At 60.6% G+C, this 111,601-nt stretch carries 111 protein-coding genes and 3 pseudogenes (2 of these 114 cut by a window edge); 59 read left to right on the top strand and 55 right to left on the bottom strand.

From position 1 onward, the window contains the following. The 6 genes from chrA to QMK55_RS02265 all read right to left on the bottom strand — a co-directional run. Positions 1-1,231, bottom strand: partial view of a chromate efflux transporter gene (gene chrA, locus QMK55_RS02290; protein WP_102358396.1) — the 5' portion only. It extends 113 nt beyond the left edge of the window; only the first 1,231 of its 1,344 coding nucleotides appear in the window; it begins with the start codon at positions 1,229-1,231; its stop codon lies beyond the left edge, outside the window. A gap of 239 nt (positions 1,232-1,470) precedes the next feature. Further along, positions 1,471-1,932 carry a molybdopterin synthase catalytic subunit MoaE gene (gene moaE / locus QMK55_RS02285; RefSeq protein WP_102358397.1) on the bottom strand — a complete coding sequence of 154 codons (462 nt, stop codon included), beginning with the start codon at positions 1,930-1,932 and terminating at the stop codon, positions 1,471-1,473. A 2-nt stretch (positions 1,933-1,934) separates the two neighbouring features. Then, positions 1,935-2,186 carry a MoaD/ThiS family protein gene (locus QMK55_RS02280; protein WP_102358398.1) on the bottom strand — a complete coding sequence of 84 codons (252 nt, stop codon included), beginning with the start codon at positions 2,184-2,186 and terminating at the stop codon, positions 1,935-1,937. Continuing rightward, positions 2,183-2,668, bottom strand: coding sequence for a cyclic pyranopterin monophosphate synthase MoaC (gene moaC, locus QMK55_RS02275; protein ID WP_102358399.1), 486 nt, complete (start codon positions 2,666-2,668; stop codon positions 2,183-2,185). Before moaC ends, QMK55_RS02280 begins: the two co-directional genes overlap by 4 nt. Beyond that, positions 2,665-3,507, bottom strand: coding sequence for a formate dehydrogenase accessory sulfurtransferase FdhD (fdhD, locus tag QMK55_RS02270; protein ID WP_320328575.1), 843 nt, complete (start codon positions 3,505-3,507; stop codon positions 2,665-2,667). The genes moaC and fdhD overlap by 4 nt, the downstream gene beginning before the upstream one ends. 244 nt (positions 3,508-3,751) lie before the next feature. Continuing rightward, positions 3,752-4,651, bottom strand: a complete 900-nt coding sequence (locus tag QMK55_RS02265) for a LysR family transcriptional regulator (RefSeq protein ID WP_102358401.1) — start codon at positions 4,649-4,651, stop codon at positions 3,752-3,754. A gap of 285 nt (positions 4,652-4,936) precedes the next feature. On the opposite strand from QMK55_RS02265, the gene moaB reads away from it, so the two are divergent. Both moaB and glp read left to right on the top strand, forming a co-directional pair. Then, a complete protein-coding gene (moaB, locus tag QMK55_RS02260) occupies positions 4,937-5,476 on the top strand; it encodes a molybdenum cofactor biosynthesis protein B (RefSeq protein ID WP_102358402.1) in 540 nt (179 codons plus the stop codon). After that, the gene (gene glp / locus QMK55_RS02255; protein WP_320330238.1) at positions 5,473-6,678 is read left to right on the top strand and encodes a gephyrin-like molybdotransferase Glp; all 1,206 of its coding nucleotides are present in this window, start codon (positions 5,473-5,475) and stop codon (positions 6,676-6,678) included. Before moaB ends, glp begins: the two co-directional genes overlap by 4 nt. Positions 6,679-7,348: 670 nt before the next feature. Here glp and QMK55_RS02250 read toward each other — a convergent pair. Together QMK55_RS02250 and moaA are read right to left on the bottom strand one after the other, a co-directional pair. Beyond that, positions 7,349-8,248, bottom strand: a complete 900-nt coding sequence (locus tag QMK55_RS02250; protein ID WP_102359128.1) for a bestrophin family protein — start codon at positions 8,246-8,248, stop codon at positions 7,349-7,351. 36 nt (positions 8,249-8,284) lie between these two features. Next, on the bottom strand, positions 8,285-9,283 hold the full coding sequence (moaA, locus tag QMK55_RS02245) for a GTP 3',8-cyclase MoaA (RefSeq protein ID WP_320328574.1): 999 nt from the start codon (positions 9,281-9,283) through the stop codon (positions 8,285-8,287). A gap of 357 nt (positions 9,284-9,640) precedes the next feature. On the opposite strand from moaA, the gene QMK55_RS02240 reads away from it, so the two are divergent. The 5 genes from QMK55_RS02240 (at position 9,641) to QMK55_RS02220 (ending at position 15,801) form a co-directional block, all read left to right on the top strand. Further along, complete coding sequence (locus QMK55_RS02240) at positions 9,641-11,965, top strand: FdhF/YdeP family oxidoreductase (RefSeq protein ID WP_320328573.1); 2,325 nt, start codon at positions 9,641-9,643, stop codon at positions 11,963-11,965. A gap of 107 nt (positions 11,966-12,072) precedes the next feature. Next, a complete protein-coding gene (locus tag QMK55_RS02235) occupies positions 12,073-13,488 on the top strand; it encodes a cytochrome ubiquinol oxidase subunit I (protein WP_320330237.1) in 1,416 nt (471 codons plus the stop codon). 17 nt (positions 13,489-13,505) lie between these two features. Further along, positions 13,506-14,522 (top strand): cytochrome d ubiquinol oxidase subunit II, encoded by a 1,017-nt coding sequence (cydB, locus tag QMK55_RS02230; protein ID WP_320328572.1) that lies wholly within the window; start codon positions 13,506-13,508, stop codon positions 14,520-14,522. Next, on the top strand, positions 14,509-14,664 hold the full coding sequence (locus QMK55_RS02225; protein WP_102359124.1) for a DUF2474 family protein: 156 nt from the start codon (positions 14,509-14,511) through the stop codon (positions 14,662-14,664). Before cydB ends, QMK55_RS02225 begins: the two co-directional genes overlap by 14 nt. Positions 14,665-15,342: 678 nt before the next feature. Further along, positions 15,343-15,801: an REP-associated tyrosine transposase gene (locus QMK55_RS02220; protein ID WP_102359178.1), complete on the top strand. Its 459-nt coding sequence runs from the start codon at positions 15,343-15,345 to the stop codon at positions 15,799-15,801. Between the two features lie 597 nt (positions 15,802-16,398). Here QMK55_RS02220 and QMK55_RS02215 read toward each other — a convergent pair. Then, positions 16,399-17,250: a CAP domain-containing protein gene (locus tag QMK55_RS02215; protein ID WP_320328571.1), complete on the bottom strand. Its 852-nt coding sequence runs from the start codon at positions 17,248-17,250 to the stop codon at positions 16,399-16,401. A 199-nt stretch (positions 17,251-17,449) separates the two neighbouring features. Here QMK55_RS02215 and QMK55_RS02210 point away from each other — a divergent pair, with 199 nt between their 5' ends. Then, on the top strand, positions 17,450-18,070 hold the full coding sequence (locus tag QMK55_RS02210; protein WP_102357942.1) for a cell wall hydrolase: 621 nt from the start codon (positions 17,450-17,452) through the stop codon (positions 18,068-18,070). Here QMK55_RS02210 and QMK55_RS02205 read toward each other — a convergent pair. Next, on the bottom strand, positions 18,067-18,954 hold the full coding sequence (locus QMK55_RS02205; protein WP_102357943.1) for a LysR family transcriptional regulator: 888 nt from the start codon (positions 18,952-18,954) through the stop codon (positions 18,067-18,069). The genes QMK55_RS02210 and QMK55_RS02205 overlap by 4 nt on opposite strands. A 103-nt stretch (positions 18,955-19,057) precedes the next feature. On the opposite strand from QMK55_RS02205, the gene QMK55_RS02200 reads away from it, so the two are divergent. Further along, the gene (locus tag QMK55_RS02200; RefSeq protein WP_320328570.1) at positions 19,058-20,470 is read left to right on the top strand and encodes an MFS transporter; all 1,413 of its coding nucleotides are present in this window, start codon (positions 19,058-19,060) and stop codon (positions 20,468-20,470) included. Positions 20,471-20,522: 52 nt separating this feature from the next. On the opposite strand, the gene QMK55_RS02195 is transcribed toward QMK55_RS02200, so the two are convergent. Beyond that, positions 20,523-21,236: a murein L,D-transpeptidase catalytic domain family protein gene (locus tag QMK55_RS02195; protein WP_102357946.1), complete on the bottom strand. Its 714-nt coding sequence runs from the start codon at positions 21,234-21,236 to the stop codon at positions 20,523-20,525. A gap of 149 nt (positions 21,237-21,385) precedes the next feature. On the opposite strand from QMK55_RS02195, the gene QMK55_RS02190 reads away from it, so the two are divergent. The 3 genes from QMK55_RS02190 to QMK55_RS02180 all read left to right on the top strand — a co-directional run bounded on the left by QMK55_RS02190 (position 21,386) and on the right by QMK55_RS02180 (position 25,766). Further along, positions 21,386-23,002 carry a L,D-transpeptidase family protein gene (locus tag QMK55_RS02190; protein WP_102357948.1) on the top strand — a complete coding sequence of 539 codons (1,617 nt, stop codon included), beginning with the start codon at positions 21,386-21,388 and terminating at the stop codon, positions 23,000-23,002. 150 nt (positions 23,003-23,152) lie between these two features. Beyond that, positions 23,153-24,061 (top strand): glutaminase B, encoded by a 909-nt coding sequence (gene glsB, locus QMK55_RS02185; protein ID WP_102357949.1) that lies wholly within the window; start codon positions 23,153-23,155, stop codon positions 24,059-24,061. Positions 24,062-24,263: 202 nt separating this feature from the next. After that, positions 24,264-25,766, top strand: a complete 1,503-nt coding sequence (locus tag QMK55_RS02180; RefSeq protein WP_320328569.1) for an aldehyde dehydrogenase family protein — start codon at positions 24,264-24,266, stop codon at positions 25,764-25,766. A 155-nt stretch (positions 25,767-25,921) separates the two neighbouring features. Here the strand turns inward: QMK55_RS02180 and QMK55_RS02175 are convergent, their stop codons facing one another. Continuing rightward, positions 25,922-26,581 carry a carbonic anhydrase gene (locus QMK55_RS02175; RefSeq protein WP_102357952.1) on the bottom strand — a complete coding sequence of 220 codons (660 nt, stop codon included), beginning with the start codon at positions 26,579-26,581 and terminating at the stop codon, positions 25,922-25,924. Between the two features lie 63 nt (positions 26,582-26,644). Beyond that, positions 26,645-27,112, bottom strand: a complete 468-nt coding sequence (gene cynS, locus QMK55_RS02170) for a cyanase (protein WP_102357953.1) — start codon at positions 27,110-27,112, stop codon at positions 26,645-26,647. Between the two features lie 120 nt (positions 27,113-27,232). Here cynS and cynR point away from each other — a divergent pair, with 120 nt between their 5' ends. Beyond that, positions 27,233-28,123, top strand: coding sequence for a transcriptional regulator CynR (gene cynR, locus QMK55_RS02165; RefSeq protein WP_102357955.1), 891 nt, complete (start codon positions 27,233-27,235; stop codon positions 28,121-28,123). Between the two features lie 317 nt (positions 28,124-28,440). On the opposite strand, the gene QMK55_RS02160 is transcribed toward cynR, so the two are convergent. The 3 genes from QMK55_RS02160 to QMK55_RS02150 all read right to left on the bottom strand — a co-directional run bounded on the left by QMK55_RS02160 (position 28,441) and on the right by QMK55_RS02150 (position 31,892). Then, entirely contained in the window at positions 28,441-28,770 is a 330-nt protein-coding gene (locus QMK55_RS02160; protein WP_102357956.1) for a hypothetical protein, read from the bottom strand. A 511-nt stretch (positions 28,771-29,281) separates the two neighbouring features. Beyond that, positions 29,282-29,785, bottom strand: a complete 504-nt coding sequence (locus tag QMK55_RS02155; protein WP_320328568.1) for a GNAT family N-acetyltransferase — start codon at positions 29,783-29,785, stop codon at positions 29,282-29,284. A gap of 175 nt (positions 29,786-29,960) precedes the next feature. Continuing rightward, complete coding sequence (locus QMK55_RS02150) at positions 29,961-31,892, bottom strand: DNA topoisomerase III (protein ID WP_320328567.1); 1,932 nt, start codon at positions 31,890-31,892, stop codon at positions 29,961-29,963. 278 nt (positions 31,893-32,170) lie between these two features. On the opposite strand from QMK55_RS02150, the gene QMK55_RS02145 reads away from it, so the two are divergent. After that, positions 32,171-33,577, top strand: coding sequence for a serralysin family metalloprotease (locus QMK55_RS02145; protein WP_102357961.1), 1,407 nt, complete (start codon positions 32,171-32,173; stop codon positions 33,575-33,577). Positions 33,578-33,847: 270 nt separating this feature from the next. Then, on the top strand, positions 33,848-34,216 hold the full coding sequence (locus tag QMK55_RS02140; protein WP_320328566.1) for a DUF427 domain-containing protein: 369 nt from the start codon (positions 33,848-33,850) through the stop codon (positions 34,214-34,216). A 121-nt stretch (positions 34,217-34,337) separates the two neighbouring features. Here the strand turns inward: QMK55_RS02140 and QMK55_RS02135 are convergent, their stop codons facing one another. Continuing rightward, complete coding sequence (locus QMK55_RS02135; protein WP_102357964.1) at positions 34,338-35,960, bottom strand: MFS transporter; 1,623 nt, start codon at positions 35,958-35,960, stop codon at positions 34,338-34,340. A 146-nt stretch (positions 35,961-36,106) separates the two neighbouring features. Beyond that, positions 36,107-37,756, bottom strand: a complete 1,650-nt coding sequence (locus tag QMK55_RS02130; protein ID WP_320328565.1) for a GMC family oxidoreductase — start codon at positions 37,754-37,756, stop codon at positions 36,107-36,109. Between the two features lie 133 nt (positions 37,757-37,889). Here QMK55_RS02130 and QMK55_RS02125 point away from each other — a divergent pair, with 133 nt between their 5' ends. From QMK55_RS02125 to QMK55_RS02090, 8 genes are all read left to right on the top strand, one after another. Further along, on the top strand, positions 37,890-38,774 hold the full coding sequence (locus QMK55_RS02125; RefSeq protein WP_320328564.1) for a LysR family transcriptional regulator: 885 nt from the start codon (positions 37,890-37,892) through the stop codon (positions 38,772-38,774). A 182-nt stretch (positions 38,775-38,956) separates the two neighbouring features. Continuing rightward, positions 38,957-39,304, top strand: a complete 348-nt coding sequence (locus tag QMK55_RS02120) for a metalloregulator ArsR/SmtB family transcription factor (RefSeq protein WP_320328563.1) — start codon at positions 38,957-38,959, stop codon at positions 39,302-39,304. A gap of 26 nt (positions 39,305-39,330) precedes the next feature. Then, complete coding sequence (locus QMK55_RS02115) at positions 39,331-39,801, top strand: arsenate reductase ArsC (protein ID WP_320328562.1); 471 nt, start codon at positions 39,331-39,333, stop codon at positions 39,799-39,801. 9 nt (positions 39,802-39,810) lie between these two features. Continuing rightward, a complete protein-coding gene (arsH, locus tag QMK55_RS02110; protein ID WP_102357971.1) occupies positions 39,811-40,506 on the top strand; it encodes an arsenical resistance protein ArsH in 696 nt (231 codons plus the stop codon). 102 nt (positions 40,507-40,608) lie between these two features. After that, positions 40,609-41,448 carry an AraC family transcriptional regulator gene (locus tag QMK55_RS02105; RefSeq protein ID WP_102357973.1) on the top strand — a complete coding sequence of 280 codons (840 nt, stop codon included), beginning with the start codon at positions 40,609-40,611 and terminating at the stop codon, positions 41,446-41,448. A gap of 68 nt (positions 41,449-41,516) precedes the next feature. Continuing rightward, positions 41,517-42,095: a LysE family translocator gene (locus QMK55_RS02100; protein WP_102357974.1), complete on the top strand. Its 579-nt coding sequence runs from the start codon at positions 41,517-41,519 to the stop codon at positions 42,093-42,095. A gap of 154 nt (positions 42,096-42,249) precedes the next feature. Further along, complete coding sequence (locus QMK55_RS02095; RefSeq protein ID WP_102357976.1) at positions 42,250-42,465, top strand: DUF4287 domain-containing protein; 216 nt, start codon at positions 42,250-42,252, stop codon at positions 42,463-42,465. A gap of 13 nt (positions 42,466-42,478) precedes the next feature. Beyond that, positions 42,479-42,973: a GNAT family N-acetyltransferase gene (locus QMK55_RS02090; RefSeq protein ID WP_102357977.1), complete on the top strand. Its 495-nt coding sequence runs from the start codon at positions 42,479-42,481 to the stop codon at positions 42,971-42,973. A 20-nt stretch (positions 42,974-42,993) separates the two neighbouring features. Here QMK55_RS02090 and QMK55_RS02085 read toward each other — a convergent pair whose 3' ends face one another. Beyond that, a complete protein-coding gene (locus QMK55_RS02085) occupies positions 42,994-43,386 on the bottom strand; it encodes a carbohydrate-binding module family 20 domain-containing protein (RefSeq protein WP_320328561.1) in 393 nt (130 codons plus the stop codon). Positions 43,387-43,618: 232 nt separating this feature from the next. Here QMK55_RS02085 and QMK55_RS02080 point away from each other — a divergent pair, with 232 nt between their 5' ends. Together QMK55_RS02080 and QMK55_RS02075 are read left to right on the top strand one after the other, a co-directional pair. After that, on the top strand, positions 43,619-44,140 hold the full coding sequence (locus tag QMK55_RS02080) for a GNAT family N-acetyltransferase (protein ID WP_320328560.1): 522 nt from the start codon (positions 43,619-43,621) through the stop codon (positions 44,138-44,140). A 505-nt stretch (positions 44,141-44,645) separates the two neighbouring features. Then, a complete protein-coding gene (locus QMK55_RS02075; protein ID WP_320328559.1) occupies positions 44,646-45,008 on the top strand; it encodes a DUF6124 family protein in 363 nt (120 codons plus the stop codon). Positions 45,009-45,096: 88 nt separating this feature from the next. On the opposite strand, the gene QMK55_RS02070 is transcribed toward QMK55_RS02075, so the two are convergent. Next, positions 45,097-45,855: a hypothetical protein gene (locus QMK55_RS02070; protein ID WP_320328558.1), complete on the bottom strand. Its 759-nt coding sequence runs from the start codon at positions 45,853-45,855 to the stop codon at positions 45,097-45,099. Between the two features lie 325 nt (positions 45,856-46,180). Between QMK55_RS02070 and QMK55_RS02065 the strand changes: the two are divergent. Further along, a pseudogene (locus tag QMK55_RS02065) lies at positions 46,181-46,591 on the top strand (DUF2235 domain-containing protein); the annotation flags it as partial. An 8-nt stretch (positions 46,592-46,599) separates the two neighbouring features. Here the strand turns inward: QMK55_RS02065 and QMK55_RS02060 are convergent. Beyond that, positions 46,600-47,762 (bottom strand): IS3 family transposase gene (locus tag QMK55_RS02060; protein WP_090175779.1). Its coding sequence is split into 2 segments (ribosomal slippage): positions 46,600-47,507 and positions 47,507-47,762, totalling 1,164 coding nucleotides; the frame shifts between segments, so codons are not numbered across the junction. 61 nt (positions 47,763-47,823) lie between these two features. Here QMK55_RS02060 and QMK55_RS02055 point away from each other — a divergent pair. From QMK55_RS02055 to QMK55_RS02045, 3 genes and pseudogenes are all read left to right on the top strand, one after another. After that, positions 47,824-48,960 (top strand): annotated as a pseudogene (locus QMK55_RS02055) (phospholipase effector Tle1 domain-containing protein); the annotation flags it as partial. Continuing rightward, entirely contained in the window at positions 48,960-49,616 is a 657-nt protein-coding gene (locus QMK55_RS02050) for a DUF2931 family protein (protein WP_320328557.1), read from the top strand. The pseudogene QMK55_RS02055 and the gene QMK55_RS02050, both read left to right, overlap by 1 nt. Positions 49,617-49,635: 19 nt before the next feature. Further along, a pseudogene (locus tag QMK55_RS02045) lies at positions 49,636-50,299 on the top strand (DUF2931 family protein). Positions 50,300-50,384: 85 nt separating this feature from the next. On the opposite strand, the gene QMK55_RS02040 reads toward QMK55_RS02045, so the two are convergent. The 3 genes from QMK55_RS02040 to QMK55_RS02030 all read right to left on the bottom strand — a co-directional run bounded on the left by QMK55_RS02040 (position 50,385) and on the right by QMK55_RS02030 (position 52,540). Beyond that, positions 50,385-50,675 carry a hypothetical protein gene (locus QMK55_RS02040; protein WP_320328556.1) on the bottom strand — a complete coding sequence of 97 codons (291 nt, stop codon included), beginning with the start codon at positions 50,673-50,675 and terminating at the stop codon, positions 50,385-50,387. A gap of 150 nt (positions 50,676-50,825) precedes the next feature. Beyond that, positions 50,826-51,932, bottom strand: a complete 1,107-nt coding sequence (locus QMK55_RS02035; protein WP_320328555.1) for a DNA alkylation repair protein — start codon at positions 51,930-51,932, stop codon at positions 50,826-50,828. 2 nt (positions 51,933-51,934) lie between these two features. Then, positions 51,935-52,540 (bottom strand): glutathione S-transferase, encoded by a 606-nt coding sequence (locus tag QMK55_RS02030; protein ID WP_320328554.1) that lies wholly within the window; start codon positions 52,538-52,540, stop codon positions 51,935-51,937. Between the two features lie 363 nt (positions 52,541-52,903). Here QMK55_RS02030 and QMK55_RS02025 point away from each other — a divergent pair, with 363 nt between their 5' ends. Further along, a complete protein-coding gene (locus QMK55_RS02025) occupies positions 52,904-54,286 on the top strand; it encodes a hypothetical protein (protein WP_102357421.1) in 1,383 nt (460 codons plus the stop codon). A gap of 44 nt (positions 54,287-54,330) precedes the next feature. Here the strand turns inward: QMK55_RS02025 and QMK55_RS02020 are convergent, their stop codons facing one another. Beyond that, on the bottom strand, positions 54,331-55,239 hold the full coding sequence (locus QMK55_RS02020; RefSeq protein WP_320328553.1) for a MurR/RpiR family transcriptional regulator: 909 nt from the start codon (positions 55,237-55,239) through the stop codon (positions 54,331-54,333). A 448-nt stretch (positions 55,240-55,687) separates the two neighbouring features. On the opposite strand from QMK55_RS02020, the gene QMK55_RS02015 reads away from it, so the two are divergent. From QMK55_RS02015 to QMK55_RS02005, 3 genes are all read left to right on the top strand, one after another. Continuing rightward, complete coding sequence (locus QMK55_RS02015; RefSeq protein WP_003225981.1) at positions 55,688-56,092, top strand: TraR/DksA family transcriptional regulator; 405 nt, start codon at positions 55,688-55,690, stop codon at positions 56,090-56,092. 226 nt (positions 56,093-56,318) lie between these two features. Beyond that, positions 56,319-57,923: a methyl-accepting chemotaxis protein gene (locus QMK55_RS02010; RefSeq protein ID WP_320328552.1), complete on the top strand. Its 1,605-nt coding sequence runs from the start codon at positions 56,319-56,321 to the stop codon at positions 57,921-57,923. A gap of 112 nt (positions 57,924-58,035) precedes the next feature. Continuing rightward, the gene (locus QMK55_RS02005) at positions 58,036-58,239 is read left to right on the top strand and encodes a hypothetical protein (protein WP_025111382.1); all 204 of its coding nucleotides are present in this window, start codon (positions 58,036-58,038) and stop codon (positions 58,237-58,239) included. 6 nt (positions 58,240-58,245) lie between these two features. Here the strand turns inward: QMK55_RS02005 and QMK55_RS02000 are convergent, their stop codons facing one another. Continuing rightward, the gene (locus QMK55_RS02000; protein WP_320328551.1) at positions 58,246-58,482 is read right to left on the bottom strand and encodes a DUF2789 family protein; all 237 of its coding nucleotides are present in this window, start codon (positions 58,480-58,482) and stop codon (positions 58,246-58,248) included. 46 nt (positions 58,483-58,528) lie between these two features. Next, entirely contained in the window at positions 58,529-58,804 is a 276-nt protein-coding gene (locus tag QMK55_RS01995; RefSeq protein WP_102357427.1) for a hypothetical protein, read from the bottom strand. Between the two features lie 402 nt (positions 58,805-59,206). On the opposite strand from QMK55_RS01995, the gene QMK55_RS01990 reads away from it, so the two are divergent. The 3 genes from QMK55_RS01990 (at position 59,207) to QMK55_RS01980 (ending at position 61,029) form a co-directional block, all read left to right on the top strand. Further along, entirely contained in the window at positions 59,207-59,677 is a 471-nt protein-coding gene (locus tag QMK55_RS01990; protein WP_025111384.1) for a hypothetical protein, read from the top strand. An 8-nt stretch (positions 59,678-59,685) separates the two neighbouring features. Continuing rightward, positions 59,686-59,883, top strand: a complete 198-nt coding sequence (locus QMK55_RS01985) for a hypothetical protein (protein WP_102357486.1) — start codon at positions 59,686-59,688, stop codon at positions 59,881-59,883. Positions 59,884-60,012: 129 nt separating this feature from the next. Next, entirely contained in the window at positions 60,013-61,029 is a 1,017-nt protein-coding gene (locus tag QMK55_RS01980) for an ABC transporter substrate-binding protein (protein ID WP_320328550.1), read from the top strand. 98 nt (positions 61,030-61,127) lie between these two features. Here the strand turns inward: QMK55_RS01980 and QMK55_RS01975 are convergent, their stop codons facing one another. Further along, a complete protein-coding gene (locus QMK55_RS01975; RefSeq protein ID WP_320328549.1) occupies positions 61,128-63,260 on the bottom strand; it encodes a TonB-dependent receptor in 2,133 nt (710 codons plus the stop codon). A gap of 92 nt (positions 63,261-63,352) precedes the next feature. After that, positions 63,353-63,742: a DUF2946 domain-containing protein gene (locus QMK55_RS01970; RefSeq protein ID WP_102357432.1), complete on the bottom strand. Its 390-nt coding sequence runs from the start codon at positions 63,740-63,742 to the stop codon at positions 63,353-63,355. Between the two features lie 94 nt (positions 63,743-63,836). On the opposite strand from QMK55_RS01970, the gene QMK55_RS01965 reads away from it, so the two are divergent. Continuing rightward, positions 63,837-64,277, top strand: coding sequence for a DUF3995 domain-containing protein (locus QMK55_RS01965; protein WP_102357433.1), 441 nt, complete (start codon positions 63,837-63,839; stop codon positions 64,275-64,277). Positions 64,278-64,405: 128 nt separating this feature from the next. Here the strand turns inward: QMK55_RS01965 and QMK55_RS01960 are convergent, their stop codons facing one another. The 7 genes from QMK55_RS01960 to QMK55_RS01930 all read right to left on the bottom strand — a co-directional run bounded on the left by QMK55_RS01960 (position 64,406) and on the right by QMK55_RS01930 (position 71,646). Continuing rightward, positions 64,406-64,768, bottom strand: a complete 363-nt coding sequence (locus tag QMK55_RS01960; protein WP_102357435.1) for a Na+/H+ antiporter subunit G — start codon at positions 64,766-64,768, stop codon at positions 64,406-64,408. Then, positions 64,765-65,043, bottom strand: coding sequence for a K+/H+ antiporter subunit F (locus QMK55_RS01955; protein WP_102357436.1), 279 nt, complete (start codon positions 65,041-65,043; stop codon positions 64,765-64,767). Before QMK55_RS01955 ends, QMK55_RS01960 begins: the two co-directional genes overlap by 4 nt. Continuing rightward, entirely contained in the window at positions 65,040-65,528 is a 489-nt protein-coding gene (locus QMK55_RS01950) for a Na+/H+ antiporter subunit E (RefSeq protein WP_102357438.1), read from the bottom strand. The genes QMK55_RS01955 and QMK55_RS01950 overlap by 4 nt, the downstream gene beginning before the upstream one ends. Further along, entirely contained in the window at positions 65,525-67,204 is a 1,680-nt protein-coding gene (locus QMK55_RS01945; protein ID WP_102357439.1) for a monovalent cation/H+ antiporter subunit D, read from the bottom strand. The genes QMK55_RS01950 and QMK55_RS01945 overlap by 4 nt, the downstream gene beginning before the upstream one ends. Beyond that, complete coding sequence (locus tag QMK55_RS01940) at positions 67,201-67,545, bottom strand: Na+/H+ antiporter subunit C (protein WP_025111393.1); 345 nt, start codon at positions 67,543-67,545, stop codon at positions 67,201-67,203. Before QMK55_RS01940 ends, QMK55_RS01945 begins: the two co-directional genes overlap by 4 nt. After that, positions 67,545-70,463: a monovalent cation/H+ antiporter subunit A gene (locus tag QMK55_RS01935; protein WP_320328548.1), complete on the bottom strand. Its 2,919-nt coding sequence runs from the start codon at positions 70,461-70,463 to the stop codon at positions 67,545-67,547. Before QMK55_RS01935 ends, QMK55_RS01940 begins: the two co-directional genes overlap by 1 nt. A 247-nt stretch (positions 70,464-70,710) precedes the next feature. Further along, complete coding sequence (locus QMK55_RS01930) at positions 70,711-71,646, bottom strand: DMT family transporter (RefSeq protein ID WP_320328547.1); 936 nt, start codon at positions 71,644-71,646, stop codon at positions 70,711-70,713. Between the two features lie 85 nt (positions 71,647-71,731). Between QMK55_RS01930 and QMK55_RS01925 the strand changes: the two genes are divergently transcribed. Next, on the top strand, positions 71,732-72,295 hold the full coding sequence (locus QMK55_RS01925; RefSeq protein WP_320328546.1) for an XRE family transcriptional regulator: 564 nt from the start codon (positions 71,732-71,734) through the stop codon (positions 72,293-72,295). Beyond that, complete coding sequence (locus QMK55_RS01920) at positions 72,296-73,690, top strand: FAD/NAD(P)-binding protein (protein ID WP_320328545.1); 1,395 nt, start codon at positions 72,296-72,298, stop codon at positions 73,688-73,690. Between the two features lie 122 nt (positions 73,691-73,812). Here the strand turns inward: QMK55_RS01920 and QMK55_RS01915 are convergent, their stop codons facing one another. Together QMK55_RS01915 and ppnN are read right to left on the bottom strand one after the other, a co-directional pair. Continuing rightward, positions 73,813-74,547, bottom strand: a complete 735-nt coding sequence (locus QMK55_RS01915; RefSeq protein ID WP_320328544.1) for a substrate-binding periplasmic protein — start codon at positions 74,545-74,547, stop codon at positions 73,813-73,815. Between the two features lie 309 nt (positions 74,548-74,856). After that, the gene (ppnN, locus tag QMK55_RS01910; RefSeq protein WP_102357449.1) at positions 74,857-76,230 is read right to left on the bottom strand and encodes a nucleotide 5'-monophosphate nucleosidase PpnN; all 1,374 of its coding nucleotides are present in this window, start codon (positions 76,228-76,230) and stop codon (positions 74,857-74,859) included. Between the two features lie 223 nt (positions 76,231-76,453). Between ppnN and QMK55_RS01905 the strand changes: the two genes are divergently transcribed. Continuing rightward, complete coding sequence (locus QMK55_RS01905; RefSeq protein ID WP_102357450.1) at positions 76,454-76,981, top strand: DUF3087 domain-containing protein; 528 nt, start codon at positions 76,454-76,456, stop codon at positions 76,979-76,981. Here QMK55_RS01905 and QMK55_RS01900 read toward each other — a convergent pair. After that, complete coding sequence (locus QMK55_RS01900) at positions 76,978-77,364, bottom strand: DUF2784 domain-containing protein (protein ID WP_320328543.1); 387 nt, start codon at positions 77,362-77,364, stop codon at positions 76,978-76,980. The genes QMK55_RS01905 and QMK55_RS01900 overlap by 4 nt on opposite strands. Before the next feature lie 152 nt (positions 77,365-77,516). Between QMK55_RS01900 and QMK55_RS01895 the strand changes: the two genes are divergently transcribed. The 3 genes from QMK55_RS01895 to QMK55_RS01885 all read left to right on the top strand — a co-directional run bounded on the left by QMK55_RS01895 (position 77,517) and on the right by QMK55_RS01885 (position 78,735). Next, on the top strand, positions 77,517-78,215 hold the full coding sequence (locus tag QMK55_RS01895; protein ID WP_102357453.1) for an AzlC family ABC transporter permease: 699 nt from the start codon (positions 77,517-77,519) through the stop codon (positions 78,213-78,215). Next, positions 78,215-78,526: an AzlD domain-containing protein gene (locus QMK55_RS01890; protein ID WP_177327350.1), complete on the top strand. Its 312-nt coding sequence runs from the start codon at positions 78,215-78,217 to the stop codon at positions 78,524-78,526. Before QMK55_RS01895 ends, QMK55_RS01890 begins: the two co-directional genes overlap by 1 nt. A 65-nt stretch (positions 78,527-78,591) precedes the next feature. Next, positions 78,592-78,735 (top strand): hypothetical protein, encoded by a 144-nt coding sequence (locus tag QMK55_RS01885; protein ID WP_177327347.1) that lies wholly within the window; start codon positions 78,592-78,594, stop codon positions 78,733-78,735. A 46-nt stretch (positions 78,736-78,781) separates the two neighbouring features. Here QMK55_RS01885 and QMK55_RS01880 read toward each other — a convergent pair whose 3' ends face one another. Further along, positions 78,782-79,054, bottom strand: coding sequence for a hypothetical protein (locus tag QMK55_RS01880; protein ID WP_102357455.1), 273 nt, complete (start codon positions 79,052-79,054; stop codon positions 78,782-78,784). A gap of 410 nt (positions 79,055-79,464) precedes the next feature. On the opposite strand from QMK55_RS01880, the gene QMK55_RS01875 reads away from it, so the two are divergent. Further along, on the top strand, positions 79,465-79,740 hold the full coding sequence (locus tag QMK55_RS01875; RefSeq protein ID WP_102357456.1) for a metal/formaldehyde-sensitive transcriptional repressor: 276 nt from the start codon (positions 79,465-79,467) through the stop codon (positions 79,738-79,740). Between the two features lie 12 nt (positions 79,741-79,752). Then, the gene (gene dmeF / locus QMK55_RS01870) at positions 79,753-80,682 is read left to right on the top strand and encodes a CDF family Co(II)/Ni(II) efflux transporter DmeF (RefSeq protein WP_102357487.1); all 930 of its coding nucleotides are present in this window, start codon (positions 79,753-79,755) and stop codon (positions 80,680-80,682) included. Here the strand turns inward: dmeF and QMK55_RS01865 are convergent. After that, positions 80,679-81,782 (bottom strand): cytochrome P450, encoded by a 1,104-nt coding sequence (locus tag QMK55_RS01865; protein WP_320328542.1) that lies wholly within the window; start codon positions 81,780-81,782, stop codon positions 80,679-80,681. The two genes, dmeF and QMK55_RS01865, sit on opposite strands and share 4 nt — an antisense overlap. Positions 81,783-81,860: 78 nt before the next feature. Here QMK55_RS01865 and QMK55_RS01860 point away from each other — a divergent pair, with 78 nt between their 5' ends. The 3 genes from QMK55_RS01860 (at position 81,861) to QMK55_RS01850 (ending at position 84,731) form a co-directional block, all read left to right on the top strand. Continuing rightward, entirely contained in the window at positions 81,861-82,619 is a 759-nt protein-coding gene (locus tag QMK55_RS01860) for a helix-turn-helix transcriptional regulator (protein ID WP_320328541.1), read from the top strand. Between the two features lie 73 nt (positions 82,620-82,692). Beyond that, on the top strand, positions 82,693-83,913 hold the full coding sequence (locus QMK55_RS01855; protein WP_320328540.1) for a putative DNA modification/repair radical SAM protein: 1,221 nt from the start codon (positions 82,693-82,695) through the stop codon (positions 83,911-83,913). Next, the gene (locus QMK55_RS01850) at positions 83,910-84,731 is read left to right on the top strand and encodes a TIGR03915 family putative DNA repair protein (RefSeq protein WP_320328539.1); all 822 of its coding nucleotides are present in this window, start codon (positions 83,910-83,912) and stop codon (positions 84,729-84,731) included. Before QMK55_RS01855 ends, QMK55_RS01850 begins: the two co-directional genes overlap by 4 nt. A 20-nt stretch (positions 84,732-84,751) precedes the next feature. Here QMK55_RS01850 and QMK55_RS01845 read toward each other — a convergent pair whose 3' ends face one another. Further along, positions 84,752-85,360, bottom strand: coding sequence for a LysE family translocator (locus QMK55_RS01845; protein WP_320328538.1), 609 nt, complete (start codon positions 85,358-85,360; stop codon positions 84,752-84,754). A gap of 105 nt (positions 85,361-85,465) precedes the next feature. On the opposite strand from QMK55_RS01845, the gene QMK55_RS01840 reads away from it, so the two are divergent. After that, positions 85,466-86,344, top strand: a complete 879-nt coding sequence (locus QMK55_RS01840; protein WP_102357466.1) for a LysR substrate-binding domain-containing protein — start codon at positions 85,466-85,468, stop codon at positions 86,342-86,344. Between the two features lie 54 nt (positions 86,345-86,398). Here QMK55_RS01840 and QMK55_RS01835 read toward each other — a convergent pair whose 3' ends face one another. The 5 genes from QMK55_RS01835 to QMK55_RS01815 form a co-directional block, all read right to left on the bottom strand. Further along, positions 86,399-87,418, bottom strand: a complete 1,020-nt coding sequence (locus tag QMK55_RS01835; RefSeq protein ID WP_102357468.1) for a branched-chain amino acid aminotransferase — start codon at positions 87,416-87,418, stop codon at positions 86,399-86,401. 246 nt (positions 87,419-87,664) lie between these two features. Further along, positions 87,665-89,038 carry a dihydrolipoyl dehydrogenase gene (gene lpdA, locus QMK55_RS01830; protein ID WP_320328537.1) on the bottom strand — a complete coding sequence of 458 codons (1,374 nt, stop codon included), beginning with the start codon at positions 89,036-89,038 and terminating at the stop codon, positions 87,665-87,667. 4 nt (positions 89,039-89,042) lie between these two features. Then, complete coding sequence (locus QMK55_RS01825) at positions 89,043-90,317, bottom strand: dihydrolipoamide acetyltransferase family protein (RefSeq protein WP_320328536.1); 1,275 nt, start codon at positions 90,315-90,317, stop codon at positions 89,043-89,045. Beyond that, positions 90,318-91,376, bottom strand: a complete 1,059-nt coding sequence (locus tag QMK55_RS01820; RefSeq protein WP_003224000.1) for an alpha-ketoacid dehydrogenase subunit beta — start codon at positions 91,374-91,376, stop codon at positions 90,318-90,320. 1 nt (position 91,377) lies between these two features. Further along, positions 91,378-92,613: a 3-methyl-2-oxobutanoate dehydrogenase (2-methylpropanoyl-transferring) subunit alpha gene (locus QMK55_RS01815; protein WP_003224001.1), complete on the bottom strand. Its 1,236-nt coding sequence runs from the start codon at positions 92,611-92,613 to the stop codon at positions 91,378-91,380. 185 nt (positions 92,614-92,798) lie between these two features. Between QMK55_RS01815 and bkdR the strand changes: the two genes are divergently transcribed. Continuing rightward, a complete protein-coding gene (gene bkdR / locus QMK55_RS01810) occupies positions 92,799-93,287 on the top strand; it encodes a Bkd operon transcriptional regulator BkdR (protein ID WP_008059350.1) in 489 nt (162 codons plus the stop codon). Between the two features lie 194 nt (positions 93,288-93,481). Here bkdR and QMK55_RS01805 read toward each other — a convergent pair whose 3' ends face one another. Next, positions 93,482-94,345, bottom strand: coding sequence for an MBL fold metallo-hydrolase (locus QMK55_RS01805; protein ID WP_320328535.1), 864 nt, complete (start codon positions 94,343-94,345; stop codon positions 93,482-93,484). A 91-nt stretch (positions 94,346-94,436) separates the two neighbouring features. Between QMK55_RS01805 and QMK55_RS01800 the strand changes: the two genes are divergently transcribed. The 5 genes from QMK55_RS01800 to QMK55_RS01780 all read left to right on the top strand — a co-directional run bounded on the left by QMK55_RS01800 (position 94,437) and on the right by QMK55_RS01780 (position 100,024). After that, positions 94,437-94,778, top strand: a complete 342-nt coding sequence (locus tag QMK55_RS01800; protein WP_003224002.1) for an ArsR/SmtB family transcription factor — start codon at positions 94,437-94,439, stop codon at positions 94,776-94,778. A 165-nt stretch (positions 94,779-94,943) separates the two neighbouring features. Then, the gene (locus QMK55_RS01795; RefSeq protein WP_102357478.1) at positions 94,944-96,188 is read left to right on the top strand and encodes an FAD/NAD(P)-binding oxidoreductase; all 1,245 of its coding nucleotides are present in this window, start codon (positions 94,944-94,946) and stop codon (positions 96,186-96,188) included. Between the two features lie 9 nt (positions 96,189-96,197). After that, entirely contained in the window at positions 96,198-96,998 is an 801-nt protein-coding gene (locus tag QMK55_RS01790) for a sulfite exporter TauE/SafE family protein (RefSeq protein ID WP_320328534.1), read from the top strand. Positions 96,999-97,229: 231 nt separating this feature from the next. After that, the gene (locus QMK55_RS01785; RefSeq protein WP_102357481.1) at positions 97,230-98,885 is read left to right on the top strand and encodes an MFS transporter; all 1,656 of its coding nucleotides are present in this window, start codon (positions 97,230-97,232) and stop codon (positions 98,883-98,885) included. Then, a complete protein-coding gene (locus QMK55_RS01780; protein WP_102357483.1) occupies positions 98,882-100,024 on the top strand; it encodes an HlyD family secretion protein in 1,143 nt (380 codons plus the stop codon). The genes QMK55_RS01785 and QMK55_RS01780 overlap by 4 nt, the downstream gene beginning before the upstream one ends. Positions 100,025-100,140: 116 nt before the next feature. On the opposite strand, the gene copD is transcribed toward QMK55_RS01780, so the two are convergent. Then, positions 100,141-100,998: a copper homeostasis membrane protein CopD gene (gene copD / locus QMK55_RS01775; protein ID WP_102357484.1), complete on the bottom strand. Its 858-nt coding sequence runs from the start codon at positions 100,996-100,998 to the stop codon at positions 100,141-100,143. A 3-nt stretch (positions 100,999-101,001) separates the two neighbouring features. Next, positions 101,002-101,364, bottom strand: coding sequence for a copper homeostasis periplasmic binding protein CopC (copC, locus tag QMK55_RS01770; protein WP_320328533.1), 363 nt, complete (start codon positions 101,362-101,364; stop codon positions 101,002-101,004). A gap of 140 nt (positions 101,365-101,504) precedes the next feature. Between copC and QMK55_RS01765 the strand changes: the two genes are divergently transcribed. Then, positions 101,505-102,125 carry a TetR/AcrR family transcriptional regulator gene (locus tag QMK55_RS01765; RefSeq protein ID WP_064587091.1) on the top strand — a complete coding sequence of 207 codons (621 nt, stop codon included), beginning with the start codon at positions 101,505-101,507 and terminating at the stop codon, positions 102,123-102,125. 176 nt (positions 102,126-102,301) lie between these two features. Here the strand turns inward: QMK55_RS01765 and preA are convergent, their stop codons facing one another. The 3 genes from preA to hydA form a co-directional block, all read right to left on the bottom strand. After that, positions 102,302-103,576 carry an NAD-dependent dihydropyrimidine dehydrogenase subunit PreA gene (gene preA / locus QMK55_RS01760; protein WP_102357217.1) on the bottom strand — a complete coding sequence of 425 codons (1,275 nt, stop codon included), beginning with the start codon at positions 103,574-103,576 and terminating at the stop codon, positions 102,302-102,304. After that, the gene (locus tag QMK55_RS01755; RefSeq protein ID WP_320328532.1) at positions 103,577-104,944 is read right to left on the bottom strand and encodes an NAD(P)-dependent oxidoreductase; all 1,368 of its coding nucleotides are present in this window, start codon (positions 104,942-104,944) and stop codon (positions 103,577-103,579) included. 108 nt (positions 104,945-105,052) lie between these two features. Further along, the gene (hydA, locus tag QMK55_RS01750) at positions 105,053-106,492 is read right to left on the bottom strand and encodes a dihydropyrimidinase (RefSeq protein WP_320328531.1); all 1,440 of its coding nucleotides are present in this window, start codon (positions 106,490-106,492) and stop codon (positions 105,053-105,055) included. 624 nt (positions 106,493-107,116) lie between these two features. Between hydA and QMK55_RS01745 the strand changes: the two genes are divergently transcribed. The 3 genes from QMK55_RS01745 to QMK55_RS01735 all read left to right on the top strand — a co-directional run bounded on the left by QMK55_RS01745 (position 107,117) and on the right by QMK55_RS01735 (position 111,047). Further along, positions 107,117-108,601, top strand: a complete 1,485-nt coding sequence (locus tag QMK55_RS01745; protein ID WP_320328530.1) for an NCS1 family nucleobase:cation symporter-1 — start codon at positions 107,117-107,119, stop codon at positions 108,599-108,601. Positions 108,602-108,774: 173 nt separating this feature from the next. Then, a complete protein-coding gene (locus QMK55_RS01740; RefSeq protein WP_102357211.1) occupies positions 108,775-110,058 on the top strand; it encodes a Zn-dependent hydrolase in 1,284 nt (427 codons plus the stop codon). A gap of 71 nt (positions 110,059-110,129) precedes the next feature. Continuing rightward, a complete protein-coding gene (locus tag QMK55_RS01735) occupies positions 110,130-111,047 on the top strand; it encodes a DHH family phosphoesterase (protein ID WP_320330236.1) in 918 nt (305 codons plus the stop codon). Between the two features lie 8 nt (positions 111,048-111,055). Here the strand turns inward: QMK55_RS01735 and QMK55_RS01730 are convergent, their stop codons facing one another. Further along, positions 111,056-111,265, bottom strand: a complete 210-nt coding sequence (locus QMK55_RS01730; protein ID WP_102357207.1) for a hypothetical protein — start codon at positions 111,263-111,265, stop codon at positions 111,056-111,058. A 214-nt stretch (positions 111,266-111,479) separates the two neighbouring features. Then, on the bottom strand, positions 111,480-111,601 hold the final stretch of the coding sequence (locus QMK55_RS01725; RefSeq protein WP_320328529.1) for an amidohydrolase family protein. Its footprint extends 1,267 nt past the window's final position; only the last 122 of its 1,389 coding nucleotides appear in the window; the start codon falls outside the window, past its right edge — the gene reads right to left on this strand; the stop codon is at positions 111,480-111,482.

Here is a 111,601-nt window from a genome sequence, read left to right as displayed (position 1 = left end):
AAAACACATCCGCTTGCCCGGCAAAACCGCTCGGCCAGAACACGTGATAAGCGAAGAAACACGCCAGGTTGAGAATCACCCCGACCACCGCAGCGGTAATCGCGGTCAACGGTGCGGTGAACTTCAGTTCGTTGTGGGTCGACTCCACCAGCGGCCCGCCAGCGAGGATGAACAGAAACGAGGGCAGGAAGGTGAACCAGGTCACCAGCGTCGCCGCCAGTGCGCCAGCAGCGAACGCATGTTCCGCACCGAACGCCGGTTGCACATAACCGCCGATGAAACCGACAAACGCCACCACCATGATCAGCGGCCCGGGCGTGGTTTCGCCCAGCGCGAGGCCATCGATCATCTGTGTCGGCGTCAGCCAGCCATAATGCCCGACGGCGCCCTGATAGACATACGGCAACACCGCATAAGCGCCGCCAAACGTCAGCAACGCGGCCTTGGTGAAAAACCAGCCCATTTGCGTGAACGTGCCGTCCCAGCCGAACAGCGCGGTCAGCAGCCCCATCGGCAAGCACCACAGCGCCGCGCCGACCAACAGCAAGCGCCACAGCTTCGGCAGGCTGAATCGCGCATGTTCAGGTGTTGGCGTGTCGTCATCGATCAACGCCGGACCGAAGGATTTGGCGCTGCTGCGCTGGCCGCCATTGTCGAAGCGTTGCGGCGCCAGTCGCCCGCCGACATAACCGATCAGCGCCGCACCGAGCACGATCAACGGGAACGGCAGGTTGAACGCAAAAATCGCCACGAACGACGCTCCGGCGATGGCCCACAGCCAACTGTTTTTCAGCGCCCGCGAGCCGATGCGATGCGCCGCGTGCAACACAATTGCGGTCACCGCCGGTTTGATTCCGTAAAAGATCCCGGCCACCACCGGCACGTCGCCGAACGCGATGTACACCCACGACAGGGCAATCAGGATGAACAACGACGGCAGCACGAACAGCGCTCCGGCAATCACCCCGCCCCAGGTGCGATGCAACAGCCAGCCAATGTAGGTCGCCAGTTGCTGGGCCTCGGGGCCGGGCAGCAACATGCAGTAGTTGAGCGCATGCAGGAAACGCCGTTCGGAGATCCAGCGCCGGCGTTCGACCAGTTCCTGATGCATGATCGCGATCTGCCCGGCCGGGCCGCCGAAGCCGATGCAGCCGAGCTTGAACCAGAAGCGCCAGGCCTGGCGCAGCGTGACGGGATCGGGGCGGGGCAGGTTGTTGGGCGCTGTGCTCAAACGAGACTCCGGAATTTAATCCTGGCGGAGTTGCTATCTAATCAGACTTTCAACCCTCACCCCAGCCCTCTCCCAGAGGGAGAGGGGGCCGACCGAGGTGTCTGGCGTTATCCATCGACCTGAAGATTGAGTCGATTATGGATTCAGAGCCAATCTTTCGATTCGGTGAATTTCTTCAATATCCCCCAATCAGTCCCCTCTCCCTCCGGGAGAGGGTTAGGGTGAGGGGCTCTTGATCTTCAGGCATGCGCCAGGCTCCAGCGCAGTGCCGCATTCTGGTCGCTCTCCCGCGCCTCGACCCAATGCGAACCCTGCGCCGTGCTCTCGCGCTTCCAGAACGGCGCACGGGTCTTGAGCACATCCATGATGAAGGCGCAGGCTTCGAACGCCATGTGCCGGTGCTTGCTGCTGACGCCGACGAACACGATCGGCTCGCTGACAGACAGTGCGCCGACCCGATGCACAATCTCCACCCCCAGCAGCGGCCAACGCTCGCGGGCCTCTCGGGCGATCTGTTCGAGGGCCTTTTCGGTCATGCCTGGATAGTGTTCGAGGAACAGCTCATTCACGCTTTGGCCGATGTTCATATCGCGCACGTAGCCGATGAAATTCACCACTGCGCCGACCCGTGGATTACGCGCATGCAAGTCGGCGGTCAATTGGCCGACATCGAAACTTTTATGCTGGACTCGTACCGTCATGCTCAGCCCCCGGTGACCGGTGGAAAAAACGCGATCTCGTCGAAGTCTTCGATGGCTGCGCTCGGTTGGCACAGCTCCTGATTCAACGCACACATCAGGTTGCCGGCGCCGAGGACTTCGCGCCATTCCTCACCACGGGCCATGAGCATCTGCCGCACGTCCTCGATGCTGGTCAGGTCGTTGGTCAGGGGGATTTTTTCGCCGCCCAGATTGAGGCGATCACGGTAGCTGGCGAAGTAGTTGATCAGGATCATTGCACGTCCTCCCATTGAAAGTGCCCGGAGCGACCGCCCTGTTTGCTGAGCAGGCGGATGTCGCCGATGACCATCGCCCGGTCCACAGCCTTGCACATGTCGTAAATGGTCAGTGCCGCGACGCTGGCGGCGGTCAGGGCTTCGAGTTCGACCCCGGTCTGGCCGGTGAGGCGGCAGGTGCTGGTGATTTGCACGCGGTCCGGTTCGCAGGCCTTGAGTTCGACGTGAATCGAACTGAGCAACAGCGCGTGGCACAGCGGGATCAGCTCGTGGGTGCGCTTGGCCGCTTGAATCCCGGCGATCCGCGCCACGGCAAACACATCGCCCTTGGGGTGACCGTTGGCCTGGATCATCTGCAGCGTTTCCGGGCGCATCTGCACCCAGGCTTGCGCGGTGGCTTCGCGGCGGGTCGGTGCTTTGTCGCTGACGTCGACCATGTTGGCGCGGCCCTGATCGTCGAGGTGGGTGAGGGTGTTGCTCATTGCGTTAGCTCCTGGATCGGGCTGTAGATTCGGGGGGCGTTGCGGTGCGGGACGTGGATCAGATTGAGCCTGTGCTTGAGCGCCCAGCGCACGGTCAACGCCGTCGGGGCGGACAGGCTGACAAGGGTGCCGAGGCGGGCGCGCACCGCTTTGTGGATCAGTTCAAGGCTGCAACGACTGGTGACCACCACAAAGCCCTGGCGCGCATCGACCTCGGCGATTTGCATTGCACCGATCAGCTTGTCGAGGGCGTTGTGCCGGCCGATGTCTTCACGGCACAGCAGCGCCTCACCGCTGGCATCGAAGTACAGCGCCGCGTGCAGGGCGCCGCTGCTGCGGGCCAGTTGCTGGGCCTGTTCGATGCGTTGGCGGATGCCGTCGAAATGCGCAGCCGGCGGCAGTGCGCAGGGTTGCAGAATCTGCAGTTGCGGCAACGCCTGCTCCAGCGCTTCGACACCACAGATGCCGCAGCCGCTGCTGCCGGCCATTTGTCGACGGTGGTCTTTCAGCGCCCAGAAGGCGCGACTGGAAATCTGCACGTCAGCCTGGCAGGCCTGATCGAAATGGCTCAGGCGGATGTCGTAGATCTCGTCGACACTGTCGATGATCGCGTTGCTCAGGCTGAAGCCACGGATGAAATCTTCGAGGTTGCCGGGCGAGACCATCATCACTGCCTGGCTCAGGCCGTTGAAGGAGATCGCCAGGGCGATTTCCGAGGCCAGGGCGGCGTGCGAGAGCGGGGCGTGCGGCAGGTATTCGCGAAACGCCACTTGTGACGGTTGCGGCGCGGGGGCGTTGGCATCGCCCGGTTCGACTGTTGGATCAACTTGGCACAGCATCTTGAAAGTCCCGAAGCGCTGAAGTCAGGTCAGGCTACGGGGGAGTTAAAAGTGCGTCCAATCGCTTGTTCTGATCTGGTGATTGGGTGGGTCGATCACCACCTTCACATCCGAAATGTGTGTTGGCTGGTCGGGCCTCTTCGCGAGCAAGCCCGCTCCCACATTTGAAATGCATTCAACCTGTGGGAGCGGGCTTGCTCGCGAAGACGGCCTGACATCCAGCATCAATGTCTGGGCAGGTCACTCAAACAACTGGAGCCTCAACCCCAAATAACTTGCGCGCCTCGGCAAAGCACTTCTCGGCAATCGCCGAACGCGGCTCGGTCTTGCGCATCACCAGCCCCAGCGGCGCGAGCACGCTGGCATCCGGCAACTGCATGAACGACAAATGTTCGATCGGCTGTTCCAGCCCGCTGTCCAGCGGCATGATCGAGCAGCAGAAGCCCTGGTGAATCGCCTGCAACAGCTGATAGGTCGAATCGCTTTCCAGAATCGGCTGCGGATTGAGCCCGCGGCTGCGGAAGCTCAGGTCGATGGATTTGCGGTAGTGCATGCCGGTGGTGATCATTCCCAGCGGCAGTTCGGCGGCGTCTTCCCAGCTCATTTCCGAGCCTTCGAAATGGAAGTGACGGTTGTCGTAAAGCAGCCCGACGCGGGTTTCGCCGATCTCGAAAAACTCGAAGTAGTTCGGGTTGACGTGGTCCAGATAGCACACGCCCAGATCCAGCTGGTTGTTGCCCAGCCCCTCGATGATCTCGTTGGAACTGAGCGACGACAGGCTGAATTTCAGCTCGGGGTAAGTGGCGGACAAACCCTGAATGTAATTGACCGGGTTGAAGCTGCTCAACGGCACCAGCCCCAGACGCAGGCTGCCGACCAGTTGCCCGCGGCACGCCGCCGCTTCGGCGAACAAGCCGTCATGGGCGGCCAGCAACGTGCGCGCCCAGGCCAGTACCCGTTCACCGGCCTGGGTGAAACCTTCAAAACGCTGGCCGCGATTGACCAGCACCAGATCCAGCTCATCTTCCAGGTTGCGCAGACGCATCGACAAGGTTGGCTGGGTGATATGGCAGCGTGCGGCGGCCTGGCCGAAGTGTCGGGTTTCATCCAGTGCGATCAGGAACTTGAGTTGTTTGATGTCCACGATGGCACCTGCTCGTTGAGAAATTGGAATGAGTATTGACGCAGATGCGCACAGCGCACGAAAAACGCGAGGCGAGACGATCTCATCTGACTGTGTTTGCGTCCAATCGGAAGAATTGAAAAGCCTATCGATCAGCTCTATCGCCCATGATTTCAAAGGCTTTGGTCGAGGTCAACGGGACCGATAGAGCGGGTCGATAATGTGGTTGGTCAGAGTGATTAGACAGTACTCATAAGTGGCACTTAGGCTGCTGGGCAATGTGATCAACTACTGCTGGAGAGTCCCATGAGTGCGAAAGCGGATGCCCTGTTTGTCCCCCTGAACATCGCCGTGCTGACGGTCAGCGATACCCGCGATTACGCCAGCGATACTTCGGGTCAGTTGCTGGTCAGCCGTCTGCTGGAGGCCGGGCACACCCTGAGCGAGCGCAACCTGCTCAAGGATGACCTGTACAAGATTCGCGCCCAGGTTGCTCACTGGATTGCCGACGACACGATTCAGGTGGTACTGATCACCGGCGGCACCGGGTTCACCGGCCGCGACAGCACCCCCGAAGCAGTCGCCTGTCTGCTCGACAAGCAGATCGACGGTTTTGGTGAGTTGTTCCGCGCCATTTCGATTCTCGACATCGGCACGTCCACCGTGCAAAGCCGAGCGCTGGCCGGGTTGTCCAACGGCACGTTGGTGTGCTGCCTGCCGGGCTCGACCGGTGCTTGCCGCACCGCGTGGGAAGGCATTCTCGCCGAGCAACTGGATAACCGTCATCGCCCGTGCAACTTCGTGCCACACCTCAAGGCAGTGCAAGCCTGTGGGCCACGCGGATGAGCAAGGCACCGTTGATGCCGGTCGAGGATGCCCTCGACCAATTGCTGGGCATGGCCAATGAGCAACGTCTGGCCGACAGCGAACTGTTGCCGCTCGACGATGCGCGTGGGCGGGTGCTGGCCAGTGATCTGGTGGCGACACTCGACCTGCCGCCGTGGCCGAACAGTGCCATGGACGGTTACGCGCTCAATCTTGCTGACTTGCATCGCCAGCCGCTGAAGGTATCTCAAAAGGTCTACGCCGGGCTGGCGCCGGACGCGTTGCTGCCTGGCACCTGCGCGCGGATTTTTACCGGCGCACCGCTGCCGCCCGGCGCCACCAGTGTTGAGATGCAGGAAAACGTCGAAGTGCTGGAGGACGGCCGCGTGCGCTTCTTGCAGCCGCTGAAGGCAGGGCAGAACATTCGCGCACAAGGCCAGGAAAATCGCGTTGGCGATACCCTGCTGCGCGCCGGCAAACGCCTTGGGCCATTCGAGTTGGCGGTCGCCGCCGGGCAGGGGCTGGCGCAGTTGCACGTGGTGCGTCGCCCACGCGTGGCGCTGCTGTCGACCGGTGACGAACTGGTCGAACCGGGCCAGCCGCTGCGCCCCGGCAGCATCTACAACAGCAACCGCGTGTTGCTCGGTCACTGGTTGCGTGAACTGGGCTGCGAGGTGATCGACGCCGGGATTCTCCCGGACCGCCCGGCGCAGACACGGCTCAAGCTTGAACAACTGCAAGTGGCGGCCGACTTGATCCTGACCACCGGCGGCGTGTCTGCCGGCGATGCCGATTGCCTCGGGCAAGTGCTGCGCGAGGACGGCAAACCGCTGCTGTGGAAGCTGGCGATCAAGCCTGGCAAGCCATTGACCGTGGGCCATTTCGGCACGGTGCCGGTGATCGGCCTGCCGGGCAATCCGACCTCGGCACTGGTGACCTTCGGGCTGCTGGCGCGGCCGTATCTGCTGCGTATCCAGGGCGTGGAAGATGTCATGCCACTGAGCTTTTCGGTGAATGCCGGATTCGACTGGCACAAGGCAGGCAGCCGCCGCGAATACCTGCGGGTGCGGCTGGAGGCGGGGAGTGCGGTGCTGTATCCGAATCAAAGCTCCGGTGTCTTGCTCGGCGCAACCTGGGCCGACGGCCTGGTGGAAGTGCCGGAAAACAGCACCCATCGCATGGGTGATCCGCTGCGCTTCATTCCCTTCAGCGAACTCTTCTGACCCTGGCACCAATCAAACCTGTGGGAGCGAGCTTGCTCGCGAAGAGGCCGGTACATTCAACATCGCGTCGTCTGACCTGACGCATTCGTGAGCAGGCTCACTCCTACATTGGTTATGTGGTGCTCGGCCATTTTGTGGGTGGACATCAAACCTGTAGGAGTGAGCCTGCTCGCGATAGCGGTCGATTAGTCAGCGCATATGCTGACTGTGCCACCGTCATCGCGAGCAGGCTCGCTCCTACATTTGGATTTGTGATGCTGATCCATTTTACGAGATGTACTTCAAACCTGTGGGAGCGAGCTTGCTCGCGAAGAGGCCGGTACATTCAACATCGCGTTGTCTGACCTGACGCATTCGTGAGCAGGCTCACTCCCACATTGGTTATGTGGTGCTCGGCCATTTTGTGGGTGGACATCAAACCTGTAGGAGTGAGCCTGCTCGCGATAGCGGTCGATTAGTCAGCGCATATGCTGACTGTGCCACCGTCATCGCGAGCAGGCTCACTCCTACATTTGGATTTGTGATGCTGATCCATTTTTCGAGATGTACTTCAAGCCTGTGGGAGCGAGCCTGCTCGCGAAGAGGCCGGCACATTCAACATAGTGTCGTCTGACCAGACGCATTCGTGAGCAGGCTCACTCCTACAGGGGAATGTGTGTGGAGGTCGGGATCAGCTCAGCACATAGTCCACCGGCAGCAGCATTGGCGGCAGGTCGGTCACACCCAGTTCGGACAGGATATCGCGCTCGATGGTGCGTACCAGCGAGTCAGTTGCCAGGTCGTTTTCGTCGCGGCCGAACGGATCTTCCAGTTCATCGGCAATCGCATCCAGACCAAAGAAGGTGTAGCTGACAATCGCCGTGAACAACGGCGTCAGCCAGCCCAGCGGTTCGGCCATGGCGAACGGCAGCAGGATGCAGAACAGGTAGATCGTGCGGTGCAGCAGCAAGGTGTAGGGGAAGGGCAGCGGGGTGTTTTTGATCCGTTCGCACACCGCTTGTGCCTGGGTCAGGCTGGTCAGGTGATTGGCCAGGAGCATGTAGCGCCATTCGGTCAGCTCGCCGCTCTGATGCAGGTCGGAACACTGTTGGCCGACCTGCTGCAGAATCCGCCCGCTGTAATCCGGCACCTGCGTATCGTGTTGCGGCGTGATCCAGGCACGGCTGGCGGCCGCTTCGCTTTCCCGGCGCAACCGCGCATTCAGCGCATGAGCAAACCCGCAGAGATTGAGCAGCAACGGTTTGCGCTGCACCGATTCACGGATGACATGGGTTTCGCGGATCACCGAACGAATGTGCACCAGCACATCCCCCCAGGCCTTGCGCGCTTCGTACCAGCGGTCATAGCAGGCGTTGTTGCGAAAATTCATGAAGATCGACAGCGACAGCCCGAGCAGGGTGAACGGCGTGGCGTTGACCTTGGTGAAGTTGCTCGGGTGAAGGATTTCAATCAGGACGATGGCCGAGGCCAGCAGGGTGACCATCAGGGTGCGCAGGGCGATGCGTTTGGCAATCGAACCCTTGAGGGTGAAGAGGATGGCGAATTGGTTGACCTTGGGTCTGATGATCATGCTGGGCGATCCCGGTTACGCAGGGTGAGGGCGGTCTCAACCGCCGGTCATGTTCATGAAGCGCACGACCTGGACGTCGTCGTTCACTTCGAAATTGTGCCGATACGGCTTGAGTTTCATCGCCTCGATAATGGCTTTCTCCAGCCGCTGCGGTTGCCCCGGATGAGCGCGCAGCACGGCTTTGAGATCCACCGAATGCTCGTTACCCAGACACAGTAGCAGGCGGCCCTCCACGGTCAGCCGCACCCGGTTGCAGGTGCCGCAGAAATTGTGGCTGTGCGGCGAGATAAAGCCCAGGCGAATATCCGGCGCTTCGGCCAGGCGCCAGTAGCGCGACGGGCCCTGGGTCGACTCCGCTGACTCGATCAGGGTGTAGCGTTCGGCGATTTTCTCGCGTACCTGGGCACTGGAGAAAAACGACTCCGCCCGGCTGTGTTCGCTGATGATCCCCAACGGCATTTCCTCGATGAAGGAGATGTCGAGCTGGCGGTCGATGGCGAAACTCACCAGGTCGTTGATCTCCTGATCGTTGCGCCCCTGCATCACCACCACGTTGAGTTTAGTGCGGGTGAAACCGGCCTTGCGCGCGGCATCGATGCCGTTGATCACCTGCGCCAGATCACCGGTGCGGGTCATTTGCCTGAAGCGCTCGGGGTCGAGGCTGTCGAGGCTGATATTCAGGCGCTTGACCCCGGCGTCGAACAGCGGCGCCGCGAGTTTGCCCAACTGCGAGCCATTGGTGGTCATGCACAGCTCACGCAGGCCGGGCAGGGCGGCGATCTGCTCGCACAACTTGACCACGCCCGGACGGATCAGCGGCTCACCGCCAGTGAGGCGGATTTTGCGCGTGCCCAGCCCCACGAAGCTCTGCGCCAGTTGATAGATCTCTTCCAGCGTCAGTACCTGCTGGCGCGGCAGAAACTGCATGTCCTCGGCCATGCAATAGACGCAGCGGAAGTCGCAGCGGTCGGTGACCGACATGCGCAGATAGTCGACGCGGCGGTTGTAACCATCGATCAAGACACGCTCTGACATGACAGCCTCGCAGGAGTGAGAAGTCCGTATTAACGGAACAGGTTGGCGCAGGTTATGGGCAACTTTTGAAGGCGTCCAATCACTGTTAATGAACGGCTGATTGATTACGTCGATGATGAATTATTTCTCACTGAAAGTTACCGCTTTAGTTTCGCAAGGCCCCGTGAATAAAGGGTTTTTAACCGTGATAGATGGTTTCGATAATGTGGTCATAAATAGCGATTAGACAATATTTTGTATCGGTTCATATCCTTGTTCCGGCAACTGAAACGACCGCTTTATTGCTGTGCAAAGTCGGCCGTCGCTGTTTAACCAAGATCAGGTTCACGCCTGTGTGCATCGTCATGGAGATGTCCCATGTCACAAGTCGACCGTTACAAACCTTACAAGGGTGCCGCTGCGGGTTGGGGGGCTGTGATCAGCCTGACCAAAAGCTGGCTGGGCAGTGAAAACGCCCTGAAAAACATCCGCGCCATGCTCAAGACCAACCAGAACGGCGGTTTCGACTGCCCGGGCTGTGCGTGGGGTGAAGCCCCCGGCGCGAGCATGCTCAAGTTCTGCGAGAACGGCGCCAAAGCGGTGAACTGGGAGGCCACCGGGCGCCTGGTCGACCCGGTGTTCTTCAACAAGTACACGGTGTCGAGCCTGGCTGAACAGAGCGATTACTGGCTGGAATATCAGGGCCGCCTGACTCATCCGATGCGTTACGACGCGCGGATCGACCGCTATGTGGAAACCACCTGGGAAGAGGCATTCGCGCTGATCGCCGAGCACCTCAAGGGCCTGAAATCGCCGCACGAGGCCGAGTTCTACACCTCGGGCCGGGCCAGCAACGAAGCGGCGTTTCTCTACCAGTTGTTCGTCCGCGCCTTTGGCACCAACAATTTCCCCGACTGCTCGAACATGTGCCACGAAGCCAGTGCGGTGAGCATGGGCGAGACCCTCGGCGTCGGCAAAGGCACCGTGGTCTACGAGGACCTGCACCACGCCGACGCGATTTTCGTCATCGGCCAGAACCCCGGCACCAACCACCCGCGCATGCTCGAACCGCTGCGTGAAGCGGTAAAACGCGGTGCGCAAGTGGTGTGCATCAACCCGCTCAAGGAGCGTGGCCTGGAACGTTTCCAGAACCCGCAGAACCCGATCGAGATGCTCAGCAACGGCTGGGAAGCGACCAACACCGCGTACTTCCGCCCGGCGCTGGGTGGCGACATGGCGATGATTCGCGGTATGGCCAAATTCCTCCTGCAGTGGGAGCGCGAGGCTCAGGCCAGCGGCGGCGAACCGGTGTTCGACCACGCGTTCATTGCTGAGCACACCTCAGGTCTGGACAGCTATCTGGCCGAAGTCGAAGCCACGAGCTGGGAGCACATCGTCGAGCAATCCGGTGTGCCGTTGCACGACATCGAACTGGCAGCGCGCATGTATGGCCGAGCCAAGAGCGTGATCATGTGCTGGGCCATGGGCCTGACCCAACACGTGCACTCTGTGCCGACCCTGCAGGAAGTCATCAACCTGCAACTGTTGCGCGGCAACGTTGGTCGTCCGGGTGCCGGTCTGTCGCCGGTGCGCGGTCACAGTAACGTGCAGGGCGACCGCACCATGGGCATCAACGAACTGGCGCCCAAGGAGTTGATGGACGCACTGGAAAACCGCTTCAACTTCAAAGTGCCGCGCATGCACGGCCACAACACCGTCATGGCGATCGGTGCCATGGAGCGTGGCGAAGCCAAGGTGTTCATCGGTCTGGGCGGCAACTTTGCCCAAGCCACACCGGACACCCCGCGTACCCACGAAGCGATGCGCAAACTCGACCTGACCGTACATATCTCGACCAAGCTCAACCGCAGCCATCTGGTGACCGGGCGTGACGCGTTGATCCTGCCGTGCCTGGGTCGCACCGACATCGACATCCAGGCCGAAGGTCCGCAAGGCGTGACCGTGGAAGACACCTTCAGCATGGTGCATTTGTCGTTCGGCCAGTTGAAACCGAAGTCGGCGCATTTGAAATCCGAGCCGGCGATCATTGCCGGGATTGCCGCCGCCACGTTGGGCAAACATCCAATCGACTGGGAGTGGGTCGTGGGCGACTACGGGCGCATCCGCAACCTGATCGGCGACGTGATTCCGGGTTTCGAGAACTTCAACGAAAAACTGCTGACCCCGGGTGGCTTCCACCTTGGCAACGACGCCTCGGACCGGGTCTGGAACACCGAGTCCGGCAAAGCCCAGTTCACCCCGTGCGTGCTGCCGGAACACCTGATCAGCGAAGGCGTGCGCAACCTGCCGGTCAAGCCGCATCTGATCCTGCAGACCATGCGTTCGCACGATCAGTACAACACCACGCTGTACGGCCTCGACGACCGTTATCGCGGGGTCTACGGCATGCGCGACGTGATCTTCGCCAACGAGCAGGACATCCAGCGACTAGGCTTCGAACCGGGGCAGAAGGTCGATCTGGTGGCGCTGTGGAATGACGACCGTGAGCGTCGGGTCAGCGGTTTCACCCTGATCGCCTACGACATTCCGCCCGGTCAGGCGGCGGCTTACTACCCGGAAACCAATCCGCTGGTGCCGCTGGAAAGCTACGGCGACCGGACCTACACGCCGACCTCGAAATTCGTCGCGATTCGCCTCGAAGCGGCCAAGGTCAGCAACCTGATCCCGTCGTCGGTGGCCTGACCCGCTACTCATAAAAAATCATAGCAATTTGACTGGCTGCAGGCGTTCACGCCTGGCGGTGGCCCGGCGACGTGCTGCCGCTTTTCAGCCTGGATGAGGACATCATCATGCTCAACATGGAGGCACTGGACCTGGCGCGAATTCAATTCGCGTTCACGGTTTCGTTCCACATTATCTTCCCGGCGATCACCATCGGCCTGGCGAGTTTCCTTGCGGTGCTCGAAGGCCTGTGGCTGAAAACCCATAACGACACCTACCGCGATCTCTACCACTTCTGGTCGAAGATCTTTGCCGTCAACTTCGGCATGGGTGTGGTCTCGGGGCTGGTCATGGCGTACCAGTTCGGTACCAACTGGAGCGGGTTCTCGGACTTTGCCGGGAGCATCACCGGGCCGTTGCTGACCTATGAGGTGCTGACGGCGTTCTTCCTTGAGGCCGGTTTCCTCGGGGTCATGCTGTTCGGCTGGAACCGCGTCGGCCGTGGCCTGCACTTCTTTGCCACGGTGATGGTTGCCATCGGCACGTTGATTTCGACCTTCTGGATTCTCGCCTCCAACAGTTGGATGCAGACCCCGCAGGGCTTCGAAATCGTCGACGGTCGGGTGATGCCGCTGGACTGGCTGGCGATCGTGTTCAACCCCTCGTTTCCGTTCCGTCTGGCGCACATGGCGATTGCCGCGTTCGTTGCGACGTCGTTCTTCGTCGGTGCGTCGGCGGCCTGGCACTTGCTGCGCGGCAACAACACGGCGCCGGTGCGCAAGATGTTTTCCATGGCGTTGTGGATGGCGCTGATCGTTGCGCCGATTCAGGCAGTGGTCGGTGACGCCCATGGCTTGAACACCCTGGAGCATCAACCGGCAAAAATCGCCGCCATCGAAGGTCACTGGGAAAACGCCGACAACGGTCCGACGCCGCTGGTGCTGTTCGGCATCCCCGACATGCAGGCGGAGAAAACCCAGTACGCGCTGGAAATCCCGTACCTGGGCAGCCTGATCCTGACCCACAGCCTCGACAAGCAGATCCCGGCGCTCAAGAGCTTCCCGAAAGAGGATCGGCCGAACTCGACCATCATCTTCTGGAGCTTCCGCGTGATGGCCGGGCTGGGCATGTTGATGATCCTCGTCGGTCTGCTGGGCCTGGCCCTGCGCCGTGGTGGCAAGCTCTATCAGCATCGTGGCTTCCAGCGTCTGGTATTGCTGATGGGGCCGAGCGGGTTGATCGCGCTGCTGGCCGGCTGGATCACTACCGAAGTAGGGCGTCAGCCGTGGGTGGTGTACGGCCTGATGCGTACCCATGACGCGGCGTCCCACCACTCGGTGGCGCAGATGAGCACCTCGTTGCTGCTGTTCGTGGTGATCTACTGCTCGGTGTTCACTGTGGGCATCGGCTACATGATGAAACTGGTACGCAAAGGTCCGCAGCCGCATCACGAACATCCGCCTGCGGATGAACATTTGCAGACACCGCGCCGGCCTCTTTCGGCAGCGACCGATCACCTTGAATCCGCGACCCGGATCCACTGATAAAGGAGCATTGAATCATGGGTATTCAAGGTATCGATCTCTCGTTGATCTGGGGCGTGATCATTGCCTTCGGGGTGATGATGTACGTGATCATGGACGGCTTCGATCTGGGGCTGGGGATCCTGTTTCCGCTGATCCCCGATGAGCAGGAGCGCGACGTGATGATGAACACCGTCGCCCCGGTCTGGGACGGCAACGAAACCTGGCTGGTGCTCGGTGGCGCGGCGTTGTATGGCGCTTTTCCGCTGGCGTATGGAGTGATTCTGGAAGCGTTGTACCTGCCGCTGATCCTGATGCTCTGCGGACTGATTTTCCGTGGCGTGGCGTTCGAGTTTCGCTTCAAGTCGTCACCGCACAAACGCCATTGGTGGGACAAGGCGTTCATCGGCGGCTCGCTGCTGGCGACGTTCTCTCAGGGCGTGGTGATCGGCGCGTACGTATCGGGTATTCCCGTGGTGGATCGGCAGTTTGCCGGTGGTGGCCTGGACTGGCTGGCGCCGTTCCCGCTGGTGTGCGGCGTTGGTCTGGTGGTGGCTTATGCGCTGCTGGGCAGCACCTGGTTGCTGGTCAAGACCGAAGGCATGCTCGAATCGCGGATGCGTCTGTTCACCCGGCCATTGGCGTGGTTGCTGCTGGCGATGGTGGTGGTGATCGGCGTGTGGACCCTGCTACTGCACCCGGAACTGGCCTCGCGCTGGTCCAGCCATGGGCACCTGATGGTGTTTGCCGGGTTGGTGGTGCTGGCGCTGCTGGCGTTGTTCGGCTTGCTGCGCACCTTGCGTCAGTGCCACACCCACTGGCCGTTCGTGTTCACCCTGGTGCTGATGTTCCTCGGTTACATCGGTCTGGCACTGAGCATCTGGCCAAACATCATCCCGCCGTCGGTGAGCATCTGGGCCGCCGCGTCACCGCCGTCGAGCCAGTTGTTCGCCCTGATCGGCGCACTGTTCATCCTGCCGGTGATCCTGATGTACACCTTCTGGAGCTACTACGTATTTCGCGGCAAAGTGAGGATTGGCGATGGCTACCATTGATTCGCGTGAGGTCAGATCCAGCCGCTGGTACAAGCGCCTGGGCTGGTTGTTGTTGATCTGGCTGGGCAGTGTGGTGTCACTCGCAGTAGTGGCGAGCCTGCTGAAACTGGCGATGTATGCAGCAGGGATGAGGATCCACTGATAATGAAAAAACCGGAGCCTTGGCTCCGGTTTTTTTGTGCCCGCCATCTGGAAACGCTGATGCCACACTGTGGGAGCGAGCTTGCTCGCGAAGGCGTCATGTCAGTCGACATTGATGCCGGATGTTCCGGCCCCTTCGTGAGCAAGCCCACTCCCACCCTTGATTTCGACCAGCCCCGAATCCTCCATCCACCACCAATCTACTGTGGGAGCGGGCTTGCTCGCGAAGGCGTCAGATCAGTCGACATTGATGCTGGATGTGCCGGCCCCTTCGTGAGCAAGCCCACTCCCACCCTTGATTTCGACCAGCCCCGAATCCTCCATCCACCACCAATCTACTGTGGGAGCGGGCTTGCTCGCGAAGGCGTCAGGCCAGGCGACATGGATGCTGGATGTGCCAACCCCTTCGTGAGCAAGCCCACTCCCACCCTTGATTTCGACCAGCCCCGAATCCTCCATCCACCACCAATCTACTGTGGGAGCGGGCTTGCTCCGGGCGGCGTTCCGACGAAGGCGTCAGATCAGTCGACATTGATGCTGAATGTGCCGGCCCCTTCGTGAGCAAGCCCACTTCCATCCTTGATCTGGATGGCAGACACATGCTGCCAACAAACATGCGCGGCCTATGGTGCTGGCTGATCTAGCCTTTTCTCGATTCAACCATGAACAAGGCAAAGGAATGCCCGAACGTTACTCATCACATCGCCTGCGAACCGGTCGCCATTGCGAAGAGAGCCAGATCTACCTTCTAACTGCCAACACCTTAGGGCGTGAACCAGTGTTCAAGGATTACAGACTCGGCCGGTTGCTCGTGAACCAGTTCAGACTGGCGCAGGAGGAGGGGGTTGCCGACACATTGGCGTGGGTGGTCATGCCGGATCATTTTCATTGGCTGATCCAGTTGCAAAAAGGAACACTTGGTCAATTGATGTGCCAAGTCAAATCCTTGAGTGCTCGTTCAATCAACGAGGCGGCCGGCAGAACTGGAAGCCTCTGGCAGCAAGGTTTTCATGACCATGCATTACGGCGAGAGGAGGACCTGGTGAAACTTGCTCGCTATGTAGTCGCTAATCCATTGCGGGCCGGACTGGTGGAAAAACTCGGTGACTATCCGTTATGGGATGCGATCTGGGTGTGAGCTCCGGATGCACATTCAGCGCATTCCGTCAGAATAAATGCGATCCCCCGTGGGAGTGAGCTTGCTCCGGGCGGCGTTCCGACGAAGGCGTCAGGTCAGTTGACATTGATTCTGGATGAGCCGGCCCCTTCGTGAGCAAGCCCACTCCCACCCTTGATTTCGACCAGCCCCGAATCCTCCATCCACCACCAATCTACTGTGGGAGCGGGCTTGCTCGCGAAGGCGTCAGATCAGTCGACATTGATGCTGAATGTGCCAACCCCTTCGTGAGCAAGCCCACTCCCACCCTTGATTTCGACCAGCCCCGAATCCGTCATCCACCACCAATCCAGTGTGGGAGCGGGCTTGCTCCGGGCGGCGTTCCGACGAAGGCGTCAGGTCAGTTGACATGGATGCTGGATGTGCCGGCCCCTTCGTGAGCAAGCCCACTCCCACCCTTGACTACGGCAAACTCCGAATCCTTCATCCACCACCAATCCAGTGTAGGAGTGAGCCTGCTCGCGATGGCGGTGGGTCAGTCGATGGCGATGTTGACTGGGCTGGCCTTATCGCGAGCAGGCTCACTCCTACAGGGGGTAGCGGTGCATGAGATAAAGGTTATTGCGCACCAAACATCGCGGTCCAGTAGATCCCGGCGCTACTCTTCGGGTCGGTTGCGTAGGCGGCGCCGAGTTCCTTGTATTGCGGGTTCATCAGGTTGGCGCAATGGCCGGGGCTGGCGAGCCAGCCGTCGACGACTTTGCGCACGGTGTCTTGCCCGGCGGCGATGTTTTCGCCCACCAGTTGGCCGCTGTAGCCGGCCAGTTCTGCGCGGTCACCCGGGGTGCGGCCGTCGCGGTCCTTGTGGTCGAAGTAGTTGTTGTTGGCCATGTCGCGGCTGTGATCCTGGGAGATGCTGCCCAGGCTCGCGTTCCAGGCCAACGGCGCTGCGGCGGCAAAGGCTTGACCACCGCATTGACGCGGCTGGGCGCGGGCGGCGTTGAGCTGTTCGAGCAACTTCTGGCCTTCGCTCTGCGCATCGCCCAGTTTCGCCGACAGCAACGGTCGCGCCAGCACAATGCGCCAGTCGCGATCGGCGCGGCTGACCCCGACATCGACGAACTGCGGATCCAGCACCACCTGACAGAAGCTTTCCTGAATTGCCTTCATCGCCGACGCCGCGTCGCGCGGGCCATTGAGGGTGATTGCCTGTACGTTGACCATCGGGTAGCTGGCGCTGGCCATGGCCTGTTGCAGATCGACCGCACCGGTGGCCGGCAGTCTCAGTCGAGGGTCAGCCGACAGCGGTGGCAATTCGTTGGACGCCTGGCTGCCGCAACGCTGTGGTTGGCTACGGTAGGCGTTGATCGACTCGATCAGTTGCGACTCGTCGGCAGCCATGGCCGAGGCAGCCACGGCCAAGCCCACGGACAGCGCGGCAAAACGCAAAACGGATGGCATGAAGCGCATGGAAATCTCCCTTGAGCGGAATGCGCCCATGATGCGCGAAAGGCCCCCGGTCAGTGCAATGTCTTTTTCTTCATCGAGTGGGTTTTTCTGTGGAACGTTGCACCGGTATTTGCCGTCTACACTCTCCGAAGGCCCCGGAAACCGGGCATCTCACCGACGAAACACCTTGCCCGGACCGGGCTCAGCCGGAAGAACTGACATGGGATTGAAATGGTTGGCTGGCTGTTTCGCAGTAACCCTGCTGGCCGGTGTGGCGATGGCCACCGAGCAGGCCCCGATCAAGGCCAAGGCCGAAGAGAAAGCCCAAGTGCTGGAAGAAAAAGCCGCCGACAAGGTCAGCGCGGCCCCGGCCCCCAAATCCGAAGCGATCACCCCCACCGAAGTGCAGGCGGTCGACCCCGCCGGCTCAGCGCCGCTGGACGATCCGATCACCTGCCTGGCGCGCAGTATCTACTGGGAGGCCAAGGGCCGCGACACGCCGGAAATGCAAGCGGTGGCCAACGTGGTGATGAACCGCCTCGGCCACGACGGCTTCCCCGGTACGGTGTGCGAAGTGGTCAAACAGGGTTCGCAAACCAAGAGTTGCCAGTTTTCCTGGTGGTGCGATGGCAAGGCGGATCAGGTCAAGGAAGACGCCGAATACACCCTGGCCAAGGATATCGCCGGCAAGGCACTCAACCGCCAGTTGCCGGATCGCACCCACGGCGCGCTGTACTTTCATGATCGCAACGTGCACCCGAGCTGGGCCAGGGAATACCGAAAGACCGCCGAGGTCGGCAAATTCCTGTTCTACAAACCGGCCGGCGGCGAGGCGCGTTAGACGCAGACTTCGCGTACGCAATTGCGCAGCCAACGGTGCGCCGGATCGGCGTCCACTCTCGGGTGCCAGAGCATCGACACGCTGATCGGCGGCATCTTGAAGGGCAGGGAGAAACTGTGCAGGCCCGTGCGCAGTTTGCTGGTATGACGCTCCGGAACGGTGGCGATCAGGTCCGATTCGCGGACCAGTGTCAACGCTGCAGAGAAGCCACCGAATGAAGTGACGATATCCCGCGTCAGCCCCAAGGCGAGCAGCGCTTCGTCCACCGGACCACTGCTGCGCCCCCGGCGCGAGATGAGAATATGTTGGCCGCCGGCAAAGCGTTTGCTGCTGATCTTGCCTGCATTCAACGGATGGTCCTCGCGAACCACACCGATCCAGTGATCCTGAAACAGGATGCGGCTGTGCAGCGCCGGATCGGTGCTGTCATCGACCACACCGGTCTCCAGATCCACCCGGCCTTCACGCAGCAGCGTGCTGTCCTTGTCGGCTTTCTGCACAAACCGCAGGCGCACGCCGGGCGCCTCTTCAGCGATGCGCGCGAGCAGTGCGGCGGCGAAGGTTTCAACAAAACCGTCGGTATTGCGCAAAGTGAAGGTGCGCTGCAACTGGCCGGGGTCGAGTATCTCGGCGGGACGCAAGGCCGCCTCGGCTTCCTGCACCAGACCACTGACCCGCTCGCGCAACTCCAGCGCTCGCGGGGTCGGCACCAGGCCACGACCGGCGCGCACCAGCAACGGATCGCCGGTGGTTTCGCGCAGCCGGGCGAGGGCGCGGCTCATGGCCGACGGGCTCAGCCGCAGAATTTGCGCGGCGCGCGCGACGCTGCCTTCACGCAACAACACGTCGAGGGTGATCAACAGGTTCAGATCAGGTGTATTCATGACATGGCGTTCCATGCAGGTATCAAGTGCAAAGCATGCGTCTTGCGCCTTGCGTTGTCGAGACTCAGGCTATGCCGTCTGACCTTTGCACCAGGAGCGCCTGATGTCCGAATCCGCCTTGCCCCCCCAAGCCCGCTGGGCGCTGACCAGTCTGGCGCTGTCGATGTTGATGCCGTCGCTGGACACCAGCATCGCCAACGCCGGCTTACCGACTTTGGCGGCAGCGTTCGATGCGACCTTTCAACAGGTGCAGTGGATCGTGCTGGCGTACCTGCTGGCGGTCACCACGTTGATTGTCAGCGTCGGGCGGCTGGGGGACGGGATCGGTCGGCGGCGATTGCTGCTGATCGGCATCGGCATTTTTACCAGCGCTTCGTTGTGCTGCGCGCTGGCCCCGGGGCTGGGCTGGTTGATCGGCGCCCGGGCGGTGCAGGGCCTGGGCGCGGCGATCATGTTTGCGTTGACGGTTGCGCTGGTGGCGGATGCGGTGCCCAAGGCGCGGGCGGGCAGTGCGATGGGCTTGCTGGCGACGATGTCGGCCACTGGCACCAGCCTCGGGCCATCGCTGGGTGGTCTGCTGATCGCGCAGGTCGGCTGGCCGGCGATTTTTGTCCTCAACGTGCCGTTGGGGCTGCTCAATGCGTGGCTGGTTTATCGCTATCTGCCGGCCGATCGGCCGGCGAAATCGGCTGTTGCGTTTGACTACCTCGGCAGCCTGGTGCTGGTGTTGACGCTGGCGGCCTACGCACTGGCGATGACGCTCGAAGGCTACACGCTGATGTTGCTGCTGATCAGCCTGTGCGGCGCGGGGGTGTTTATCGGGGTCGAGATGAAAGCCAGGGCACCGCTGATTCGTTTGTCGTTGTTCGCCGATGCGCGACTGAGCAGCAGTCTGGCGCTGACGTTTCTGGTGACGACGGTGATGATGACCACGCTGGTGGTCGGGCCGTTTTACCTGAGCCGGGGCTTGGGACTGGGCAGCACCGTGGTCGGCCTGGCGTTGTCGGTGGGGCCATTGCTGGCGGCGTGCGGCGGCGTGCCGGCCGGGCGTCTGGTGGATCGCTTTGGCGCGCGGCGGGTGGTGCCCGGCGCGTTGCTTGGGCTGGCTGGTGGCTGCTGCTTGCTGGCGCTGTTGCCGACGCGTTTCGGCTTGGCGGCATACCTGTTGCCGATGGCGGTGATCGCCAGCAGTTACGCGTTGTTCCAGGCGGCGAACAATACCGGGTTGATGAGTACGGTCAGTCAGGCTCAGCGTGGCGTGGTCTCGGCCTTGCTCGGGCTGGCGCGCAATCTGGGCCTGATCACTGGCGCAGCGGTCATGGGGGCGGTGTTCGCATTCGCTACCGGGGACCCGACACAAGCCCCGGCCGAGGTCATCGGCAGCGGCCTGCACAGCACGTTCGGCGTGGCGGCGGCGCTGATGGTCATGGCCCTGATCGTCAGCCGAACCCGGATCACCTGTGGGAGCGAGCCTGCTCGCGAAAGCGCCGTTTCAGTCAACACCAAGGTTGACTGACAGGATCTCTTCGCGAGCAGGCTCGCTCCCACAATCAGATGATGCGTGTTTGTCAGCTGGCGTGGGTACTCAAGATACTCGCCACTTGCTGCGGCTGGCAGTTGAGGTACGGCGAGGATTTCAGCCAGCGCTGGTCCGGGTACCAGGAAAACATGAACTGGCCGTCCTTGAGTTTATCGATCACCTGCCTCGCCACTTGCGGACGCACCGCCGGGCAGCCCTGGCTGCGCCCGATGCGGCCCTGACGCTTGCTCCACAACGGATTCACGTAGTCGGCGGCGTGGATCACGATGGCCCGGTCGCGCGCCAGATCATTGAAACCCGGCTCCAGACCGTCCATGCGCAGCGAATAACCGTGGGTTCCCTCGTAGCTTTCCTGCGTGCGGAACAGACCGAGGCTGGACTGGTAACTGCCTTCGCGATTGGAGAACTGGGTGGCGAAGTTTTCCCCGGAATTGGAGCCGTGGGCGACCAGGTCGCGCAGCACCAGTTTCTGTCTGCTCAAGTCGAAGATCCACAGCCGGCGCGCGGTGGAGGGCTGCGAATAATCGATGATCGCCAGGTGCCGGGACGGTTTCGCGCCATTGTTGACCGCGCATTGCATGGCGTTCAAGGCACCTTTCAGCGCCTGGGGATTGAGTTCCGGCGCGGCGTGGGCGAGGCTGGTCAAGAGAACCGGCGATGGTTTGCCGGCGGCGAAAGCTGGGCTGGTCGCCACGACGAGGGTCGCGGTGGTCAGCAGAAGTCGGCGCAAAAACGTCAACATTTATAAAGTGTCCTCACTGGCTACTTATTTGGCACGTTGGCTCCTGACTCCCAGTCATACCCGACAGACCCCTGATTCGGGCCTGACTGTTCAGCGCACCTGATGTAAGGTTGCCGTCATTGAGACGGCCATGGATTGGAGTAAAGCAGTTGTTCAAAAAGTACGCATGCTACTTGAGCATTTGTTTGCTCGCTGCGCCGTTTGTCGCTTGTGCCGACGAGGCACTGCCGCCGTTGCAGACCCTGCCGACGCCGCCGGCCGAAATGCCGGTCCAACCGCAAAGCCCGCTGCAAGCGGTACTGATCGGTTTGCCGCAGGCGTGCCCGGCGATTGCCGCGCACCTGAGCGGCCCGGCACTGACGCAACTGCAAGCATTCTATCAGCAGCAGGACTGGCTGCCGGTGTGGGCCAGCGAATCTGGGCGTTTGCCGGCCTTGCAGGGGCAATTGCAGCTGTTGGCTGATGATGGACTCAATCCCAAGCGCTACCCGGTGGCGGTCAATCCGCCGCAGGACGGCGAACTGTGCGCCGATATCGACATCACTCGCTATTACCTGCAGGCCCTGCAGGACTTGCATTACGGGCGCCTGCTGCAGTCGCATTTCGAGCCCTTGTGGCATGCCGACGACACCCCGCGTGATCGCCAGGCCGAATTGCTCGCGATCGCTGTACCGGGGCTGCACGACATCAAGGCCGCGTTCGATCTGGCGCGTCCGCGTCTGGCGCAGTACCAGAGCCTGCGTCATCTCTACGCCAGCCAACGCCAGCAAGCCTTGCCGCACTGGCAGTCGGTGGGCAACGGCCCGTTGCTGCGCCCGGCGATGGAGGACAAGCGCGTGCCGGAGTTGGCCCAGCGCCTGTTCAACGAAGGCTATCTGACTCACGCCATCGGCACCCCCGGCAATGCCTATGACGGGGTGCTGGTGGAGGCGGTTAAAAGCTTCCAGGCCAACCATTCGTTGCAGGCCGACGGGGTGGTCGGGCCGGGGACGATCGCCGAGCTCAACATCAGTCCGCTGACGCGCCGCGAACAATTGCGGGTCAACCTCGAACGCTTCCGCTGGCTGGCCCAGGACATGGAACCCAACGGCTTGCTGGTCAACGTCGCCGCTGCCGAGTTGACCCTGTATCAGAGCGGCAGGGCGGTCTGGCAGACCCGCACTCAGGTCGGCCGCGCCGAGCGGCAGACTCCGCTGCTCAAATCCCGAGTCACGCGCCTGACCCTGAACCCGACCTGGACCGTGCCGCCAACCATCTGGAAAGAAGACAAGCTGCCGGCGATCCGCAAGGACCAGACCTTCCTCAGCCGCCAGAACCTGCAAGTGCTCGACGCTCACGGCCAGCCGTTGGCCGCGGCGGACATCGACTGGGACAACCCCGGCAACATCATGCTGCGCCAGGACGCCGGGCCGCGTAATCCGCTGGGGCAGATGGTCATTCGTTTCCCCAACCCGTTTGCGGTGTACCTGCACGACACGCCGAGCAAAGCCCTGTTCGACAAAGGCCCACGGGCGTTCAGCTCCGGCTGTGTGCGGGTCGAGCACCCGATGCAACTGCGTGACCTGTTGCTGACCCCGGCGGAACGCACGCGCACCGACACCTTGCTCGCCACCGGCAGCACCCATGAATTTCGCCTGTCGGCCCCTGTGCCGATCCTGATGACCTACTGGACGGCGCAGGTCGGCAGTGACGGGCAGGTGCGTTACGCGCCGGACATCTACAGCCGTGACAGCGCACTGCTGGCGGGACTCGACGGGGCACACTGACCTCCAGTCATCCACATAACCCTGTGGGAGTGAGCAAGCCCGCTGCCACATTTGGATTTCAGTGTGTCAGCCAGTGTGATTCCAAAAGCTTATGCGGCGTCTAGCCCCAGTGTCCCCGCAATCCCATGGGGCGAGACTTCGGAACCCGGCATGCAAGCGCTGTTGAACGAGATTCTTGACGCGGTCCGGCCCCTGATCGGGCAGGGCAAAGTGGCTGACTACATTCCTGCCCTCGGCACCGTGCCGGCCAATCAGCTGGGCATTGCGGTGTATGGCAACGACGGCGAAATGTATTGCGCCGGCGACGCCGAGACGCCGTTCTCGGTGCAGAGTATTTCCAAGGTGTTCAGCCTGGTGCAGGCCATCGAGCATTCCGGCGAGGCGATCTGGGACCGTCTCGGTCACGAGCCGTCCGGCCAGCCGTTCAACTCGCTGGTGCAGCTGGAATTTGAACGCGGGCGTCCGCGCAACCCGTTCATCAACGCCGGGGCACTGGTGATCTGCGACATCAACCAATCGCGTTTCGCCGCGCCGGCCCTGTCGATGCGTGACTTCGTGCGGCGCCTGTCGGGCAATCCGCAGGTGATCGTCGACGGCAAGGTCGCCGAGTCTGAATACCAGCATCGTGCACGCAACGCGGCGATGGCGTACCTGATGCAATCGTTCGGCAACTTCCACAACGACGTCGAAGCGGTGCTGCGCAGCTACTTCAGCCACTGCGCATTGCGTATGAACTGCATCGACCTGGCGCGGGCGTTCTGCTTCCTCGCCAACGACGGTTTCTGCAAACACAGCGGCGAACAGATCCTTACCCGACGCCAGACCCAACAGGTCAACTCGATCATGGCCACCAGCGGTCTGTACGACGAGGCCGGCAACTTCGCCTATCGCGTCGGCCTGCCCGGCAAGAGCGGAGTCGGCGGCGGCATCGTCGCGGTAGTGCCGGGGCAGTTCACGGTCTGTGTATGGTCGCCGGAACTCAACGCCGCCGGCAACTCACTGGCGGGGATGGCGGCGCTGGAGATGTTGAGTTCGCGGATTGGCTGGTCGGTGTTCTGACCCGATTAGCCAAACACCAAAAAAACCTGTGGGAGCGGGCTTGCTCGCGAAGGCGTCGTGTCAGTTGATACATATTTCGCTGACCCACCGCCTTCGCGGGCAAGCCCGCTCCCACAGGGGAGATGTGGTGTTTCAGGCGCGTGTGTTTCAGCGAAGAATCCGCTACATTTTCCGGCCGCCCCTCGTATGGTGAATCCGCTTCATGTCTCTTGCGCTCGAACGTCTAATCGCTGGCACGCCGATCCCTTTCGCTGGTAACCGCGTGACCGTGGTCAGCCCCGAACTGGCCGCGCGGTTTCAGCCCGGTGACCACCTGCTGGTCGAGCAGGTGAGCGGCGAGCTGTTGCTGATTCCGGTCGTTGATCAACAGGCCGCTGCGGTGGCGATCGAGCGTGCAGAAGCGGCGTTCAGCACGCTGTCGGCGGTGTCCGACGAGGCCATCAGCCGCTTCTTCGAGCTGTTTGCACAACGTCTGGAAACCCCGGACTGCTGGCGCTTGATCGAAGCGGCGAACCTGGCCGACATCGAACGCGCCAAGGCCCGTGGCCGCTCCACCACCCGATTGCTTGCCGACGAGCGCATGCGCCGCGACATGATCGCCGGCCTGCGTGCCTGGCGGGATGCGCCGGCCACGCGTGGCAAGGTCATCAGCAGCGTCGAGCACGACGGCTGGAAGGTCGAGCAAGTGGTGTCGCCGCTGGGCATCGTCGCCTTCGTGTTTGAAGGGCGGCCGAACGTCTTCGCCGACGCCGCCGGCGTCTTGCGCACCGGCAACACCGCGGTGCTGCGCATCGGCAGCGACGCGTTGGGCACGGCGCAAGCGATCGTCACTCATGCCTTGAACCCGGCGCTGGCCGAGGCTGGCTTGCCGGCGGGTGCGGTGTCGCTGGTGGAAAGCATCAATCACGCCGCCGGTTGGGCGATGTTCGCCGACCGGCGTTTGTCGCTGGCAGTGGCCCGGGGTTCGGGCCGTGCGGTCAGCCAATTGGGCAGCATCGCCCAGCAGGCTGGCACGGCAGTCAGCCTGCACGGCACCGGCGGCGCATGGCTGATTGCCGATCGTGACGCCGACGCCACGCGCTTCGCTGCCGTGGTGCGCAACTCGCTGGATCGCAAAGTCTGCAACACACTGAACGTCTGCCTGATTCAACGCGATCGCGCCACCGAACTGCTGCCGCTGTTCCTCGACGCCTTGCAACAGGCTGGCACCGCACGCGGGCAGGGCTGCAAATTGCACATCGTCGAAGGCAGTGAAAGCTACCTGCCGGCTGAATGGCAGAACGCGACGGTCGAGGTCTATCGCGCCGAGGGTTACCAGACCGAAGCCCTGGCTGAAGCGCTGGCGGAATCCGAGCTGGGCCGCGAGTGGGAATGGGAAGAAACCCCGGAAGTCAGCTTGATGATCGTCGACGACCTGGATCAGGCAATTGCCTTGTTCAACCGCTACAGCCCGCAATTCACGGTGTCGCTGATCAGCGAGGATGTGGCTGTTCAAGAGCGCTTCTACAACGCGGTGAATGCGCCGTTTGTGGGTAACGGGATTACCCGTTGGGTCGATGGTCAGTACGCGCTGAACAAGCCGGAACTGGGACTTTCGAACTGGGAGAGCGGGCGCTTGTTTGCGCGCAGTGCGATTCTTTCGGGGGATGGGGTGTTTACCGTTCGTAGTCGCATGACTCAGGTTGATCTCAGCGTAAAACGCTGAAAATGCCTCATCCTGGTTGATCCACACCGGTCCTGTGGCGAGGGGATTTATCCCCGATGGACTGCGCAGCAGGCCCAATCTCTTGGGGCCGCTGCGCGCCCCATCGGGGATAAATCCCCTCGCCACAAGTTCCTCTTCACCTCAGCGGATTTGTATCAGGCGGCTGCGCTGGTGTTTGCCTGAATGGCGCAAGTCGCCGGCTGCTCAGCCAGCGGCACGAACGTGCGGCGGTCTGCCGACAGCGCATCGATCGAGCCTGTCTCGATGTCATACACCCAGCCATGCAGGTTCAGCAGGCCTTTTTCCTGGGCCAGGCGCACGCTCGGGTGGGTTTGAATGTTCGCCAGCTGCGCGATCACATTCTCGCGCACCATCGAACTCAATTTGGCCGCGTCATTGGCATGCGGGCGCGCCTCGTTCACCACTTTCGCCGACTCGGCATGTTGCAGCCAGCCGCTGACGGCGGGCAGGTGATCCATGCATTTGCACTTGGCAATCGCGGTCATCGCGCCGCAGTCGGAGTGGCCGCAGATCACGATGTCGGTCACACCCAGCACCGCGACTGCGTATTCCACCGTCGCCGAAACCCCGCCCGGATGCGGGCTGTAGGACGGCACGATATTGCCCGCGTTGCGGATCACGAACAGCTCGCCGGGTTCTTGCTGGGTCAGCAGTTCCGGGACCACGCGGCTGTCGGAACAGGTGATGAACAAGGTCCCGGGATGCTGGGTGGTCGCCAGGTGTTTGAACAGTTCGGTGCGTTGCGGAAAGGCTTCGTTCTGGAACTTCAGGAAACCGTCGATCAGGGCTTTCATGGGTGTGTCCTCTTGGATGCAGGGCGGTAGGCCCGCACGCAAAGGCATGCGGGCCGGTGCAGATCAGAACGGACGCAGCGGCAGGAACTTGCCGTCGAGGGTGACCACGGCGCGGGAGCCGCCTTCCGGGTCTTCGACTTTCTTGATGTCGAGTTTGAAGTTGATGGCGCTGATGATGCCGTCGCCGAACTGTTCATGCACCAGGGCTTTGAGGGTGGTGCCGTAGATCTGGATCATCTCGTGGAAACGGTAGATGGTCGGGTCGGTCGGCACGCCGGCGAGGCTGCCGCGCAGCGGGATGATCTGCAGGGCGGCAACGGCGTCGGCGTCCAGTTCAAGTTTGTCGCCGACCACTTGCGCGGCGTCTTGCGGCAATGGGTGTTGGCCGAGCAGGGCAGCGGTGACGTAGGCCAGGCTCAGGCCGGTGTCGTCGGCCAGATCCTGCCACGACAGACCTTTGCGTGCCTTGATGTCGAGAATGCGGGTGGTCAGGGCCAGGCTGGCATCGTTGTAGGCGTGGGACTGTTGCATGGTGTCACTCCTTTCAAGGTTGGCTTGCTGTGTGGGAGCAATCTTCTGCCGATTGATCCATAGCGTCCAAGACCGATATAAAATGCTTCGCATAAGTCCTGCCTATAGATGGTGAATCCCATGTTGCTGCGACATTTGCGATATCTGCTGGCTGTGGCCGATCACGGCGGTTTCACCCGGGCGGCGGAGGCCTTGCACGTGTCGCAGCCGACCCTGTCGCAACAGGTCCGCCAACTGGAGGAAACCCTGGGAGTGAACCTGTTTGATCGAACTTCGCGTACGGTCAAACCCACCGATGCCGGCGAGGCCTACATCGAATGTGCGCGGCGGGTGCTGGTGGAGCTGGAGGCGGGCAAGCGTGCGTTGCACGACGTGAAGGACTTGTCGCGCGGCAGCTTGCGCCTGGCCATGACCCCGACGTTCATGGCCTATCTGGTCGGGCCTTTGGTGCGTGATTACGCGGCGCGGTTTCCCGGGATTCATCTGCAGATTTTCGAGCTGTCGATGGACGACATCGAAGCGGGGCTGGCGGATGACTCGCTGGACATCGCCATCGCTTTTACCCCGGTACGCAACCCGGACATCGAGTGCATCCCGGCGTTTACCGAGACCCTGGGGATCATGGTCGGGCGTGAACATCCGCTGTACGAAAGCACCGCGGTGCTGACGGCGAGTGATCTGGCGCAACTGGATTTCGCCTTGCTGGCACCGGACTTCATCACGCGGTTATCGATCGATGAGTATTTCCGGCAGCGGGGGATTACGCCGCAGGTGCGGATCGAGGTGAACTCGGTGAGTACGTTGCTCGAAGTGGTGCGCCATTCGCCAATGGCGACGATGTTGCCCGAGGCGATTGCTATCGAGGACCGGGCACTGCGCCGGCTGCAGGTCGAGAACGAAGCGCCGCAGCGCGGGGCGGCGTTGTTGCGGCGCAGGAACAATTATCACAGTGCCGCGGCGCTGGCGTTGGTGGAGTTGGTGCTGCAAACGAAAACTGCACCAACGACATAGTCCCCCTGTGGGAGCGAGCTTGCTCGCGAAAGCGGTGTGTCAGTTGATGTGATGGTGACTGACACGGCCCATTCGCGAGCAAGCCCGCTCCCACAGGTTTGCGGGTTGGCTGCAAATCTTGTTCACACCACTGGACCCTGGAGTGAGCCTGCTCGCGATCACGTTGGTTCAGACACATCAGTATTGAATGACCTACCGCTATCGCGAGCAGGCTCACTCCTACAGGGGATGTGGTGGGGCTGATAAATAAAAAGGGCCTGCTTCTGCTTCTTATCAAGAAGCGGGAAGCAGGCCCTTTTATTTATTGAAGTTGTAAATCAGTAGAAGCGGTCAATTACCCGAACTTCATTGTTGTTCTGCATCGAGTCCCACGCCTGTTTCAGCGTCTGCAGGACATTGCCGATGAAGTCTCGGTCGGCCGCGGCTTTCTTGCCGACATAACCGTGGCCGCGGCGGTACATCTTCAGGCGGGCCAGCAGGTTCTGGTGGTTGCGGTCGAATTCGTCTTCACCAGCGTGGGGCGACAGGCAGTCGATATGCACCTGACCCGACTTGCTGATCCAGAGAATGTGACTGTCGTGGCTGTCTTTTTGCGCAGCGAACATACGAGCCAGTTCTTCGATAGTAGGTTGATTGTTCAGATTCATGATGTTTGCCCCTTGACCAGTCTGGTGATCTTTCAAAGTTGATTCGCTAATACAGGTAGCCCATCGGTTAGTTGATCCCTGGCACCGAAACCAGGACGTCAGCGGTCGCCCGTGAGAAGTACGGGGTCATGCGTCTGTTGCATGTAGTCGTGTTGAATAACTGCTACGCAATAGCGTCACAACGAGGAGAAGCAGCGAAAACCGGGAGGCTCCTTGACGACGTTTTCAGGGTCGACCACAAGCGTCTTGAGAATTTTCGCCAGCGCTTCTCGTCCTTGTACTGGACGTTCAGGCCAGGTCAGCTTCTTCAATCTGCCTTGTGGGCAGCGTGTATCCGGAAAAAACAACTCGGCGGTCAGACGAGTTTGCTCAAGCGTGTTACCGATGTTCCCGATCGGGGAACGTCTTCATCATGCAAAAGCAAAACGACGCCGTCAACGGTTTTGTAGTGATTATTTTTGCTCACTACATATTGTCGGACAAAGCGGTTTTGGAATGAGAAAAGATCCGTTCAGGCAACGGGCGCGGGCGCGCGCAGGACGTAGACGGTGCAGGGGTAACCGTCCACGGGGTGTTGCTGGCAGGTGAATGCGCCGGCAGTCAATTCAGGGATCAACCTGGCCCAGAAGCGTTGTGCAGGCAGGTTGGCGTCGATGTGGAAAATCTGCCATTGACCGGGTAGCCGGCTCAAGAGGTCAGAGACGACAAACTGCGCGACGCCTTGGCCACGAAAGCGTCGAGCGAGGAAGAAGTAGCTGATGTTGTGTTCGGCACCGTCGATGCGGGTGTCGTCGTCGACGATCACGAATCCGGCCAGTTCACCGTCGACGCGGATCAGGAACGGTTGGGTGGCAGGGTTACGCCAGTAGTCGTCTTTGAGGTGAATGCGGAAGAAGCCATGCTCGGCGAGTTTCAGTGGTAGCCACTCGCTGAAGTCGTGCAGGTAGAACTGCATGAGGTTCTCGATGGTTTGCAGTTCGTCACGTTGGGCGGGGTGCAGTTCGATGCTGGGCATCGGGGATACTCCTGAAGATTGCAGCTTCAGTATTGTTGAATCACACCTTGTGGCGAGGGGATTTATTCCCGATGGGTCGCGAAGCAGCCCCAGCTTTCCTTAACCAAGGGACTGCTGCGCAGTCCATCGGGGATAAATCCCCTCACCACAGAATCCCCCATCACAGCGCAGATCATTACTTGGTTGTGTGTTTGGCTACGCTGGCGGTTTTACTGCGCGTCGATTTGCGCTTTTTCTTCCACGGTGCGGCAGCTTTGCCGGCAGGTGGCGGACCGCTGATGGTCAGGCTCAGCGCAGAACAACGTGTGACCTGCTTGCTCATCCACGCCGCCTGTTTGGTGACGAACTCTTCCAGACTCATTTCGCCGCTTTGCACCATGTCCAGCGCCTGTTCCCAGATGGCGGTGGTGCCGGGGTCGGCAATCGCCCGGGGCACGGCGTCGATCAGGCTGAAGGCGGCTGGTGTCGCGGCCAGGGCCTTGCCGTTTTTCACCAGATAACCACGGTCCAGCAAGCCTTGGATGATCGAGGCACGAGTCGCTTCGGTGCCGATGCCGGTGGTGTCCTTGAGTTTCTGTTTGAGCAGTGGGTCTTCCACCAGTTTGGCGACGTTCTTCATCGCCTTGATCAGATCGCCCTCGGTGTAGGGCTTGGGCGGCTGCGTCCACAGATCCTTGAGGTTCACACCGGCCACGGCGCAATCGACACCCTGGCTCAGCGCCGGCAAGGTTTGCGGTGCCGGCGCTTCACGGCCCTTGGCCGGCGCGAGGGCTTCGGGCAGGGCGCGTTTCCAGCCCGGCTCGATGATCTGCTTGCCAACCGCGCGCAACGCTTCACCGGCGCAATCGAAATCGGCCTGGGTGCGATCGTATTCATGGTTGGGCAGAAACTGCGCCAGGTAGCGGGCGCGAATCAGGGTGTACACCGCCCGGTGTTTGCCGCTCAGGCGCTCGAGGTTTTTTGCCGCCGCCGTGGGGATGATGCCGTGGTGCGCGCTGACCTTGGCGTCGTTCCACGCCCGTGAGCGGCGCTGAGGGTCAAGGTGACCATTGAGTGCTTCAAGGCCTGGATCGGCCTGACGCAGTGCCGCGAGTATCCCCGGTGCCTCGCTGTGCTGGCTCAGCGGCAGGAAGCCGCAATCGCTGCGCGGGTAGGTGATGACCTTGTAGGTTTCGTAGAGCGCCTGGGCGATGTCGAGGGTTTCCTGGGCGCCGAGGCCGAGTTTCTTCGAGCAGACCTCTTGCAGGGTGCCGAGGTCGAAGGGCAGCGGCGCCACTTCGCGCATGCGTTCGGTGCGCAACGTGACCACCCGTGCACTGGCGGCGCTGTTGATGGCGGCGGCGGCCTGTTGCGCCAGCGCCTGGTTCAGGCAGCGATCCTGATCGTCGCAGACGTCGCTGGGGGCACGCCACTGCGCGGTGAACGGCGTGCCGTTGTGCAGCAGTTGCACATCGATCGCCCAATACGGCACCGGCACGAAGTCGGCGATGCTGCGGTCGCGATCCACCACCAGCCGCAACGTCGGCGTCTGCACCCGACCGACCGGCAGCACGCCCTGATAGCCGGACTGGCGACCCAATAACGTGAACAGGCGACTCATGTTCATGCCGATCAGCCAGTCGGCCCGCGAGCGCCCCAGCGCCGAGTGATACAGGTTGAAGGTTTCCGCCCCCGGCTTCAGGGCGGCCAGGGCCTTGCGGATAGACGCCTCGTCCAGCGCCGACAGCCACAAGCGGCGGATCGGCCCGCGATAGCGACAGTGTTCGACCAGTTCCCGGGCAATCATCTCGCCCTCACGGTCGGCGTCGGTGGCGATGATCAGTTCGCTGGCTTCGCCGAGCAGGCGCTTGACTGCTTTGTATTGGCTGGCGGTGCGCGGCTTGACGGTCATTTTCCACTTGTCCGGGATGATCGGCAGATCCGCCAGTACCCAGCGTTTGTAGCGTGCGTCGTACGCATCCGGCGGTGCGGTTTCCAGCAGGTGGCCGATGCACCAGGTCACCGTGACGTCCGTTCCCAGCCAGCAGCCGTCGCCCCGACGCTTGGCGCCGAGCACGGCCGCAATGTCTTTGGCCTGGGAAGGTTTTTCACAGAGGTACAGCCGCATAACCACCGTCGTCGATCAATTCACTGAGGTGCACAGAATGGCCGCAGTTGGCGTCCGGGGCAACTTTTATCTGTATGGATATACAGATAAAAACGTTGCCGGGAATGACCGGTATTACCGGGACGCCATGTACGGCTATCGAGAAATCCAATGGTGCGGCGCTTGCCAGGCATGGCAGGTTCATCGGGCCTTTCAAGAAACGCGAGTGACAGGACGATCTCGCCAGAAGATCGCCACCGTCCGTACGCACTGACTACTCTGAAACAAGGAAGTCCACCATGGCTCAAGCCAAAGCGAAAACCAGCAGCGCCTATGACGAAGTGAATGCCTTCAGCCATCTGTATGACCGTGGCGTTGGCCTGGTCAATGGCAAACCGTCGTTCACCGCCGACCAGGCAGCCGACGAAATCCTGCGCAAGAACCTGTCGTGGCACGACAAGAACGGCGACGGCAAAATTTCCCTCACCTACACCTTCCTGACCGAGAAACCGGCGAACTACAACCCCAACCTCGGCAACTTCAGCCAGTTCAGCGCGCAGCAGAAGGCCCAGGCCGTGCTGTCCATGCAATCCTGGGCCGACGTGGCCAAGGTCACCTTTACCGAGGGCAAGGGTGGCGACGGCCACATGACCTTCGGCAACTACGACGTCAGCACCGGCGGCGCGGCGTTCGCCTACCTGCCGAGCGGCGGCAGCTATGACGGCCAGTCGTGGTACCTGATCAACACTCAATATCAGGTCAACAAGACCCCGGACACCAATAACTACGGGCGTCAGACTCTGACCCACGAGATCGGCCATACCCTCGGCCTGTCGCACCCGGGCGCCTACAACGCCGGTAACGGCAACCCGACCTACAACGACGCCAAGTACGCCGAAGACACCCGCGGCTACAGCCTGATGAGCTACTGGAGCGAAGCCAACACCGACCAGAACTTCAGCAAGGACGGCAGCGGCGCCTACGCCTCGGCACCGTTGCTCGACGATATCGTTGCGGTGCAGAAACTCTACGGCGCCAACTACGAGACGCGCGCCGATAACACCACTTACGGTTTTGGCTCCAACGCTGGCCGCGATTTCTACAGCGCGACGTCGGCGTCGTCGAAACTGGTGTTCTCGGTGTGGGACGGTGGCGGCGATGACACCCTGAATTTCTCCGGTTTCACCCAGAACCAGAAGATCAACCTCAATGAAGGTTCGTTCTCTGACGTGGGCGGGCTGGTTGGCAACGTGTCGATCGCTTACGGCGTGACTGTGGAAAACGCCGTTGGCGGTTCGGGCAATGATTTGCTGATCGGCAATTCGGCGGTCAACCATCTGTTCGGCGGTGCCGGCAATGACATCCTCTACGGCGGTGGCGGCGCGGACGTGCTGTGGGGCGGCGAGGGTGCAGACACCTTCGTGTTCGGCGCGGCCAGCGATTCGACCGACAACCAGCCGGACTGGATCATGGATTTCAAGAGCGGCCTGGACAAGATCGACCTCTCGGGTATTGCCGCTTTTGCCACGGGGGCAGCCTCGCTGAACTTCGTCAGCAATTTCACCGGCCATGCGGGCGATGCGATCCTGACTTACTACGCGCAAAACGGTCAAACCGGGTTGCTGATCGATCTGACAGGGCAGGGGCAGGTCGATTTTGCCGTGGGTGTGGTAGGGCAGGCGGTGGCGACTGATATTGTTGCGTGATGCCTGAAGAACGGCCCTCTCCCTGTGGGAGAGGGGACCGCTAGGGGGATGCCGGAAAAATACATCGACCTGATAACGCTTCGCCGAATCCATAATCGAAAAAGCACGTTCAGGTCGATGTTGAGCGCAAGACAACGCGGTCGGCGCCTTCTCCCTCCGGGAGAGGGCGGGGGTGAGGGGCTTTTGGCCGTTCGGCTGCAAAATCACCCCGGCCTGAACCTATGGGCTATACCTGAACCGGTCTCTTCGCCGTATTCAGGAGAAACCCCGATGAAAACCTCCGGCCTCAACCCCGTCATCACCCTCGAAGAACTCCCCGGTTGCCTGCTGGTGAAATTCCACGGCATCCAGGTCGCTGCGTCCTCTCACGTGCTGATCCTCAACGAGGCCAATTACCCACCGGTGTACTACGTGCCCCGCGAGGACATCGACGAAAAATACTTCGCCCGCACCGACCACACCAGTTACTGCCCGTACAAGGGCGATGCCAATTACTTCAGCCTGCAAGTACCGGGGCATGAGGGGGCGAATGCGGTGTGGACTTACGAGAAACCGAAAATCTCGGTCCAGCCGATCAAGGACTATGTGGCGTTTTATCCGGATCAGGTGAAGTTCGAGGTGATCAAGGCTGATGCCTGAAACATGCATCTGTGGCGAGGGGATTTATCCCGGATGGGGCGCGTAGCGCCCCGGAAAAACGGGACTGCTGCGCACTCCATTGGGGGTAAATCCCCTCGCCACAAGTTCAATCAGTTCGATTTCAGTTCTTGTCCAGATCGATATTTTTGGTCTCACGCAGACAGATCATCCCCACCACCAGGCTCACCCCGGTAATCAGCACCGGGTACCACAGCCCGTAGAAGATATCCCCGGTGTACACCACCAGCGCAAACGACACCGTCGGCAGAAATCCGCCAAACCAGCCATTGCCGATGTGATACGGCAGCGACATCGAGGTGTAGCGGATACGCGTCGGGAACAGTTCGACCATCAGTGCGGCCAGCGGGCCGTAGCACATGGCCGAGATGATGATCAGTGCGACGATCAAGGCGACGATCATCGGTTTGTTGATCTGCTGCATGTCTGCTTGTTGCGGGTAGCCGGCGAGGGTGACTGCGCCGCGCAGGGCCGCTTCGTCGTAGCCGTCGATCTTCACGTCGCCGATGCTCACCTGCACGCCGCTGCCGGCCGGGGCGGCGGCGCTGGAGTAGGGCAGGCCCTGCTTGACCAGGAAGGTCTTGACCTTGTCGCACGGGCTGTCGAATTTGGCCTTGCCCACCGGGTCGAACTGGAAGGTGCAGGTCGCCGGATCCGCCAGCACAGTGATCGGTGCCTGACGACTGGCCTGATCGATCGCCGGGTTGGCGTAGTGGGCCAGGGATTTGAAGATCGGGAAGTACAACGCCGTCGCCAGCAACAGGCCGAGCATCAGCACCGGTTTGCGCCCGACCTTGTCCGACAGCCAGCCGAAAATGATGAAGAACGGCGCGCCGATCACCACGCTGATGATCAGCAAGGTATTAGCCACCGCCGGGTCCATTTTCAGGAACTGCGTGAGGAAGAACAGCACGTAGAACTGCGCGGCGTAGAAGGTCACCGCTTGCCCGGCGTTGATGCTGAACAGGGCGATCAGCACGACCTTGAGGTTTTCCCATTTGCCGAAGGATTCGCGGATCGGCGCCTTGCAGGTTTTGCCTTCCTCTTTCATTTTCAGATACGCCGGCGACTCGTGCAGACTCAGGCGGATCCAGGTGGAAATGCCCAGCAGCACGATCGACAGCAGGAACGGAATGCGCCAGCCCCAGACTTCGAACTGGTCACCGGTGAAGTAGCGGCAACCGAGCACCACCAGCAGCGACAGCAGCAGGCCGAGGGTCGCGGTGGACTGGATCCAGCTGGTGTGGAAACCGCGCTTGCCGATTGGCGCGTGCTCGGCGACGTAGGTCGCGGCGCCGCCATATTCACCACCCAGCGCCAGACCCTGCAGCATGCGCAGCACCACCAGAATGATCGGCGCGGCGATGCCGATGCTGGCGTAGGTCGGCAGCAGGCCGACGCAGAACGTGGCGATGCCCATCAGGATGATGGTCGCGAGGAAGGTGTATTTGCGCCCGATCATGTCCCCCAACCGACCGAACACCAGCGCCCCGAAAGGCCGCACGATAAACCCGGCGGCAAAGGCCATCAACGCGAAGATGAACGCCGTGGTGTCGTTGACCCCGGCGAAAAACTGCTTGCTGATGACCGCCGCGAGGGCGCCGTAGAGGAAGAAGTCATACCACTCGAACACCGTCCCCAGGGACGAAGCGAAGATGACTTTCTGCGTGGCATTGCTGGTGCTGGCGCCGCTCGCGGCGTCCAGCGGCTGAGCGTGTTCTGACATATCGGTATCCCTCACAGTGATTGTTTTTGTTGTTCCACTGGTGTTATGTGTCCGGGTGATGCGCGATGCCTTGAATGAACGCGGTCCCCTTGTGGGAGTGAGCCTGCTCGCGATAGCGGCGTATCAGCCAATGCAGACGTTGAATGTTATTCAGTCATCGCGAGCAGGCTCACTCCTACAGGGGCGGTGTTTACTGGTGGAGAAAGGATCAGATGTGCAGCCTTTTCGGCAATCATCAGCGTAGGCGAGCAGGTGTTGCCCGAGGTGATGCGCGGCATGATCGAGGCGTCGGCAATGCGCAGGCCGGGTACGCCATGCACGCGCAGTTGCGCATCGACCACCGCGTCGGCGTCCTGGCCCATGCGGCAGGTGCCGACCGGGTGGAAAATCGTTGTGCCGATTCGTGCTGCGGCTTCGTGCAGTTGCGCTTCGCTTTGCAGGCTGTCACCGGGCAGGTACTCCACCGGTTTGAACGCTTGCAGGGCCGGGGCGCTGACGATGCGCCGGGTCAGGCGAATGGCATCGGCGGCCACGCGCAGGTCTTCGGGATGGCTGAGGTAATTGGGTTGGATCAGCGGCGCGGCTTGCGGGTCTGCCGAACGGATGTCGATCCGCCCACGGCTCTGCGGACGCAGGTCGCACACCGACGCGGTGAATGCCGGGAAGCTGTGCAACGGCTCGCCAAAGCGTTCCAGCGACAAAGGTTGCACGTGGTATTCGAGGTTGGCCGAGGTCTGCTCCGGCCCGGATCGGGCAAACGCCCCGAGCTGACTCGGCGCCATCGACAACGGGCCGCTGCGGTCATACAGATAACGCAGGCCCATGCCCATCTTGCCCCACACGCTGCCGGCGATCTGATTGAGGGTTCGGGCGTTTTCCAGTTTGTAGATCAGGCGCAGTTGCAGGTGATCCTGCAGGTTGCCGCCAACTCCTGGCAGCTCATGCATCACGCCGATGCCGAGGCGCTCCAGCAACGGACGCGGGCCGATTCCGGAGCGCTGCAGAATGCTCGGCGAACCCACGGCGCCCGCGCACAACACAATCTCCTTGCGCGCCTTGAAGCTTTTCACCTGGCCTGCATGACGTGCGCTGACCTTCGACGCACGGCCGTTTTCCAGCAGCACCCGATCCACCTCGACCCCGGTCAGCACCGTCAGATTGGCCCGGTCACGAACCGGTTTGAGAAAGGCCTTGGCTGCGTTCCAGCGCACCCCGGCTTTCTGGTTCACCTGGAAGTAGCCGCAACCCTCGTTGTCGCCCTGATTGAAGTCATCGATGCTGGCGATGCCGCTCTGCTCGGCGGCGCTGCGGAAGGCATCGAGAATCGGCCACGACAGGCGCTGCTGTTCGACGCGCCATTCGCCCTGGACACCGTGGAATTCAGCGGCGCCGGCAAAGTGGTTTTCGCTTTGTTTGAACAGTGGCAGCACGTCGTTCCAGGCCCAGCCTGGATTGCCTTCGGCCGCCCAGCCGTCGTAGTCGCCGGCCTGGCCGCGCATGTAGATCATGCCGTTGATGGAGGAGCAGCCACCCAGCACTTTGCCGCGCGGGTAGCTCAGGCTGCGACCCTGCAGGCCGGGTTGCGCTTCGGTCTTGAAGCACCAGTCGGTGCGCGGGTTGCCGATGCAGAACAGGTAGCCGACCGGGATGTGAATCCATGCATAGTTGTCGCGTCCGCCGGCTTCGAGCAGCAACACGCGTTGCTGTGCGTCCGCCGACAGTCGATTGGCCAGCAAGCACCCGGCGGGACCGGCGCCGACCACGATGTAGTCGTATTCCTCAAGGGAAGTCTGCATTCCCTGACCTCGCTTTTTGTTTTTATTGTCGGACACTCTAGTTGTTAGCTTTCGTCAAAAGAATGTTAGTTTTTGCGCAGCCGCTGTGCGTTTTCAAACAGCCTCAACTGACGATAGCTGACAAGGACCCGCCATGTTCGACTGGAACGACCTGCGGTTTTTTCTCGAACTGCAACGCAGCGGTCGCCTGCTCACCGCCGCCCGGCGCTTGAACACCACTCACGCCACCGTCGCCCGGCACATCGAGGCCATCGAAAAAAGCCTCGGCACCGCGCTGTTCGTTCAGCACGCCCAAGGCTACGAAATGACCCCGGCGGGGGAGGCGCTGCTCAAGCACGCCGAAGCCATGGAAAACGTCGCGCTGCTGGCGCAGGAAGAAATCACCCAGTCCACCGCGCCGCTGGGCAAGATCCGCGTTGGCGTCACCGAAGGCCTCGGCATCAAATTTCTCGCCAGCCGCATGATCGGCCTGTTCGAGCGCTATCCGGGGCTGGAAGTGGAACTGGTCGCTGTGCCGCGCTTTGTCAGCATCCTCAACCGCGAGGCGGAAATCAGTATCCACCTCGAACGCCCGGCCGCTGACATGCTGGTTACCCGCAAACTCACCGACTACCGCCTCGCGCTCTACGCCAGCCAACGCTACCTCGACAGCGCGCCACCCTTGCGCAGCCGCGAAGACCTCGGGCGGCACGCGTGGATTGGCTATGTCGATGATCTGCTGTTCAGCCAGGAGCTGATGTTCCTCAACAGTTTCTGCCGCAGCCCGCGCGTTGTATTCCATAGCACCAGCGTGATTGCGCAGCAGGAAGCGGCGTGTTCGGGTTTGGGCATTGCTGTGCTGCCGTGCTACATGGCCGAGTCCGACCCGGATCTGGTGCCGTTGCTGCCGGACGAGAGCATCGAGCGCAGTTACTGGATCAGCACCCGGCGCGAGTTGCACAAGTCGGTGCGGCTGCGGGTGGTCTGGGATTACGTGGTCGGGTTGTGCGAGGCGGAGCAGGGGCTGTTGCGCGGATAAGCCAGCTGACAAAAATCCCCTGTAGGAGTGAGCCTGCTCGCGATAGCAGTATGTCTGTGAAGTAGAAGTTGCCTGATACGCCGCTATCGCGAGCAGGCTCACTCCTACAAGGGGCCGCATTTGGGGTTGAATAATATATGGATATCCGTATATTCGGTTTTCCATATGTTTGAGTCCGCCCCATGCTCACGCCCACCGAACTGTTCAAAAGCCTGGCCGATGAAACCCGTGTCCGCGCCACTCTGTTGATTGCCGAACAGGGTGAGCTGTGTGTGTGCGAGCTGATGTGCGCGCTCGACGACAGCCAGCCGAAAATCAGCCGCCACCTGGCGCAACTGCGCAGCAACGGTTTGTTGCTTGATCGCCGCCAGGGCCAGTGGGTGTATTACCGACTCAACCCGGATCTGCCGGGTTGGGTGCACGAGATCCTGCAAGTCACCGCAAAGGCCAACGCCGATTGGCTCAGGGACAACGCCTGCCGCCTGCAGAACATGGACGGCCGTCCTGCCCGCGAAACCGCCTGCTGCTAAATCGTTTATTTTTTCGGGAGCCATCCATGCGAGTCCTGTTCATGTGCACGGCCAACAGTTGCCGCAGCATTCTTTCCGAAGCGTTGTTCAATCATCTCGCGCCGCAAGGTTTCGAGGCGGTGAGCTCCGGCAGTTTCCCCAAGGGCCAGGTGTTGCCGCGCAGCCTGAGCACCTTGCAGCAGGCCGGGGTTTCGATTGACGGCTTGTACAGTAAAGGCAACGACGCCTTCGAAAGTTGCCCGCCGGACATCGTTATCACCGTGTGCGACAAGGCGGCCGGCGAGAGCTGTCCGGTGTACTTCGGCCCGGCGCTGAAAACCCATTGGGGGTTGGCGGACCCGTCGGATGTGCAGGGTGACGAAGCAGCGACAGACGCGGCGTTCCGCACCACGCTGGCGCACATCGAGCGGCGCTGCAAAGCCTTCCTCGACCTGCCATTCAATCGCCTCAGCCGCGACCAATTGAAAACCGCGCTTGATGGCATCGGCGCGCTGTAAGGAGGATTTATGTCAGAGCATCTGCCCAACCTCGACCTGAGCCTGTTCGAAGGTCGAACAGCCGCGCCGGATCAGCACAAACCACGCATCCTGTTGCTCTACGGCTCGACCCGCGAACGCTCCTTCAGCCGGCTGCTGGTGGAGGAGGCCGCGCGCTTGCTGGAGCACTTCGGCGCGGAAACCCGGGTGTTCAATCCGTCCGGTTTGCCGTTGCCGGACGATGCGCCGGTCGATCATCCCAAGGTCCAGGAACTGCGCGAACTGGTGCTGTGGTCGGAAGGTCAGGTCTGGTGTTCGCCGGAACGCCACGGCGCGATGTCGGCGGTGTTCAAGGCACAGATCGACTGGATTCCGCTGGAGCTTGGCGCGGTGCGCCCGACCCAGGGTAAAACCCTCGCGGTGATGCAGGTCTGCGGCGGTTCGCAGTCGTTCAACGTGGTCAATCAGCTGCGCGTGCTGGGGCGCTGGATGCGCATGTTCACCATCCCCAATCAGTCTTCGGTGCCCAAGGCCTTCATGGAATTCGATGAGGCGGGGCGGATGAAACCGTCGCCGTTCTATGATCGCGTGGTCGATGTGATGGAAGAACTGGTCAAGTTCACCGTGCTGTTGCGCGACCGCCAGGACTTTCTGGTGGATCGCTATTCCGAACGCAAGGAGAGCGCCGAGCAGTTGATGACGCGGGTCAATCAGCGTTCGATCTGAGCCGCAGCAACACGCGTTCGTCGGTCGGGCAGTGCACAAACCTTCTAGCCGTTCACAGGCATTTATGGATTACTGGCGCCAGCCCATTACTGTATTCAAGCCATGAGTAACTGGATCGACCTTGCCCACGACCGGGAAACCGGCATCGAAACCCTGCACGCGCATTTTGCCGGGCACGCGCACGCCTACGATCCTCATTGGCATGAGACCTACCTGATCGGCTTCACCGAACAAGGCGTGCAGCGCTTCAACAGCCGCCGGGCACGGCATGACAGTACTCCGGGCAAAGTCTTCATGCTCGAACCCGGGGACATTCATGACGGCGACGCGCCGAGCCCGGACGGCTTCACCTATCGCATGCTGTACCTGCAACCGGCGTGGCTGGAACAGGCGCTGGACGGCCTGCAACTGGACGGCTGCGCGGGCGGCTTGCCGGGCATTGGCAATGTGCTCAACGATGATCCGGAACTGGCTCGCGCCACCTTGTTCGCGTTCAATGCTCTGCATAAACAGGACGTACGCATGGTCCGCGAAGTGGCGCTGGATGCGCTGCTCGAGCGCTTGGCGCGGCACCTCTATCGACGCCCGCAACCCTCTGCTGCACTGCGTGCGCCACTGATAGCCCGGCAGGCCCGCGACTACCTGATGGCCTATCACGAGCAGGACATCAGCCTGCACACCCTGGCCGAAGTCTGCGGTACTGATCGCTTTCGCCTGACCCGAGCCTTCAAGGCTGCCTATGGCCTGGCGCCGCATGCCTGGCTGATCCAGTTGCGCCTGATTCGTGGCCGGCAATTGCTGGCCGCCGGGGTGCAACCGATTGACGTCGCGAGCAGGCTCGGTTTTGCCGATCAAAGCCACTTGGGCCGCTGGTTTGTGCGCGCCTACGGCATCACGCCGGGGGCCTATCAGCAACGAACGCTTGGCGCCTTTCGCCGCTGAACAAACGTTCAAGACCACAGCTTTATGTAACTGCCACAGTAGGCCCTGACTTTCTACAGGGCCGTGCCATGCTTGCGTTCATCCTCTTTGCTTTCGTTGCCTCGATCACTCCGGGGCCGACCAACCTGATCGTACTCAGCACCAGTGCCCGACATGGCTGGCGGCCATGCCTGCCGATCATTCTCGGTGCGGGGGCGGGCGCTGCGTCACTGGTGTGGGTTGCCGGTGCGGGTGCCAGCACGCTGATGCTGCCCGGCGTGCGCCCGGTGATCAGTGCGCTGGGGATGTGCTGGATGCTGTGGCTGGCGTGGCAGATCTTCACGGCGCCGGCCACGGCCATCGATCCCGCTGCCGGTGAGGAAAAATCGGAACTGGGGCTGGTCGGCGCGGCCCTGTTGCAGTGGGTCAACCCCAAGTCGTGGATGATGGCGATTGCCGTGATCAGCGTGTTTACCGCACAGGGGCAGGGGTTGAATGCGTTGTGCCTGGCATTCTTTCTGGTGTCATTGCCGTGTCTGGCGCTCTGGGCGCTGCTGGGTCGCGGCGCGGCGCGCTGGCTGAGCAACCCCGCGCAGTTGCAGTGGCTGAACCGGATTCTGGCGGTGCTGCTGGTCGTCTCATCCGCGGCTGCGTTGTTGCACCGCTGAGCGGGCGCAAACTTCCAATCCAGACACGCCCCCACAGGTTTTGTGTTTTCTGGCAGAACGTTCAGTTGCCCGAATCACACTTCGCGTCCACTCTATGGCATGCCGACAAGGAGCGTCCGCCGACCCTCCGTCGTGACCACAGGGAGCTTGCAGCATGAGCGAAGACAACAAGGTAAAAGGCCCGGCGTCGTACTTCCCCTCCATCGAAAAGAAGTACGGCCAGCCCATCGACCACTGGCTGAACCTGCTCGCCGGCGTCACCGACAAGAAGCACATGGAACTGGTGGCGTGGCTCAAGGAAGAACACGGCATGGGCCACGGCCATGCCAACGCGCTGGTGGCGCATCACCTGGCGGCAGGCAAACAGTGAGGGCAGGGCAGCGATGAATTTCTCCCACCGACCAGTGACGGCCGACGACGTCAAAATCCTGTGCGGATTTCCGCAGGGCGTTCAAGAGTTGTACTTCATGTTCCCGAAAGCGCAGTACCCGCTGACGGAAGAGCAGATGCACAGCGCGATCAGCCAGCGCTTCGACTCCACGGCGTTTTTGGCCAACGGCGAGTTCGTCGGTTTCGCCAACTTCTACCGTGCTGAAAGCAACGGCATCTGCTGCATCGGCAACGTGATCGTCGCGCCTTACGCCCGTGGTCAGGGCGTCGCTCGCTACATTGTCGAAACCATGACCGCCGTCGGCTTCGAAAAGTATCAGGCCAGGGAAGTGCAGCTTTCCTGCTTCAACGAAAACACTGCGGGGTTGCTGCTTTACCCGAAACTCGGGTTCGTGCCGTTCTCCATCGAAGAGCGCGCGGCGTCGGGGGGGAGGCGTGTGGCGCTGATCAATATGACGCGCCACCGAGGCCAACCTTCTGGCCTGTAACCGCTGCCTATGTGTCGACCTCAGAAGCTTGCCGTGGCCTGAGGCGTCGATTTAAAGGACAGAGTTACATTATTTTCAGGGCCCTCGGCTTTTACATCGCCTGGGTTAGTCTCATTACGAATGATGCATTTCCATGTCACGACATCATCGGGCTTCAAGTTCAAGAAGGTTACCTTACCGGTCCAGGAAGGGTAGGCAGATGGGGTGAGTTTAAAGGCTTCAGCTGCTTTGTCGTTCCCCAACTCCTTGGTATTGCCTACCACATAGACGCTGTAGCCCATGGTCGTTACGCCATTATCACAGCGAAAATTTACCGGGAGCGAATACGTCCAAGTGGCACCGGCATAGCCGTTTGCCGGCAAAATCGCCATGAGCAGAACACTCAGTGGCAACAAGTAAGAAATGCGGTTCATGCTTAATTCCTCAGTTCACCTTTATCCGCGCCAGCTTATCTCCGCGCAAATTTAAAGAGACCTGTAAGAACTGCTAGTCTTTCAGATCGCTTGGCGATACCGGGCGGCAAGCCTTATTCCCGCAGATGATCAAACACATTCACAGCATCTGCAGGAGTGAGCCTGCTCGCGATGGCGTCAGCCCCGCCAACCCATGACTGGCTGAATCGCCCAAAACTCCAAGGTATTGATCATGTCAGCCACACCACCACGCCTGCTCTACAGACGCCCACAGCAAGCAGACCTGCCCACCGTTTTCGCAATTTTCGGTGACCCGCAAACCAACCTGTTCAACCCCGCCGGCCCCATGACCGACATCGCCCAGGCCGAAGCGTTGCTGGACCGCTGGCTGCAACACTGGGCGACCCACGGCTACGGATGGTGGGCGATCAGGAGCGCACAAAATCCTCAACACATCCTCGGATTCGCCGGCATCGCCGCCCATGACTACCTGGGTAAATCGGTCACCAATCTCGGCTATCGCTTCGCCGTTGAAGCATGGGGCCAGGGCTACGCCACAGAGGCCGCGCAAGCCGCGCTGACCCATGCCTTCGACCACCTCGGATTGCCCGAAGTGTTCGGCCTGGTCAGACCCGATCATGTCGCGTCCATCCGGGTCCTGGAGAAAATCGGCATGCACCGCTTCGACGTGCTGGACGACGTCCCGAACAAAGCCCCCAGCCTGATATTCCAAATCCAGCAAAGTGCCCGCTAATCCGATCACATCCTTCCCTTGTAGGAGTGAGCCTGCTCGCGATGGCACACGCCCAGCCACCACCAATCCAAACCCAGCCAAAATCCCCTGTGGGAGCAGGCTTGCTCGCGAAGACGCCCACCCAGTCACCCCATCAATCTCTGACCGAAATAAACAGTAAAACCACCACTGTTTAAACGAAGCCTCCAGTAACCACCTGCGCCCTACAACGCCTTGCGCCATCGGCTACGACTAAGCCAGAATCCGCCGGCTTGTGCGTCTAGGGCGTGGGTTCTATCGTCTGTCGGTCACTGAAAAACAGTGATCGGGTTTGGTAGCCCGCCATAACTAGTCGCATCGCGCACCTTTCGCAGACCTCTTCAGGTCTCTGCTCAATGGTGGCCATGCGCAGGACACCTTCGGGTGTGCCGGGTCCTAGTTACCGGTCTACCAACCCGCGTGTGGCCGCCACCCTTCGTTTGGTAGCGAAGGTGAAGGCTCCTCTTCAATAACTAGGAGTTTCACCATGATCAAACCAACACCCAATCCCCCAGAAACCGACCTCGCATCCCCCTACGAAACCCTCGATTCCAAAAAACTCCACGAAGCCGCAGAACGCGCCCTCGACCACTACCTCACCCCGGCCAGCCAAATCATGGCCAGCACCCACAAACCCGAACCCATGTACCTCGCCAACCCCAAGTGCGACACCGAATCCCTGCTCGCCAACGCCAGCGAAACCCTCGGCTCCGCCAGCGAAATGCTCAACAACTTCGCCGCCATGCTCGACACCTCCCACCGCAAAACTGCACTGGGCATCGCCCAAGTCGTGATGCTCGGCGAACTCGCGGTAAACCAGGCCCTCGACAACGTCGAATTACAGGGATAGGCATTAGCCAACTGTGGCGAAGGTGCACGCGTCGCCACAGTGGAGTGCTGCCGGTTACTAGAAGTTGTTTTTGTCCTTCAGCTATTGATCAAACTTGTATTTGTTCTTCGTCAGGTCGTTTTAGCGCTATATTTGTGGGCGGCTGTTTTTTTATTGGGTCTGTTTTAAGCCTTATTTCCCCCGTGACTTTTGCAAGTCTCAACGCGATTGCCGCACCAAGTAAAATTGACGCTGCGTATTTTATTATGTCAAAGATTTTTTCGAAGTGCCTGAAGTTGGATCTTGCTTTTTCAATTGAGTCGCGCTGTATGACATGTTTGGCGTGCTCTTGAATCAGGTCGTCAAATCTTTCTTTTATTAACGGGTTGTTATATCTAATTATTCCTTTGTTCTCATCGGTAAAATAACGGGCGATTTTCAAGTCAATTTGCGTTTTTGTCGGCTCATCAGGTCTGATTTTCCTAAATTCCTCGCATGCCGAAGCCAGCTCTTTGGAAAGAGCCGTCACGCGAGTGTTTGCTGACGGTGGGAGACAAATCGGAGGGTCGCTAAGCCTCGCAGCCGCCATGTTGAGATTTTGGCTCGTGAGTCGACCGATGCTTTCCTCCATGTTTATAGTGGATTGATTAATCGCAGTTCCCGCCTGGATTGATTGGATGACAAATCCAAAAGCTCCAATTGTAATCCACCAATAATCGGCTTTTTTCCAACCGATATCATCCAGGCGCGTCGGAAGGTACTTGGTTTCCCTGACAAGCAACCAATAAAAAACATAGTATAGAATGGCTATGCTTCCTGCGATGATGCATGCAATTAACATCATTTGCATGATCGGATCGTACCCCATGTTAGTGCTCCTTTGTTCTTCGGAAACGCGGTAGTTCTCCTTATCGGCAGAAATTTATTTTGCTAGAGGCATAGATGCAGAGATGGCGCTGCCATCCAGTGGATGGTCGTTAAATGTAGGTCTCCTTAAGGAGGCTGGGCTGACTTTCCTAAAACGAAAAAATGATCTGAAGTACGACACCAAATCAATCCTTAACTACGTCAGCGAAGCCTTCGACACAGACGGCTTTCTCAACCGAGCTGGCACACGGCCACGCCTTGCGCCCCCAAGCCTCGGCTGTCACCCTTCGGCCCGTTCTCAAGGATCAGAACAAGGAAATCAAGGATTGAGTGGCTACGTTCCCAACCCGCCCAAAAACCACCGCTACGAAGAAGCCAAACCCGTCGATATTCATGCCCAGCGTTGGGCCGAGTATGAGAAACACGGGAAAGAACCTGCGCGCGAGCCTGAGAAAATCGGCATTGCGTTGAGGATTGGGGTGTTCTTTGATGGTACCGGCAACAATGCGAATAATACGGCGGCGGGGTTGCTGTGCGGTGCGCAGCATCCGATTGCGCCGCAGGATATTCCTGCTAGCTGTCAGCCCTATATGAAGGATCCGGACAGCAGCTATGGCGCCGGGCCTACCAACGTAAATAAATTATTTTCACTGTATGAAGAGATCAAAGAAGCCGAGGGTGAAGGTTCTTTGAGGCGTGTTTCGCGTGCTCTTTACATCGACGGTATCGGTACACAGTGTAGTGGTCAACTAATCCCGGACACGACGTTAAGTTTTTCCTCGGCCCGCGCTGGCGCCAACCCATCGTTGAATTGGTGAGGCCGAATCCAGTTGTAGCGATGCATCAAAAAATGGCTGATATCGCGCTGTGCTTCCTGCGCAGTTCGATAGCCCACGGTCGGTATCCATTCTGTTTTCAAGCTGCGAAATACGCGCTCCATCGGTGCGTTATCCCAGCAGTTTCCTCGTCGACTCATGCTCTGGCGCATGCGGTATCGCCACAACCGCTGGCGAAAGAGTCGGCTTGCATATTGCGATCCCTGGTCCGAGTGGAATAGCAGATCCGAAGGCCTGCCACGCTGCTCGTAAGCCATATCCAGCGCTTTGATCACCAGCTCAGCGTCTGGCTTTTCCGACAGCGCCCAGCCCACGATCCGACGCGTACAAAGATCCAGGACGACAGCCAGGTAATGCCACTTTCCTTGCGCCCAAATGTAGGTGATATCGCCGCACCAGACTTGATTGGGCGCTGGCACGTCGAACTCGCGGTTCAATGTGTTCGGGATATCCAGTCTTTCTACTGTTGCTCGCTTGTAGGCATGGGAGCCGGGTTGTTTGCTGACTAAATCAAGCTCGCGCATCAAGCTACGCACTTTGAATCGACCGAGTTGCTCACCGTCTTCACGCATCAGCGACAGGATGCTGCGACTGCCCGCAGAGCTGCGACTTTGCGAGAACAGCTCACTGACGCGACTACGCAATCGAAGCCGTTCAACATCCGGCGTGCGGCGCCGCAGGCGCTGGGCGTAGTAACACGAGCGAGTGACGTCAAACACCTTGCACAGCCAATCAACCGGCTCATGGGCGCTCAACTGGTCAATCAGCGCGAACGCTCGTGATCTTCCGACATCAAGAGCGCAGTAGCCTTTTTTAGTATTGATTTCTCTCGCTCAAGCCGAGCAATCCGGGCTTCCAGCTCCTGAATTTTTTGCTGTTCCGGAGTCAGTGCCTTGCTCTGCGGGGTAACGCCTTTATGTTCTTTCTGAATCTGGTCAACCCAGCGGCGCAATGCCGATTCACCAATGCCGAGTGAACGGCTGGCTTCGATGTAGCTGTAGTTTTGTTTGAGCACAAGGTCGGCAGCCTCGCGCTTGAATTCAGGAGTAAAGGAGCGGCGTTGTTTGGTCATCTGACACCTCGATCTGGCGAGCATTCTCGCCTAAATGGGTGTCCGATTTCATTAGACCACTACACAGAACGATAAAAAAGACAGTGTGGTGGGTTCCGGAATGGGGCGTGGCGACACAGGTGTGGCCGGCCGCGTGCAGGCATCTTTCAAACAGATCAACAGCATTATTGAAGAAGCATTGAAGGAGAACCCAAACTGCGAAATTGCTTCTCTGACTTTTGATACGTTTGGCTTTAGTCGCGGAGCTGCTGCAGCACGGCATTTTTCGAACGAGGTTGTCAGGGGGAAGCAAGGGCCGTTAGGGAATTTACTAAACAGCAACGCCAGAGATTTCAGTCGAACCTTTGATAGTCAATACGGAAGCGGCATCAACATGGGGTTCATCGGGCTGTTCGACACCGTACCCTCAATCGCCGGATTCACGAATTTCGGGCGCGTGAAAAGTCCCATCGCTCCCGGTGTGAAGCTGTATCTGGATCGCAAGTACTTCAAGGACGTTGTCCACTTGGTCGCTCGTGATGAAGGCCGCGCAAACTTTGCGCTCAGCCGGGTGAAGCCCGCTCACCCGGAGTACACCTTTCCTGGCGTCCATTCTGATATCGGTGGCAGCTATCTCGACGAAGTTGAGGAGTGTGTGCTGGTTAGCCCGATGCAGTCACTGGCAGTATCTTCTTTTACCGATGTCACGAGTACGTCGATCTACCTTGATGCTGCACGGGTAAAAAGTGAATGGGTCGCCAAGGGATGGCCTGCGCATTTACTGGAAATTGTCACCCCCGCCTCTGTTGAACTCCCGCGTGATCATCAGGACAGGCTCTCCCCCAGGCAGAAGCGCGTGTTTGCTGCCCTCCAACTCAAGCGGCCAGTTAGCGGCAAGCTTTCGAGGGTTTACCTGAGAGTCATGTACCAACTGGCGAAAGAAAAAGGTGTTCGCTTCATCGGCATGCCCGACGATGGTGAGTACTCCGTCCCCGAGGAACTCCAACCACTATGCGATCGATTCGTAGAGGGCGATTACAAAACCACTCCAGAGGAAGAGGAGCTTCTCAAGCTGAGGTACATTCATACCTCTGCCAACTGGAATCATCCTCTCGGAAGAAGGGATGGAAGTGGTATAGACGCGGTATATATCAATGCCCCGACGGATGATGGGATCCGCGTACAACACCCTCATGTACCTGACTGGAACTTTTGGTAATGAAAGCGATGATTGCTCTGCTAGGTGTTCTACTGTTGGCGGGATGCCAAACAGGAGGTGCCGAAACCGGTGAAAATGACCCTAAATATTCGTCGTGGGAATTGGTGTTCGTTGAGCCGAACTACATGAAAGTCTGGGTGGAGGACAGCTCCGTTCAAGACGTCAATGACAAAGTATCTTTCAAAGCAGGCAAACGCACTGCCGCTTCAGGAGAGCCCGACATCTCGACCGAATCGGCTCGAGGCTGGGGAGCAGTGACTGGCTCAGGAATGCCAGTCACGGGGGCTGAGCTTCCAAAACGCATTTCCGTACGCTGGCAGTCCATCACAGAGCAGAAGACCTATCGCGGGTTCATTGATATTCCGGAAGAAGCCAGGCGGTTGATGGTGACATCCACGCATCAACGCTGTCCGGAAACACCGGATAAAACTGCTCGCTTCATGGCGTCTCTTTACGTTGGTCTCGCCCCTGGCGGTGTTCTACAGGCTTGGGTAAAAGATTCATGTCGAAACCCGATCAAGGTTGCTCGTGGCCAAGGCGAGATTGAGCCGTTAGGTGCACAGCAAGGGAAAAACGGTGGTCGCTATGCCTATCCGGTGAGTGAAAAGGCGAAGCTGTATGTCGAGAAGTACGGCGTCCCTTATGGGAGTTGGTAAACCGTCGGTCCGCCAGCCCATGAAGCAGGTCATAGCGCTGCTATGCGTATTGCTGCTCGCAGGATGCCAAACCACTGATCCACTTTCAGCCAAAGGCGATCCTAAATCCGAATGGTGGGAATTGGCGTTCACTGAACCTGACTACATGAAAACTTGGGTAGAGGACAGTTCTGTTCAAGACATTAACGGCAGGATTTTCTACAAAACCGGCGGTGGCACCGCTGCGGGGGGGGGGGGAGCCTGGAGATGGAACGGAGTCCGCCCGAGGGTGGACAGGTGGGGTAGGTGGCAGCGGAAAGAGAGTGGTGGGTGCAGATTTACCTGTTCGCATCTGGGGCCGTTGGCAATCAATCGCCGAGCAGAAAACTTGGCAAGCATGGGTAGATATTCCAGAAGAGGCCAGGCAGTTGATGGTGTCGTCCGTTAATCAGCGCTGCCCGCAAACACCGGACCAGGAGGCAAGATTCATGGCCTCGGTCTATCTCGGCCTGGCTCCCGGCGGTGTCGTGCAGGTTTGGGTAAGAGACTCATGTCATCACCCGGTCAAAGTCGCGCGTGCACAGGCCGAAATTGAGCCACTGGGGCCGAGCCAAGGTAAGAACGAAGGGCGGTACGCTTATCCCGTCAGTGAAAAGGCCAAGCGGTATATCGAAAAATTCGGCATTCCATATGGAAGTTGGTAGTCGTGACACTTACCTGAATGGATCTTTCTGTGATGAAAGCGACGGTTGCACTGCTGGGCGCTTTATTGTTGTCCACTAGGGATGCTTAGAGCTTCGAAGCCTGAATGGCTGCTTCGAGCAAAGGGCCCGTGATCCGGCGGCCATTGTAATCATCGACAAAGTAATTGATTCGGTTAGCCAGGTGCTGAATGGATAGCCAGCCTAAGCCTCGGTAGTCACGTAATTCCTCATCGTCGAGCTTAATCAGGCATTCGTAACTCACAAAAGACGCCTCGCAGTTGACGAGGAGATAGATTGAGCCATCTCCTGCGCGAAGAAGATGCCAGTAGTCGTCCGTAGTGTGATATGTCGCAGGTGCGAGCTGAACCAGATCCATGTTTGATTTTCGTACGTTACCTTTCAGTTTCTAACCATAACATGACTGCGAGCGCACGATTCTCGAATGCCTGCTTCTGGTCGAAAGCAGCCCCATCCGTAATTCCCCATCAGTCCGAGTACTACCAGATCAATGAATCCCCCCGAGACCTCATCCAGCAACGATCTCAAACGCAGCACTACCTAAAACCTCCCCATTAACCATCACCCGCACCCCATGCCGCCCCACAAAATGCTTCCGCGTCGTAAAATCCCTAATCACCTGCCGCCTCCCCACAACCACCTCCCCAAACCCCTCCAACACCACCGTCTTCAACTTGAAAACCTTCCCCGAAACCCCGCCATTCGCCTTCACATAGTCAATCGCATAATCAATCACCAACCGCTGCTCATGCGCCACTGTCGACTTCACCGTAAACGACAATGTAATCGCCTCACCCAACCTCACCACCGCCGGCTCAACCCGCACATCCAACAACTCAACCTCAGCCTTGGTCCCAGCGCCAATCACCGTCAGCGCCCTTAAATCCCCCTGTTTGATCAAACTGCGCAACGCATGCTTGGCAATCCACGCCGTGTGCTTGTTCTCCAGCGACCAACCTTCAATCGTGTCCAGCACCCACTCCGGATGCTCCTTGGTCACGTCATTCAGGTGGTTCGCCACGGACTTGCGCACGTACAGACTCTCGTCCGCCTTCAACCGATCCAGTATCCCGGCGGCCAATTGCGGATTGGCCTGCACTGCTTCCAAGCGAAACGACCAGGGCAGGCGAGGGCGGCTGCCTTCGCTGGCCAGGCGACGGACGTGGTGGTTTTCGTCCTGGGTCCAGTCGTGTATCAGTTCCAGCGAGCGTTCGAGGTCGCTGCGCAGGAAGTGGCGGATGGCGAATTCGGAGGAGCCGAAGGCGGTGAAGTATTTCAGCGCTTGCATCGAGGTGTCGAACGCGTGGCCGCCGTAGCTGGCGACGTAGTGCGGCAGGCACATGCTGACGAATCCGCTATTCAGCCTTGGCGCGAGTTCACGTAACACATGTAAGGAATCTTCGTAGTCCAGTGGCAGCACGGCGTGCAGGCTTTCGCTGACGCGGGCCATGCGTTGCATCACCGACAGTTCGGCAAGCCCGTTGTTGGCATGTTTGAGAAACGCCTTGGCCTTGAACGCCGGGTACACGGCGCTCATTTCGCTGGCGATGTGTTGCAGACGCTCGGCGTTGAAGATTTCCTTTAACGCCGGGGTGGCGGTGTCGGTGGTGCTCATGGTCAGGTCATCGGGGTGCTGACGAACGCTTCGAGGGTTTCGGCGTACGCGGTGTATTGGGCGATGTTTGGGTAGCGGCGGGTGTCGATCTGGTCGGGGACGACGAGGCCGGTGAAGCTCCAGGCGACGGCGAGGCTGATGCCAGCCTGGGTGAGGGTGCCGTCGGTGGGCAGGCCGGTTTTTTCCAGTTCCTGTTCGAGGGCGGTGAACGCGGCGGCGAGTTGGCCTTCGACGCGTTCGACCCACGGTTGATATTGAATGTCGGCCGGGCGCAGGTTGCGCTCGTAGTAGAGCTGCACGGCTTTTTCGCAGGCAGCGAGGCTGAGGCCGATCAGGCGCAGGGCGTGGGCGCGCTGTTTGAGGTCGGCGGGCAGCAGGCTTTTGCCGGCGCAGGCTTCGAGGTAGTCGAGGATAAGGGTGGAGTCCATCAGCACCACGCCGTCGTCGAGGATCAGTGAAGGCGCCTTGACCACCGGGTTGATCTGCTGGAATTGCTCGAAGTGGCGGAATACCGAGACCGACTGGTGTTCGAGGTCGATGCCTAGGCGTTTGGCGGAGATAGCCACGCGGCGCACATAGGGTGAGTCGAGCATTCCGATCAGCTTCATGTGCAACTCCTTTGGCAAGTCATGAGCAGGCGATGGACGTCGAATGTAGCGGTAAAAGTTGTTGGTTGACTACTGGGTTGGCTTGCTCGCTTGATCGTAATGACGTTGATACAGATCGTGTAACACCCATGAAACACCCGAAAATAAAGGCTTTGACGGCCTTGCGGGGTGTTTGGGTGGGTCTATAGTCAAAATGCCAGCATCGACCAGGGACGGAAAAGGTAAACGAGTTCAGGCCCTCTGATTCAGTACTCGTTTGTATTACTCCCTTGCAGTCCACGAACCCTAGATCGTTGAGGCGCCGACCTGTGCGCATTCGGTGTCGCAGCTCGTGCAGTCGAAACTGGAGGGAGGGTCAAATGCATGAAAGCGTCCAAACATTTGGTTTTGTGTCTGGTGGGAGCGGGATTGGCTGGATGCGGCAGTTCGAAGCCGACTCCCGGGGTGGTGGCCGAGAACTGGTCAACCAATACTGAGCAACTGGGTATTCAGGCTATTTATCCGCCGCGTGCCCACTTTGAGGTTGGTGATGTGTTCATTGCACGCGCTACTTCAGCAGGTCAGAAGCTTAGAACATCTGATTATGTGTTGGGATCTATAAAGATTGATCATATCGATATGAGCGAAGCGTTGTATCGCTCGGCGCCGACCGTAACGTTCGAGTCCACCGATACCTATGATGACGGCACAACCAACGGCCCTGTCAGTACCAGGAAGGCACTGCCTCTGACGGTTCACAACAGGGTCATCAACAGTCTGGTGGCATTTCCCGGGTTCACGTTCGCTTCTCTTGCTGAAAGTGATGTAGGAGTCAATGTCACCAGCAGTGCTATCGGGGCGTTGTTCGGATTCGGTCGACGCTCGCAATACAGTGTTTCTTACTCGGTTCCTTCGGGAGAAACCTACGGTGTCACTTATCTGGAGGGAAGGCGCAGATTCGATGATGTGGCCCGTACGCGCTACAGCGTTACTGACCGGCAATGGATGCGTGATGCTGCGAAGGCATTACAGTCGACCCATTCCAAAAATTCGGATGGATCGGGCCCGATTCTGGTGTTCGTGACGGATGTTTATCTGACCCGTTCCATTGACGTGACAGTTTCGGCGCAAGATGGGATGAGTGCGTCATTTTCGACACTGACCCTTTCCATGGTCGAACTCAGTGACAAAAAGAAAAGCCTGGAGGATCAACTTGCCAAGCTGCGCAAACCGGCTCAAGGCCAAGCTGTTGCTCCGGCTCCAACAGCCGCTCCCGATAGTAATGCGGGAGAGGGGGCTGGCAAGGTTCGTGTCGCAGATGACACGGTAGCCACGGCTGGGGCCCCAGCCAAACCTGAACAGCCTAAGCCTGCCGACAAACCTGCGACGCCGCCCGTGACGGCGAGCCAGCAAACGGAGATCGACAAGGTAGAGGCTGAACTGGTGCAAGTTAATGCGCAAATGCGTCAACAGGTGGATCAGATCGCACCGGATTTACCGGGTGTCACGGGGTCAGTGGTCAGGTCGTCTGCGCTGGGCGTAAAGTTGCGACAGGCATTTGCCCAACCGGTTGCGATTGGATACCGAGGGATCAATTACAGCATCGAGTCGTTGCTGGATTCGAACGCCGCCAAGGACTCCAGCGGTACTTTCAAAACGGCGGATCCAAGGAAGTATCCAGCGCCGCTAAAAGAAACATACCATTTGGACGGATATCCAAATCTGGATCAGGTGGCACCGCCTGCTGCAGCGCCGCCCCAACACTGACAGGTTCAGGTGCTGGCGAGTCACCAAGCAGAACTCGCCAGCCTTTAATCCTCAAATCCCGCTTGTTCGTGAATCTCATCCACATTCAATTCCAGCCGATACGCCACCGCCACGAACAACGCCTGACACAAACACAGCGTCGCGCTCAGCGAGCGAAACGCCAGCGCGCTCCCCTCATTCACCAGCAACAGGCTGTTGGCGTTTCTGGCCAGTGGCGAGAGGTGGCTGTCGGTGAGGACCAGGGTTTTCGCCTGTTGCTGGCGGGCGTAGCGCAGGCAGTGTTGGGTTTCCCTGGCGTAGGGGGTGAAGCTGATGGCGATCACCAGATCACCGCTACTCACGCTGCGCATCTGCTCTCGATAGCTGCCGCCGAGGCCGGACACCAGGTGAATGCGCTTGTGAGTGTGTTGCAAGTTGTAAACGAGGTAATCGGCGACGGCGAAGGAGCGGCGCACGCCGACGACATAGATGTTGTCGGCGTTGACGATCAGGTCGACGGCTTTTTCGAACGCGACGTCGTCGAGTTCGCGGCCCAGGCGTTCGATGCCGGAGCGGGTGGCGTCGATGCATTCGCGGGCGAGGTCGCTGTCGCTGGCTGGCTGCGACTGGTTGGCGATCATGCTGCGGATGCGTTGCTGGTAGTTCTGCACCGGTGAGGCTTTGTGGGTGTAGGCGGTGCGGAACAGCGCCTGCATTTCGCTGAAGCCGCTGAAGCCGAAGCGCTGCGAGAAGCGCACGATGGCGGACGGGTGCACTTCGCATTCACGGGCGATGTCGCTGATGCGATCGACCATGATCCGGTCGCTTTGCTGGCTCATGTAGCTGGCGATGCGCTTGAGTTGGCGCGGCAGGGTGTCGTATTCGTCGGTGATCAGTTGCAGCAGACGCTCGGCATTGATCGGGGGGCTGGCGAGGGGACGCTCGTCGTTGGCCGGCAGATCGGGGCGGGGCATGGGAAGTCCTTTTGGCAAATTGATCACCCCGTGGCGAGGGGGCAAGCCCTCGCCACGGGGTGTTGGTTTGCTCTGATATTAGGGGGCTTTTGCGGGTCTGCTTTGCTGAAACGATGCACTGCGCGGGCTGCATGGCCGAAAAAATGCGACCAACTGCCGCTGGGTTAGCCGTTTGTCATCTATATACAGCCGCTCGACTGAATTTCTTGCTATAAACGCACTCCGATGACCGCCATGACGCCTGTTTCAGAGCTGTTTACGGGTGTTGTCGGACAAATTCCCAGTATTTACAGTTGCTGAGGCCTCAAACGGGCCTTAGACTGCCGCCCCTTCGTAAATTGAGTGCCGGGTGGCGTTTGCAATAAACGATGCCTTTTCGTCGACCGGACACGGTTCGCCGGAACGCTCCCTAATTCGCCTTAATGCACGTTTTTTTATAGAGATATCAATGACAAAGGACAAGTTGCTGGCCATGCCGGCAGATGACTACATGAATGCCGAGCAGCACGCTTTCTTCACTGAGCTGCTGCAGAACATGAAAGTCGAAACCCACGAGCGCATTGAGCAAAACCGTATCGCCATCGAAAGCCTGGACACCCCGGCCGACCCGGCGGACGCGGCTTCGGTTGAAGAAGAGCGCACCTGGCTGGTCAACGCGATCGATCGCGACCAGCGCATGCTGCCGCAACTGGAACAAGCCCTTGAGCGCATCAAGGAAGACAGCTTTGGCTGGTGCGACGACAGCGGCGAGGCCATTGGCCTGAAACGCCTGCTGATCAGCCCGACCACCAAGTACTGCATCGAAGCTCAAGAGCGTCATGAGCAGATCGACAAGCACCAGCGTCAGGCCTGATTCTGTGCGGTAACCCATGAATGTGGGTTGCCCCGAAAAGATCGCAGCCTTCGCCAGCTCCCACACGAGCTGACGAGGCTGCGATCTTTGCATTTGTTCGTCTGCGATATTTCGCGCGCCGTTCCATTGACCTGCTGCAAGCCCCACGACTAATGGACCATAGATAATGGCCATGTAGTGGCGTTTAATGCGGATACAACAATGAGAACATGCGTGGGGTGTTGATATGACGAGAGATGGATCTCTGGTTGGGGCTCTGCCTGCACCAGTGCTGTTGCCGAAAAACCGCTGGATCGCTCCGACCCTGCAAAGTGTCGCCCTGATGCTGTTGCTCGTCGGCATGACGCTGGGTGAGTGGTCGTTGTACATCGGTCTGCCGCTGGCGGTGCTGATTGTCTGGCTACCACGCCTGCGTTCCCGCACGGTCGCCGATACTGCACCGGTCGAGGCCGGCAGTGCCATTTCCGAACTCACTCGCGACCTTTCCTACACCACCAGTCATAACGCGCTGTCAGCTGCGGGCGTGGCATTTTCCGTCAAGCAACTGGCCAGCAAACTCGAATCGCAGCTCGACGCGGCGGCGCAGATTGTCAGCAACGCCGAAGTGATGATCGCCACCGAACACGCCACCTCGCAGCTCAGCCGCGAAGCGCTGGACGCTGCCAGTGAAGCGCACCACAGCAGCGCGGCGGGGCGCACCGAACTGGTGGATTCGATTGCGCGCATGCATCAACTCAGTCAGCGCGCAAACGCCAGCCGTGAGCTGATCGAAGCCCTGAGCCTGCGCAGCGACGACATTCAGCGGGTGACGCTGGTGATTCAATCCATCGCCAGCCAGACCAATCTGCTGGCGCTGAACGCGGCGATTGAAGCGGCGCGAGCGGGTGAGCATGGCCGCGGTTTTGCGGTGGTGGCGGATGAGGTGCGTGGTTTGGCGGCGCGCACGGCGTCGGCGACTGGCGAAGTCGGGGAGATGGTCGCCGATATTCAGCAACGCACGGCGCAAGTGGTGGAGCAAATCCGCGAGCTGTCCAATGATCTGCAGACTGGCGTCGAGCAGGTGGAAACCACCGGTCAACATCTGGAAAACATCGCCCGGTTGGCCGCCGGGGTGGAAAGTCAGGTCGGCGAAATTGCCCGTGGTGCGCAAACCAACCGTGAGCAACTCGACAGTCTGTTCAAGGCTATCGAGCAGATGCGCAGCGATCTGGCGATCAGCGATCAACAGACCCGACGCCTGGCCGAAGCTGCCGTGCAGATGGAAGGTCAGGCGGAAACCATCAGCGAGCGGCTGGCCGAAGTCGGTCTGGATGACTACCACCAGCGCGTCTATGACCTGGCGCGTGAGGGGGCGAGCCAGATTGCGGCGCGATTCGAAGCCGATGTCGAGCAGGGCCGGATCAGTCTCGACGATCTATTCGACCGCCAGTACCAGCCGATTCCGGGGACGCAACCGGCGAAGTTTCAAACCCGTTTCGACCGCTACACCGATCAGGTGCTGCCAGCGATTCAGGAGCCGTTGCTGCCGCGCCACGAAGGGTTGGTGTTCGCCATCGCCTGTACGCAGCAGGGTTATGTGCCGACGCACAATCTGGCGTTCAGCCAGCCGTTGACCGGTGACGAGCGGGTCGACACCGTGGGTAACCGCACCAAACGCAAGTTCGCCGACCGCACCGGTATCCGCTGCGGGAGTCATCAGCAAGCGGTGCTGTTGCAGACTTACACCCGCGACACTGGAGAGCTGATGCATGACTTGTCGGTGCCGATCATGGTCAAGGGCCGGCATTGGGGCGGGTTGCGGCTGGGCTATAAACCGGAGGCTGCGCGCTGATCGATTGTTACCGCGTGTGCAATGAATCTGTGCACGGGCGTTGCTGTTTTCTCTGCGCCAAACTCATTAACATTACTACTAGTTAGGTAGCTAATTAATTTGAGAGGTCAGCATGCAGAGCAGAGTCGATGTCGCGGTGATGATCGGCAGTGGTGTGCCCGCCGGATTGCGCGCGATGGGCCAGAGCGTCTGCTGGGTGGTGTTGCTCAACGGTGAGCGTCGCGGCACCGCGTTCGCCAGTCGCGATGAGGCGGAGGAGTGCAAGGCTGCCTGGCTCGCACAGCTGCAAGCCGAGCCTGGTGACAGCCTGCACTGACATTTATTAACGGCCCTCGTGCAGGCGTACGTTCAATTCGTCGACCATTAACGCTTCTTCACCGTCGGCGCGCAGCCATTCTTTCAAGAGTTGCGCCTGTTGCGGCGTCCAGAAATCGGCATCGATCAATTTGGTGTTGGCGTCCAGCGGATGCGCCTCGATGAAGTCGTCGATTGCGCTGCCCTCCGATGGCAGTCCCAGTTGATCGAACAGGGTTTTCAGGTCGTAGGCAGGCAGTTCCATCGTGTACTCCTTTTGCGTGTGCCGGAATGGCGCTGTCGTTCGCTCTTTATCTGAGGCAGCGGTTGGGCAAGAGTTCGATTCGTGATTCAAGCGAACGGGCGAGGGCGCACGCCTCGTTATGATCTTCGCGGAATCCTCTTACACGACCGGTAGATGATTCCTTGATATGAAAGAACGCGTTGCCCGCCGGGACTACCAGGAAACGCGGGGTGTTGGTACTTTGTTCATATTCCGCAAGTACCGGTATAGCGCCGCCGTGCAGCACGAAAGGGGCGTCGATGCTGGCGTTGGAGGGGCGGGCAAAGTGAGTCAGAGTGCACATATGAAGTCCTTTTCATGAGTTGGCCGACGTTTACTGGTCGGTTCGGGTAGTCGTAAGGAGCATCGCTGCTCTAGAATCACCAGTGTCTGTTGGCGACAGATGCCTATCTAAAGCAATTTTTTACGGGCGATATGTCGGAAAAGGGCTTTTTTTCGTCAGTTTTTTCCCTAAATTTTGTAGTCCGTCTTCGTTGCGCTTCAATGAGGACTTTTCCTTCAAGGTCTGGCGAACGTCAAAGCAAGTTTCTCGCGTGACTTTCCAGTAGTCTTGCGAACTCGCGATGAATGAGCGTTCTGCTTGATTCAGGTTTACTGGAGTCATCTGGTAACAGCATCGGCCTGGCCGTTTTTTTGCCGTGCGCGTTTTGGCGCAGGGTACTTTTTCAGATGTGGGGATGTTTCTTTGGCAGTCAGTAACCTCGATATGCATGCTTTGTTCGTGCTGGGTGATTTGCGTGCAAAGCTGGTCAAGCAGTTTCAATCGCGTTTTGTTTACATCACCGAACAGAACGCCGAAGGCATTTACGTGGCCGAGATCGACACCGAAAGCGCGTTGGTGGTCGATGACAAACCGGGGCTCAAGCTCAAGGTCGGCGATCATTTCAGCGCCTCGGTCCTGCCCAGCCGTGAAGGCGGCAAGATGGACATACGCTTTCGCGAGATCAAGCTGACGGTGTATGGCCTGGGCGATTACGCCTTTGTCGAGACCGCCGATGGTCACGCAATCCTGTTCAAGGAAGGCCACAGCGTGGTGACGGTGTTTGCCGCGCATCAGCAATTGCAGGAAGGCCTGACCAAGACCTTGAAAGCCGTCACCGGCAAAGCGGCGAAGTGGCGCAAGGGCGAACTGGTCACGTTCAAGGCTAGCGAGTGATCGGTGATTTGAGTCGCGCCGACTTCCATTCACAGAACCTCGAGCGCGCGCATGAAGAAGCCTTGCGGCTATTCAACGCCAAAGCCGGGTTGCAGGCTGCCTGGCTGAGTTGGGTGGCTGCGCAGATCTACACCTTGCGGCCTGCGGAATACGCCAGCATGGTCAGACGTGAGCTGCAAACCTTGCAGGAAAAGTCTGAAACATAACCTCGTCGGGAGCATGCGCCCGGAAAAAGCAGGAACCTCGGCTACAGTCAGTTGACTGAGTATTCAGAGGCTTGCGGTCTTCTGTCAGGCCATCCTGCTATTGCTGTGAACAGCACGAGGTGCAAAAGCATGAAAGGATTTCGACGGTTACTGGCCGCCAGTGTGGTCACGTTCGGTGTGCTGGCGTCTGCGCAGCCAGCTGCAGCGGCGCAGGCGCCGATCCATTTTGCCGACCTGAACTGGGAAAGTGGCAGCCTGATCACCGATGTCCTGCGGATCATCGTCGAGAAGGGTTACGGGTTGTCGACCGATACGCTGCCAGGCACCACCATCACGCTTGAGACGGCGCTGGCCAACAATGACATTCAGGTCATTGGCGAGGAGTGGGCCGGGCGCAGTCCGGTGTGGGTCAAGGCCGAGGCGGAGGGAAAGGTCGCCAGTCTTGGCGACACGGTCAAGGGCGCCACGGAAGGCTGGTGGGTGCCGGAATACGTGATCAAGGGCGACCCGGCCAAGGGCATCAAGCCGCTGGCGCCGGACTTGCGCAGTGTCAGTGACCTGAAGAAATACAAGGATGTGTTCAAGGACCCGGAAAACCCGAGCAAGGGCCGGTTCCTCAACAGCCCGATCGGCTGGACCTCGGAAGTGGTGAACAAACAGAAACTCACCGCGTACGGCCTGCAGGACGACTACACCAATTTCCGCAGTGGCTCCGGCGCGGCACTCGACGCCGAGATCAGCTCCTCTATCCGCCGGGGCAAACCGGTGCTGTTCTATTACTGGTCACCGACACCTCTGCTGGGCAAATTCAAACTGGTGCAACTGCAAGAGCCGCCGTTTGATGCCGAGGCGTGGAAGACGCTGACCGATGCCGATAACCCCAATCCGAAACCGACTCGTTCGTTGGCCTCGAAGCTGTCGATCGGGGTGTCTGCGCCGTTCCAGAGGCAGTATCCGCAGATTGCCGAGTTTTTCAGCAAAGTGGATTTCCCGATAGCGCCGTTGAACAAGGCGCTGGCCGAGATGAGCGAGAAACACACCGCGCCACGAGAGGCAGCGGAGGCGTTCATGAAGGCGTATCCGCAGGTATGGCAGGCGTGGGTGCCGAAGGATGTGGCGGATAAGGTTGCGGCTGATCTGAAGTAGGCGGTGAGTCGGCTGGCCTCTTCGCGAGCAAACCCGCTCCCACATTTGGAACGTGGTCCTCTGTGGGAGCGGGCTTGCTCGCGAAGCTTTCAGGCTTTTTAGAACCTGGTTTGCACCGCCAACTCAAAGGTGCGCGGTGTACCCAGATAGTAAGCCGGCGACACATGTGCAAACTCGGCATACACCTCGTTGGTCAGGTTGCGCACCCGCCCGGTGACGGTGGTGTGCGAGTCGACCTTGTAGCTGAGGAAGCTGCCAAACAGCGTGTACGACGGCACGGTCATGGTGTTCGCCGTGTCCGCATACACCGACGCTACATATCGCGCATCGACCCCACCCTGCCATTGCGGCGAAAAATCATAAGTCAGCCACAGGTTGCCCACCCGGTCCGGGACGTTGGTTGGCGTATTGCCCTTGCGTGACACCACCACGCCGGCGGCATTCTTCTCGGTGAAATCGTCGTATTGCGCATCGACCCAGGCGAAGTTGCCTTCGGCCAACAGCTTGTCAGTGATGCGCAAGGAGCTGGCGATCTCGATGCCTTTGGAGGTTTGCTGGCCCACCGGAATGCTGCTGGTCGGGTCCAGCGGATCAGTTACGGCAAAATCCTTGCGTTCGATGGTGTAGGCGGCAACTGTCGCCGAGCCACGGCCGTTCAGATAGTCGAACTTGCTGCCGATCTCCCATTGCTTGCCGGTCGAGACGTCGAAGTTCTGCGTGCCGCCCGGTTGCTCGGCGGCGGTGCTGTATTGCACGTAGACATTGGCAGTGGGGATGAACTGATAGGTCAGTCCCGCGCGGCCGGTGACCGGCTGCCAACTTTGCTTGAAGTGCTTGGGATTGGCGGTGGTCACCGTGCGGTGGTTGGTCACGTCGAGGTCGATGTCGTCGTAGCGCAGGCCGGTGAGCAGGGACAATTTGTCGGTCAGCGCCAGACGGTTTTCGACGAACAAGGCCTTGGTGGTGACCTCGTTGGTCTTGTCGCTGATCAGCGCCGGGTTGGTCCCGGGAATGTCATAGAAGCGCCCCGGGCGGTAATTGTTCGGGTCAACCGTGCTCGCGCCTTTGATGTTGAGCGGCGAGTTGGTGGTCTGGTTGACCTTGTATTCGAAACCGCCGGACCAGGTGGTGTCGAGGCCGAACAGGGTGTCGTCGTGGCGCAGTTCGAACTGGTTGCCGTTCTGCTCGCCCTGATGCCGTACCTGGTACGCGGTGGAGCGGTTCACCGCGCTGTTGTCGGCGGCGTACTGATAGGTCTCGAGGTTGCGGTAGTCGCGCTGACTGTCCAGGTGATACAGCGTGTTGCGCAAGGTGGTGCTGTCGTTGATCCGGTAGTCGATGATCGAGCGCACCCAGATCGTGCGCTGTTCGTAGCGTCCGTCCTCGACGTTGTAGTTGTTGAAACGGTTGTGTCTGTCGATTTTCAACTCGCCGGCCTTGGGATTGAGCACCGGCGTGCCCCAGTACGGGCTGTCTTCGTGTTCGTCCTGATATTCCAGGGCCAGGGTGTGTGACAGATCCGGCGTGAGGTCGCTGAGCAGCGAGAACGCCACGCTCCAGGCATCGCGCTCCTGACGGTCGATGTAGCCGTTGCTGGTGTTGTGGCTGACGTCCAGGCGCGCGTAGTGCTGTACGTCGGCGCTCGGGTCGGTGAGGGCATGGTTGAGGCCGAACGCGGTTTCCGTGGTGTCGTAGGTGCCGTAGCTGACACGACCTTCGACGGCTTGCTCTTCGCGGGTCGCCAGTTTGCTCACGTAATTCAGTGAGCCGCCCACCGAGCCTGCGCCGTTGATCAGCGACGACGGGCCGCCAACCAGTTCGACTCGATCATAGATCCACGCATCCACCGGTCGGGCGAGGCCGCCGGAGACGTTGATACCGTTGAACATCTGAGTGATCTGGCTGCTGGTGAAGCCGCGATAGGAGACAAATCCGCCAAAGCCTGGCGGCGCGCTGGCATTGACTCCGGGCAGGGTGTTGGCGGCGTCCTGGAAGTTCTGCGCGCCGTGGCGTTCGATGTCGTTGCGATTGGCGATGGCCACCGAGGCAGGCGTATCACGCACGCTGAGGCCAAGGCGCGAGGCCATGCCGCTGGATTGATCGAGGCTCAGGCCCGGTTCGCTGATGGATTCGCCGTCGATGGTGATCGGCGCCAGATCCACGGTGGATTGCGCCCAGGCGTTAAGGGACAGGCAGCCGCACAGGCTCGCCAGCAGAGGAATATGTTTCATCGTTGAATCCTGAATGCTTGTCTAGGAATCAGCGCACAGGCGAACGCCGCGCGTTGGCGCAGTGGGCTGAAAAATCAAAAAGGCAAAGACACTCAGGCGAGCGGCGGGGCGCGAGGATTGGCCGAAGGCCAGGTGAAGCGGGCAGGGAGGTCGGCGCTGACGATGGGCGCCAGCGGCGGGCTGTGTTGTTCCGGCAGCACCGCCAGGGTCAGGCTGGAGTTGAACGCCGGGCCCATGCCGCCGCCGACGGAGCACAGCGGGCAGCCGAACGCCTTGGACAGGGTCGGCAGTTTTTCGTCGGTGGGATTGCTGGTCAGCGGCGCCTGGGTGGCCGGGTCGACCGTACAGAACTGGCCGCCGATGCCGTTGAGCTGCATCCCGACCATTTGCCCGTGACCGATGCTGCAGGCGAACACATTGAACAGGACGCAGCAATAAAGCATCCAGGCCAGCAGTGAACGATCGGAACGGGTGAATTTCATGGGGCGGCACTTTACCGTACCGCTGATCGGTCGTGCACTTCAAAAAAAGCCAACTAGGATGATTTGTTCAAATCCCTTTCAAGGATTTTCAACCATGACCTTTGTGATGGCTCAATGGCTGGTGACGATTTTTGCAATGATCGCCCTGGTGCATGTGTATTGGGCGTTGGGTGGACAATGGGCGGCGGTGGCGGCAGTGCCGCAAGTGCCAGTGCAAGGTCTGGTGACGACAGTCCGACCGGCGTTCAAGCCGTCAGGCTGGATCACCTTGCTGGTGGCGGCAGCGTTGTTGGTGATTGCCGCGCTGGTGTGTATGCGGGTCGGCTGGGGAATGCCGGCCGTGCATCACCAAGCGTTGCAATGGGTGATCAGCGCGATTGCGCTGTTGATGTTTGCCCGGGCGATCGGCGATTCGAATCTGGTGGGGTTTTTCAAGGAGGTGAAGGGCTCGCGGTTTGCGCGGCTGGATACCTGGGTGTATTCGCCGTTGTGTCTGGTGCTGGGGGCGGGGTTGTTGGCGGTGGCCTGGGTTTGAGCTTTGAGCTTTGAGGTGAATTTGAGGTCGCTTTCGCGAGCAGGCTCGCTCCCACATCTGGAATGCTTTTCCCCTGTGGGAGCGAGCCTGCTCGCGAAAGGGCCAGTCCAGACACCATAGCTGTGAAACTAGCTACCGCTTTCGGTCCGCCGGCTACTCACCTCAGCCGGTACATCATCCCCCGCCATGCGCTTGCGGAACAACGCCGCCCGCGCCAGCAGCAAGGTGGTCACCGGCACGGTAATCGCCAGCAGGATCGGGATCAGCCAGGCGTGCAGCACCGGCCCCGATTTCAATGCCGAAAAACAAATGATCGAGGCCAGTGCCACGCACCACGCGCCCAGTGTCGAGGCCAGTGCCGGCGGGTGCATGCGCTGGAAGTAATCTTTCATGCGCAGCATTCCGATCGCGCCGATCAGGGCGAATACGCCGCTGAGCACCAGCAGGATCGCCACCGGAATCTCGATCCACAGCGACAGTTCAGCATTCATTCGATCACCTCGCCACGCAGCAGGAATTTCGCCAGGGCAAAGGAGCCGACGAAGCCGAACAGCGCGATCAGCAGCGCTGCCTCGAAGTAAGTGTCGCTGGAGTAACGGATGCCCAGGGTCAGCATCATCAGCATGGCGACGATGTACAGGTAATCCAGGGCGAGTACCCGGTCCTGCGCCGACGGCCCCTTGAACAGGCGAACCAGGGTCAGGACCATCGCCATCGAGAACAGGAACAGCGTCAGCAGAATCGCGTTCGACAGTAACGGGCTCATTCGAAAATCTCCATCAACGGCCGCTCGTAGGCAGTCTTGAAGTGGTGGATGAATTGCGCCTCGTCATCCAGATCCCAAACGTGCAGCAGCAGGATGCTGCGATCCAGCGCCAGCTCCGACCAAACCGTGCCCGGCACCACCGTGCAGATCATCGCCAGTGTCGCCAGGCCATGTGCGTCGCGCAGATCGAGCGGCACTTTGACGAAGCGCGAGCGTGGAGGCCGGCGCCCGGCGTTGAGCACGCCCCAGGCAACGACCAGATTGGAAAGCACCACGTCACGCCCGACGAGGAGGAACAATTTGATAATCGTCCCCGGCCGGCGAATGCGCGCATGTTTCGGGCGCAACTTGCGCATCATCAAGGGTGCAGCGAAACCCAGTATCGCTCCGAGCAGCAGGTTGCCCGGGCTGATCGACAGGTTCAGCGTCAGCCACAAAGCCCACAGTGCCAGCGACAACCATGGCGCAGGAAACACACGCTTCATGGTTGCACCTCCAGCATCGCCGCCTTGGCTTCAGGGCTTGGCACGGCGCGGGTGCCGAGCACCGCCATGACATATTGCTGCGGATTGGTCAGCGCTTCGGCGGTCGCCTGGGTGTAGCGCAGCAGCGGCTCGGCCTTGAAGGTCAGGGCGATGCTCAACCCCAGCAGCAGGAAGATCGGCGCGCATTCGAGTTTGCGCAGCAGTGGCGAAGGTCGCTCCTCTGGCGTCCAGAAGCGCTGGATGCCCAATCGCGAAAACGCCATCAGCGAGGCCAGCCCCGACAGGATCAGCAGCACCAGCAATGCCCAGGCCGCGTTCGAGATCGGCGCGTCAGTGCCCAGTCCCAGAGGATTGAGCAGGGCAGCGATCAGGCCGAGCTTGCCGATGAATCCGGACAGCGGCGGCATGCCGATGATCAGCAGCGCACAGGCGATGAAGCTCAGACCGAGAAACGCCATGGTCCACGGAATGACCTGACCGACCACGGCCTTCTGTTCGTCGTCGAGGTTGATGCCCTTGGGCGGTTGCAGGGATTCCTGGGGGCGCGGCAGCAACTCGCTTTCGTCTTCCAGCGGAATCTCGTTGGCCGAGCGCGAGCGCTCGATCAACTCGGCCAGCAGGAACAGCGCGCTGAGCGCCAGGGTCGAGCTGACCAGATAGAACAGCGCCGCGCCGATCAGGTTCGGCTGGGCGAAACCCACCGCCGACAGCAGGATTCCTGCCGACACCAGAATGCTCAGGCTGGCCATGCGTTCCAGACGCTGTGCGGCCAGAATCGCCAGCGCCGCACAGGCCATGGTCGCCATACCGCCGTAGATCAGCCAGTCGCCACCAAAGAACGCCGAAGCCCCGGCCTGCCCGGAGAACAACAGCGTCCACAGGCGCAGCAGGGTGTAGGCGCCGACCTTGGTCATGATCGCGAACATCGCCGCCACCGGTGCGCTCGCCGACGAGTAGGCCGGCACCAGCCAGAAATTCAGTGGCCACATGCCGGCCTTGGCCAGGAACGCCACCGCGAGAATTCCGGCGCCGGCGTGCAGCAAGCCACGGTCGGCTTCCGGCACCAGCGGAATCTTCAGCGCCAGATCGGCCATGTTCAGGGTGCCGGTGACGCCGTAGATCAGCGCCGCGCCAATCAGGAACAGCGACGAGGCCAGCAGGTTGATCGAGATGTAATGCAGCCCCGACGACACCCGCGCCCGACCCGAACCGTGCAGCAACAGGCCATAGGAGGCGGCGAGCAGCACTTCGAAAAACACGAACAGGTTGAACAGGTCGGCGGTGAGGAACGCACCGTACAGGCCCATCAGTTGGATCTGGAACAGCGCGTGGAAGCTCGACCCTGCGCCGTCCCAGCGTGCCATGGCGAAGAGCAGGGCGCTGACGCCGATGATCCCGGTCAGCACCAGCATCAGTGCCGACAGGCGATCGACCACCAGCACGATGCCGAACGGCGCCTGCCAGTTACCCGGCAGGTACACGCCGATGGAGCCGGGAACGCCAGTGGTTTGCGTCCACTGCAGCAGCATCACCGAAATGAACAGGCCGACGAGGCTGGAGAACAGGTTGATTTTCGCCTTCAGCGGCCGGTGCTTCTCGCCGAGCATCAACATGATGGCGGCGGTCAGCAGCGGCAGCAGGATCGGTGCAGCGATCAGGTGAGTCATCGCCATCATTCCTTAGGCTCCCGGCCGTCCACGTGGTCGGTGCCGGTGAGGCCCCGCGACGCGAGCAGCACCACCAGGAACAGCGCGGTCATGGCGAAGCTGATGACGATGGCGGTCAGTACCAGGGCCTGCGGCAGCGGATCGGTGTAGTGCAGCAGATCCTGGACCACGCCGTCCTTGATCACCGGCTCCTTGCCGATGAACAGGCTGCCCATGCTGAAGATGAACAGGTTGACCGCGTAGGACAGCAGGCACAGGCCCATGACCACCTGGAACGTCCGTGGTCGCAGCACCAGCCAGACGCCGGACGCGGCGAGTACGCCGATGGCGATTGCGATGACTTCTTCCATCAGACGGCTCCTTTGCTGGCGACGGACTTGGGTAGGGACGCGGTCTTGTGACCACGCACCGATTGGTGGGCGAGGGCGGTGAGGATCAGCAGCGTCGAACCGACCACCACGGCGTACACGCCGATATCGAAGAACAGCGCGCTGGCGATATGGATGTCGCCCAGCAGCGGCAATTCGAAATGCCAGGTGTGGGTGGTCAGGAACGGATAACCGACCGCCATCGCGCCAAGGCCGGTAGCGGTGGCGAACAGCAGACCGGTGCCCATCCAGCGCAGCGGTCGCAGGCTCATTTGCGCCTCGACCCACTGCGTCCCTGCGACCATGTATTGCAGGATGAACGCCACCGACATCACCAGGCCTGCGACGAAACCGCCGCCCGGCTGGTTGTGGCCACGCATGAACAGGTAGAACGACACCACCAGCGCAATCGGCAGCAGCAGGCGCACCAGCACCGCCGGCACCATCATGAAGCCGAGCGCGGTGTCGCTGGCGGTACGCGGGTTGACCAGATCGGTGACCACGTCCGGCGCGAGCAGGCGTTGCTGGGCTGGCAGTTGCAGGCTTTCTTTCGGCGGGCGGAAGCGTCGCAGCAGGGCGAACACGGTCAGGGCCACGGCCACCAGCACGGTGATTTCACCGAGGGTGTCGAAACCGCGGAAGTCCACCAGCATCACGTTGACCACGTTGCTGCCACCGCCCTCGGGCATGGCGCGACTGAGGTAGAACGACGAGATGTCGTTGGGCGTCTGCCGCGTCAGCATTGCGTAGGACAGCAGCGCCATGCCGGCACCGACGGCGATCGACAGCAGCAAGTCGCGCAGACGGCGAATGCGTGCCTTGCGCAGGCTGCTCGGCAATGGCGAGACTTCTTCGATGCGTCGCGGCAGCCAGCGCAGGCCGAGCAGGATCAGCACCGTGGTCACCACTTCCACCGCCAGTTGCGTCAGAGCCAGATCCGGCGCCGAGAACCAGACGAAGGTCACGCAGGTCATCAGGCCGCAGACGCTGACCATGGTCAGGGCGGCGAGACGGTGATACTTGGCCTGCCACGCGGCGCCGAGGGCACAGGCAATCGCCAGCAGCCACAGGGTGACGAACACGATGGAACCCGGAATCTTCGGCCGGTCGCCCCAGCTCAGGCTGCTGTGCAGCATCGGGATCAAGCCGGCGAGCACCGCCGCCAGCACCATGAGGAACAGTTGCATCTGCAGGCGTCGGGTGCCGAGTCGGCGTTCAACCCGACGGGCCATGCGCATCATCACCACCAGACTGCGCTCGAACAGCCGCTTGCCGTTGAAACGGCCTACCAGCGGCGGGTATTTGAAGCGTCCACGCTTGAGCTGGTTGCGCAGCAGCAGATAGACCACGATGCCGCCGGACATGGCAATCAGGCTCATGATCATCGGGGCGTTGAGGCCGTGCCAGATCGCCAGGCTGTACTCAGGCAGGGTGCCGCCTACCACGGGCAGCGCGGCGGCCGCGAGCAGCGGGCCGACCACTTGCGCCGGGAAGATCCCGACGACCAGGCAGGTGAATACCAGCAACTCCACCGGCGCACGCATCCAGCGCGGTGGCTCGTGCGGGGTGTGCGGCAGATCGGTGGCCGGCGGGCCGAAGAACACATCGACGGTGAAGCGCAGCGAGTAAGCGACGCTGAACGTGCCGGCGATGGTCGCGACAATCGGCAGCGCTGCTTCGACCCACGCGGTGGCGTTGATGAACACGGTTTCGGCGAAGAACATTTCTTTCGACAGGAAACCGTTGAGCAACGGCACCCCCGCCATCGACGCACTGGCAACCATCGCCAGCGTCGCGGTGAACGGGATCAGTTTGATCAGACCGCTGAGCTTGCGGATATCGCGGGTGCCGCTCTCGTGGTCGATGATGCCGGCGGCCATGAACAGCGAAGCCTTGAAGGTCGCGTGGTTGAGGATGTGGAACACTGCCGCGACCGCCGCCAGCGGGCTGTTCAGGCCCAGCAGCAGGGTGATCAGGCCCAGATGGCTGATGGTCGAGTAGGCCAGCAGACCTTTGAGGTCGTTCTGGAACATCGCGCAATACGCGCCGAGCAGCAGCGTACATGCGCCGGCACCGCTGACGATGTAGAACCATTCTTCACTGCCGGACAGCGACGGCCACAGGCGTGCGAGCAGGAATACCCCGGCCTTGACCATGGTCGCCGAGTGCAGGTAAGCCGAAACCGGGGTGGGCGCCGCCATTGCGTGCGGGAGCCAGAAGTGGAAGGGGAACTGGGCGCTTTTGCTGAGTGCGCCGATGAGGATGAGGGGAAGCAGGATAGGGTAGAGGGCATGTGCGCGAATCTGATCGCCGGCGGCCAGGACCTTGTCCAGGTCATAGCTGCCGACGACATGGCCGAGCAGCATGACCCCCGCCAGCAGGCATAGTCCCCCGGCGCCGGTGACCATCAGCGCCATGTAGGCGCCACGCCGCGCATCGGCGCGGTGGTGCCAGTAGCCGATCAGCAGGAACGAGAAGAGGCTGGTCAGCTCCCAGAAGAAAACGATCTGGATCAGGTTGCCGGAGATCACCAGGCCAAGCATGGCGCCCATGAACGCCAGGAAGAAGGCAAAGAAACGCGGCACCGGGTCGTCCGGCGACATGTAGTAACGGGCATATAAAGAGACCAGGGTGCCGATGCCGAGAACCAGCATCGAGAACAGCCAGGCGAAGCCGTCCATGCGCAGGACGAAGTTCAAACCGAGGCTGGGCAGCCACATGAATTCTTCGCGGATCACGCCGCCATGGGCGATTTGCGGGTACAACAGCGCGACCTGCACGGTGCCGATCAGAGCGACCAGACCAGCCAACAGGGATTCGGTATTACGCGCGTTGTGTGGCAGCACCGCTGCCAGACAGCTGCCAATGAATGGCAGAAGCAGTAGAACTATCAGGGACATAGGCTTCTAATCTGCGGAAGTTTGTGAAGCATCATACGTGCCAGCTCCCTGATTACCAAACGCCAGGATGTCTCAGAATCCTACAAAGTAGTCTGGATATTTCTGTTTAGCATTGTTTCAGGGAGATGGATGTTGCTTGGGATGGTCGCATCGCGAGCAGGCTCACTCCTACAGGGGGAACGCATTTCGATTGTAGGAGTCAGCCTGCTCGCGATAGCTATGGTTCAGGCACTCTAGATATGGCGGATTAGCCTTGTGTTTCCCGCTCCAGTTCAGCGTCGACTTCGACAACCTTACCCTTGGTCTTCAACTCGCTGACAATCACCGCCGCCACAATCAGCCCGGCGCCGACCAGGGCAATCGCCGGCAAGCGTTCCCCGGCGATCCGCCCGGCGATCCCGGCCCACACCGGCTCACCGGCATAGATCAAGGTCGCCCGGGTCGGCGAAACGCTTTTCTGCGCCCAGTTCATCGCCACCTGAATCGCCGCACTCGCCGCGCCCAGACCCAGTGCGGTCACCAGCAGTGTCGAGGAAAAGTCCGGAATCGTCTCACCCGTCGGCACCACCAGCAGGAACGACAACACCGACGTCGTGGCCAGTTGCACCACGGTCACCCGCCGCACATCGACCTGGCCGGCATAGGTGCTGATCAGAATGATCTCGGCGGCAATCGCGATCGCACTGATCAGCGTGGCAATTTCACCGGGGCTGAAATTCAGCGACGCGCCAGACGGCCCGGACAGCAGCATCAAGCCGGTAAAGGCCAGCATGATGCCGATGCTCGGCATCAACCCGGGCCGACGGCCCAGCACCAGCCATTGCAGCAACGGCACGAAAGGCACGTATAGCGCGGTGATGAACGCCGACTGGCTGCTCGGGATCGTTTGCAGGCCCACCGTCTGCAAGCCGTAACCGAGCATGATCGCCACGCCGATAAAGGCGCCGGCCTTGAGTTCGAACAGGGTGAGTTCGCGCAGATGGCGCCAGGAGAACAGCGCGACGATGCTCGCCGCAGCGGCAAAACGCAGGCCGACGAAGAACATCGGGCCGCTGACGGTCATGGCGTGTTGCACCAGCAGGAACGTGCCGCCCCAGACCATGGTGATCAGCACCAGCACGCACTCGGCCTTGCTGAAGCGGGAGAAGCGCGGAGGCGTGGAGGAACCGTTTGCTGACGTCATGACCTTGCACACTATAAAAGGCAGGACGCACAATGCGCCCAACGTTGCGCAGTATACTGCCCAATCCCACCAAGTGAGCAATATAGTGCACAAAGATTCCAGCCAGCGGGCGTCCGTCCTGCAACACGTCAGCCAGAACGTCCGGCGCCTGCGCCACGCCGCCGACATGAGCCAGACCGCGCTGGCAGAAAAGTCTGGCGTCAGTCGACGCATGCTGGTGGCGATCGAGGCCGGGGAAAAGAATGTCAGCCTGACCACCCTCGACCGCGTCGCCGAAGCCCTCGACGTGGCCTTCAGCGACCTGATCCAGGCCCCCGACGCCCGCGACCCGAGCCGCATCAACGAAGTGGCCTGGGCCGGCACCATCCCCGGCAGCAAAGCGGTGCTGCTGTCCAAAGCCACTGCCACCCGCGAGGTTGAGCAGTGGGAATGGTGTCTGCAACCGGGCGAGGTCTACCCGTCGCAACCGGACGCCGATGGCTGGAGCGAGCAGATCTACGTGTTCGAAGGCTGCCTGACGCTGATGCTCGGTGAGCAGCATCAGCAGATCGCGACCGGCGAATTTTTCATGTTTGCCAGTAATCAACCGCACAGCTACCGCAACGACGGCGACGTGGCGACGCGGTTTGTACGTAACGTGGTGATTTGAATGAATCAACGTGCAGACATCCTGATCATCGGCGGTGGGCTCAGCGGCACCATGCTGGCCGTGCAACTGTTGCGACTGCCTGGCCAGCGCCAGATCCTGATCATCGAACCGCGCGCCGAACTCGGTCGCGGCGAAGCCTATAGCGCGGTCGAACTGGGTCATACGCTCAACGGCAACGCCGCGCGGATGAGTGTCGATCCGGACAACCCCGATGACCTGACCCAATGGTTGACTGCGCACATTGCCAGCGATGGCTGGCCAGAGTCTGCCGAGCAGGATGTGCCGGTCAGTGAGCTGTTCCCGCCGCGCGGACTGTTTGGCGTGTATGTGCAGCAGCGTCTGGCCGAGGCGCGGATCGTCGGCGCGCAGCAGGGTTCGACCGTTGAGCATCTGCGCGCCGAAGTCGTCGATCTGCAAGTCGCTGCCGATTCGGTACAACTGACCTTGAGCGATGGTCGGCATGTAGGCGGCGCCTATGCCGTGCTCGCCACCGGCATGTTTCCTGCCGCACGCACGCCGCAGAAAGACTCCAGCGGGCTCAATGCCGCTGCGCTCGATCCGCGGGATGTCGCGGCCATGCGCCAACTCGATGCGCAATCGACGGTGCTGATCATCGGTTCCGGGCTGACCATGGTCGATGCGGTGGTGTCGCTGGAACAAGCCGGGCATCGCGGGCCGATCGACGTGTTTTCCCGTCACGGACTGTTGCCCCATGTGCGGCGCCAACCGCCGGCGTGGGTGGATTTTCTTGCTGAAGATCTGAGCATCCGCACACCGCGACAGTTGTTGCGCGAGCTGCGCAGGCATTGCCGCGAGGCGATCGCTCAGGGCATCGATTGGCAGGCGCCGCTGGACACAGTGCGGGCCCATATCGGACGGTTGTGGAGTCAGGCGACTGATGTGCAGCGCCGACAATTCGTACGCCATGTGCGGCCGTGGTGGGAGAGCCATCATCACCGTTCGCCGCCGTTGAGTGCGGCATTGGTGGAGCGCTTGCACAACGAAGGGCGGTTGCGGATTCAGGCGGCGTCGTTCAAGGGGCTTGAACCGGTGGCGGGTGAGGGTGTGAGCATTCGCATTCGGCGTCGGGGCGAGGTGGAAACCTGTGTGGTACAGGGTGCAGCGCTGATCAATTCCAGCGGCATCGAGTACGACTGGCGCCGCGTCGCGCGGCCGCTGCCCCAGCAGTTGTTGGCGCGCGGGCTGGTGCGCCCCGGGCCGTTGGCCTTGGGGATTGCGGCGACGGTGGACGGTGCCGTGCTGGACGCTCAAGGGCAGGCCGGCAGCCGGCTGTTCGCCATGGGCCCACCGCTGCGCGGGATGTGGTGGGAGAGTACGGCGGTGACGGATGTGGCATTGCAGGCGAAGGCGCTGGCGGCGCGGCTGGTGGGTTGAAGGCAGACCGGCTTGCAAAGATCCCTGCAGGAGTGAGCCTGCTCGCGATAGCGGTGGGTCAGTCACATCATTGCTGAACGTGCCGACGCCATCGCGAGCAGGCGCACTCCTGCAGTGTTCAGTCAGCGCGGCAGTACATTCATCAGCCAGCGCTGGCGGATCTGCTCAAGGCTGCCATCGGCGCGCAAGGTTTCCAGTGCCTTTTGCCAGCGTGCGACCTGCTGCGGATCGGTCTGCAGCGAGAAGGCAATGTAGGTGTCCTGATGCATCAGCGGAATCTGATACTGCAAGCGCCCCGGTTCCATGCCTTGGGTGCGGGCCAGTGCGGCGGTGGACAGGGTGTCGGAGACCACGAAATCGGTCCGGCCCAGGCTGAACAGCCGCATCATCTGCTCCGGGGTTTCGACGCCCTCGAGGTTCTTCAGATCTTGCTGTTGCAGGTAGCTGTAGATCAGCCATTTGCGCGGCACGCTGATGCGCCCCGCCTGATCGGCCTCCTGCAGGGTGCGTACTGGCGGTTGGTTGTAGGCATGGCCGTAGAGGGCGGTTTCGACCTCGATCAGCGGCCCGACCCATTGGTAGCGGTCATCGCGCTCGTCGGTCCGCAAGACGGTAAATACCCCAGTGTTCGGGGTTTCGCTGGCGGTGCGCAGGGCGCGCAGCAACGGCACCTGTTGCAGAGTGATCCGGTCGCCGGTCTGTTCGGCCAGCGCGCGAACGATATCGACGCCATACCCCACCAGTTGATCGCCTTGCTGAAAATGCAGGGGCGGGTGGTTGTCGGTGAACAGTTGCAGGTCTGCCGCATTGGCCGCCAGGGCCAGGAGTGACAGCAGGCACGCGGCAATCCGTTTCATGAATCGTCCCTGAAAAATTGAGCGCGAAGCTTAGTACGGGCCGGGGGTGGCTGTCGTGAGGAATGTACGGGGCTTTTGCGTCAGAAGCCAAGGCGGATTGGCAGAGCCGGCGCATGCAGAAACATTGTGGTGTGCCTGGCATTTGTGGCGGGTACACAATCTGTGGAAGCGAGCCTGCTCGCGAAAACGGTGGATCAGTCAACATTTGAAGTGACTGACCTGGCCTATTCGCGAGCAGGCTCGCTCCCACTTTGGTTTTTGTTGTGCCTGCATGGGTGGCAGGCACACGGGGATGTGGTGGCTGGACGGTTACGCCACCACGCGATAGCACGGCACATATGCCGCGCCGCCCGGCAGTTTCATCCGGTGCTGGGCAACGAAGGCTTTGAGCAGCGCATCCAGCGGTTGCATGATCGCTGCGTCACCTCGGATCTGGTAAGGCCCGTGTTCTTCGATCAAACGGATGCCCTTGTCCTTGACGTTGCCGGCCACGATCCCGGAGAACGCGCGACGCAGGTTGGCCGCCAGTTCGTGGGCCGGCTGGTCGCGGTGCAGCTTGAGGTCGGCCATGTTTTCGTGGGTCGGATCGAACGGACGCTGGAAGCTTTCGTCGATCTTCAGCAGCCAGTTGAAGTGGAACGCGTCGTTGCGCTCGCGGCGGAACTGCTTCACCGCTTTGAGGCCAGCGGTCATCTGCCGGGCGACTTCGGCCGGGTCGTCGATGATGATCTGATAATGCTGCTTGGCCGCGTCGCCGAGGGTGGCGGTGACGAACGCGTCGAGTTGTTCCAGATACGGTGCGGCATGTTTCGGCCCGGTCAGGATCACCGGGAACGGCAGGCCTTCGTTGTCCGGGTGCATGAGGATGCCCAGCAGGTACAGGAACTCTTCGGCGGTACCGGCGCCGCCCGGGAAGATGATGATGCCATGGCCGACACGCACGAACGCTTCCAGACGTTTCTCGATGTCCGGCAGGATCACCAGTTCATTGACGATCGGGTTCGGTGCTTCGGCAGCGATGATGCCCGGCTCGGTCAAACCGAGGTAGCGCCCGCCGTGGATGCGCTGTTTGGCGTGGGCGATGGTCGCGCCCTTCATCGGGCCTTTCATCACGCCGGGGCCGCAGCCGGTGCAGATGTCGAGGCTGCGCAGGCCCAGTTCGTGGCCGACTTTCTTGGTGTATTTGTACTCTTCGGTGTTGATCGAGTGACCGCCCCAGCACACGACGATCTTCGGCTCGACGCCCGGGCGCAGGGTGCGCGCGTTGCGCAGCAGGTGGAAAACGTAGTCGCTGATGCCCTGCGAGGTGCTCAGGTCGATACGTTGGCTGTCGAGTTCGTTTTCGGTGTAGACGATGTCGCGCAGGGCGCTGAACAGCATCTCGCGGGTGCTGGCGATCATTTCGCCATCGACGAAGGCGTCGGCCGGGGCGTTCAGCAGTTCGAGGCGCACGCCGCGATCCTGCTGGTGAATGCGGATTTCGAAGTCCTTGTAGGCTTCCAGAATGGTTTTTGCGTTATCGACATGGGCGCCGGTATTGAGGATGGCCAGGGCGCACTGGCGGAAGAGGGTGTAGGTGCTGCCGGATCCGGCTTCGCTCAGTTGCTGGACTTCACGTTGAGAAAGGGTTTCCAGGCTGCCTTTCGGGCTGACCGAGGCGTTGATTACGTGTCGTTGGGTCATGCAATGATCCTTAAAACGATGTCATTCCAATAGCAGGCAAATGGCATCCGAATAGTGTGTATCCATGAATGAAGATGGCACGATCTGCGCTGTACCGCCATGTCCCCGTTGGACGCTGAAAAGATGAAAAGGGCCCCCAGCATAGCTAAATCGCGGAGAGAGGCGATAATGCGCAGCGAGTTTTTTCCATTGCCCTTTTTATCGCTCAAGGAAGTCATCACCGATGTTCGAGATTCAGCCGATGGACGCAGCAACGTTTCGTCAGCAGACGCGCCGCAGCACGCTGATCATTGCCGTGCTGTTTCTGGTGCTGGCGATGGGGTTTTCCACGGCGGCAGTGGCGCTGTTCGGCGAACCCGGCGGGGATAATCTGCGCTTCAACGTCGGCGGGGTGTTCGTCGCGTTTCTGCTGACGGCGGCGCTGATGCGCGGGCAGTTCTGGCAGCAGGCATGGATGGCGCCGGCGGTCTATAGCTGGCGGCTCAAACGCAGCCTGATGAGCGTGACCAACGTGATGCATCAGGTGACGGCGGCGGTGGAGCAGAACGATCCGAGCGCGATGAAGGTGCTGCGTTTCTACCATCTGGGGCTGACCCAGATGCACGAACTCGACGGCAACTCCAGCGATCATGCGCAATTGCACCGGGAAGTCGAAGCGCACAAGGAGCGGATGCAGGCGCTGGGTCTGGATATCGACCAGAAGCGCCTGGATCCGGCCTGGCTGGCAGCCTTGAAACCGGCTGCGCGTTAAAACGGGATGCGGCTGGCGCGGCGCAGTTTCCACGTGCGGATCAGGCGTCCATAGACCAGCAGGTTGATCACCAGCACTACGCTGCCCAGTGCCAGCTGGATCTGCGGCGTCAGCCCGGCGGGGTAGATGATCGGCCAGATGTAGTGCTCGATGAAGCCGCCGGCGTATTCGGTCTGCCCGGCGGCGTGGCGCATCAGGTTTTCCCAGTAGGTCAGCGGGCAGGTCAGGTGCAACACCTCGACCGCCACCCCCCATGCAGCGGCCGGCAAATGCAGCCACATCAAGCGTGGCCACTTGAGCACCAACAGCCCGCCGAACAGCACGAACAGAATGAATGACAAATGAAACAGCACCAGCCCGTCGGCTGCGATTCGGTACAGCATGTCGTCTCCCTGACGCGATTGTGAAGGGCTCCATGGTACGCCGACGGCGGCGTATGGGCGCTGTGATTTAGCGCAAGTGCGCAAGATTGTTCAAGCCGCGAAGGGGGGTTTGCTGGCAGAGTCTGCGACCGTTTCCTCGGTTGAAGAGCGTTATGTCTGACTCACTTATGCCGCGCAGTGCGTTTCTTCGCGGCGCAGCGGCGATCATGCCGTTATCGCTGGCGACAGCGCCGTGGGGGCTGCTGGCAGGCTCCATGGCGATCGAAGCCAATCTCACACCGCTGCAGGGGCAGGGCTTGTCGAGCATCGTGTTTGCGGGCGCCGCGCAACTGGTGGCGATCGGCATGCTCAAGGGCGGTGCCGGGATGTTCTCGATTCTGCTGACCACGTTGCTGCTGACCTCGCAGCATTTGTTGTACGGGATGAGCATGCGCTCGGTGATTTCGCCGCTGCCCGCGCGCTGGCGCATCGGTCTGGGCTTTTTGCTCACCGATGAACTCTTCGCCCTGACCAGTCAGCATGACCGCCAGCAGTTCAATCGCTGGTACGCATTGGGCGTCGGCCTGACGTTCTACGTTGCCTGGAACCTCTTCACCCTCGCCGGCATTGTGTTGGGCCGCAGCATTCCGGGGCTTGAGCATCTGGGCCTGGATTTCTCGATTGCCGCGACGTTTATCGCGCTGATCACACCGGTGGTGCGCAACGTGCCGACCGTGGCGTGTGTGGCGGTGTCGTTGTTCTGCTCGGTGCTGTTCAGTTATTGGCAATGGGGCTCGGCGCTGGTGCTGTCGGGGCTGGCGGGGATGACCGCAGGATTTGTCTGCAACAAGCTGTATCGGGGGCGCACATGATCATCTGGGCAGTGATTTTCGGCATGGGAATCCTGGTGTTTCTCAACCGTTACGTGTTTCTCGAACCGCGCCTGCCGGTGCGATTGAGCAGCAATGCGCGGCAGTTTCTCGGGTTTGCCGTGCCAGGAATGTTGACGGCGATCTGCGGACCGATTGTATTCATGCCGGACAAACAGTTGAATCTGCAGTGGGATAACCCGTATTTGCTTAGTTCGCTGGTGGCGATCGGGCTGGTGTTGTACACGCGCAATACTTTGCTCAGCATGCTATTGAGCATGGCGTTTTTCTTTTTGTTGCGCTGGTGGTTGTAAGTTGCACTGGTAAAATTGTTCTACGCTTTAAGGATTCAGGTTCCTTTCATACAGGCGAGGTGCACATGACGACCGAGCAAGAGCGTGCGGATGAAGACGAAGACGTCGATGAGCCGACTGAAGAAGAGATCGAGCGTGAGAAACGCAAGGAACAGACCTGGAAGCACGATGATGACAAGGAACTCACAGGGCCCGATGTGAAGTTCTGAATCCGTTTTGCGAAAAGCCCCGCAATTGCGGGGCTTTTTCGTTGTTTCAGAGGTCTTCCAACTGTGGGAAGTCCGGGTGTGACGCCCGATAACCCAAGGTCCTGTCGATCCACGCGTTGAGCTCGTTGACCATCACTGGCGGGTGGCCGGGATAGCTTTCCAGGGTGCTGCACAGGATGCGTTCGATGTCTGGCACTGAACGCAGGTTTCGGGTCTTTATGTAGTGGCCGATAAAACAGTCGAGTTGAAAGCGTTCTGTCATCGACAGATAGATACACTCCAGGCCGTTGGCCTGATTGATTGCAAAATCGTCGCGCAACTTAGTTCTCTGCAAGGTTTGTTAAAGTTGTAGGGGATTCCTGGTTTTGTTGACTCTTTGGTCAACTGATATGCCAATTGGAAATACGGCGCGCATGCTATCCGTAGTGCATCTGAATGTATGTATGACGGTTGAAATTCAGACAGGCGGTTAGTTCGCTCAAACGACTGTTTTGTCAGTGACTGTTTCGCCGTTGAAACACCCGGTGTAACGCCCGGGAATCACTTCGCAGTACGTCTTTTGTTAACGCTTCCGAGCAGCGGATCTGTAGACCCTTCGGCCATGAGTGCGCTTGCGCAGCGGTCAGTCGCACTGAAAGCGCCATTTATTCTGAAAATGCCAATTACAACTTGCCACTGCACGATGCAATCGACGACCATGCTCGCCATATAGGGGTAGGGGGTATAGGTATGTCACACATTCACGAACACAAAGACGAACTGCTCAACCGCGTCCGGCGCATTGCCGGGCAGGTGCAGGCGGTGGAGAAAGCGCTCGAGGGCGACGCTGACTGCGCCAAGACCTTGCACCTGGTGGCGGCGATTCGCGGGGCGGTCAACGGTTTGATGGAGCAATTTATCGAGGCCCACACCCGCGAGCACGTGGCCCATCCCGACCTCAGCGACGAACAACGCGCCCAGGGCGCCGAAGATTTGCTGCAAGCCATCCGCCGTTATTCCAAATAGAGCATGACCTTCATGAGCCTGACCCCAAGCGCAGACCGCTTCAGCCACGATCACCAGTTTCTCGGCGCGTCCCACGACGAAAACGCCCGCCGCACCTTGTGGGTGGTGGCGCTGACGTTTGTGATGATGATCGGCGAGATCGCCGCCGGTTATATCACCGGATCCATGGCGTTGCTGGCCGACGGATTCCATATGGCGACCCACGCCGGCGCATTGGGCATTGCCGCGGCGGCTTACGGTTTCGCGAGGCGCAACGCGAACAACCGGCGCTACAGTTTCGGTACCGGCAAGGTCGGCGATCTGGCCGGTTTCGCCTCGGCGATGGTGCTGGGGCTGGTGTCGCTGGGCATTGCTGGCGAGTCGATTTTTCGTTTGTTCGAACCGACCACCGTGGCGTTTGGCGAAGCGACCGTGATTGCCATTGTCGGGTTGGGCGTAAACATCCTCAGTGCCTTCCTGCTGATGGGCCATCACGGTCATGGTCACGGCCATCAGCATGACCACGGTCACGAACATCATCACCATCACGACAACAACCTGCGCTCGGCCTACGTCCACGTGCTGGCTGACGCCCTGACCTCGGTGCTGGCAATTGCCGCGTTGCTGGCCGGGCGTTACCTCGGTTGGGTATGGCTGGACCCGGTGATGGGTATTGTCGGCGCAATCGTCATCGCCAAGTGGGCCTACAACCTGATGCGCGACAGCGCTGCGGTGCTGCTCGACGCCACTGATGAGCCCGTGGCGGCGGAGATCCGCGAGCTGCTGGAAACCTCCGACGATGTGCGCATCAGCGATCTGCACGTCTGGCAGGTCGGCCCGCAGGCGCGGGCGGCGATTGTCAGTGTGGTGGCAGCCGCCGGCGTCACCGCGCAGGCGATTCGCGAGCGGTTGGCGCCAGTGCATGAGCTGTCGCACCTGACCATCGAGTTGCACAGCGCTTAAGGCTGTACCGCGCTGAACAGCGCAATCCGTCCATTGAGAGATGGGCGGTAATGCCAGGCCAGTCGCTGCAGATTCACACCCTGCTCAAGGATTTCTTTGACAGTCGCAGCGGCAATGCTCAGCGCCAGCGCTTGCCCCGGACACTGATGCCGCCCGCTGCCAAAGCTGAAACTGCGCCGATTCGGACGATCGAGCAATAATCGATCAGGCTGTTCATTTAACGAGGAATCGCGATTGGCCGAGGCCAGCAACACCAGAATCACCTCGCCAGCCTCGACCCGCACGCCATCGATCTCACAGGATTGCGCAACAAAACGCCGGGTGTTTTGCACTGGCGGATCAAGGCGCTGAACCTCGGCCAGCAGCGCATCCACTGATGCGTGGCGCAAATCAGGGTGACGCCGCAGCGCCACCAAGGCATTGCCGATCAGTCCGGCAGTCCCCTCAAACGTCTGCGAACAGAGTCCGATCAGGTTGGCGATCAGGGTTTCTTCATCGCCTTCAAATCGCTGGCCGATGGCCTTGAGCAATTCGCCAGGCGGTTCTGCCAGCAACTCGATGAAATAACCGCGTAGCTGCTCAGCGGCAGCATGGGCTGCCGCCAGTTGCAGATCATTGCTCAGTGGCGAAAGGCAGGCGACGAAATCCGCCGTCAGCTCACTGATCGTTCGACCCTGTGCCGGGCTGAAGCCCAGCAGCGAAGCGACCACGCACACCGGGCCACGAAACATCGCCTTATATAAGCCGTCGGCATCCGCTGTCATCAATCGCGCCGCCACCAGTGCGCGGACCTGGTTGTCATCGATCAACTGCAGCGCGGGTTCGACCGCTGAGCGTGGACAGCGCTGGCGTTCGCCGTCATTCATCCGCATCAACTGAGCAAATACTCGCCCGGCCATGCCCGAGGCAATCGCCTTGGGCACCGGTTCCTGGACTGGTCGCACCCGGCAATCGGCATGCGCCAACACCGCACACACCGCGCGGGCGCTGCTGGCCACCCACAGTTTCAGTTCGTGATGAAAGATCAATCCGCCCTGAGCGCGCAATTCGGCGTAGTAGGGATAGGGATCGGCGTGCGTCGCAGCGATGATCGGGTCCATGGTTCACAGCCTTGTCGTCAGGAAAGTGATGCGAGTATCTTCAGTTCGCAGCGACGACGATTCGTCGGGGAGCGAAATATGCACGCAGAACATCAAGACATCGGCGTCTCGCAAGTGGCTGCCGCCATCGCCGAACCGGCACGCACGAAAATCCTCTGCTCGCTGATGGACGGCCATGCTCGCACCAGCACCGAGCTGGCGGCCATCGCCGAAGTCAGTGCCTCGACCGCCAGTGCGCACCTGAGCAAGCTCAAGGATCTGGCCTTGGTGCGCTTGCACGTACAGGGCCGCCATCGTTATTACAGCCTCGCCGACCCACGCGTGGCGCAAGCGCTGGAAGCCTTGATGGTGATCGGCCAGAACGCAGCACCCACTTTCAAACCGCACACGCCGGACCGTCTGCAATTCGCCCGCACCTGCTATGACCACATGGCCGGGACGCTCGCGGTGTTGCTGCACGACCGCATGCTGGAAGCGGGGTGGCTGGTGGCAACCGACGAACAGGCCTATCGCCTGAGCGACAGCGGCGAGGCGTTGTTCGAGGGCTTGGGCATCGAGGCGCAGGACTTGAGTACCTTGCGCCGCAAATTCGCCTGCCCGTGCCTGGACTGGAGCATGCGCCGACCGCATCTGGGCGGTTCGCTGGGGGCGGCGCTGTTGCACACGGCGTTGAAGCGCAAGTGGGTCACGCAGGATCTGGACAGTCGGGCGCTGGCACTGACGACGCTGGGGCGCAGGGAGATCGGGGTGCGGTTCGGGGTCGAGTTGCCGGTAGAAGCACAGAGCAAAAGGTCGCAGCCTGCGGCAGTTCCTGCAGGTAACCGCGCACCTTTGTAGGATCCTGTGTTTGCACCTTGTGCCAATCCGATAGACTCGATACTGTACGCATAACCAGTATCGAGTCTTCGCCATGCAACTCATCGACAAGCTCGGCATTCTCGCCGACGCCGCCAAGTATGACGCCTCCTGCGCCAGCAGCGGCGCGCCCAAGCGCAGCTCCGAAGGCAAGAGCGGGCTGGGCTCGACCGATGGCATGGGCATCTGCCACAGCTACACGCCGGACGGGCGCTGCGTCTCGTTGCTGAAGGTATTGCTGACCAATTTCTGCCTCTACGACTGCCAATATTGCGTCAACCGCCGCTCCAGCGATGTGCCGCGCGCGCGTTTCACGCCGGAGGAAGTGGTCACGCTGACCCTGGATTTCTACCGGCGCAACTGCGTCAGCGGGTTGTTTCTCAGTTCGGGGATCATTCGCTCGGCGGACTACACCATGGAGCAACTGGTGCGGGTCGCGAAATTGCTGCGCGAAGAGCACGAGTTTCGCGGCTACATCCACCTCAAGACCATTCCCGAGGCGGACCCGGCACTGATCGAGGAAGCAGGGCGCTACGCTGATCGCCTGAGCGTCAACATCGAATTGCCCACCGACGCCAGCCTGCAAACCCTGGCGCCGGAGAAGCAGATCGGTTCGATCAAGCAGGCGATGAATACCATCTACACCGGCGTGCAAACGGTGCTCAACGAACCCCGTTCGGCGAAGTTCGCCCCGGCCGGGCAGAGTACGCAAATGATCGTCGGCGCCGATGACACCGACGACAGCACGATTTTGCACAGCGCCCAGTCCCTGTACGGCAACTACCGCTTGCGGCGCGTTTATTATTCGGCCTTCAGCCCGATCCCTGACAGCCCGAAAAGCGTGCCGCTGGCCGCACCACCGCTGATGCGTGAGCACCGTTTGTATCAGGCCGACTTCCTCCTGCGCAGCTATGGTTACAGCGCCGGCGAATTGCTCAAGGGACCGGGCAATCTGGCCTTGGACATCGACCCGAAACTGGCGTGGGCGCTACAGAATCGCGAGGTGTTTCCGCTGGACCTGAATCGCGCCGAACCGTCACTGATCGCGCGCATCCCGGGCATTGGCCTGCGCACCACCGAACGTCTGATGCAATTGCGCCAGCAACGGCGCATCCGCTATGAATACGTGGCGCGCATGCGCTGTGTGCTGGCCAAGGCCAAGCCGTTCATCATCACCTGCGACTACCACCCGCAGCAGGCCGAAGTCACCAGCCAGATGCTTTATCAGCAGTTACGCGACCGACCGATGCCGCAGCAGATGGGGTTGTGGGGATGATCAATCTCGATTGCGATGACCTGTTCGACACCTGGCGGCAACAGGCGCGCTGGTTGCTTAGTCATGAGATCGACCCGAGTCTGGTGAGCTGGGCGTCGGAAGGCGTGGCTGATCTGTTTGCCAGTGACGTGCAGGTGCCCGAAGGGCAGGGACCGTTCCAGGCACGCATCCCCCGCGCATTGCTCGACACCCTCGAACAAGCCGCCCGATACCGTGGCGAGCAGCGCTGGAGTCTGCTGTATGAAGTGCTGTGGCGAGTCAGCCACGGCGACCGCACGGCGATGATGGCCGGTGACAAGCTCGGCAGCGAGTTGCAACGGCGGATCAAACAGGTGCAGCGCGAAGCTCACCATCTGCATGCGTTCGTGCGTTTCATCGAGCGCCCGCAGGATCAGCCAGGCCCGCAATACGTGGCGTGGCACGAACCGGCCCACGACATCCTGCACAGCGCCAGTGAGCATTTTGTCGGACGCATGGGCCGACACCGCTGGTTGATTGCCACGCCGCGCGACGGTGTCTATTACGATGGCGCACAACTGATTCATCAGCGCCAGTGTCCCATTGAATGGCAGCAACTGGCGCAAAACGTCGACGATCCCCAGGGCGATCTGTGGCTGACCTATTACAGTCACATCTTCAACCCGGCGCGATTGAACGAGAAGGTCATGCAGGGGCATCTGCCGGCACGGTTCTGGAAGAACCTGCCGGAAGGGGAGTTGATCCCCGGGTTGATCACCCAGGCGCGGATGGGCAAGCAGCAGAATGGCCAGGCCAGTGGGATTGCCGGGCGTGCGGGCAAGCGGATCGCGTTGAAATAGTCTGAACGCATGCAGTGAGCTCAGCGGGTTGCCGAAGCCATCAACAGACCGAAACCGGCAAAGGTCACGCCCGAGACTTTCGCCGCCAGCCACGATCCTTTCGGGCTCGACAGCCAACCTTTGGCGGCATTGGCGAGCAGGGCATAGCTGCCGTGCACCAGAATCACCAATACCGCGTAAGAGGCCACCAGTTTGAAGAACTGCGGGTAAAAAGCCTGTTCCGTGTCGATGAACTGCGGGAACACAGCCAGAAAGAAGAAGATGGCTTTGGGATTGAGAAACTGCAGCGAGGCTGCCTCCAGAAAACGGTAGCCCGGGCGAGAAGGGCGCACCTGTTGCAAGGTACGGAAACGATCCGAACGCCAACTCTTGAAACCCAGGTACAGCAGGTAAGCAGCCCCGGCGTATTTCAGCACGGTGAAGGCCGTCGCCGAGGCGCTGAGGAGCAGGCCGACACTGGTGGCGCTGAGGGCGGCAACCACGAAAGCCCCCGAGGCGATCCCCAGAATCCCTGGCACCGCGCCGGTCCAGCCCAGGCGCACGGCGTTGGACAGGGTCAGCACCACCCCAGGGCCAGGGCTTAAAATAGTCAGGGCGGCGAACAGGACAAAGAGGCCGTAGCTGTGCATGGTGTTGCTCCGTCGAATCGCGTGTCTGCGTGCAGGCAGATTGGCGTGGCGACAAAGCGCTGACAAACGCTTTAAATGCAGCGCACATGTGACTAAATTAGACGCATGAAAAATCAACTTCCCCCGCTCAATGCGGTTCGCGCTTTTGCTGTAGCTGCCCGCCATCAGAGCTTCAGTCTGGCGGCCGAAGAACTGCATGTCAGCCACAGTGCAGTCAGCCGCCACGTCAAACTGCTTGAAGAGCACCTGGGCGTCTTGCTGTTTGAACGGCGTGTTCGGCAATCGCTGTTGACACCGGCCGGCCAGCGTTTTTATCAGCAAGTCAGTGCGGGTCTGGCGCAGATTGCCGACGCCGCTGCCGAGTTGAAACAGCAGGCGGCGCGGCCGATGGTCAAGATCAATGTCCGGCCGTCCTTCGCCCTGTTATGGCTCACGCCTCGATTGGCGGACTTCACGGCGCAGCATCCGCATATCGAGCCGCAGGTGATCACTCAGACCCAGTCCCCCGATCCGGCACGGGATGATTTCGACATTGTCATCCGTCGTGGCCGCGACGACTGGGCGCCGTCGCTTGAGGCGCAGGCATTGTTCGAAGACGAGTTGGTGCTGGTCGCGGCGCCGGCATTGATTGAGCGACTGCCGTTGGCAAACCTCGCAGGTCTCAGTGCTCATATCTTGCTGACCGTCAGGGCGCGGCGCGAAGACTGGCATCACTGGGCCATGCACTTCGGGCAAGGCCAGAGCTGCACGCAGGTTATCCGCCAGTTTGATTACATGCACCGGGTACTTGAGGCTGCTGTGGAGGGCGAGGGTCTCGCGCTGTGTCCGACCACGTTGCTGGGCACGCATTTGTCGAGCGGTCGGCTGGTCTGCCCGTTGCCGGACTTGCGCATGCCACTGCCTCGTTATTACTACGGCATTGCACCGCAAGCGTCGGCGCACACCAACGTGTTCATTGAGTGGTTACACAACCAGCGCCCATGAAAAAGCCCCCATCGATCACTCGATGGGGGCTTTTGTGCATCAGCAGCCGTCAGATCAAACCTTGATGATCCAGCCCGCTGGCGCTTCGATGTCGCCGGTCTGCACGCCGGTCAGCTCTTTGTAGAGTTTCTGGGTGACCGGGCCGACTTCGGTTTCGCTGTGGAACACGTGCAGGTGGTCGTTGTAGCTGATGCCGCCGATCGGGGTGATCACTGCAGCGGTACCGCAAGCACCGGCTTCCTTGAAGTCCGACAGCTTGTCGATCAGCACGTCGCCTTCAACCACTTCCAGGCCCAGACGGGTCTTGGCCAGTTCGATCAGCGACAGGCGGGTGATACCTGGCAGCACCGACGGCGAGTTCGGGGTGATGAACTTGTTGTCGTGGGTGATCCCGAAGAAGTTGGCCGAACCGACTTCCTCGATCTTGGTGTGGGTCATCGGGTCCAGGTAGATCGCGTCGGCAAAGTTGGCTTTTTTCGCTTTCGAGCCAGGCATCAGGCTGGCTGCGTAGTTGCCGCCGACCTTGGCCGCGCCGGTGCCTTGTGGGGCCGCACGGTCATAGCTGGAGATCTGGAAGTTGTGCGGGGTCAGGCCGCCCTTGAAGTAGGCGCCAACCGGGATGCAGAAGATCGAGAAGATGAACTCGGGTGCCGTGCGCACGCCGATGTTGTCACCCACGCCGATCACGAACGGACGCAGGTACAGGGCGCCACCGGTGCCGTACGGCGGGATGAAACGCTCGTTGGCGCGAACCACGGCTTTGCAGGCTTCGATGAACTGCTCGGTGTCGACCGTCGGCATCAGCAGACGCGCGCAACTGCGTTGCATGCGCAGGGCGTTCTGGTCCGGGCGGAACAGGTTGATCGAGCCGTCTTTGCAACGATAGGCCTTCATGCCTTCGAAGCATTGCTGGCCATAGTGAAGGGCAGTCGAGCCTTCGCTGATGTGCAGCACATTGTCTTCGGTCAGGGTGCCTTTGTCCCACTCGCCATTGCGAAAGTACGACAGATAGCGTTTGTCGGTCTTGATGTAGTCAAAACCCAGCTTGTCCCAATTGATGCTTTCGTTACCCATGACACCCTCTATCACTGAACAACCGTCGAAACGGTTCAAGGCTTCTGACGTTTTTTTGGATGGGCACAACAATACTTCATTCTTGAGCGGTTTCGCAGCCGGAATTCGCTCCACTGATCGTTCCCATGCTTGATCGTTCCTACGCTCTGCGTGGGAATGCCTCATCGGACGCTCCGCGTTCGGCTTTTGGGACTCAGAGCGTCCCCGGCTGCATTCCCACGCAGAGCGTGGGAACGATCAACGCCGCTACAGGTGCAGCGCATGCCCGAGGGCACGCAACGCCGCTTCCTGCACCGCTTCACCCAGTGTCGGGTGCGCATGAATGGTGCCGCCGATGTCTTCCAGCCGCGCGCCCATTTCCAGGCTTTGCGCGAACGCGGTCGACAACTCCGAAACACCTGCGCCGACCGCCTGCCAGCCGACAATCACATGATTGTCGCGACGCGCGACCACCCGCACGAAGCCGCTTTTCGACTCCAGGGTCATCGCCCGGCCGTTGGCGGCGAACGGGAAGCTCGACACGATGCAGTCCAGACCGGCAGCCTTGGCCTCGTCCGGGGTCTGGCCGACCACCACCAGTTCCGGATCGGTGAAGCACACGGCGGCGATGGCGGTCGGGTTGAATTCACGGTGCTTGCCGCTGATCAGCTCGGCAACCATTTCGCCCTGGGCCATGGCGCGGTGCGCGAGCATCGGTTCGCCGCTCAGGTCGCCGATGGCGTAGACGTTGCGCATGCTGGTCTGGCAGCGGCTGTCGATCTTGATCGCCGAACCGTTCATGTCCAGGTTCAGCGCTTCAAGGTTCCAGCCCTGAGTGTTCGGCTTGCGCCCGACCGCCACCAGCACCTGATCGGTTTGCAGATTCAGGGTTTCGCCTTCTGGACCGCGCACCTGCAAGGTGCCGTCGAAACCCAGCACGCTGTGCTTGAGATAGAGCTTCACGCCCAGTTGCTTCAACGCGTCATGCACCGGTTGCGTCAGTTCGGCGTCGTACGCCGGCAGGATGCGATCCTGCGCCTCGACCACGCTGACCTCGGCGCCGAGCTTGCGATAAGCAATGCCCAGCTCCAGACCGATGTAACCACCGCCCACCACCACCAGCCGTTTTGGCACGGATTTCGGCACAAGCGCTTCGGTAGAGGAGATGATCGGCCCGCCAATTGGCAGGATCGGCAGATTGACGCTGGTCGAACCGGTCGCGAGCACCAAGTGCTCGCACTGGATCCGCGTGTCGCCGACGTCAACGGTTTTGCCGTCGATGACCTTGGCCCAGCCATTAATGACCTGGACCTTGTTCTTTTTCAGCAGCGCCGCGACGCCGGTGGTCAGGCGATCAACAATGCCGTCCTTCCACTCGACGCTTTTAGTGATGTCGAGGGTCGGCGCCGCAACGCTGATGCCCAGCGCCGAATGCTGGCTGTGGTGTTGGGTCTGGTGGAACTGCTCGGCCACGTGAATCAGTGCTTTGGACGGGATGCAACCGATGTTCAGGCATGTACCGCCCAGTGATTGGCCTTCGACCAGGATCGTCGAAATGCCCAGTTGCCCGGCGCGAATCGCCGTGACGTAACCGCCGGGGCCGCCGCCAATGACCAGCAGCGTGGTGTTCAAAATCTGCATTGCATCACTCCACAAACAGGGTCGCGGGTTGTTCGAGCAAGCCACGAATGGCCTGGATGAAGAGCGCCGCGTCCATGCCGTCGACCACGCGGTGATCGAAGGAGCTGGAGAGGTTCATCATCTTGCGGATCACCACCTGGCCTTTGACGACCATTGGCCGTTCGACGATTTTGTTGACGCCGACGATTGCCACTTCCGGCAGGTTCAGCACCGGGGTGCTGACGATGCCGCCCAACGCACCGAGGCTGGTCAGGGTGATGGTCGAGCCGGACAATTCGTCGCGGCTGGCCTTGCCATTGCGTGCGGCGTTAGCCAAACGCGAGATTTGCGCGGCGCTGTCCCACAGGCTGCGCGCCTCGGCGTGACGCACCACCGGCACCATCAGGCCGACATCGCTTTGCGTGGCGACACCGACATGCACCGCGCCGAGGCGGGTGATGACCTGGGCTTCGTCATCGTAACGGGCGTTCATCTGCGGGAAGTCGCGCAGGGCCACGACCAGTGCGCGAACGAGGAACGGCAGCAAGGTTAACTTGCCCCGGCTGGCGCCGTGTTTTTCGTTCAGATGCGCGCGCAGTTCTTCAATTGCGGTGACGTCGATTTCTTCGACGTAGCTGAAGTGCGCGGCACGCTGGGTGGCGTCCTGCATGCGCTGGGCGATCTTGCGGCGCATGCCGATCACTTGAATCTGTTCTTCACCGTTACGCTGGGCGTAAGCGGCAGCCACGGGTGCCGAGGCGTTTGACTGACCTTGCGCCAGATAGGCTTCCAGGTCTTCGTGCAATACACGACCGGCCGGGCCGGAACCGCGTACCAGGCGCAATTGAATGCCCAGATCCAGCGCATGTTTGCGCACGGCCGGCGAGGCCAGCGGACGTTCATCGGCTTCACGGGCAACCATCGGGCCTTGGCAGACAGCAGCCGGGCGCGGTGCAGCAGCGGCAGCAGGTTTGCTCTCGACCACCGTTGCAGCTTTCGGCGCAACCGGCGCCTCTTTAACAGGTGCTGGCGCGGTGGACTCTTTCAAGTTACCGGCCCCTTCAACCTCGATGCTGATCAGCACACTGCCGACCGCCATCACTTCACCCGGCTGACCGCCGAGCGCAATGACCTTTCCGTGCACCGGCGATGGAATATCGACCATTGCCTTGTCGGTCATCACGTCCGCCAGCACCTGGTCTTCAACCACCAGGTCGCCGACCTTGACGTGCCACTGCGACAGTTCTACTTCTGCGATGCCTTCGCCGATGTCCGGCATCTTGATAACGTGCGTGCCCATTCAGACCTCCATGACCCGTTTCAACGCCGCGCCCACTCGGGACGGCCCTGGGAAATACGCCCACTCTTGCGCGTGCGGGTAGGGGGTGTCCCAACCGGTGACGCGCTCGATCGGCGCTTCCAGGTGATGGAAGCAATGCTCTTGCACCAGCGAAACCAGCTCGGCGCCGAAACCGCAGGTGCGGGTGGCTTCGTGCACCACCACGCAGCGGCCGGTTTTCTTCACCGACTTGACGATGGTTTCCAGATCCAGCGGCCACAGGCTGCGCAGGTCGATGACTTCGGCGTCAACGCCACTTTCTTCAGCGGCAACTTGCGACACGTACACGGTGGTGCCGTAAGTCAGCACGGTCACATCCTTGCCCGGACGGGTGATCGCGGCAACGTCCAGCGGCACGGTGTAGTAACCGTCCGGAACTTGCGCTTGCGGGTGTTTCGACCACGGGGTTACCGGGCGGTCGTGGTGACCGTCGAACGGGCCGTTGTACAGGCGTTTCGGCTCAAGAAAGATCACCGGATCATCGTTCTCGATGGAGGCGATCAGCAGGCCTTTGGCGTCATACGGGTTGGACGGCATGACCGTACGCAGGCCGCAGACCTGAGTGAACATCGCCTCGATGCTCTGACTGTGGGTCTGGCCACCATAAATGCCGCCGCCGCAAGGCATGCGCAGGGTCATCGGCGCGGTGAACTCGCCGGCCGAGCGATAGCGCAGGCGCGCCGCTTCGGAAATGATCTGGTCGGAAGCCGGGTAAACGTAGTCGGCGAACTGAATCTCGGCGACCGGACGCAGGCCGTATGCACCCATGCCCACCGCCACACCGACGATGCCGCTTTCGGAAATCGGCGCGTCGAATACCCGCGAGGTGCCGTACTTGGTCTGCAGGCCTTCGGTGCAACGGAACACGCCGCCGAAGTAACCGACGTCCTGACCGAACACGACGACGTTGTCATCACGCTCAAGCATCACATCCATGGCCGAGCGCAGGGCCTGGATCATGGTCATGGTGGTCGTGGTCATGGCGGTTTCCAACTGAATATTGTTGTTGTGATCGTTCATGTCAGATCCCCAACTGCTGACGCTGGCGCTTCAAGTGCTCCGGCATCTCTTTGTAGACGTCTTCGAACATGGTCGCGGCGCTCGGAATCTGGCCGCCGGCGAGGGTGCCGTACTGTTCGGCCTGTTTCTGCGCGGCAATCACTTCTGCTTCAAGCTCGGCGCTGACGGCGGCGTGCTCTTCTTCCGACCAGTGGCCGACCTTGATCAGGTGCTGCTTCAGGCGGGCAATCGGGTCGCCCAGCGGGAAGTGGCTCCAGTCGTCGGCCGGACGGTATTTGGACGGATCGTCGGAGGTCGAGTGCGGACCGGCGCGGTAGGTGACCCATTCGATCATGGTCGGACCGAGGTTGCGCCGGGCGCGTTCGGCAGCCCAGGCGGAAGCGGCGTAGACCGCGTAGAAGTCGTTGCCGTCGACGCGCAGCGAGGCGATGCCGCAACCAACGCCGCGTCCGGCGAAAGTGGTGGCTTCACCCCCGGCGATGGCCTGGAAGGTCGAGATCGCCCATTGGTTGTTGACCACGTTGAGGATCACCGGCGCGCGGTAAACGTGAGCGAAGGTGAGGGCGGTGTGGAAGTCCGATTCGGCGGTGGCGCCGTCACCGATCCACGCCGAGGCGATTTTGGTGTCGCCCTTGATCGCCGAGGCCATGCCCCAGCCGACGGCCTGAATGAACTGGGTGGCGAGGTTGCCGGAGATGGTGAAGAAACCGGCGTCCTTGACCGAGTACATGATCGGCAACTGGCGGCCCTTGAGCGGATCGCGCTCGTTGGACAGCAGTTGGCAGATCAGGTCGACCAGCGGCACTTCGCGGGCCATCAGGATGCTTTGCTGGCGGTAGGTCGGGAAGCACATGTCGTCGATGTTCAAGGCCAGGGCCTGGGCGCTGCCGATGGCTTCTTCGCCAAGGCTCTGCATGTAGAACGACATTTTTTTCTGCCGCTGGGCGACCACCATGCGGTTGTCGTAGATCCGCGTCTTGAGCATGGCGCGCATGCCCTTGCGAAGGATCTCGACCGGCACGTTTTCAGCCCACGGGCCGAGAGCGTTGCCTTGATCGTCGAGCACACGGATCAGGCCACGGGCCAGGTCGGCGGTGTCGGCAGGTTCAACGTCGATGGAAGGTTTGCGCACCGTGCCGGCATCGGTCAGATGCAGGTAGGAGAAGTCGGTTTTGCAGCCTGGACGGCCCGAAGGTTCAGGGACGTGCAGACGCAGCGGTTCATACGCTTGGGTCATGGCTTCTACGCTCGATCTTGTGAATTTCTTGTAGTGAGCTGGCAGTCATTCTTCGGTAGAAGAAATCTTGTCCTACAACAATCATAGGCCCGGCCAAGAAGAATATTTCTCTCTGTTTCGTTGCGCTGGAGACGATTTGCAGATAGAAATTCTGCATAAACATAAAAAACAGGTGGTTTTGTCTCATGCGCAAACTGGACCGTACCGACATCGGCATTCTCAACAGCCTTCAGGAGAATGCGCGCATCACCAACGCCGACCTCGCACGCTCGGTGAATCTGTCGCCGACGCCGTGTTTCAACCGGGTCAAGGCGATGGAGGAATTAGGCCTGATTCGTGAGCAGGTGACACTGCTGGACGCCGACCTGCTGGGCCTGCATGTCAACGTGTTCATTCACGTCAGCCTGGAGAAGCAGGTCGAGGAGGCACTGCAGCATTTTGAAGAGGCGATTTCCGACCGCCCCGAGGTGATGGAGTGCTACCTGATGGCCGGCGACCCGGACTATCTGATCCGGGTGTTGGTGCCGACGATTCAGTCGCTGGAGCGGTTCATGATGGACTTTCTGACCAAGGTGCCGGGGGTGGCGAACATTCGGTCGAGTTTTGCGTTGAAGCAGGTGCGGTACAAGACGGCGCTGCCGTTGCCGGCGAATGGGTTGACGTTGGGGACGTGAAGATCAAAAGATCGCAGCCTTCGGCAGCTCCTACATGCTGATCGTTCCCATGCTCCGCGTGGTAATGCAGCCCGTGACGCTCTGCGTCACTTCCCGAAGCGGAACGCGGAGCGTCCCCGGGGGCATTCCCACGCAGAGCGTGGGAACGATCAATTTCTCCTGTAGGAGCTGCCGCAGGCTGCGATCTTTTGACGTTAAAGCTTATTGATCGGGATCTTCAGATACACCACGCCATTGTCCTCAGCCGCCGGGAAATTCCCCGCCCGCACATTCACCTGAATCGCCGGCAGTAACAGTGTCGGCATGCCCAGCCCGGCATCGCGTTTGGTGCGCATCTCGACAAACGCCGCCTCATCAATCCCGTCGTGCACATGAATATTGCTTTTGCGCTGCTCGCCGACGGTGGTCTGGCAGTGCGCAGCGCGGCCTTCGGGTGGGTAGTCGTGGCAGACGTAGAGTCTGACGCTGGCGGGGAAGGCCAGCAGTTTGTGGATCGAATTGAACAGTTGATGCGCGTTGCCGCCGGGAAAGTCGCAGCGGGCGGTACCGACATCGGGCATGAACAGCGTGTCGCCAACCAGAATCTGTTCACCGTCGATCAGGTAGGCCATGTCTGCCGGCGTATGGCCGGGGACGTGCAGGGCGGTGGCCTTGAGGTTGCCGATCATGAACGCCTCGTTAGGCGCGAACAGGTGATCGAACTGCGAGCCGTCGACGCAGAATTCCGGTTCCAGATTGAACAGTGCCTTGAACACGTTCTGCACTTTGCTGATCGACTCGCCAATCGCGATCTTGCCGCCCAGTTCGCGGCGCAGGTACGGCGCGGCGGACAGGTGGTCGGCGTGGGCGTGGGTTTCCAGCAGCCATTGCACCTGCAAGCGGTGTTCACGCACAAACGCGATGATCTTGTCGGCCTGCGCGGTGCAGGTGCGACCGGCAGCGCCGTCGTAGTCGAGTACCGGATCAACGATTGCACACTGCCCGCCATCGTCTTCATAGACCACGTAGCTGTAGGTCGAGGAGGCGGGGTCGAGGAAAGCTTCAATCTGCGCGGGCATGGACACGAACCTGAACAAGGGAAATGGGTTGCAACACTTTATGTAAAAACATAATGTTCGCAGCTTAAGTGACGTTGAAGGCATCGTGCAAATGCAATCCAGTCTGACCGAATGTGAAGTCGCCCAATTGCGGGCGTCCGCCTCCAAGGCCTGCGCGCTGCTCAAGGCGCTGGCCAACGAGGATCGGCTGTTGATCCTGTGCCAGTTGACCCAGGGCGAGCGCAACGTCGGCGAGCTGGAAAAAATGACTGGTGTGCGCCAGCCGACCCTGTCCCAGCAACTGGGCATCCTGCGCGATGAAGGGCTGGTGGCGACCCGTCGCGAAGGCAAATACATTTTTTACGGCCTGGCCAGTCCTGAAGTCATCCAGGTGATGAAGACCCTGTCCGGGTTGTATTGCGGGGCGGTGCTCAAGAGCTGGGGTCACCCATAAATGCTAGCTCACACACTAACCCTGTAGGAGTGAGCCTGCTCGCGATAGCGGTGTATCTGTCGATGAAGATGTCGGCTGACCCACCGCTATCGCGAGCAGGCTCACTCCTACAATGGATTTGAGTGATGGCTGGAAAAACTTGCGTGCAGCAATAAGGAACAAGCAATGAACGATCAACACTGGGGCTCATCCATCAGTGCAGATATCGTGGTCATCGGCGGCGGCACCGCTGGCATCGGCTTCGTCGCCAGTCTGCTCAAGCGTGATCCCACTCTGAAAATCACCGTGATCGAGCCGAGCGCCCAGCACTACTACCAACCGGCGTGGACGCTGGTCGGTGGTGGCGCCTACGACGTCAAAGACACCGCTCGACCGATGAGCCAGGTGATGCCGCGTCAGGCCACCTGGATTCAAGCGGCGGTAACCGCTATCGATCCGGATGCCCGCCAACTCACGCTCAACGATCAACGCCGCGTCACCTACCAGAACCTGATCGTCTGCCCCGGCCTGCGTCTGGCCTGGGAGAAAATCGAAGGCCTGCAGGAAAGCCTCGGCCAGTACGGCGTGACTTCCAACTACAGCTATCAGCATTCGCAATACACCTGGGATCAGGTGCAGAAACTGCGCGGCGGCAAGGCGCTGTTCACTCAGCCGGCGATGCCGATCAAATGCGCCGGCGCGCCGCAGAAGGCGTTGTACCTGTCGTGCGATCACTGGCGCAAAACCGGCGTGCTGAACAACGTCGAGGTTGAATTCAACCTGGCCGGCGCGGCGCTGTTCGGCGTCGCCACGTTTGTACCGCCACTGATGAAATACATCGAAAAATACAACGCGCAACTGGCCTTCAACAGCAATCTGGTCAAGGTCGACGGCCCGGCGAAAACCGCGTGGTTCGAGGTCAAGGACGCCGACGGCAACGTCACCCGTGAAGCGAAAACCTTCGATTTGCTACACGTGGTGCCGCCGCAAGTCTCGCCGGATTTCGTCGCGCAAAGTCCGCTGGCCGACGCCGCTGGCTGGTGCGAGGTCAATCCGCACAGCCTGCAGCATCCGCGTTACCCGGAGGTGTTCGGCGTAGGTGACATCTGCGGCACCACTAACGCGAAAACCGCTGCTGCCGTGCGCAAGCAGGTGGTTGTCGTCGCCGAAAACCTCTTGGCCCTGCGCAAGCAACAGCCGTTGCCACTGAAGTACGACGGTTACGGTTCGTGCCCGCTGACGGTGGAGAAGGGCAAGGTGATCCTCGCCGAGTTCGGCTACGGCGCAAAGTTGCTGCCGACCTTCGCCCTCGATGCGACCGTGCCGCGCCGTTCGGCGTGGTTTCTCAAGGCGACGCTGCTGCCGTGGTTCTACTGGAACGGCATGCTCAAGGGCCGCGAGTGGCTGACCGGCCTGTCCAAAGTCGACTGAGAACTCCCTATGTTGCTGGCAAGTCTGTTTGGCGTGGTGATGGGGTTGATTCTCGGGCTGACCGGGGCGGGCGGCGGGATTCTCGCGGTGCCGGCGCTGGTGCTCGGCCTGGGTTGGAGCATGACCCAGGCCGCGCCCGTGGCGTTGTTCGCCGTGGGCAGTGCGGCGGCGGTCGGGGCGATCGACGGTTTGCGTCATGGTCTGGTGCGCTATCGCGCGGCGCTGCTGATTGCCGCGCTCGGCGCGGTGTTTTCGCCGTTGGGCATCTACTTTGCGCACCAGTTGCCGGAGAAAATCCTGATGATCCTCTTCAGCCTGCTGATGGTCATGGTCGCCTGGCGGATGTTGCGCCGTGAGCGCCAGCAGGAGGGGCCGAGCGATCACGGTCACGCGAGCTGGGGGCAGAAGAACTGCATGCTCAACGAGCAGACCGGTCGTTTCGACTGGACCGCCAAATGCACCGCGACCCTCGCGGCATTGGGTGCGGTGACAGGCGTGGTTTCGGGGTTGCTCGGCGTCGGCGGCGGCTTCCTGATCGTGCCGGCGTTCAAGCAACTGACCGATGTGCAGATGCGCGGGATCGTTGCGACGTCGCTGATGGTGATCAGCCTGATTTCAGTGATTGGCGTGATCGGATCGTTTCACGCAGGCGTGCGGATTGACGCACAGGGTGCGGCGTTTATCGTGGCCAGCGTGGTCGGCATGATCATCGGCCGCAAACTGTGCGCCCGGGTTCCGGCGCGGGCGTTGCAGGTTGGGTTTGCCAGTGTGTGTCTGGTGGTCGCCGGTTATATGTTGCTGCGCGCCTGAAAAGGTTGCAGCTCAATCGATCAACGGATTCTTCTCGGTCAGCACGATCTGGTCCTTGCGCATGAAACTCGCTTTCGGATGCGTTTGTGCGTACCTAATGAAACGTTCCTTTAAACAATTCTTACGAATTAAACTATGTGCACATCCCGGTGGGAGCGGGCTTGCTCCGGATGAGTGTGAAACCGATGATTTTGCGGCAAACTTCAGTCATCTCCAGCACAAGGCCATTCAATGGATCAATACGCCCCGCGCAACTGGCAGCCTCACGAGAAGCCCAGTCTGCCTGGTTCCCCATCGACGCCGCTGCATTCCAGCCGCAAGCGCCTGGCCTATGCGCTGGTTGGGCTGCTGGTGGCGGTGACCGGTGGTTTGGGCAACTCGCTGGTGGTCGCCAACCTGCCTTACCTGCAAGGCGCGCTGGGCGCGACCACCGCGGAGATGGCCTGGCTACCGGCCGCGTATGTGATGACCAACGTCTCGATGAACCTGCTGCTGGTGAAGTTTCGCCAGCAGTTCGGCCTGCGCGCATTCACCGAGGTGTTTCTGGTGCTGTATGCGCTGGTGACTTTCGGCCATCTGTTCGTCAACGACCTGAGTTCGGCCATCGCAGTGCGTGCGGCCCACGGCATGGTCGGTGCCGCCTTGAGTTCGTTGGGCCTGTATTACATGGTCCAGGCGTTTCCGGCCAAGTGGCGGTTGAAGGCGCTGGTGCTGGGGCTTGGCGCCTCGCAACTGGCTCTGCCGCTGGCGCGATTGTTTTCCGAAGACCTGTTGCAGATCGCTGAATGGCGCGGCTTGTACCTGTTCGAGCTAGGCATGGCCTTGCTGTCGCTGGGCTGCGTGCTGATGCTCAAGTTGCCGCCGGGTGACCGTTTCAAAACTTTCGAACCGCTGGATTTCCTCACCTTTGCGATCCTCGCCAGCGGCGTGGCACTGCTCTGCGCGGTGCTGTCACTGGGGCGCATCGACTGGTGGCTGGAAGCCGACTGGATTGGCTACGCGCTCGCTGCCTCGATTGCCTTGATCCTCGCCGGCCTGGCCATTGAGCATAACCGCAGCAACCCGATGTTGATGACCCGTTGGCTCGGCAGCGGCACGATGATCCGCCTGGCGTTGGCGGTGACCCTGATTCGCATGGTCACCTCGGAGCAGTCCACCGGCGCGGTCGGTTTCATGCAGAACCTGAACATGGGCTACGAGCAGTTGCACAGCCTGTACGTGGTGATGCTGATCGGCAGCATCGCCGGGTTGGCGACCAGCGCGCTGACCATCGACCCCAAGCACCTGCTGATGCCGCTGATCATCTCGCTGGCGCTGATGGCCACCGGCTCGGTGATGGACAGTTTCTCCAACAACCTGACCCGCCCGGCGAACCTGTACTTCAGCCAGTTCCTCCTGGCCTTCGGCAGCACGTTTTTCCTCGGCCCGACCATGGTCTTCGGCACCCGCAACGTGTTGACCAATCCGCGCAATCTGGTGAGTTTTTCGGTGTTGTTCGGGATCTGCAACAACCTCGGCGGCTTGCTGGGCGCGGCGCTGTTGGGCACGTTCCAGATCGCGCGCGAGAAATTCCATTCCAGCCACCTCGTCGAGCACCTGACCCTGTCCGACCCGCTGGTTGCCGCCCGTGTGCAGAGCGGCGGATCGGCTTATGGCTCCTTGCTGGCCGACCCGAGCCTGCGCAACCTGGCCGGGATTCGCAGCCTGTCGAATGCCGCGACCCGCGAAGCCAACGTGCTGGCCTACAACGATGTATTCATGCTGATCGCCGTGATTGCGGTGCTGACCATGATCTGGCTTTCCATTCGTGCGCTGTGGCTGATGAGCACCACCAAAGCCGTCGACCCTGCGCCTTCCGTACCTTCTAGCGGTGCCGCTACTTCATGACCGAACCGACCACCACAACCACCAACGCCATCGCTGCCACCCCGGAAGGCGTGGCGCCGCCGTCCTCGCCGAACACCGAGCCGCGCTCGCTGCGGGTGCGGATCATCTCGTCGCTGGGTTTTGCCGCGATTGCCATCGTCGGCGTGCTGATCGTGCTGTACGCCTGGCAACTGCCACCGTTCAGCAGTGCGGTCGAGACCACCGAAAACGCCCTGGTGCGCGGGCAGGTGACGATCATCGGGCCACAGCTCAGCGGCTATGTGTATGAAGTACCGGTGCAGGACTTCCAGTTCGTCAAGGCCGGCGATTTGCTGGTGCGCCTGGACGACCGGATTTATCAGCAGCACCTCGATCAGGCACTGGCGCAACTGGCGGTGCAGAAGGCCTCGCTGGCAAATGTGGTGCAGCAGCGCAACAGCGCCGAAGCGACAATCAAATTGCGCCAGGCGGTGGTTGCCGACAGTGAGGCCCAGTTGCGCAAAAGCGAGGCGGACCTGCGGCGCAACAAGGAGTTGGTGAGTGACGGCTCGGTGTCCAAACGCGAAATGGATGTGGCCCTGGCTGCCAACGCGCAAGGCATCGCCGCTGTGGCGCAAGCCAAGGCCAATCTGGAAATCGCCCGTCAGGACCTGCAAACGGTGATCGTCAATCGTGGCTCGCTGGAAGCGGCGGTGGCCAGTGCCGAAGCGGCGGTGCAACTGGCGCGGATCGATTTGTCGAACACCCGCATCGTCGCCCCGCGTGATGGCCAGCTCGGGCAGATCGGTGTGCGCCTAGGCGCTTACGTCAACTCCGGGGCGCAGTTGATGGCGCTGGTGCCGAACCAGAAATGGGTGATCGCCAACATGAAGGAAACCCAGATGGACAACGTGCGCGTCGGGCAACCGGTGCGCTTCACTGTCGATGCCTTGAACCACCGCAAGTTCACCGGCCATGTGCAGCACATTTCGCCCGGCACCGGTTCGGAGTTCGCCCTGTTGCAGGCCGACAACGCCACCGGCAACTTCGTGAAAATCGCCCAACGGGTGCCGGTACGGATCACCATCGACCCGGATCAGCAGGAAGAGGAACGCTTGCGCCCGGGGATGTCGGTGGTGGTGAGTATTGATACTTCCAAAGGCGATACGCAACCGCACTGATCAACTCATAACCCTGTGGGAGCGGGCTTGCTCGCGAACGCGGTGTGTCAGTTGATATTTGCGTATCTGACACGCCGCATTCGCGAGCAAGCCCGCTCCCACAGTTTGAGCTGTGTTCAGGCGGAAATCATCGGCGGCAGGGTGCCCAGCAGCGAAACGGCTGCAACAGCACCCATCCCCAGCATCCATTCCAGCACCACACTGCGCTTGAGAGCGGCCATGCGCTGCTGGCAATCATCAATCCGCAAGCGGTTGAACAGCGCCAGTGCGAGCATGCCCAGCACCAGCGTGGCCTTGATCAGCAGAATCAGGGCAAAACCGCTGAACAGAGGCGTCGGCCACCATTGGCCGGTGAGCACGCGGACGTTGATCAGCCCGGTGAGCAGCAGGCCTGCGACGACCGCGTAACCGACACCGCTGAAGCGCTGCAGGATCCGGCTCATCGGCTCACCTGGCTGGCGCAAAATCAGCACCAGCAGCAACAAACCACCGAGCCATGCGGCTACGCACGTCAGGTGAATGATCTGGTTGAGGATCAGCAGTTGCCCGCTGAGGCCATCGAGCATTGCGCCGTGACCGACCGGCGCCAGCGTCGCCAACAACAGCGCACTCAAGCCCAGACGCAACGGTGCGCTCGAACGCCACGGCGTGAACAGCAACGCCAGCAAGAGCGCGTTGATCAGCAGATGCCAACGCCAGACCTGACCAAAAAAGGTGTTGCCGAGTACCAGCACCAGTGTGTCCGGATCGAATGCGGCCGCCGCCGAACCGGCCATGCTCGCGGTGATCAACAGCGCCCAGGTGCCGCCGCTGAGTAGCGCAATCGTCGTCAGCCAGCGCGCGAGTCGTGCCAGATGCCGATCCAGTGTCGGCACTGGCGCCTTGAGCAGCAGCGGCCGAAACAGCCAGACGCCGAACAGCATCAACACCGCGCTGAAATGCACAAAGCGGCACAGCACCAGCGCTTCACTCATGAATTACTGGCCGACTTTGAACTGATAGCCGCCTTCGCTCTTGTGCGTATCGACCGACACCGCGTGCCATTCGACCTTGTACTCACCGGCGCTGAGCGGCGCAGCAGGGGTGACGATCAGGGTTTTCTTGTCGCCTTCGGTGCTCAGCGGCTTGATCGCGACCGGAGCGCCATCGTGGGTCAAGGTGACTTTGGTGAAACTGGCTTCGACGCCTTCGGAGAAGGTCAGGCGCAGGTCGGCCGGTGCGGCGACGGTGCTGTCGGCGGCCGGCGTCTGGCTTTTCAGGTGGGCGTGGGCGAAGACGGAAGTCGCGGCGAGCAGGGAGGCGAGCAGGGCAGTGGTGGTCAGAACGTTCTTGAGCAGCATCGCGGATACCTCTGAGGCAGGAACAAAGAGGTGCCCAGTTTACTCATCCGCGTGCGTCTGTACGAAGTTTCGGTTTCAGCGGTCGCTCCGGCACCAGAGCGGGTGCTAGTCTTGGGCAACGCTGTTGTCAGGGAGCCCACATGGGCAATCACAAGATCGAGATTCGTCGCAGTAACGTCGAGAAAATCCTTCTGGCGGCGGAAAAAGTCTTCGCCGAAAAAGGCTTCGGCGGCACCGCCATGGCCGACATCGCTGCTGAAGTGCAATTGCCGCGTTCCAATCTGCATTACTACTTTTCGACCAAAAGCGAACTGTACAGCGCGGTGCTGTTCGACCTGCTGGAAGTGTGGAAGCAGGACGCGCTGTGCTTCGAGATGTTCGACGATCCACGGGTGGTGCTCAGCAGCTACATCCGCGCCAAGATGAACCACTCGCGCAGCCGGCCCTACGGGTCGAAGGTCTGGGCCAACGAGATCATCCACGGTGCGCCGACCTTGGGCGAGGCGCTGGATGTCAGCCTGTATGACTGGGCGAAAATGAAGGAAGCGAAGATCCGCCAGTGGGTCGAAGACCAGCGGATTCTGCCGGTGGAACCGTCGAGCCTGCTGTACATGATCTGGGCCTCGACCCAGCATTACGCCGACTTCGATCATCAGGTGAATATTCTGAATGAGCACCAGCCGCTGTCGGACATGCAGTTCGAGCGGGCGGTACAGACGGTGACCAGTGTGATTTTGCGCGGGATCGGGCTGGAGCCTTGATTTTGGTGGTGTAGCTGCTGGCCCCTTCGCGAGCAAGCCCGCTCCCACAGTAGGAATGCATTCCAGATGTAGAAGCTGCTGGCCCCTTCGCGAGCAGGCTCACTCCTACAGGGGAACGCATTCCCAATGTGGGAGCGGGCTTGCTCGCGAAGGCGTCAGTTCAGACGCTACCGGCCTCAAGGTGAGACATGGTACGGATTGCGCGGATCATGATTCCAGTCCAGAAACGGCTTGCCCGTCTCCATTGGCACCATCTCGATGCAGTCCGCCACCGGGCAGGTGATCTGGCACAGATTGCAGCCCACGCACTCATCATCGATCACTTCATATATATGCGTGCCGTCCGCCTGTTTCAGGCTGCTGATCGCCTGGTGTGAAGTGTCTTCGCAAGCAATGTGGCAGCGCCCGCAACCAATGCACGCCTCTTGGTCGATCTTGGCGATCACCTGATAGTTGATATCGAGGTACTTCCAGTCCGTGGTATTGCCCACCGCGCGCCCGGAAAACTCGGCAATGTTGGCGTAGCCCTGACTGTCCATCCACCGCGACAGCCCGTCCTTCATTTCCTCGACAATCCGGAAACCGTGCAGCATCGCCGCCGTGCATACCTGTACTGCGCCGCTGCCGAGCGCGATGAATTCCGCCGCGTCACGCCAACTGCCGATGCCGCCAATGCCGCAGATCGGCAGGCCCTGGGTCTGCGGATCGCGGGCAATCTCGGCAACCATGTTCAGCGCAATCGGCTTCACCGCCGAACCGCAATAACCGCCGTGGGTGCTTTTACTGCCAACGGTGGGCAAGGCGACCATGTGTTCCAGGTCGACGCTGGTGATCGAATTGATGGTGTTGATCAGCGACACCGCATCGGCGCCACCGCGATGCGCAGCGCGGGCGGCGACGCGGATGTCGGTGATGTTCGGCGTGAGTTTGACGATCACCGGCAGCGAGCAATAGGTCTTGCACCAGCGCGTCACTTGCTCGACGTACTCCGGCACCTGACCGACCGCCGCGCCCATGCCGCGCTCGGGCATACCGTGGGGGCAGCCGAAATTCAGCTCGATGCCGTCGGCACCGGTGGCTTCCACCAGCGGCAGGATGTGTTTCCACGATTCCTCGACGCACGGCACCATCAGCGAGACGATCAGCGCGCGATCCGGCCAGTCTTTCTTCACCTGGGTGATCTCGCGCAGGTTGATCTCCAGCGAGCGGTCGGTGATCAGTTCGATGTTGTTGATCCCCAGCACTTCGCGGTTGTTGCCGTAGTGTGCCGAGTAACGCGACGAGACGTTGACCGCTGCCGGGTCCTCGCCGAGGGTTTTCCAGACCACGCCACCCCAGCCGGCCTCGAAGGCGCGCACCACGTTGTAGGCCTTGTCGGTCGGCGGGGCAGAGGCCAGCCAGAACGGGTTGGGGGCTTTGATACCGGCGAAGACAATCGAGAGATCGGCCATTTACGCAGCCTCCACGTTGAGCATCAGTTGCGTGTTGATCGCCTCGGCGGCGCGTTTTCCATGCTGCACCGCTTGCACGGTGAGATCCTGATCGAGGCTGGTGCAGTCGCCGCCGGCATACACTCCGGGGATGCTGGTGCGCAGGTTGTCATCGACCTGAATCCGTTCGCCCTGACGCTTGAGTTCGCGCGCCAGCGGGTCGCCGAGGGCGCTGCTGTCGAAGGCCTGGCCGATGGCTTTGAAAATCGCGTCGGCCGCCAGTTCGAAGGTTTCGCCTGTGGTTTGCAGGCGACCGTCGACCAGGTGCGTGCGGGCGAAACGCATGCCGCGCACCTTGCCTTGCGCGTCGAGCAGCACTTCATCCGGTTGCGCCCAGGTCAGCAGGCGCACCTGATTGGCTTTGGCGATGTCTTGTTCGTGACCGGTGGCGCCCATGTCCGCCGCGCCACGGCGATACACCAGATTGACATCGCGGGCACCGAGGCGGGCCATTTGCACGGCCATGTCGATCGCCGTGTTGCCGGCACCGAGGACAATGCAGCGCTCGGCCAGCGGCAGTTGCGTCAGGTCATCGGCTTGGCGCAGTTCGCGGATGTAGTCGGTGGCGGCGAGTAAACCAGGCGCGTCCTCGTGCGGCAGGCCGAGCTGTTTGCTGGCGTTGAGGCCGAGGCCGAGAAATACCGCGTCGAACTGCTGATGCAATTCGCTGAGGGTCAGGTTGTCGCCGAGTTTCTGCCCGTGACGGATTTCGATACCGCCGATCTGCAGAAGGAAATCCAGCTCCTTCTGCGCGTAGTCGTCGACCAGTTTGTACTTGGCGATCCCGTATTCGTTGAGGCCGCCAGCCTTCTCCCGCGCTTCGAAAATCACCACGTCGTGGCCGCGCATGGCGCTGCGGTGGGCGCAGGACAAACCCGCCGGCCCGGCGCCGACCACGGCGATGCGCTTGCCGGTGCTGGCCGAACGCTGGAACGGATGCTCGGTGAAGTGCGCGTTGTCCACGGCGTAGCGTTGCAGCAGGCCGATCAGCACCGGCGCGCATTCCTGGGCGTTGTTGCGCACGCAGGCTTGCTGGCAGAGGATTTCGGTCGGACAGACCCGCGCACAACTGCCGCCGAGGATGTTCGCCGAGAGGATTTTCTGCGCAGCACCGGGTACGTTGTCCTGGTGGATATTACGGATGAACGACGGAATGTCGATCTCGCTTGGGCACGCGTTGACGCACGGCGCGTCGTAGCAATACAGGCAGCGCGACGCTTCCAGGTGCGCCTGCCGGGCATTGAGCGGCGGCGCCAGATCGGTGAAGTGGCCGGCGAGGGCGGCCGCGCTTTCATGCGGGTGCGGGAGATGGTTCAGGGTCTCGATCACGGTTTTGTGCCTCACGGTTATTGAGGTTCTCTGCCTCTGTCGGGCAGTGGTTGATCGTTCCCACGCAGAGCGTGGGAATGATCATTTATGAGGCCGAAGGCCTGGATTTCAGCGTTTCACAGCTGTCGGCTTATGTAACTCAGCCCGCTTGCTCAGCAAATCAAACACGGCCGGATACGCCGGCCGTTCGATATACCGCCCGGCCCCGCGCTCGGCGCGCAGATCACCGTCGGCCCAGACCACTTTGCCCTGGCTGATGGTGTGGCTTGGCACGCCACGCACGGTCTTGCCCTCGAAGATGTTGAAGTCCACCTGCTGATGGTGGGTCTTGGCGGATATGGTGCGGGTGCCTTGCGGGTCCCACAGCACCAGGTCGGCATCGGCGCCGATGCGAATCGCACCTTTGCGCGGGTAGAGGTTGAAGATCTTTGCCGTGTTGGTGGAGGTCAATGCGACGAAGTCCTGCATCGACAAACGCCCGCTGTTGACGCCTTCATCCCACAGCACTGCCATGCGGTCTTCGATGCCGGCGGTGCCGTTGGGGATCTTGCTGAAGTCGTCGCGCCCGGCGGCTTTCTGTTCGGCGCAGAAGCAGCAATGGTCAGTGGCGGTGGTGTGCAGATTGCCGCTTTGCAATCCATGCCAAAGTGCCTCTTGATGGCCGCGCGGACGGAACGGCGGGCTCATCACGTAACCGGCGGCGGTCTGCCAGTCCGGGTGCTGGTAAACGCTGTCGTCCAGCAGCAGATGCCCGGCCAGCACTTCGCCGTACACCGGTTGCCCCTTGCTGCGCGCATAGGTGATTTCGTCGAGGGCTTCCTTGGTCGAAACGTGCACCAGGTACAGCGGCGTACCGATGGTCTCGGCGATACGAATCGCCCGGCTGGCGGCTTCACCCTCGACCTGTGACGGCCGCGACAGCGGGTGCGCTTCCGGCCCGGTGATGCCCTGGGCCATCAGCTTGCGTTGCAGATGATAGACCAGCTCACCGTTTTCTGCGTGCACGGTCGGCACTGCGCCGAGCTCCAGGCAGCGCTCGAAGCTCGCCACCAGCGTGTCATCGGCGGCCATGATCGCGTTCTTGTAGGCCATGAAATGCTTGAAGCTGTTGATCCCGTGATGGCTGACCAGTTCGGCCATTTCCTCACGCACCTGCTCGCTCCACCAGGTGATCGCGACGTGGAAGCCATAGTCGGACGCGGACTTTTCCGCCCAGCCGCGCCACTGATGAAACGCTTCCATCAGTGACTGCTGCGGATTGGGAATCACGAAGTCGATGATCGAGGTGGTGCCGCCGGCCAGGCCGGCCGCCGTGCCGCTGTAGAAGTCTTCACTGGCCACGGTGCCCATGAAGGGCAGTTGCATGTGGGTGTGCGGATCGATGCCGCCGGGCATCAGGTATTGGCCGCTGCCGTCGAGCACTTCGGCACCGGCGGGAATATCAAGGTTTTCACCGATGGCTTTGATCACGCCGTCGGCGCAAGAGACGTCGGCGCGATAACTTTCGTCATGGGTAACAACGGTGGCGCCACGGATCAACAGAGACATTCCGAGTTCCTCGCAGGCATGACCGACTGGTGCCGGTTCTAAATGTTTTATTGATGTACAGCGATGATCGGCGTATTCCTGTCAGCGCTGTCAGGAATAGAAGCTAGTCGCAGTTATGCAATTGATCAAGATTATTTTTTATAAGCTTATATCTATCTTAAGATCATGAAAAATAACGATAAAAAATGTAAATCACCAAAGTGGTGAGGCTGTTCACCATTTTGACGCACTTGACAGGATGGAAATATGAGCAAGATTTCCTATGTGAAATCAGCCGCTTGAAGTTGAGCTGCGGTCGATCGCCAAGAATGAAAAAAAGTGCAGTGCACCAGATTGAGTCCTGACAGTTCGAGCAACTTGGCAAACGTTTGGCCTGAGCGTGCAGACAAGTTTTCGCGGAATCACCGGTGAATAAATTAAAAACGAGCAATATCAGAAAGTTGCAATGTATTTGTAATACGGCCCTGGCGCTAAGCGGGTAAACCGGCACGTTTATTGATGCCGCCGCTGACACCATGGCCGGTACACGAAAGTTGTCAGTTCCTCCGGCCATCGTCCGGTTCGCCCCTTGGTGCGCAGCCGCCTGATGAGCAAAAAAATAATCAGAAGAACAGTGGAGCGGCCATGCAACAGAACAGATCGCAAGTGACCGAGCGCGACGGCTTGTTCGAACTCGAAGCCGGCAGCGACGTCCTCGACAGTCCCCGTTACAACCACGACATGGCACCGACCAAGGTGCGCGAACGAACCTGGAACAAATGGCACATCACCGCGCTGTGGGTCGGCATGTCGGTGTGCGTGCCGACCTACACCCTCGGTGGTGTGCTCACCGCGTATTTCGGTCTGAGCGTTGGTGAAGCGCTGATGGCGATTCTGCTGGCCAACGTCATCGTGCTGATCCCGCTCACGCTCAACGCCTTTCCCGGCACCAAGTACGGCATTCCATTCCCGGTGCTGTTGCGTTCGTCGTTCGGCGTGCTCGGCTCCAACGTGCCGTGCCTGATTCGCGCGCTGGTGGCGTGTGGCTGGTTCGGCATCCAGACTATGTTCGGCGGTCTGGCGATCCACCTGTTTCTCGGCTCGATCTTCGACGGCTGGAAATCCCTCGGCGGCACCGGCGAAGTGATCGGCTTCATGATCTTCTGGTCGCTGAACCTGTGGGTGGTGATCCGTGGCGCCGAGTCGATCAAATGGCTGGAAACCCTGTCCGCGCCGTTGCTGGTGGCGGTCGGCGTCGGCCTGCTGATGTGGGCGATGCCCAATGTGTCGATGACCGAGCTGTTGGCGATTCCACCGAAACGCCCGGAAGGCGCCAGTGTGGTCAGTTACTTCGCCGCCGGGCTGACGGCGATGGTCGGCTTCTGGGCCACGCTGTCGCTGAACATTCCTGACTTCAGTCGTTACGCCAAGAGCCAGAAGGACCAGATCCTCGGGCAGATTTTCGGCCTGCCGCTGACCATGTTCCTGTTCGCTTCGCTGGGTGTGGTGATGACCGCCGCGTCGGTGAAACTGGTGGGCGTGACCGTGTCTGACCCGGTCAGTCTGATCGGCCATATCCAGAGCCCAGTGTGGGTCGCGGTGGCCATGGCGCTGATCATCATCGCCACGCTGTCGACCAACACCGCGGCGAACATTGTTTCGCCGACCAACGACTTCCAGAACATCGCGCCCAAGGTGATCAACCGCACCAAAGCGGTGTTGCTCACTGGTTTCGTCGGGCTTGCGCTGATGGCCCATGAACTGCTGAAAAAGCTCGGGCTGATCGTTTCCGATGTCAGCCTGGAGACCGTGTATTCCAACTGGCTGCTGGGCTACTCGAGCCTGCTCGGGCCGATCGCCGGGATCATGGTGGTGGACTATTTCCTGATCAAGAAACAGCAACTGGACCTGGCCGGGTTGTACCGCGACGACGTGTATCCGGCATGGAACTGGGCCGGGTTTGTCGCGTTTGGTGTACCGGTGGTGCTGACCTTGCTGTCGCTGGGTAGCGATGCGTTCAGCTGGTTTTACAGCTACGGCTGGTTTACCGGTTCGGCGCTGGGCGGGGTGATTTATTACGGATTGTGTTCGATGCGAAGCAGCCCGTCTGTTGTGAAATCTTCGGTGTGAGGGATGGCCCCTTCGCGAGCAAGCCCGCTCCCACATTTGATCGTTCCCACGCTCTGCGTGGGAATGCAGCCCGGGACGCTCCGCGTCCCCACAGCGGACGCAGAGCGTCCATGGATGAATTCCCACGCAGAGCGTGGGAACTATCGAGAAGAAAACTGCCTGAGGAGATCCCCATGAACGCAGCCGTAGACGTTCTGCAATCCACCCATCAGCACATCAACCGCGATCGCCTCTGGGCCTCGCTCATGGAACTGGCCAGGCTCGGCGCCACGGTCAAGGGCGGGGTCTGTCGCCTGGCCCTGACCGATCTCGACCGCCAGGCCCGCGACCTGTTCGTGCAATGGTGCGAGGACGCCGGGTGCAGCGTCACGGTGGATGAAGTCGGCAACATTTTCGCCCGTCGCCCGGGGCGCAATCCCGACCTGCCGCCGGTGATGACCGGCAGCCACATCGACACCCAACCCACCGGCGGCAAGTTCGACGGCTGCTTTGGCGTGCTCGCTGGTGTCGAAGTGCTGCGCACCCTCAATGACCTCGGCGTGGAAACCGAAGCGCCGCTGGAAGTGGTGGTCTGGACCAACGAAGAAGGTTCACGCTTCGCCCCGTGCATGATGGGTTCCGGGGTGTTCGCCGAGAAATTCACCCTCGAAGAAACCCTGGCCAAGGTCGATGCCGACGGCGTGACTGTCGGCGAAGCCCTGAACGCCATCGGCTACGCCGGGCCGCGCAAAGTCAGCGGGCACAAGGTCGGTGCGTATTTTGAAGCGCACATCGAGCAAGGCCCGATCCTTGAAGACGAACAGAAAACCATCGGCGTGGTACTCGGCGCATTGGGGCAGAAGTGGTTCGACCTGAAACTGCGCGGCGTCGAAGCCCACGCCGGCCCGACGCCGATGCACTTGCGCAAGGACGCGCTGGTCGGCGCCTCGGTGATCGTCGGCGCGGTCAATCGCGCTGCTCTTGGCCATCAACCCCACGCCTGCGGCACCGTCGGTTGCCTGCAAGCCTATCCTGGCTCGCGCAACGTCATCCCCGGCGAAGTGCGCATGACCCTCGACTTCCGCCATCTGCAACCGGCGCGCCTGGATTCGATGATTGCCGAGGTGAAGCAGGTCATCGACGCCACCTGCGAAGAACATGGCCTGACCTATGAACTGACCCCGACCGCCGACTTTCCGCCGCTGTACTTCGAACAAGGCTGCGTCGAAGCCGTGCGCGGTGCGGCGAAAGGCCTGGGGCTGTCGCACATGGACATCGTCAGCGGCGCCGGCCATGACGCGATCTTCCTCGCCGAACTCGGCCCGGCCGGGATGATTTTCGTGCCGTGCGAGGGCGGCATCAGCCACAACGAAATCGAGAACGCGGCGCCAGACGATCTGGCAGCCGGGTGCGCGGTGTTATTGCGGGCGATGCTCGCCGCTTCGGCGGCGGTGGCAGCGGGGCAGCGCGCGGCCTGACTTCATATCGTCACGCAGATGTGCGACGTTGCCGGCCCTGTAATATTGGCCAGGGACGCGCAATGTCGCCCATCACCGTGATCACTTCAGGCTCGGCCTATCTGGACATCGACGCCTACGCCTGTTGCATCGCCTACGCAGAATTGCTCAACCTGCAAGGCGTTCCCGCCCGCGCCGTCAGTAGCGCAGCCCCCAACAGCAGCGTATCGCCAACCGTTTTGAGTTGGGGCGCTGCTTTTCAGCACTACACACCGCAAGCAAACGACGAATTCGTGCTGGTCGATGTTTCCGACTTTCAGCATTTCGACCCGCTGGTGGTGCTCGACCAGGTGGTGGAGGTCATCGATCATCACCCGGGTTTTGAACGGTACTGGGCTGAGCGACTGGGTTGCGCCGCCGACATCCGCCCGATAGGCGCTGCGGCGACGCTGGTCTTTCAGCGCTGGCAAGCCGCCGGCCCGCTATCGCGAATCAGCGAGCCAAGCGCGGCACTGCTGGCCACGGCGATCCTCGACAACACGCTCAACTTCACCGGGCAGATGACCACCGAGCTGGATGTTCTGGCTTATGAATTGTTGGTGCAGCGGGCGAATCTGGCGGCTGACTGGCCCGAGCAGTATTTCCTCGAATGTCAGGCAGCCATCGAAGCAGATCTACAGGGCGCGTTGGCGGCGGATCTGAAACGCTTCAACCCGGCCAGCAATTTGCCGCAGGTTTTCGCACAAATGACGGTGTGGGATGCCGACGGGTTGCTTCACAAACATCGCAACGAGATCTGCGGCTGGATAGCCGGGCAGGGCGAGGACTGGTTGCTGAACGTCATCAGCATCCGTGACGGCAAGAGTTGTTTGCTGGCTGAGCCGCTGGTCAGCCAGCAGAGGTTGAATCGGTTGCTGCCACTGGAGTGGCAGGCATCCGTGGCGATTGTGAAACCGTCGATGCTGCGCAAGGAACTGTTGAAGCTGGGACTGAACCTCAACCCGGTCTGATGCGCTGATCAACCTGGGCGATCATTCTTGCTCGCAGTGCCCTGGCGACGGTCGGGGCCGTCGGGGTTGCCCACATCCAGCAACCGGCGTTCGACCAACACATTCTCCAGTGCCTGACGCTCGACCGGCGCCATTTGGTGTTCACGCTTTTTCAGCTCCAGCAGAATCGGGCTGGACCAGGTGCGATAAGTCTGTTCGATGTTGCGACGCGACGTCATCAGTCTCTCCTTGATCAAGAGCCCGGTATAGCTGGCAGGGGCTCAATCCGATGAGGGATTAACGTTAGTCGACAAACCCCGAGTCCGCGAATACACCGCCATCCCCTGTAGGAGTGAGCCTGCTCGCGATGGCGGTGTATCAGTCAGAGTTGATGTGGCTGACAGACCGCTATCGCGAGCAGGCTCACTCCTCAGGTTTTGCATCGCCTGCGAGTCAATCGTCGATATTCATCATCGCCTGCACACCTTCCCACGCCTCGGCACGCATGCGTTCGATGTCCAGCCCCGGAATCACGCCGTTATCGACCACGATCCGGCCGCCCACCAAACTGTATT

Source organism: Pseudomonas sp. P8_229, from assembly GCF_034008635.1.
Lineage (GTDB): Bacteria > Pseudomonadota > Gammaproteobacteria > Pseudomonadales > Pseudomonadaceae > Aquipseudomonas.
The sequence above is the reverse complement of the archived record's forward strand: the minus strand, read 5'-3'. Positions and strand labels throughout refer to the sequence as shown.

Bases quoted from the DNA above. Each gene is read 5' to 3' on its own strand.
- cynR (WP_102357955.1), top strand. From the start codon at position 27,233: ATGTTGCTGCGACATTTGCGATATCTGCTGGCTGTGGCCGATCACGGC.
- QMK55_RS01915 (WP_320328544.1), bottom strand. From the start codon at position 74,547: ATGAAACGGATTGCCGCGTGCCTGCTGTCACTCCTGGCCCTGGCGGCC.
- QMK55_RS02235 (WP_320330237.1), top strand. From the start codon at position 12,073: ATGCTCAACATGGAGGCACTGGACCTGGCGCGAATTCAATTCGCGTTC.
- QMK55_RS02095 (WP_102357976.1), top strand. From the start codon at position 42,250: ATGAGCGAAGACAACAAGGTAAAAGGCCCGGCGTCGTACTTCCCCTCC.
- QMK55_RS01885 (WP_177327347.1), top strand. From the start codon at position 78,592: ATGACGACCGAGCAAGAGCGTGCGGATGAAGACGAAGACGTCGATGAG.
- QMK55_RS02195 (WP_102357946.1), bottom strand. From the start codon at position 21,236: ATGTTGACGTTTTTGCGCCGACTTCTGCTGACCACCGCGACCCTCGTC.
- copC (WP_320328533.1), bottom strand. From the start codon at position 101,364: ATGCTGCTCAAGAACGTTCTGACCACCACTGCCCTGCTCGCCTCCCTG.
- QMK55_RS02240 (WP_320328573.1), top strand. From the start codon at position 9,641: ATGTCACAAGTCGACCGTTACAAACCTTACAAGGGTGCCGCTGCGGGT.
- QMK55_RS02155 (WP_320328568.1), bottom strand. From the start codon at position 29,785: ATGCCCAGCATCGAACTGCACCCCGCCCAACGTGACGAACTGCAAACC.
- QMK55_RS02120 (WP_320328563.1), top strand. From the start codon at position 38,957: ATGCTCACGCCCACCGAACTGTTCAAAAGCCTGGCCGATGAAACCCGT.
- QMK55_RS01940 (WP_025111393.1), bottom strand. From the start codon at position 67,545: ATGGAAGAAGTCATCGCAATCGCCATCGGCGTACTCGCCGCGTCCGGC.
- QMK55_RS02220 (WP_102359178.1), top strand. From the start codon at position 15,343: ATGCCCGAACGTTACTCATCACATCGCCTGCGAACCGGTCGCCATTGC.
- arsH (WP_102357971.1), top strand. From the start codon at position 39,811: ATGTCAGAGCATCTGCCCAACCTCGACCTGAGCCTGTTCGAAGGTCGA.
- QMK55_RS01960 (WP_102357435.1), bottom strand. From the start codon at position 64,768: ATGAATGCTGAACTGTCGCTGTGGATCGAGATTCCGGTGGCGATCCTG.
- QMK55_RS01840 (WP_102357466.1), top strand. From the start codon at position 85,466: ATGAAAAATCAACTTCCCCCGCTCAATGCGGTTCGCGCTTTTGCTGTA.
- QMK55_RS01800 (WP_003224002.1), top strand. From the start codon at position 94,437: ATGCAATCCAGTCTGACCGAATGTGAAGTCGCCCAATTGCGGGCGTCC.
- QMK55_RS01980 (WP_320328550.1), top strand. From the start codon at position 60,013: ATGAAAGGATTTCGACGGTTACTGGCCGCCAGTGTGGTCACGTTCGGT.
- QMK55_RS02100 (WP_102357974.1), top strand. From the start codon at position 41,517: ATGCTTGCGTTCATCCTCTTTGCTTTCGTTGCCTCGATCACTCCGGGG.
- QMK55_RS02125 (WP_320328564.1), top strand. From the start codon at position 37,890: ATGTTCGACTGGAACGACCTGCGGTTTTTTCTCGAACTGCAACGCAGC.
- QMK55_RS01855 (WP_320328540.1), top strand. From the start codon at position 82,693: ATGCAACTCATCGACAAGCTCGGCATTCTCGCCGACGCCGCCAAGTAT.
- QMK55_RS02075 (WP_320328559.1), top strand. From the start codon at position 44,646: ATGATCAAACCAACACCCAATCCCCCAGAAACCGACCTCGCATCCCCC.
- QMK55_RS02150 (WP_320328567.1), bottom strand. From the start codon at position 31,892: ATGCGGCTGTACCTCTGTGAAAAACCTTCCCAGGCCAAAGACATTGCG.
- ppnN (WP_102357449.1), bottom strand. From the start codon at position 76,230: ATGACCCAACGACACGTAATCAACGCCTCGGTCAGCCCGAAAGGCAGC.
- QMK55_RS02160 (WP_102357956.1), bottom strand. From the start codon at position 28,770: ATGAATCTGAACAATCAACCTACTATCGAAGAACTGGCTCGTATGTTC.
- cynS (WP_102357953.1), bottom strand. From the start codon at position 27,112: ATGCAACAGTCCCACGCCTACAACGATGCCAGCCTGGCCCTGACCACC.
- dmeF (WP_102357487.1), top strand. From the start codon at position 79,753: ATGAGCCTGACCCCAAGCGCAGACCGCTTCAGCCACGATCACCAGTTT.
- QMK55_RS02225 (WP_102359124.1), top strand. From the start codon at position 14,509: ATGGCTACCATTGATTCGCGTGAGGTCAGATCCAGCCGCTGGTACAAG.
- moaA (WP_320328574.1), bottom strand. From the start codon at position 9,283: ATGTCAGAGCGTGTCTTGATCGATGGTTACAACCGCCGCGTCGACTAT.
- QMK55_RS02250 (WP_102359128.1), bottom strand. From the start codon at position 8,248: ATGATCATCAGACCCAAGGTCAACCAATTCGCCATCCTCTTCACCCTC.
- QMK55_RS02010 (WP_320328552.1), top strand. From the start codon at position 56,319: ATGACGAGAGATGGATCTCTGGTTGGGGCTCTGCCTGCACCAGTGCTG.
- QMK55_RS01745 (WP_320328530.1), top strand. From the start codon at position 107,117: ATGCAACAGAACAGATCGCAAGTGACCGAGCGCGACGGCTTGTTCGAA.
- QMK55_RS02000 (WP_320328551.1), bottom strand. From the start codon at position 58,482: ATGGAACTGCCTGCCTACGACCTGAAAACCCTGTTCGATCAACTGGGA.
- QMK55_RS02090 (WP_102357977.1), top strand. From the start codon at position 42,479: ATGAATTTCTCCCACCGACCAGTGACGGCCGACGACGTCAAAATCCTG.
- QMK55_RS02040 (WP_320328556.1), bottom strand. From the start codon at position 50,675: ATGGATCTGGTTCAGCTCGCACCTGCGACATATCACACTACGGACGAC.
- QMK55_RS01785 (WP_102357481.1), top strand. From the start codon at position 97,230: ATGGATCAATACGCCCCGCGCAACTGGCAGCCTCACGAGAAGCCCAGT.
- QMK55_RS02130 (WP_320328565.1), bottom strand. From the start codon at position 37,756: ATGCAGACTTCCCTTGAGGAATACGACTACATCGTGGTCGGCGCCGGT.
- QMK55_RS02030 (WP_320328554.1), bottom strand. From the start codon at position 52,540: ATGAAGCTGATCGGAATGCTCGACTCACCCTATGTGCGCCGCGTGGCT.
- QMK55_RS02080 (WP_320328560.1), top strand. From the start codon at position 43,619: ATGTCAGCCACACCACCACGCCTGCTCTACAGACGCCCACAGCAAGCA.
- QMK55_RS02180 (WP_320328569.1), top strand. From the start codon at position 24,264: ATGTCTCTTGCGCTCGAACGTCTAATCGCTGGCACGCCGATCCCTTTC.
- QMK55_RS01945 (WP_102357439.1), bottom strand. From the start codon at position 67,204: ATGATGGCGATGACTCACCTGATCGCTGCACCGATCCTGCTGCCGCTG.
- QMK55_RS01780 (WP_102357483.1), top strand. From the start codon at position 98,882: ATGACCGAACCGACCACCACAACCACCAACGCCATCGCTGCCACCCCG.
- QMK55_RS01865 (WP_320328542.1), bottom strand. From the start codon at position 81,782: ATGGACCCGATCATCGCTGCGACGCACGCCGATCCCTATCCCTACTAC.
- QMK55_RS02175 (WP_102357952.1), bottom strand. From the start codon at position 26,581: ATGAAAGCCCTGATCGACGGTTTCCTGAAGTTCCAGAACGAAGCCTTT.
- QMK55_RS02145 (WP_102357961.1), top strand. From the start codon at position 32,171: ATGGCTCAAGCCAAAGCGAAAACCAGCAGCGCCTATGACGAAGTGAAT.
- QMK55_RS02140 (WP_320328566.1), top strand. From the start codon at position 33,848: ATGAAAACCTCCGGCCTCAACCCCGTCATCACCCTCGAAGAACTCCCC.
- QMK55_RS01860 (WP_320328541.1), top strand. From the start codon at position 81,861: ATGCACGCAGAACATCAAGACATCGGCGTCTCGCAAGTGGCTGCCGCC.
- moaC (WP_102358399.1), bottom strand. From the start codon at position 2,668: ATGAGCAACACCCTCACCCACCTCGACGATCAGGGCCGCGCCAACATG.
- QMK55_RS01975 (WP_320328549.1), bottom strand. From the start codon at position 63,260: ATGAAACATATTCCTCTGCTGGCGAGCCTGTGCGGCTGCCTGTCCCTT.
- QMK55_RS01875 (WP_102357456.1), top strand. From the start codon at position 79,465: ATGTCACACATTCACGAACACAAAGACGAACTGCTCAACCGCGTCCGG.
- QMK55_RS02215 (WP_320328571.1), bottom strand. From the start codon at position 17,250: ATGCGCTTCATGCCATCCGTTTTGCGTTTTGCCGCGCTGTCCGTGGGC.
- QMK55_RS01795 (WP_102357478.1), top strand. From the start codon at position 94,944: ATGAACGATCAACACTGGGGCTCATCCATCAGTGCAGATATCGTGGTC.
- QMK55_RS02135 (WP_102357964.1), bottom strand. From the start codon at position 35,960: ATGTCAGAACACGCTCAGCCGCTGGACGCCGCGAGCGGCGCCAGCACC.
- QMK55_RS01920 (WP_320328545.1), top strand. From the start codon at position 72,296: ATGAATCAACGTGCAGACATCCTGATCATCGGCGGTGGGCTCAGCGGC.
- fdhD (WP_320328575.1), bottom strand. From the start codon at position 3,507: ATGCTGTGCCAAGTTGATCCAACAGTCGAACCGGGCGATGCCAACGCC.
- bkdR (WP_008059350.1), top strand. From the start codon at position 92,799: ATGCGCAAACTGGACCGTACCGACATCGGCATTCTCAACAGCCTTCAG.
- QMK55_RS01835 (WP_102357468.1), bottom strand. From the start codon at position 87,418: ATGGGTAACGAAAGCATCAATTGGGACAAGCTGGGTTTTGACTACATC.
- QMK55_RS01815 (WP_003224001.1), bottom strand. From the start codon at position 92,613: ATGACCCAAGCGTATGAACCGCTGCGTCTGCACGTCCCTGAACCTTCG.
- QMK55_RS02210 (WP_102357942.1), top strand. From the start codon at position 17,450: ATGGGATTGAAATGGTTGGCTGGCTGTTTCGCAGTAACCCTGCTGGCC.
- QMK55_RS02085 (WP_320328561.1), bottom strand. From the start codon at position 43,386: ATGAACCGCATTTCTTACTTGTTGCCACTGAGTGTTCTGCTCATGGCG.
- QMK55_RS01820 (WP_003224000.1), bottom strand. From the start codon at position 91,376: ATGAACGATCACAACAACAATATTCAGTTGGAAACCGCCATGACCACG.
- QMK55_RS02005 (WP_025111382.1), top strand. From the start codon at position 58,036: ATGCAGAGCAGAGTCGATGTCGCGGTGATGATCGGCAGTGGTGTGCCC.
- QMK55_RS01965 (WP_102357433.1), top strand. From the start codon at position 63,837: ATGACCTTTGTGATGGCTCAATGGCTGGTGACGATTTTTGCAATGATC.
- QMK55_RS01730 (WP_102357207.1), bottom strand. From the start codon at position 111,265: ATGACGTCGCGTCGCAACATCGAACAGACTTATCGCACCTGGTCCAGC.
- QMK55_RS01790 (WP_320328534.1), top strand. From the start codon at position 96,198: ATGTTGCTGGCAAGTCTGTTTGGCGTGGTGATGGGGTTGATTCTCGGG.
- QMK55_RS01900 (WP_320328543.1), bottom strand. From the start codon at position 77,364: ATGCTGTACCGAATCGCAGCCGACGGGCTGGTGCTGTTTCATTTGTCA.
- QMK55_RS02035 (WP_320328555.1), bottom strand. From the start codon at position 51,932: ATGAGCACCACCGACACCGCCACCCCGGCGTTAAAGGAAATCTTCAAC.
- QMK55_RS01970 (WP_102357432.1), bottom strand. From the start codon at position 63,742: ATGAAATTCACCCGTTCCGATCGTTCACTGCTGGCCTGGATGCTTTAT.
- glp (WP_320330238.1), top strand. From the start codon at position 5,473: ATGAGCAAGGCACCGTTGATGCCGGTCGAGGATGCCCTCGACCAATTG.
- QMK55_RS01895 (WP_102357453.1), top strand. From the start codon at position 77,517: ATGTCTGACTCACTTATGCCGCGCAGTGCGTTTCTTCGCGGCGCAGCG.
- QMK55_RS02205 (WP_102357943.1), bottom strand. From the start codon at position 18,954: ATGAATACACCTGATCTGAACCTGTTGATCACCCTCGACGTGTTGTTG.
- QMK55_RS01995 (WP_102357427.1), bottom strand. From the start codon at position 58,804: ATGTGCACTCTGACTCACTTTGCCCGCCCCTCCAACGCCAGCATCGAC.
- QMK55_RS02015 (WP_003225981.1), top strand. From the start codon at position 55,688: ATGACAAAGGACAAGTTGCTGGCCATGCCGGCAGATGACTACATGAAT.
- moaB (WP_102358402.1), top strand. From the start codon at position 4,937: ATGAGTGCGAAAGCGGATGCCCTGTTTGTCCCCCTGAACATCGCCGTG.
- QMK55_RS02280 (WP_102358398.1), bottom strand. From the start codon at position 2,186: ATGATCCTGATCAACTACTTCGCCAGCTACCGTGATCGCCTCAATCTG.
- QMK55_RS01740 (WP_102357211.1), top strand. From the start codon at position 108,775: ATGAACGCAGCCGTAGACGTTCTGCAATCCACCCATCAGCACATCAAC.
- QMK55_RS02200 (WP_320328570.1), top strand. From the start codon at position 19,058: ATGTCCGAATCCGCCTTGCCCCCCCAAGCCCGCTGGGCGCTGACCAGT.
- QMK55_RS01825 (WP_320328536.1), bottom strand. From the start codon at position 90,317: ATGGGCACGCACGTTATCAAGATGCCGGACATCGGCGAAGGCATCGCA.
- QMK55_RS01845 (WP_320328538.1), bottom strand. From the start codon at position 85,360: ATGCACAGCTACGGCCTCTTTGTCCTGTTCGCCGCCCTGACTATTTTA.
- hydA (WP_320328531.1), bottom strand. From the start codon at position 106,492: ATGTCTCTGTTGATCCGTGGCGCCACCGTTGTTACCCATGACGAAAGT.
- moaE (WP_102358397.1), bottom strand. From the start codon at position 1,932: ATGACGGTACGAGTCCAGCATAAAAGTTTCGATGTCGGCCAATTGACC.
- QMK55_RS01950 (WP_102357438.1), bottom strand. From the start codon at position 65,528: ATGAAGCGTGTGTTTCCTGCGCCATGGTTGTCGCTGGCACTGTGGGCT.
- cydB (WP_320328572.1), top strand. From the start codon at position 13,506: ATGGGTATTCAAGGTATCGATCTCTCGTTGATCTGGGGCGTGATCATT.
- QMK55_RS01955 (WP_102357436.1), bottom strand. From the start codon at position 65,043: ATGAGCCCGTTACTGTCGAACGCGATTCTGCTGACGCTGTTCCTGTTC.
- QMK55_RS01935 (WP_320328548.1), bottom strand. From the start codon at position 70,463: ATGTCCCTGATAGTTCTACTGCTTCTGCCATTCATTGGCAGCTGTCTG.
- QMK55_RS02105 (WP_102357973.1), top strand. From the start codon at position 40,609: ATGAGTAACTGGATCGACCTTGCCCACGACCGGGAAACCGGCATCGAA.
- QMK55_RS01765 (WP_064587091.1), top strand. From the start codon at position 101,505: ATGGGCAATCACAAGATCGAGATTCGTCGCAGTAACGTCGAGAAAATC.
- lpdA (WP_320328537.1), bottom strand. From the start codon at position 89,038: ATGCAGATTTTGAACACCACGCTGCTGGTCATTGGCGGCGGCCCCGGC.
- QMK55_RS02115 (WP_320328562.1), top strand. From the start codon at position 39,331: ATGCGAGTCCTGTTCATGTGCACGGCCAACAGTTGCCGCAGCATTCTT.
- QMK55_RS01905 (WP_102357450.1), top strand. From the start codon at position 76,454: ATGTTCGAGATTCAGCCGATGGACGCAGCAACGTTTCGTCAGCAGACG.
- QMK55_RS02050 (WP_320328557.1), top strand. From the start codon at position 48,960: ATGAAAGCGATGATTGCTCTGCTAGGTGTTCTACTGTTGGCGGGATGC.
- QMK55_RS02025 (WP_102357421.1), top strand. From the start codon at position 52,904: ATGAAAGCGTCCAAACATTTGGTTTTGTGTCTGGTGGGAGCGGGATTG.
- glsB (WP_102357949.1), top strand. From the start codon at position 23,153: ATGCAAGCGCTGTTGAACGAGATTCTTGACGCGGTCCGGCCCCTGATC.
- QMK55_RS02020 (WP_320328553.1), bottom strand. From the start codon at position 55,239: ATGCCCCGCCCCGATCTGCCGGCCAACGACGAGCGTCCCCTCGCCAGC.
- QMK55_RS01930 (WP_320328547.1), bottom strand. From the start codon at position 71,646: ATGACGTCAGCAAACGGTTCCTCCACGCCTCCGCGCTTCTCCCGCTTC.
- QMK55_RS02070 (WP_320328558.1), bottom strand. From the start codon at position 45,855: ATGGGGTACGATCCGATCATGCAAATGATGTTAATTGCATGCATCATC.
- copD (WP_102357484.1), bottom strand. From the start codon at position 100,998: ATGAGTGAAGCGCTGGTGCTGTGCCGCTTTGTGCATTTCAGCGCGGTG.
- preA (WP_102357217.1), bottom strand. From the start codon at position 103,576: ATGGCCGATCTCTCGATTGTCTTCGCCGGTATCAAAGCCCCCAACCCG.
- QMK55_RS01805 (WP_320328535.1), bottom strand. From the start codon at position 94,345: ATGCCCGCGCAGATTGAAGCTTTCCTCGACCCCGCCTCCTCGACCTAC.
- QMK55_RS01850 (WP_320328539.1), top strand. From the start codon at position 83,910: ATGATCAATCTCGATTGCGATGACCTGTTCGACACCTGGCGGCAACAG.